Here is a 95045-nt window from a genome sequence, read left to right as displayed (position 1 = left end):
AAACTGTCCGTTAGATTCCCCTTCATCGCTTAAAAATGAACTCAAATAGATAGCCTTAGGGATTAAAATCATCCGTTGAGGCAGTTTCAAGCTCTCTAATTTTTAAAGTGCCTGTCCCATGTTTCTTTCTTTAAAGTGCCTGTCCCATGTTTCTTGTGCTCACCTTAAACGACATCGGGTATCTGGGCTGCGATTGCCCGACCACTGATTCGAATCCGCTAGCTAGCTTAAAACATGATCAGACGGACGTCTGAGCCTTGTGCTTTCTTCAATTCGCAAACTGTCCGTTAGATTCCCCTTCATCGCTTAAAAATGAACTCAAATAGATAGCCTTAGGGATTAAAATCATCCGTTGAGGCAGTTTCAAGCTCTCTAATTTTTAAAGTGCCTGTCCCATGTTTCTTGTGTCCCATGTTTCTTTTAGCATCGACAATCTTGCATAATTCAATTTGCAAGATTACAATAACTGCAATTGAGAGGGGTTAAGATATGATTGATAAGAGTTTCTTCATTAAAAGACTAGTTGCATATAGAGAGTTAAAAAAACTAAACCAAGAGCAGCTATCTAAAGCAATGGGGTTCAAAGATAGGCAGACACTTTCTGCAATTGAAACAGGTACCAGAGAGTTGAAACCAAGTGAGCTATTACAAGCCCTAAAGGTTTTAGACATATCTCTTGAGCAGTTTTCTGATCCATACTCTCTTGTAGGCGAGGCTAACTATTCTTGGCGTCAATGTGAAGCAACCGAAGAAGAACTTAGCAATTATGAAGATAAAACAAGTAGAATTGTTGCTTTACTAAAGGACTTAGACGAAAAATTCTCAACTACAAGTCATAGTGTTATTCTGCCAAAACTGCCTATTACTAAGAACAGTACCTTTCATGACGTTACCAAATGTGCGGAGCAATTGGTGAAAGAGTTTAATTTAGGAGATTTCCCTGCAGACAACCTTGAAGAGCTATTCTTTAGAAAATTTAACGTATCTAAATTATATGTAGATATGCCTAATAGCATCTCGGGTGCAGCGATAAAACTAAACACGATAAGTGTTATATTAATAAATAGAAATGAGATAGCTGGACGAAGAAATTTTGATACTGCACATGAAGCATTTCATTGCTTAACGTGGGATGCTATTCCACCAAAGCACGTAGAAAAAGCATACTCAAACCAAAAGAAAAAGCCATATACAGAAAAGTTAGCAGATGCATTTGCAAGCGCCTTATTAATGCCGAGTGAAAGTATCGAAAAATATATCACTTTAAAAGAAAGTGACATTACAGAAGATGTTATCAACAATCTTGCGAACAAATATGGGGTTTCTTCAATCGCTCTGATGTGGCGTTTAGTTAGTCTGGACAAAATTTCTCGCTCTCATGCTGATAGATTAGATAAAGAGCTTATGGCAAAGAACGGTCAGAAAGATGGAGAGGACCTTCCCCCAAAGTTATTCAATAAACAGTTCGTACAATACATACATAAGTCTATTGATAGCGGAACATTGTCTGTAAGAAAAATACTATCGATTTTAGATATGACAATGGAAGAGTTAAATGGGCTGTTAGTATCATATAACTTGACTGTTCCTTATGATCTGTAAGTGAGGTTCAGTACATGAAAGCTGGTGATATCGTACTCATTGATACTAACGTCATTTTAGAGGCTCATCGTATAGCGAGGTGGCATCATTTAAGCTCTAACTTCAATGTGCATACTGTTGAAAAGGTGATAGAAGAAACACAGACTGGGTATCAAAAACGTTCAACGGAGGAGCTCATAGATCAGAAAGAGTTAACTGAATCTTTTGCTAAGGTTTACGCAGTTAGTGAAGAAGAAATCGCTGCTACAATGATGATTTCTCCGGAGATTTTCAATTTGGACGCAGGGGAAAGGGACCTTTTAATCTATGCAGCTAGTTTTGAAGGTGATTGTTGGTTAATCTCTAGTCCAGATTCTGCCGCTATGAGGGCAGCTCATAAACAGGGATGGCTAGATAAAGTGGTTTCTTTAGAAAGTTTGTTAGAAACGATCAACTGCCAACCTTATATAGCTTTACGCGAAAATTACACAAAAAAATGGGATGAAGCCAAAAAGTCTCAAATCCGGCTAGGGATTCTCTAGGTCTTCCAAAGGGAGTTGCAAAACTCCCTTTCACTATGATAAGCAAAAGCGCTCGGACGTATAACAATTTATTAGATCCCAAGATGGGGTAACCAAACACCCCACTTTGGGATCTTTTGCGCACCTGCCGGACAAATGGAATTAGCGTAAACGCATGTTTTGAATAGAGTATCATCATACGCCACAAAATCACGAACGAGAAAATACGACAAAGTCGGGTATTTTCTCCACACCTCACGACAGGCATTAGAAAACCCATGGAAAGCTCTCGATATGAGAGTGATAATGTTGGCTTTCACAAACAAGGAACGGGGCAAAAGCAAGATAGCAAAGTCTGTCAGGTCTGATTAAATCGTGGTTTGCGAACTGACAGCTTGAGTCATGACGAATTAAGGTAATGCGACAATAAAAAGGCCACCGCGAACGATGGCCTTTTCTGTGGGATGGATATTTACACCAGATTCAGTAGCGATTTCTCGATGATCTCTATCGCTTCATCCAGAATGTCGCTTTCCACCGTCAATGGCGGTAAAAGACGGATAGCGTTGCCAAACTGACCGCAGGGCAGCAGGATCAACCCATTTTCGCGGCAGGCTTTGACGAATGGCGCGATCAGCGATGGCTCGGGCTCTTCGCCGGTAACAAAGTCGAAGGCAATCATGGCGCCTTTGTGGCGAATATGGTTAACGGGAAGCCAGGGTTGGCGGGTTTTGATGTCCACCAAGGCTTGATACAAACGCCCGCCAATCTCTTCTGCGCTGGCATTGAGGTTTTTGCTTTCCAGCTCATCCAACACCGCAAGTGCAGCGGCACAGCCCACCGGACTGCCACCATAAGTGCCGCCCAATCCACCCGGCGCTGGGCTGTCCATAATGTCGCTTTTGCCAATAATGCCCGAAAGGGGATACCCGCCCGCCAGCGCTTTTGCCACCGTGATAATGTCCGGCTGCACATCAAAGTGTTCGCTGGCGAAGGTTTTTCCGGTGCGGCCAAAACCGGTCTGCACTTCATCAAACACCAGCACAATGCCATGTTCGTCGCACAGAGCACGCAGTTTTTGCATCAGCTCCGGCGGGGCTGCGTAGAAGCCGCCTTCACCCTGGATAGGCTCAATCACGATAGCCGCAACTGAGCTTGGGGAGATGTCAGTCTTGAACAGCTTCTCCAACTGGCGCAGCGAATAGGCGGTATCGATGCCCTGATACGGAACCGGAAACGGCACGTGGTAAATATCGCCGGGGAAGGGACCAAAACCTTCTTTGTACGGGGCGATTTTCCCGGTCATTCCCATGGTGAGTAGGGTGCGGCCGTGGAAGCCGCCATGAAAGGCGATCACACCGCTGCGTTTGGTGTAGTGGCGGGCAATTTTCACTGCATTTTCCAGCGCTTCTGCACCTGTGGTCATGAGGATGGTTTTGGCATCTTCAATCGGGGCAAGGGCGTTTAAGCGCTCTGCCAGCGTAATATAGTTTTCGTAACCTGCTACCTGAAAGGCGGTGTGGCTGAACTGGTTGATTTGCTCTGTCACCGCTTGCGTTACCGCCGGGTTGCAGTGGCCGGTATTGACCACCGCAATGCCTGCGGCGAAGTCGATGTAGCGGTTGTCCTCCACATCCCAGATCTCGGCATTTTTTGCCCGTTTCACAAACAGGGGCGTTGCCGTTGCCACACCCCGTGGAACTGCATTATTTCGCCGATCCATCAAAGACTGATTGTTCATTTTTCCCTGTCCTAGCTGTGTCCGTTATAAAAGCCCGCCGAAGCAGACGTATTTGGTTTCCAGGTATTCTTCAATGCCAAGGCGCGACCCTTCACGCCCAAGCCCGGATGACTTCACGCCACCGAACGGCGCGACTTCATTGGAAATCACCCCTTCATTTACGCCCACCATGCCGTATTCCAATGCCTCACTCACCCGCAGGCAGCGTTGGATGTCGCGGGAATAAAAGTAGGCGGCAAGGCCATATTCAGTGTCATTCGCCATGGCAATGGCGTCTGCTTCATCCTCAAAGCGAAAAAGGGGAGCAACGGGGCCAAAGGTTTCTTCCGACGCGATCCGCATGGCAGGTGTCACATCTGCCAATACGGTTGGTTGGAAGAAAAGTCCCCCCAGCGAGTGGCTGGTTCCGCCGGTCAGGCGCCGTGCTCCCAAATCCAGTGCATTGTGAATGTGGGATTTCACCTTGGTGAGCGCTGCAGCGTTAATCAGCGGCCCGATCTGGTTTCTGGGTTCAAGCCCTGCGCCTACTTTGAGATTAGAAACAGCGCTGGCAAATTTCTCTGCAAAGGTGTCGTAAATACCGGACTGAACCAGAATTCGGTTGGCGCAGACGCAGGTTTGCCCCGCATTACGGAATTTGGACGCCAACGCACCTTCGACGGCAGCATCCACATCCGCATCATCAAAGACGATAAAAGGCGCGTTACCGCCAAGTTCCATCGACACCCGTTTTACCGTATCTGCACATTGCCGGAGCAGGGTTTTGCCCACGGCCGTGGAGCCGGTAAACGAGAGCTTCCTGACGGCCGGGTTGTCGCACAGCGCTTTTCCGACTGCCACACCGTTTGACGCCGTGACCACATTGATTACGCCATCCGGAATGCCTGCTTGCTGGGCGAGGGCGGCAAGTGCCAGCGCAGAAAGCGGTGTGGCTTCCGCAGGTTTGATCACCATGGTGCATCCCGCCGCAAGCGCCGGGGCGGCTTTGCGGGTGATCATGGCAACCGGGAAATTCCACGGCGTGATAGCGGCGCACACGCCCACGGGCTGTTTGATGGTTTGCAGCCTTCTGTCTACCGCCGTTGTCGGGATCACATCACCGTAGGTGCGCTTTCCCTCCTCCGCGAACCACTGGATAAACGACGCGCCATAGGCGACCTCGCCAATGGATTCAGCCAGCGGCTTGCCCGATTCCTGAGTGATTAACGCCGCAAGTTCGTTCTGGTTTTCCATAATGAGGTGAAACCAGCTCATCAGCTTTTCTGCCCGCTGTTTGGCGGTGAAGGTACGCCAGTGACTAAAAGCGTGGTGGGCAGCTGCCACCGCGCGTTCAGTTTCGACCATACCCATGTCCGGCACGTCAGCCAGGGTGGTGCCGTATGCAGGGTCAGTGACAGCAAATGTGGCCCCGCTGTCTGCATCACACCATTCACTGCCTATCAGCGCCTTATTGTGAAGGAGTCTGTTGTCGGTCATCAGGCGGCTCCGCATTGCTGGATATGCTGTCTCGCCGCTTCAAGCAAGGCGTCGTGGGTTTTGCGCGCGGCCAACGCTTCTTCCAGTGTCACTTTCACAAACTGGGTTGAGGCATTGGGCTGCATCTGGCCAATCAAATCCATGTCCACCGCGATAACCGTGCCAATCATGAAATAGCCGCCGCCGGAAACCGCATCGCGGTGCAACACGATGGGCTCCTTGCCCGCCGGTACCTGAATCGAGCCATAGGGGTAACAGCCATCCACAATATTGGAAGGGTCTGACCCTGCACCGAAAGGCTGCTCGCGCTCGACAAATTCGAGCGGTGTGCCGTTTTTAAAGCGATAACCAATGCGGTCTGCTTCCGGCGCGACCTGCCAGGTGTCATTGAAAAACTGCTCGCCCGAGGCTTGGGTAATGCGGTGCCAGTAAAGGCCGGGCAACACGCGCAATGCCGTTTCGCGTGGGCGGCGCAATGCCTCTGGTAAATGGCGTGGCGCAAAAGGTGCAGCGTCTTTGCCAACAGGCAGTTCATCGCCCGCCTGAAGCAACCGTCCCTGATGGCCGCCGAGTGCGCCTAGGGTGTAGGTTGAGCGGCTTCCCAGTACTTCGGGCACATCAATACCGCCTGCTACCGCGATGTAGATTCGCGCACCGCCGGTGAGGTGGGAGAAGGTGAGCGTCTGCCCGGCTTTGATTTCAAAGCTGCTCCAGGTTTCCTGCTCAACACCATCGACCAGCGGCGTCATATCTGCACCGGTCACGGCCACCGTGGCATCTTGGGTGAAGGTCAGTTTCGGCCCCATAAAAACCGCTTCCAATACGGCGGCGTTTTCATCATTGCCGACCAGCCAGTTGGCACAGCGGCAGGCGAACCTGTCCATGGCACCGGAAACCGGAATACCGAGATGAAAATACCCTTTTCGACCCAAATCCTGCACCGCGGTGGCAAGTCCGGGGTGGATAACATTAATGCTCATACAGCGCCTCCTGCATTGCTGCGTTGTAGCCGGCCATGTCTTTTTCAAATTCCGCCAGTGAGAAGCGCACAGGTTTGATGCGCGGCTGATAGCGACCTTCTTCCACTTGTTTGACGATGTCGTGGTATTCGCTTTCTGACACCGGCCTGAATTTCACGATGTCGCCCGGTTTGAAGAACACCAGAAAATCTTTCAGGTGGGCGGCTTCCTGCGCCGGGTCATAGATGGGAACGGGAGTGACACCAAACATCTGGTACCCCCCCGCGCCGCGCACGGAATAGATACAGGAGAAACAGCCGCCGTAGCCGACAGTCAGTTTGGGCGTGTCAGTTCGTGGGCGAACATATTTCGGTACCTGGATCTGCTTGTCGCGCTCAACCATCTGGAACATAAACGGCAGGCCGGAGACGAAACCCACCATGGTGACAAACCAGGGCGAGCCAGAGTGGGCGTCGATAAATGCTTCGACTGAGTCATAGCCGTTGATTCGGGCGGCGTAGGAAAGATCGGTGCCGTCCGGATCCTGGTGACGATCACGAAAACGCATCAGGGTTTCGTGGGTCCAGGGGTCTTGGTAAAACACCGGCACTTCAACGATGCGGGTGTCGATTTCCGCTTCGCTGGCCGCCTGCGCTTTTTCGATTTGCTGGATGGCTTCCAGCATGTCGTGAGGTGGGCAGATATCCGGGTTGTATTTCACCTGGAATGAGGCATTGGCCGGGCAAATTTCCTCTACACCCGGCAGGTTCGCTTCGCGGATCGCCTGTGTGATAGAGAGGCTTTTGAAAAAGGCAGCGAGTGACATTTCTTCACTGACTTCGACGAAGATATGCTCATCGCCACCGAATGAATAACGTGATTGCATTGTCTGTCCTTAGCTGGCTTGTGGCAGCGAGCAGTCCTTTTTGGCGTCTGTTGGGGTGTCAGGCTTTGGGGCGTTGAGTGTTTCCAGCCACTGTTCCAGCCAGGCGGTGTGGAACCTGCCGTTGAGCACATCCGGCTCATCACATAACAGGCGAAACAGCGGCTGGGTGGTTTTCACCCCTTCAATCGCCAGTTCATCGAGCGCCCGCGCCATGCGGTGAATCGCGCTTTCCCTGTCTTCATCCCACACGATCAGCTTGCCGAGCAGCGAGTCGTAGTAGGGCGGAATAGCAAAGCCGGAATAGATCAAACCATCAAAGCGCACGCCGCTGCCCATGGGTGGGGTAAACGACTGGATAACGCCGGGAAACGGCATGAAATTGTTGAACGGGTCTTCCGCGTTGAGACGGATTTCAATCGCGTGGCCTCGACGTTGAATTGATTCCTGTTTGAAGGAAAGGGGCTGGCCTGCGGCAATCTGGATCATCTCGCGGATAAGGTCGACGCCGGTGATGGCCTCAGTGATCGGGTGTTCGACCTGAATACGGGTATTCATCTCGATAAAGTAGAACGACTCGGATTCATCGTCGTAGAGAAACTCAATGGTTCCCGCTCCCTGATAACCCACGCTTTTGGCGAGCGATACCGCTGACTGGCACATGGCCTCGCGCACCAGATCGGGCAAGACGGCGCAGGGCGCTTCTTCCCACACTTTCTGGCGGCGGCGCTGCAGGGAACATTCGCGTTCAAACAGGTGCACGGCGTTCTCACCGTCTGCGAGGATTTGCACTTCCACATGGCGTGACTGGCGGATAAATTTTTCCAGATACAGGGTGCCATCACCGAAAGCCGCCTTGGCTTCGGCAGAGGCCTGATGGTACTGGCCGAGAAAATCGGCTTCTTTTTCAATCACACGGATACCGCGACCGCCACCGCCTGCCGAGGCTTTGATCATCACCGGAAAGCCAATCAGTTTTGCCTGCTCCAGCGCCGCTTCCGGGTTTTCGCTCGGCGCACTGCCCGGCACCACAGGCACACCGGCTGCCATGGCGGTTTCGCGGGCTTTGGCTTTATCGGCCATTTTGGTCATGGTGGCGCCGGAAGGGCCGACAAATATCAGCCCCGCTTCGCGCACTTTGTCGGAAAACGCGGCGTTTTCGGAAAGAAAACCGTAGCCGGGATGGATAGCTTCTGCGCCGGTTTTCAGCGCGGCATCAATCACCTTGTCGCCACACAGATAAGACTGATTGGCCATCGGCGCACCGATACAGACCGCTTCGTCAGCAAGTTTGACCGCAAGGGATTCTTTATCCGCTTCGCTGTAAACCTGCACGGTGTGAATGCCCATCTCTTTTGCCGCGCGTATGATGCGGACGGCAATTTCACCGCGGTTGGCGATGAGCAGTTTCTGAATTGTCATACTGACTCCTTGTGTGCATTCAGCGTGCTTATTTCAATCGCACTATGGGTTGCCCCGCGTTGACCGGGCTTTCGTTCTCAATCAGGAAATCGTCAATTTCTCCCGCCACTTCCGCTTTGATTTCGTGGAAGGACTTCATAACCTCCACCAGACCAATCACGTCGCCCGGCGCAATGGTATCGCCCGGTGATTTGTAGTTGGGCTGGTCAGGTGCCGGTGAACGGTAAAAGATGCCGGGCAGCGGGCAGATAATTTCTTTGTCAGACATGTTCCACTCCTTGAATGTCTAGGCGTTGTTCAGGTTAAAAGTGCCGGGTTGACGCGCGCTGGGGTCGAGATGGGGCTGGAGCGCCTCATTCACTGCCCGCGCAATATCCACCGCGTTTGGGGTATCTGAATGCACACAGATTGTCTGGGCAACCACTGGGACATCCGCGCCATGGGTAGCTGTGACCTTGCCGTGCTCCACGGCTTTCAATACGCGCTGGGCGGCATATTGTGGGTCAGTCGCATCATGGGTTTGGGTGATCACCAGGTGCCCATCTTGATCGTAGTCGAGGTCTGCAAAAAACTCGGGAACGAACCCTGCGCCGTGTGCCTGGTAGATGGTTTCATGGCAGGTGCCGGAAAGGCCGAACACCGGTACCTGATAGTGTTTGGCGATCAGGGCAATGGTTTCAGCAATTTCTGGATCGGACGCCGCCATGCCATACAGTGCGCCGTGGGGTTTAAGGTGGTTAAGCGGCATGCCGAGCATGTCGAGAAAGCCTTTCAACGCGCCAATCTGGTACACAATGATGTTGTGCAGTTCGGCCTGGCTGAGCTGCATTTTGCGGCGGCCGAACCCCTGCAAATCCGGCAGGGAAAAGTGCGCGCCGACTTTTACGCCATACTGCTTGGCAAGCTCGACGGTGCGCTTCATGTGGTTGGGATCCGATGCGTGGAATCCGCAGGCGACATTGGCTTCAGTGATGAAGGGCATCAGCGCTTCGTCATCGCTGAGTTTATAGATGCCGAAGCCTTCTCCCATGTCGCTGTTTATATTAATCATACTGTTTCCTTCCTGAAGAAAAGGGCGTACGGGACGCCGTAAAACGACCGGTCAGTGGGCACCCAGTTTCGCCCGCAGGCGGATGCGGAGCTGGTCCACAATCACGGCGAAAATCAGCAGTGCGCCAATCACCACGGTCTGCAAATAGGACTCAACGCGGGTCAGGTTCATGCCGTTTTGCACTAGGCTGATAAACACTGCGCCCAGCACCACGTGTTCCACCCGCCCGACACCGCCGCGCAGGCTGACACCGGCAATCACACAGGCTGCAATAGATTCCAGCGGCATGGCGGCGCCGATATTGGCTTCGCCGGTATCCAGCCTTGCGGTGATCAACATGCCTGCCATGGCAGCAAAGCTGGCGCACAGCAGATAGGCGAGGATCAGGGTTTTATGGGTGTTGATGCCGGAAAGCCTCGCCGCGTTGATATTGCCGCCCACGGCATAGAAATAGCGGCCGAGGCGGGTGCGGCTAACGATCACCATGGCGGCGATGGTCATCAGCAGGGCAACCAGAATGGGGGTGGGAATGCCGAGAATGCTGCCAAAGCCAAAGGTGTTACCGAACTCCATTGGCATGCCGTACACCGGAGAGCCGCCTGTCATATAAAGGGCGATACCAAAGCCGATGGACGAGACGCCGAGGGTCATCACAAACGGGGATACCTGAAACTGCGCCACGCCAATACCATTCACCAGACCGACAATCAGGCCAACGCCGACGCCTGCCAGTAATCCGGCGGCAATCGCCAGATACACGGCATCAGGGAAGGCGGCATAGACAGACGCCATGGTGCTGGCGCCAATGACTGATGAAAGGGCGATGATGGTGCCAACGGAAAGGTCAAACCCGGCGGTGAGCAACACGAACATCTGGCCGATGGCCACCATCACTAGGTAGGAAGACTGGCGCAGCAGGTTCAGCAGGTTACGGGCAGTCAGGAAATTATCTGATGCAGACGCAAAGATGGTCACCGCCACCAAAACAAGGATTGGCAGCACGCCAACCTTCACAAAAAGGCGTGTCATCCGGTTCATAAGCTGTCCCTCTGGGGCGGGCGCGTCGGTGTGCTGCGCCTTCACTGGCTCACTGTTCATGTGTTTCCTCCATGGATTCGAAAAAATGGCTCAGTGCCGCGGTTTCAGAAATAGCGTCTCCTTCAAGGTGCGCGGCGATACGTCCTTCGCGCATCACATAGAGACGGTGGGATAGATGCACCACTTCAGGCAGATCCGATGAAATGATGACGACGGCTGCGCCTTGCTCGCAAAGCCCGGCGATAAAGCGGTAGATCTCGGCGCGGGTGCCGACATCCACGCCAACCGTGGGTTCGTCAAACACGTACAGGGATACCTCTCGGGTCAGGCATTTCGCCAGCAGCACTTTTTGTTGGTTGCCGCCGCTGAACTGGCCGACATCGCGCTCGGTCTGCATGGGGTAGAGTTTCAGCCGGGTGGCAAGCGCATCGGTCTGCTGGCGTTCATGACCGAGATCGAGCGCGCCGGTGCGGCGGGAAAACGGGTGGTTGCCGATAGCAGGCAGGCTGATGTTTTCCCGGCAGCTGCGGTTAAGCACCAGTCCTTCCGCTTTCCTGTCGCGGGAGTTATAGAAAAAGCCGCGGTCGAGCATCTGGCGGATGCCGAGTCCAGTCACGTTCTCGCCGTTAAAAACCACACTGCCGGAGGCAACATTCTCTGCGCCGAAACAGGCACGCAGGGCTTCGGATTTTCCGCAGCCGACCAGCCCGGCAAAGCCGACAATTTCTCCGGCGCGGACATGGAAGGAGAGGTCGCTGACCGCCTGGTTGCGGGTGGTGAGGTTGCGTACTTCCAGCACAGTATTGCCCGGTGTGTAGGGCACGTGCGGATAGACGTTTTCAATCTCACGCCCTGTCATCATGGCGATCAGATCTTGCTCCTGCACCGCATCAATGTCGCGGGTGCCGATATAGCGCCCGTCACGCAGCACGGTGATACGGTCTGCTATCTGGCGGATCTCCCCCATGCGGTGGGAGATATAGACAATGCCGACGCCCTGCTTTTTCAGCTCACTGATCAGAGCAAACAGCTGCTCGGTTTCCTGGTGGGTTAGGGAAGCCGTGGGCTCATCAAGGATCAGCACAGAGAGCTTGCCACGCAGCGCTTTGGCGATTTCCACCATTTGCTTTTCCGCGCGGGAAAGCTCGCTGACCGGCAGATGGGCATCAAGAGCAAAGCCCATTTTGTCGAGCAGCGCCTGCGCTTCGGTTTGCAGGGTAGCGTTATCCAGCCAACGGCCAATCAGGGGCTCTTCGCCCAAAAATAGGTTCTGGGCGACGGTCAGGGTATCGACCAGTGAAAACTCCTGGAATACCGCGCTGATCCCCTTCTGGCGGGCGTCGTAGACGTTCTTGAATTTCACCTCATGGTCGAGGAAGCGCATTTCTCCCGCCGTGGGCTGGTTCGCGCCGGAGAGGATAGAGATCAGCGTGGATTTCCCCGCGCCGTTCTCGCCAAACAGCACATGCACTTCGCCGGGCTGCAGGGTGAAATCCACGTTATCCAGCGCTTTAACACCGGGATACTGTTTATGTATCCCGTGCAGGCTGAGAATTGGGGCGCTCATCATTGCGGCGCCACCGTAAAGGTCGGTTTAAAGTTGGCCGGTGCCAGTGAGCTGTCGCTGTCGAAACTGTCGATGTTGGACTCGTCAATAACGTACAGCTGCGGGCCGACATGTTTGGTGTACGGCTTGCCTTCAAGGATGCGGATCGCTTGGTCGATAGCGATGCGACCTTGGATAACCGCGGAATCTGTGGGCGCGGCGAGTATCAGCTTACGTTTGATGCCCTGATAGACGCCGGGGGTGAAGTAGTAGGAAAGTACGCCAATCTCATCTGTCAGGCCGCGGGCACGCAACAGGCTGGTGGCTGCTTCGGCGGTAACGGCTGTACCGACGATGTAGTCGAGATCAGGATGGGCTTCGAGGGTGTCTTCCACCAGCTTGAGCTGCACTTCCTTACCGGTATCGCCGTATTTGGTTTCCACCACTTCAATGTTGGAGTCTTTGACCGCTGACTGGAATCCGGCGTTACCCGCTTCTACCCAGCCCGCACCCGGAGGTCCCGGAAACCAACCCACTTTGACTTTTTCCTTGTCATCTTTGTGCTGGGCAACCAGGTATTCACCGATTTTCGCGCCCATCTCACCGAAAGAAACCAGCGATTTGGCGGAGATATCCGGTGATGACATGCCGTTGACGATATCAATCACTGGCACGCCAGAGGCAGCGATGTTTTTCACCAGGTTGTTGAGGCCATCGTAGGAAATCGCACCGATGATCACTGCGTCTGCGCCGGAGGCCACGCAATCTTCAATCTGGGAAAGCTGATTATTGAGGTTGGTGTAGCCGCCAGCTTCGACCAGTTGCATGCCCACACCGGCACGTTTGGCTTCATCTACCACGCCGTAATTCACCGCAGTCCAATAGGCATCTTTTAAATGGGGGAAAGAAACGCAGATGTCCCAGGGTTTGCTGGCCTTTTCGACCGGTTGATATTGCATGACTTCGCGGGGGCTGGACATGTCGAAAGGGGTTGTCCAGACATCGACGGTGTAGGGGTACCAGTTTTCACTTTGCGCGACTGCGCTTTGGGTCAGTGTCAGTGCACCTGCAAGGGTTAACCCCAGCGTGGACCATGGGACAGCAGAAGGTTTGCCGCTCATTGTTCTTCTCCCTGTTACTACTTCCTGATATGCAAAAACCACGTTTCTTTAGTGAAAAAATGGCTATTGCGTGATGTGTTAATAACAGGTTAAATTTCGACCGTTGGTATGTAAAATACGGAATGTGACCTAGTGTTATTGGAAAATCAGATACCAAATGCCAGTGTGACAGAGGCAGATGAAACAGGTTTAACATGCCGTAAATACACCGCTATCCGGCGGGTGCAGAACGGGATTCTGCAGAGGAGAAAGGATGTGATATCTGAAATTCAGATAGGGTGATTAAGGAAAACAGAAAATGTTACCAACCATGAAACAGATCCGTTATTTCATTGCCACCGCAGACGCCGGACAGGTGTCGTTGGCGGCCAACGTGCTGCACGTTTCCCAGTCGGCCATCACCACCGCCATTAAGCAACTGGAAGAGATGCTGAACGTGAACCTGTTTGTGCGCCAGCCACACGGTATGCTGCTGACTTACGAGGGCAACCAGTTTTACCAGCACGCCACACATATCGTGAAAGAGCTGGAAGAAGCCATGTTGCTTTCCCACCGCCGCGCTAATCAGGTAGCGGGAGCGATCACGATTGCGATGTCCTATACCCTTGCTGGCTACTTTGTGCCGCCATACCTGACCCGGTTCCAACGCAGCTACCCGAATGTGAAAGTGAAAATGGTGGAAGCGACGCGCAGCGATATCGAAGAGGGGATAGTCTCCGGTGACTTCGATGTGGCCTTTATGCTGACTTCCAACCTTATCAACCAGGAAGACATCAGCTTTCAGACCCTGCTGAGTTCCCAGCGCCGCCTTTGGCTAAGCTCCAGCCATCCATTGCTGGAAAACAAAATGGTCACCTTCCACGATGTCGCCCAATACCCCTACATCATGCTGACGGTGGATGAGGCAAGTAACACCGCGCAGCGTTACTGGAACCAGACACCTTATCAGCCGGATACCATTTTCCGCACCTCATCGGTGGAGTCGGTACGTAGTCTGGTGGCTAATGATTATGGCATCACGATTTTGTCTGACATGGTGTATCGCCCTTGGTCGCTGGAAGGCAGGAGGGTGGAAGTGCGGCCGTTGGCGGATCATGTTCCGGCTATGGAAGTGGGGCTGGTCTGGTCACGAAAGCGCGAGCGCAGCAAAGCGGTCACCGCATTTTGCGAGTTTATGGAATTGTCGGTGATGCCGGACACCGGGGCAGCGCCTAGGTTTTGAATTTGTTTCCAATTGAATATTTGTTATTTCATGGCGTCGAGCTGAAAATCAGAATCCATTGGCGGCTCATAACCCCCTCCTAGCCTCCCCCTTGAAAATGGGGAGGGACAAAAAAGACCCACAATCGTGGGTCTTTTAGATTCAGCATTACTCAATCTTACGGGCGCTCACCCGCGCTGATGCGGCGCTCGATATCTGAAATCACTTCCGGCAGATCGGCGATGGTGTCGATAAGGTAGTGGGGGGCGCTTTTGATCATCTTGGCGTGGGCTTTTTCACGTGCTGCTTCCAACACTTCCGGCGTGGCAGCCAGGTATTCGTCGTAAGTCAGACCCGCTTCGTTACCGGAAAGCAGCAAACCGACTGTCCACATTCCTGCGTTATGGCCTTCTTCGATGCCCGGGGTGGAATCGTCCACTTTTACGCAGGCACCCACATTGGTCACGCTCAGTTCAATCACGTTTTTCAGCGCCATAAAGGGAGCCGGGCGGCCGCCTTGTGGCAGGTCATCGGTTGCGACGATGTAATCTGGCTTGTAACCGTAATCCGCTGCAACCGGGATCAACACATCCATCACCTGACGCGGGTAGCCGGAGCAAGAACCAATCTTGATGCCTTTAGCTTTCAGGGATTCGACAACCTCGATGGAGTTAAGTATTGGCGCGGCGTGATCGGCCACTTTGGCTTTTTGCAGCGGCATAAAAGCGGAGTAGATAGCGTCGATGTCGTCGCTGCTCATAGAGCGGCCAAATTTTTCGTTCCAGCGTTTATCGACTGCTGGAATGCGGCCAACCGCCTGAATATGGTCCCACTTGCCTAGCCCCATAGGCTCGCGGGCTTCGTCCATTGTGATGTCAAAATCAAAGCCTTGCTTGAAGGCTTCCACGAAAATGCTGGTTGGTGCGAATGAGCCGAAATCAACGATGGTACCTGCCCAGTCAAAAATCACAGCCTGAATAGAAGAAGTGTTGGTTGTCATCTTGGTTGTCCTTAAAAGTTAAATAGGGTTAACGCCGCGGCAAACCTTGGCGATGGCACGCTCGAATATGTCCAGCGCACGCTGCAGGTCTTCACGGGAAATAATCAGTGGTGGGCTAAGTTGGATAACGTTGCCCTGGGAAACTTTGAAACTCAGCCCTTCATTGAGGCATTGGTAGAGCACGGCTTCGGCTTCATTAAAGGCGCGGGTTTTCTTATCGCGGTCGCTGACAAGCTCGACGCCCCACAAAAGGCCAATGCCGCGCACGTCACCGATCACCGGATACTTGGCTTTCATGGCCGCAAGCGCCTCGCCGACAAAAGCACTGTCGTCGCGTACTTTGGCGAGCAGCTTTTCGTTCTCAATTGCTTCAATGGTGCCAAGCGCGGCCGCGCAGCCAAGCGGGCTTTTTTCGTGGGTGTAGTGACCGAGGGAAACCTGCGCTGCAGTGTTGTATTTGTCTTTGGTGACCATGGCCGCGATAGGCACAATGCCGCCGCCGAGCCCTTTTCCGATGCAGAGAATGTCCGGTTCGATGCCGTAAGCCTGATAGGTGAACCATTCTCCGCTGCGCCCCATTCCGTTGGGAATGTCGTCGATGATCAGCAGCACATTGTGTTTGTCGCAGATCTCGCGAACCCGCTGCCAATAGGCGCGGCTTGGCACCTGAACATCGGTATTGCGCACCACTTCGGTGATAAATGCGCCGATACCACCTTCTTTTTCAATCACGTATTCGAGGTAGTCGGCGTAGTGCACATCGCTGCCATCCGGTGAAGGCAAAGCGCCGCGATAGGTGACCGGTGGCGGAATGCGTTCCACACCCGCCATCAATGGCCCCATGCCTTCTCGGAAACAGGCTTCGCCGCCAACAGAAATGGCATCCAGCGATGCGCCGTGGAAAGAATCCCACAGTGACACCACCTTGAAGTTGCCGGTGACGTGACGCGCCAGTTTCAGCGCCATGCCGATGACCGAAGTCCCACCCGGTGCGAACAGAACCCGGTTCAGCTCGCCGCCACAGATCGCAGCGATTTTCTCGGCACATTCTATGGCTACAGGGTTGGTAAAGCGTCGCGGTGAGAATGGCAGGGTCGCCAGTTGTTCTGTCACACGCTTGACCACATGGGGATGCCCATAACCCAACTGGTGCACATTGTTGCCGTGAAAATCCATGTAGGTTTTTCCGGCCACATCGCGCAGGTAAATCCCTTCAACCGATTCGAGCACATCCAGGCACGGCGTTGACATGGCCTGATGCAAAAACGCCTTGCTGTCGCGCTCGAGCAGCGATTGGGTAGCATCGTCGGCGATTGATGCATGCCATTGCTGACGCGCTGGCGTGGTGTTGATGTCCCCTTCGCTGCGAAGGTGGTTGGCAGGTGCGTGGCTGGTCATCACGGGCAATCCTTTAGTTGAGTTCCCAGTACATGGCGTTTTTGATGGCACCAATCAAACGCTCGATATCAGCTGGGTACACTTCGCCGATGTTGCCGATACGAAAGCAATCCGCGTTCGACACCTTGCCCGGATAAATCACAAATCCCTGCGCTTTCAGGCGATCGTAGAATTCCTTGAACTGGTAGTCGCTGTGGGTAGGTGAATAGAAAGAAGTGATGATTGGCGAATGCAGGCTTTCGTCCAAAAGCGGGGTAAAACCAAGGCTTTTGAGACCCGCAACCAGGGTTTTCTGATTGGTCTGGTAGCGCTGGTGACGCGCCGCGATGCCGCCTTCCTTTTCCAGCTCCAGCAGTGCCTGGTAAAACGCGCGCACGGTGTGGGTCGGGGAGGTAAAGCGCCATTTGCCGTGGTTCATTTCCATGCAGTGCCATTGGTCATAAAGGTCAAGGCTGAGTGAACGCGCCTGACCTTGGCATTTTTCCAGCTCAGACTGCTTGGCAATTACGAAGCCAAACCCCGGTACGCCTTGAATACATTTGTTGGCAGAGCTGATCATAAAGTCGATGCCCAGTTCGCCGATGTCCATCGGGATGCCGCCAAAGCTCGACATAGCATCCAGGATCACCACTTTGCCGTGTGCTTTGGCAAGGGCAGCAACCGCTTCAATCGGGTTCAGCATGCCGGTGGTGGTTTCACAGTGCACAATCGCCACATGGGTGATGTCGCCATCTTCTTTTAATGTGGCTTCTACATTTTCCAGCGCTGGCTGCGACGTTTCACCCGGGGAAATCACGCGGCAGGCAATGTTCAGGTAGCCAGCGATTTGGGCGATACGTGCGCCGTATGCGCCGTTGTCGACCACCAGTAATTTGCCGTTCTTGCCAATTGCGCTGCCGATTGTGGCTTCGACGGATGCCGTGCCGCTGCCCTGCATCAATACGCTGGTATAGCCTTCTTGTGCTGTCGCCAGCGAAACCAGTTTGGTGCGAATAACCTCAACGATGTCTTTGTTGTAATCATCGTCCCACGTACACCAGTCCTTGAGCATGGCGCTGCGCACCGTTTCAGAGGTTGAAAGCGGGCCCGGTGTGAGTAGCAGGTATTCATTTTTCATCGGAGTATCCATCCTGTTAATTGGAATATACCAAAATTCCAAATTACTCTAGCAGTAGGCTGTCAACGGCGTAAATATGGCCAAAACGAATTTCATAAAACTTTCACATCCACGGCTTTCGCCGTTTTAATTCCCTGAATATTCGGTTTTATTTCTTAAAATTGCCAAAAATTGGTCATGGAATCGTCACAAAGCGTGGTTAGGGTGAACTCAAATTTTGGTACACACCAGATTACAGGTAACACCATTTTCAACGTCGACCGTTATCAAACACAGGGCGAGACCAAAGGAGAGGAAAACCATGAAGGCACGCATGATGAAAGCGTCAGTGACTGCACTATTTACATTGATGTCTGCACAGGCTTTCAGTGCGCAGGAAGTGACTGTGTACACTGCATTTGAAACCGATCTGCTGGCGAAATACAAAACCGCGTTTGAAAAAGAAAACCCGGACATCAGCATCAAATGGGTGCGCGACTCCACCGGCATCATGACCGCAAAACTGCTGGCAGAGAAAAACAACCCACGCGCTGAAGTAGTGTGGGGACTGGCGGGATCTTCGCTGGCGTTGCTGAAAGAAGAAGGGGTGATCAAACCCTATTCACCAAAGGGCATTGACGAGCTGCGCAGCCAGTTGATTGACGGCGAGCAAAACCCGGCATGGTACGGCAACCAGGCGTTCTTTAATGCGATTTGCTACAACGAGATTGTCGGCAAACAACTGGGCTTGCCAAAGCCAACATCCTGGGAAGATCTGACCAATCCTGTGTATCAGGGTCATATTGCCATGCCGAATCCGGCGTCTTCCGGTACGGGCTACATGCAGGTGTCAGGCTGGATCAGCAACTTTGGCGAGGCTGGCGCATGGGAATACATGGACAAGCTCAACAACAATATTGCGCACTACACCCACTCTGGTTCCAAGCCTTGTGTGCAAGCGGCGATGGGTGAAGTCGCGATTGGCATTTCCATGGCAACCCGCGCGGCCAAACTGAAAAATCAGGGTGCGCCACTTGAGGTAATTGTGCCGAAAGGCATTGGCTGGGACGTGGATGCCGTCGGTTTGGTGAAACCGGGTGACGCCAGCCAGCGCATTGTGGACTGGGCGGTATCGAAAGCGGCCAACGAGCTGTATGTGCAGTCGTATCCTGTAGTCGGCCATAAAGCTGTGAGCGCCAAGGTCAACAACTACCCGGATGTGGAAGGGGCGATGGCCAAGATGGATTTCACCCAAATGGGTAATCAGCGTTCGACGGTGCTTGCGGCCTGGTCTGAGCGTTACGACAGCAAATCTGAGCCGAAATCTTAGGCAGGAAAGGCAACCAAATCTTGTTCAGACAAAGAGAGAGCATCGGCTCTCTCTTTCTGTTTTGGAAGCTAAATCATTGATTGTCATCGAAGGGCTACAAATCTGTCATGCCGATGAAATATAGCGCAGCTAGAGTCTGGACTATACCAAATGGAGTTATGATTATGAATCATCACCAACCTTACCTTCAGATTGATAACGTCGCGAAGCAGTTCGGGGCGTTTACGGCGTTAAAACAGATCTCCCTCAGTATCGAAAAAGGAGAGTTTGTCTGTTTTCTTGGCCCTTCCGGCTGCGGCAAAACCACCTTGCTGCGCGCGATTGCGGGGCTCGACCTGCCAACCTCCGGCGCTATTTTCCAGGGAGGTAAAGAAACCACCTTCCTGCCGCCGGAAAAGCGCGACTTCGGCATTGTGTTCCAGTCTTACGCTCTGTTCCCGAACCTCACGGTGAAAGAAAACATTGCCCTTGGCCTGATAAACCAGGGCACGCCGAAAAAAGTGGCGTATGAGAAAGTCGAAGAGTGGCTGGAAACCATTGGCCTGCCGACCTCCGGTGAGAAATACCCGAGCCAACTTTCCGGTGGTCAACAACAGCGTGTGGCTTTGGCGCGGGCATTGGCGCTTTCTCCGGGGCTGCTATTGCTGGACGAACCGCTGTCGGCACTGGATGCCAAAGTGCGTATCCATCTTCGTGAAGAAATCTGCCGTTTGCAGCGCAAGCTGGGTATCACCACGATCATGGTGACCCATGATCAAGACGAAGCCCTTTCCATGGCTGACCGCATTGTGGTGATGAACCACGGCGTGATTGAACAGGTGGGTACGCCGCAGGAAATCTACCGTAAACCGGCAACCCGTTTTGTGGCGGAATTTGTCGGCACCATGAACTTTATTCCGGTTTCTGTGGCTAGCGACACTCAGGTACGGATTGCCGAATCCTTAGTTCGTAAACCTGCGCTGGAAAACCTGCCTTTGTCGCGCGGTGATGCGTGCGATCTGGCGGTGCGTCCCGAGCAAATCCGTTTTGTCGACAGCCCGAAAAACAGTATTCCGGTCAAAGTGGTGACAACGGAGTTTCTTGGCGCGTTTTACCGCGTGGATTGCAAACTGCTGCCGGGTAACCGCAGTCGCCTGATCATGGTGGATGTACCGGTTGAGCAGGCGGAAGCGTTGAATATCCAGCGCGGCGATGTCCGCTATATCGAATTGACCGAGTCCGGGCTGCGAGGCTATCCGAGCGAAAGCCGCCAACATCCTGAACGCAAGGCGGCTTAAAGGAACCCGAACATGGAAGCCAACACGATGACGATGAACACTCTGGTGCTGCCGCGTAAATCAGCCTCTCTGCTCGACAGAGTCAGCAAGGACAATTTGGTGCTGTTTGGTCTGCTGACCCTGATCACCACGCTGTTTGCACTTTTCCTGCTGTTCCCGCTTTGGAGCATGCTGAAAAAAAGCGTCCAGAACGCCAACGGCGAGTTTGTGGGACTGGCCAATTTTGCTGATTACCTATCATCACTCGGGGTCTGGGCGTCGCTTTCCAACACCCTCATCCTCGGGGTGTCAGTCACTGCGATCGTGACCCTTGCCGCCTTCGGTTTTGCCTATGCGCTCACCCGCTCCTGCATGCCATTCAAAGGGCTGTTCAAAGTGCTGGGAACGGCGCCGATCCTCGCGCCTTCGCTGCTGCCGGCGATCAGTCTGGTATTCCTGTTCGGTAACCAGGGCATTGCCAAATCCCTGCTTGGCGGGCAGTCGGTATATGGCCTGATTGGTATCTCGATGGGGCTTATCTTCTGGACCTTTCCCCATGCCCTGATGCTCCTGACTACCTCCATGCGCACCTCGGATGCCCGTCTGTATGAAGCGGCAAAAGCCCTCAATACTTCGCCATTGAAGACCTTTTTTATCGTTACCTTGCCTGGCGCCAAATATGGCCTTATCAGCACCCTGATTGTGATTTTCACCCTGGTGATCACCGATTTTGGTGTGGCAAAGGTAATTGGCGGCAGCGACAACGTGCTGGCAACGGACATCTTTAAACAGGTGGTGGGGCAGCAAAACTTTGCCATGGGTGCGGTTACCTCCATCATCCTGCTGTTTCCAGCTATCCTCGCGTTTATGGCGGATCGCTGGGTGAAGAAAAAACAGAAAAGCCTGATTGATACCCGCTCTGTGGTGTATCAGCCAGCGCCAAATAAAGTGCGTGATTCGGTTTGTTTTCTTTACTGCGCCCTGATTTCAGCCGTGGTGCTGGTAGTACTCGGCATGGCAGTGTACGGCTCTCTGGTGACCTTCTGGCCTTGGAACCAAACCCTAACCCTGAACAACTACAATTTTGCCGAAATCAGCACGTACGGCTGGAGCCCATTTTTTAACTCGCTGGAAATGGCGTTCTGGGCGGCGATTTTCGGCACCACCCTGATTTTCACCGCAGCCTACGCAATGGAAAAAGGCCGGGCGTTTGCACCGGTACGCCAGCTTCTTCAAATGGTCAGTATTCTGCCGATGGCGGTGCCGGGCATGGTGCTGGGTCTGGGTTACATCTTCTATTTCAACGATGCCGCAAATCCGCTCAATACCCTTTATGGCTCGATGGCGCTGCTGGTCATCAACACTATTGTCCATTACTACACAGTAGGGCACATGACCTCGCTCGCGGCGCTGAAACAGCTTCCAGCAGAAATTGAAGCCACGGCGGCGTCGGTCAAAATGCCGCAGTTCAAGCTGTTCTACAAAGTGACGCTGCCGGTGTGTCTGCCCGCGCTGTTCGATATTGGTATGTACTTGTTTGTTAATGCGCTCACCACAACTTCTGCGGTAGTATTCCTTTATTCGACCGACACCATTCCTGCTTCGGTTTCTGTGCTGAATATGGACGATGCAGGACAAACGGGTGCCGCCGCGGCCATGGCTGTGATGATCATGCTGTCGGCGCTGAGTGCCAGACTGATCCAGTGGCCGGTGGCGAAATGGCTGGGAACCCGTACCCAAGCGTGGCGAAATAGATAAGGACACCCTGTGCAATACGTAAAAATCAAAGATGCCATCGTAGAACAAATTGACGCGGGGATGCTTGCCCCGCGCCAGAAACTGCCGGCAGAACGCAAGCTGGCAGAAACCTTTGATACCACCCGCGTGACGCTGCGCGAGGCGTTGTCGCTGCTGGAATCGGAAGGGCGTATTTACCGGGAAGATCGCCGTGGCTGGTTTATTTCGCCAGAGCCGCTTCACTACGACCCAACCAAAACCCTGAATTTTACCAACATGGCGCTGGAGCAGGGGCGTAAACCGAAAACGGAGCTGATCAGCGCCAAGAATATCCTTGCTAACAAACAGGCCGCGAATCTGTTGTCACTCAAACCGTTTTCTGAGGTGTATCAAGTCAACCGCGTGCGCTATCTTGACGACCGCCCAGTGGTGTATGTGACCAACTACATCCGCCCGGACATTTTCCCGAAACTGCTGGGTTACGATCTTTCCCAGTCGCTGACGGACATTTACCGTGAGCATTATGGCGTGGTCTATCAGTCTATCCGCTACCGCATCAGCACCAGTTCGCTGATTGGCCCAATGGCACAGGCGCTGCGCGCAACCTCAGGCACACCGGCGATGGTGGTGGAGCGTATCAACTACAACCAGCATGGCGAGTTGATTGACTGTGACATCGAATACTGGCGTCACGATGCCATTACCATTTCGTCACTGGCGATGCTTACGCCGTAGCTTTCGTTTTGAGCCTGAACTGAAATTGCCACCCTTCGCGGTGGCAATTTTGTTTCGGCTGGATAGAACAACAGAGTTTGCGGGCAGCCAAAAACACCGATTTCCCCGCCGCACCGATTCCAAAATCAATCAACTTTTGGCTGGCTATTTTTCATTTTGTGACATCGATCCATTCTCTGTCTGAAAGTGAAAAGCGATAGCCTGGTTTGCCACCTTTCAGTGTCGTTTTCGCATACCGCCATATTTTGCGAGGTTTCTCCCATCTGAACGACCTTGCTCACATAAACGAAGCTTTCATTTGGTTATAAAGTGAAAGGTTTTTAGCGTTTTTCTTATGTTCGACCAAGTGTGATCGCCGTTTTCCTTTCGTTTGCTTTCGTGTGCTGAAATCTTTTACGAAATGAAGCGAAAGGTGGAACCCGATCGCAAGACAGTGAAAGAGAGTGGTTATGGTTACGACCCTTGAACGCAGAGAGCAAATCGTCGAAATGGCGCGTCAGAACAACACCGTGAAGGTTGATGAGCTGGCAGAACGCTTTACTGTTTCAACCGTAACCATACGTAACGACCTGAATTATCTGGAAAGAAAAGGCTGTATTGTCCGTTGCTATGGAGGTGCCATGGTGAACCGGCACTTCGCTTTCGACCGCCCGGTACAGGACAAAGGCAAAATGTTCGCTGACATCAAATCGCGCATTGCCGCCAAGGCGGCGGCGATGGTGCATGACGGCGACGCCATCATCCTCGATTCAGGCTCTACCACCGCCAAAATTACCCGCCACCTGGCGGAGAAAAATGGCCTGGTGGTGATGACCAACTCTCTCAATATTGCCTATGACCTTGCCAGCTATGACAACATCGAAGTCATGGTGGCAGGCGGCACACTGCGACGCCAATCCTTTTCGCTTCATGGCCCGGCAGGCGAGCAACTCTTGAAGAACTATCGGTTCGACAAGCTGTTTCTCGGTGTAGATGGTTTCGACCTTAATGCCGGCATCACCACTCCGCACGAGGGCGAAGCCCATGTAAACCGTGTGATGTGCGAGGTGGCCCGTGAAGTGATTGCGGTAACAGATGCCAGCAAATTTGGACGGAAAAGCTTCTGCATGATCCGTGATGCCGGGGGAATTGACACCCTGATCACCGACAGCCGGATTCCGGACAATTATTTGCAGGCGCTGACAGCCATGGGCGTAAAGGTCATTATTGCAGACAGGGACGATTAACCTCCTGTTTTCATTTCCTTTCGTTTCACTCTGAACACCGCCTGCATGGGGAGCAACCATGCAGCCACTTCGTGATTTAATCGAGCGCCACAAAGCCGGTGAACCGGTCGGTGTCTATGCCGTTTGCTCGGCGCACCCGCTGGTGCTGAAAGCCGCTTTGAAGCAGGGCGTGGCCGACAATTCCCTGGTATTGATTGAAGCAACCTCCAACCAGGTCAATCAGGACGGCGGTTACACCGGCCTGACTCCTGCAGACTTCTACCAATTGGTCTGCTCACTGGCCGATGACATTGGACTCTCACGTGAAAAACTACTGCTGGGCGGTGACCATTTAGGCCCCAACTGTTGGCAGCACCTGCCTGCTGACGAAGCCATGGAGAAATCCGAAACCCTGATTGCAGCCTATGTCGAGGCAGGTTTCCGCAAAATCCATCTGGACTGCTCGATGTCATGTGCAGGTGATCCCATCCCCCTGGGTGAAAACATGGTGGCACATCGGGCAGCCCGCCTCTGTCAGGTTGCCGAACAAACCTGGCAACGTGTCGGCGGTGAAGCGCCACTCTACATCATTGGCACTGAAGTGCCGGTGCCGGGTGGGGCGCATGAGCTGGAAGAGGAGCTGGCCGTTACCGAGGCGGGCGATGCTGCCCAGACGCTGGACATGCACCAAACCGCGTTTGCTGCCCTTGGTCTGGACGCGGTTTGGGATCGCGTGATTGGGCTGGTGGTGCAACCCGGCGTGGAGTTTGACCATCACAAAATCATCCATTACGCCGCTGACAAAGCCACGGCACTCAGCCGTTTTATCGAAACCGTTCCCGGCAAAGTGTTTGAAGCCCACTCCACGGATTACCAGGCTGATACCGCCTACTGCGAGCTGGTGCGCGATCACTTCGCCATTTTGAAAGTTGGCCCGGCTCTGACGTTTGCCATGCGCGAAGCCCTGTTTGCCTTGGACAGCGTCGAGCGCGAATGGCTCGGCGAGCACCGCGCCTCCCACCTTCGCGAAACCGTTGAACAGGTGATGCGTCAGGAGCCCGATTACTGGCATCGCTACTACAGCAACACCGGGCATCAACGCTATCTGGATTGCCAGTACAGCTTCAGCGACCGCATCCGTTACTACTGGTCGCACCCTGTGGTGGACGCGGCACTGAAAACCATGATGCAGAACCTGACCGAACTGCCACCACCGGGCACGCTTTTGAGCCAGTACCTGCCGAACCAATACCGCGCAGTGATTCGCGGAGAAATCGGCATCGACCCCGAAGCCCTGATCATCGACAAAGTGATGGAAGTGACCCGTATTTACAGCCGTGCCTGCGGCTGCGTTACCGAGGAAAAATAACAATGACTTATCCTGGTTTTGATACCCAATGGCTGACGCAACATGGCGCTGTCCATACCGCCCAAGAAATTGCCCATCAGCCGCGCCTGTGGCGTGAAATGGCCGCGACACTGACGGCGACAGAAGCGGATGACAATGCGTTCCTGCAACCTCTTTTTGCCCTGCCGGGTTTCCGCATCGTGATGACAGGTGCTGGTACGTCGGCCTATGCCGGGGAAGCCTTAGCCCCTTGGCTGGTGCGCCAGGGCATGGATGCCCGTGCGGTTGCGACAACCGATATTGTGTCGAATCCCCGCGAATATCTCGATCCGAATGCACCAACCCTGCTGGTTTCCTTTGCCCGCTCCGGCAACAGCCCGGAAAGCGTGGCGGCGGTAGCGGTGGCAGATCAGACCGTGACCAACATCTGGCACTTGATCCTGACCTGTAACGGCGAAGGTGAACTCTACCGCTACGCGCAGCAAAGCGACAAAGCGCGCTGCCACCTGATGCCAGAAGGCTCGAACGATAAAAGCTTCGCCATGACATCCAGTTACACCTGTATGACGCTGTCGGCCATCGTGCTGCTCGGCAGTGCCACCCGCGCCGCCTGCACAGAGCAGGTGGAACGTGTCGCAAGTTGTGTGGAAAACGGCACGGCGCAATGGGCTGACAAGGTCAACACACTGGCCGAAATGGACTACCAGCGCCTCATCATCCTTGGCAGTGGCGGTTTGGCAGGTGTGGCTCGCGAAGGGGCACTGAAATCTCTGGAACTGAGTGCAGGCCGCGTCGTGACGGGCTTTGAATCGTCCCTCGGTTTCCGTCATGGCCCGAAATTTATGATCAATCCAGAAACCCTGGTTATCCAGTTTTTCTCTACCGACAGTTACACCCGCCAGTATGACCGCGACATGTACAGCGAGATCCGCGCGAATGGCAAAACCCTCTCGCACATCGCGCTGACGGCGGTTGATGAAGGTGACATCGACGGCGAGTTCATCAGCGTGGCCGACGCAAAACTCGATGATGTCTGGCTCACGTTCCCTTACATCGTGTTCGCCCAGATGCTGGCCATGACCAAATCACTGCAACTTGGGTTGACGCCGGATAACCCGTGCCCGAGTGGCGAAGTAAACCGTGTTGTTCAGGGCGTCACCATTTATCCGTTTTCGTGAAATCACTGCGTAAGCGCAGAAAGGAAGGAGTTTCACCATGCCAAACATAGTACTCAGCCGCATAGATGAACGCCTCGTGCATGGCCAGGTAGGCGTGCAGTGGGTCGGTTTCGCCGGCGCCAACATCATCGTGGTGGTTAACGATGAAGTCGCTGAAGACCAAATCCAGCAAAACCTGATGGAAATGGTACTGGCAGACGGCATCGCCATCCGGTTCTGGTCGGTGCAAAAAGCCATCGACACCATCCACAAAGCGGCAGATCGCCAGAAAATCCTGTTGGTGTGCAAGACACCGTCAGATTTCCTCGCCTTGGTGAAGGGCGGGGTGCCGGTCGAAAAGATCAACGTCGGCAATATGCATTTCACCGAGGGGAAAACACAAATCCACAAAACCGTTTCCGTCGATGCCCGTGATGTTGAGGCATTCAACGCGCTGAGAGAGGCGGGCGTGGCGTGTTACGTACAGGGCGTTCCCACAGAGCCCGCTACTGACATTTTCAAACTTCTTTAAGGAGTAATCGTAATGGAAATCAGTTTTTTACAAGCGCTGATGCTCGGGATCCTGGCATTTATTGCCGGTCTCGACCTCTTTAACGGCTTGACCCACATGCACCGACCGGTGGTATTGGGTCCTTTGGTTGGCCTGATCCTCGGTGACCTTGAGACCGGTATCCTGGTCGGCGGTACATTGGAACTGGTCTGGATGGGGCTTGCGCCTCTGGCCGGTGCCCAGCCACCGAACGTCATCATCGGCACCATCGTCGGTACCACCTTTGCGATCACCACTGGCGTTGAGCCAAGCGTGGCGGTGGGTATCGCCGTACCGTTCGCGGTGGCGGTGCAAATGGGTATCACCTTCCTTTTCTCTGCTATGTCACCTGTGATGTCCAAGTGTGACCAGATGGCTGATGAAGCGGACACGGCGGGTATCGAGAAGGTTAACTATTTTGCTCTTGCTGTTCTTGGATCCTTCTACTTCCTGTGTGCGTTCCTGCCAATCTACTTCGGTGCAGAACACGCCAAACCAATGGTTGAGGCGCTGCCACAGCATCTGATCGACGGTCTGGGCGTAGCAGGCGGCATGATGCCGGCAATCGGTTTCGCTGTGCTGATGAAGATCATGATGAAAAACGCCTACATCCCTTACTTCATTCTTGGTTTTGTCGGCGCCGCCTGGCTGCAACTGCCAATGCTGGCGATTGCTGCGGCAGCCCTTGCGATTGCACTGATTGACTTTATGCGCAAACCCGAACAAAGCGCACCGAAAGCGGAGGAACTGGAAGATGGAATCTAATGCAAACACCATGGGCCATCTGAAGGCTCACAAAGAAGCAGATCCTGTGATGTCGCTGGCGACCAACGACACCTATGAAGACCAGAGCGTGGGTGCGGAGCTGACCAAGCAGGATATCAACCGCATGGCGTGGCGTTCGCTGCTGTTGCAAGCCTCGTTCAACTACGAACGTATGCAGGCAGCGGGTTGGCTCTATGGCTTACTGCCTGCGCTGAAGAAGATCCACACCAACAAAAATGACCTGTCTAAGGCGATGAAAGGGCACATGGGTTTCTTCAACACCCACCCGTTCCTGGTCACCTTCGTGATGGGCATCATCCTGGCGATGGAGCGTTCAAAACAGAACGTAAACAGTATCCAGAGCACCAAAATTGCCGTCGGTGCGCCGCTGGGCGGTATCGGTGACGCCATGTTCTGGCTGACCCTGCTGCCAATCTGTGGCGGTATCGGTGCCGACCTTGCATTGCAGGGCTCCATCATGGGTGCGGTCATCTTCTTCGTGGTGTTCAACGTGTTCCACTTTGGCCTGCGTTTTGGTTTGGCGCACTACGCCTACCGCATGGGTGTGGCGGCAATCCCCATCATCAAAGCCAACACCAAGAAAGTCGGCCATGCCGCATCCATCGTGGGTATGACGGTTATCGGTGCGCTGGTTGCGACCTATGTGCGCCTGTCTACCACGGCTGAAATCACCGCCGGTGATGCCGTGGTGAAACTGCAGGCTGACGTGATTGACAAGCTGATGCCGGCATTCCTGCCACTGGTTTACACCCTGACCATGTTTGCACTGGTGAAACGCGGCTGGAGCCCAATCCGCCTGATCATCATCACTGTCACCCTGGGTGTGGTAGGCCGCTTTGCAGGCATCCTGTAACTGACAGTAAAAACAATAATAACGTGAAACAAAAGCGCTGAATGCGGGAGGCGCAGGCCTCCCGGTTCACGCCCTACACAAAAGGAATTCCTATGATTGGGGTGATTCTTAGCGGTCATGGCGGCTTTGCCAGCGGAATATCTCAGGCGTTGACCCAGGTGATTGGCGAACAACCACAGTTTGCGGCTATCGACTTTCCGGAAAGCATGACCACAGCACAGCTGGATAACGCCATGCGTATGGCACTGGAAAGCGTGGATTCAGGCGAAGGCGTGGTGTTCCTGACCGACCTTCTTGGCGGTACACCTTTCCGCACAGCCTCACTGCTCAGCCAGCAAATGGCCAATATCGAAGTGGTGACCGGCACCAATTTGCAGATGGCAGCGGAAATGCTGCTGGAGCGAGATGAGCTGAGCCTGACCGAGTTCCGTGAGCAGGCCTTGGTCTGTGGACACCGCGGTATTACGTCGCTGCATGCGCAGCTGGAAGAAAAGCAGCGTGAAGAAGCCGAGGTGGGCGATGGTATTTAACCGCCGTTACCGTCGCATCCTGACGCCTGCCAACCAGTGGCTGGACGATGCCGTGATTGGTGTCGAGAACGGCCGTATTACCCGGGTTCAGCCTTACAGCGACTATCTGGCAACCGGTGGCGAGCCGCTGGAGATGCAGCCGGTTTCCCTGATGCCTGGGTTGATTGACAGCCATATCCACGGCGCGATGGGGTTTGATGTGATGGATGCCAGCCATGAAGCGCTGGACGCTATTTCAGCATTTCTCGCCAGCCAGGGTGTGGTGGCATTTCTGGCCACCACGGTGACTGCGCCGGTCGATAAAATCCGTGCGGCACTCAGGGCGGTCAAACACGCCATGAAAGATGGCGTATCCGGCGCGGCAATCCTTGGCTCTTACCTTGAAGGCCCTTATTTCACCGCCTTGCACCGCGGCGCGCACCCCGAATCTTTCCTGCGCGAGTTGGATGAAATTGAACTTGAACACTGGCTTTCTGTGGCTGATGGCACCCTGAAATGTGTGGCGCTGGCACCGGAAAAAAATGACGCACTGAAGGCCATTGCTTACCTCAAGGCGCACCAGGTCAACGTCATGCTGGCACACACGTCAGCCAGTTATGAACAGACCGTTGCCGCACTTCGCGCCGGGGCAGATGGCATTGTCCACTGCTACAACGGCATGACTGGCCTGCATCACCGTGAACCCGGTGTGGTCGGGGCTGCACTTTGCTGCGACAGCGCCCATATCGAGCTGATTGCCGATGGTCACCACGTACATCCGGCCGCGGCAGAAGTGGTGTGGCGATGCGCCGCAAACCGCATGGTGCTGGTGTCCGATGCTATGCGTGCCACAGGCATGCCGGACGGTGAATACGCCCTTGGCGAGTTGAACGTCACCATGAAAGCGGGCGTGGTGCGCACTGAAAACGGCGGTCTGGCGGGCAGTACGCTCACCTTGAATACCGCGGTATCCAACCTTTCCCAGTGGTTCTCCCTGCCGTTTGAAAAGGCGTGGTCACTGGCATCTATGAGCCCTGCAACCCTGCTGGGCGTTGAAAACGATTTAGGCAGCCTGGCTCCCGGCAAACTGGCCTCCATGGTGGAGTGGTCAGACGCGGGCGAGGTGGTCGCGACCTGGGTGGCAGGCAACTGCGTTTACCGCCAGACCAGCGCACAACATGATTCAGTTTTGGAGGCTGTATGTATCTGATTTCGTCCCGTGAAATGCTAAAACGTGCGCAAAAAGGTGGCTATGCCGTGCCTGCATTCAACATTCATAACCTGGAAACCGTGCAGGTGGTGGTGGAAACAGCGGCGGAGCTTCGCTCGCCGGTGATCCTTGCGGGTACGCCGGGCACCTATGGTTATGCCGGTGTCGATTACATTGTCGCGATTTGTAAGGAAGCGGCACACAAGCACCAGATGCCGCTGGTATTGCACCTCGATCACCATGAAGAATTTGCGGATATCGAAGCCAAGGTTAATGCGGGGATCCGCTCAGTGATGATTGACGGCTCCCACTATCCATTTGATGAAAACATTGATGTGGTATCGCGCGTGGTGCAGTTTTGCCAGCGTTATGATGTCAGTGTGGAAGCGGAGCTTGGCCGCCTTGGTGGTCAGGAAGATGACTTGATTGTCGACAGCGCGGATGCGGCGTTTACCGACCCGGCCGCTGCAGCTGAGTTTGTGCGACGCACCGGTATTGATTCTCTGGCGGTGGCGATTGGCTCGGCGCATGGGCTTTACAAGGGTGAGCCAAGGCTTGATTTTGACCGTCTGGCAGCAATTCGTGAGCAGGTGGATATTCCACTGGTTTTGCACGGCGCATCAGGCATTCCCGACGCTATGGTCAACCGCTGTATCGACATGGGCGTGTGTAAGGTCAACGTGGCGACAGAGCTGAAAATCGCTTTTGCCGATGCAGTGAAAAGCTACTTTGGCGAGCACCCGGATGCCAACGACCCACGAAAATATATCGTGCCGGGTAAAGCAGCGATGCGTGAAGTGGTGGAAGCGAAAATCCGTATGTGCCGCAGTGAAGGCAAAGCCTGATGTGCCATTAAACTAAATTTGGAAATTATTTGAAGCGAAATCGTCATCCATGGGGTGGCGATTTTATTTTTTATGGATTTTAAACGTGCTGAAACTTATTTTTCTGGTGATTTTCTATGGTCGAAAAATAAAAGAAGGGAGTTTGCTTTGTTGGGGGAATTAGATAGGGATGATAGCAAGTGCGCAATATTCTTGATATTGCGCACCGCTTGCACTTAATTACAGTGCAATAACGTTCGCTGCTTGCAGGCCTTTTTTGCCTTCTTCAACGTTGAAGCTTACTTTCTGGCCTTCAGCCAGAGTTTTGAAGCCTTCTGAAGCAATAGCGTTGAAGTGTACGAACACGTCTTTGCCGCCGTTGTCTTGAGTCAGAAAACCAAAACCTTTAGTTTCGTCAAACCATTTTACTAGACCAGTAACTTTACCAGACATAAGAACCTCTGTTTTTAAATTTTAAATTGATGAATGCGGCTGATGTTGGAAGCTATTGAATGGTATATGAAGATAAGGTTTGACACAGAATATTAAACGAAGGGTATCGAGAACTAGCTGGGAATTTACTTATACTAAATTTTGCATTAACAACTCTTTCCGAAGAGCCAACGTCACTATACAGGTTAGTTGAGGAATAGCGAGGTTTATTTTTAAATAAATGAAAATAAATTTTTACATAGCAAATTGGCAACCTCCCTCCTCACTCCTCTACCATCTGTTCTGTTCTGTTCTGTTCTGTTCTGTTCTGTTCTGTTCTGTTCTGTTCTGTTCTGTTCTGTTCTGTTCTGTTCTGTTCTGTTCTGTTCTCTTCTCTTCTCTCTTCTCTCTTCTCCCAATCGCCCTGTGACTTAACATACTGTCTCAAAACTGGATTGTTGAAACTTTGACAGAAATTTGTCTTTTCTTTTTTCACTGGGCGCTAGACTCCGCAGCGTCTGGCAAGATTGCCAATCTATCGAGATATGAGAAATGAAAGCGAAAACCCTTTTGGCAGCCCTTTGTGTTTCGTTTGGTTTGATGGGTGTGAGCACGGCAGCGCAGGCCGATGGCACCATCACGCTTGGCCGGACTATCGTGTTTGAAAACAACGATTACGGTGCAGAAATCCCGCTACTGGTTTGCCGCCGCGTCAATGCGATTAAGGTGAAAGCAGACCGTGATATGTTCCTGAACAAAATCAAGGTGACATTCAAAAACGGCGATACCAAAACCTTCCGCTTCTACCGCAAGGTGAAGGAAGACGACACCACAGACTGGCGCAAACTTCCTTACAAGCGTTGCGTAAAACACATTGAGGTGTTTGCTGAATCGAAAAACTCTTCAGCCGGTGTGCGTGTACTGGGACGCTAGTAAACCCTCTCTGACATTCCTGAAAACAGCCGCAATCCAGCGGCTGTTTTTTTATGTCCCTCTCCCGGAAGAGGGACATATATCTTGTAGCAAAATATTGTTTCCCAGTGTTTTCGTCGCGTTCCCGACTTCTGATATCATCACTTTTTTCTAAAATGCTGCGCCCAGCCACGCGCGGATGCGGCATTTATCTGTTGTAACGGGGAGTAAACTGCATGGATCAGAAAGGGCTGGAAAAGTACCTGGCGCTTAACCACATCGACTACAAAGCGGCAACCAACGACGATGGCCTGCTGGTGAATCTGGGTTTTCTGGTTGGGCGTGTGCATGTGAAATATGATAACAATGCCAAGGCATTCAGCTTTAACGACAAACCTCGCTGGGTGTCGCAAACCATTTTGTTGGCGCTGATGCTCTATTTCCTGATCTCCAACTTCACCGTCTATTCACCGCTCCAGCTCTACACCTGTATCGGTGTCACCGTCGCCATGTTCGCAATCTTCGGCTACAAAGAGCTGCGTATCGGGAAACTCAAAAAGGCGGTGGCCGAGGAAGCGTCTCCGGCGAAATAACCATTCCGCATTCAGGGAGGAAAGATGCAATATCAGGTGGTATACCAACCCAATGCCCAGGATGTTCTGGATGTCCGCGAAGGATTGCGGCACTTCAATGAGCCATTTGTCAGCCATCTCAAAGAAACCGAGGTAGCAGTCTATGCCTTGGATGAAAAAGGTGAGCGTATTGGCGGTGTCATTTCCCGGCTGTGGGGAAACTGGATGCATGTTCTGTATCTTTGGATTGATCCTGCCTATACCGGAAAGGGCATAGGAAGCGACTTGATGGTGAAAGTAGAGGCCGAAGCGGTGTCATTCGGATGCAAAACCGTGATGGTCGACACTTTCAGTTTCCAAGCTCGCCCTTTTTACGAGAAGCTAGGTTACCAATGCCAAATGACCATTGATGATGTGCCCGGCGATGGCGATGAATTTCACTTCCTGACTAAAAGATTAAACCACCCCGTTTAAACCCATTTTCGGGAATGACACGGCAAAAGCCCGTTGCAAGCTGGCAAGTCCATCCCATGCCATCTACAAACAAGCTATAGGTGCGACATTCCTGCCCGCGCCTCACTGGAGGTGGTGATGCTTGATTTAAGACCCAACTGTGAATGCTGCGACAAAGATCTGCCGCCCAGTGCAGACGATGCCATGATTTGTACCTTCGAATGCACCTTTTGCCGTGATTGTGTGGAAACGGTGCTCAAGGGTGTTTGTCCAAACTGTGGCGGCAACTTTTCCCCACGTCCGATACGTCCGGTAAAGTTGCTGGAAAAATATCCACCGTCAAAAACGCGGGTGTTGAAACACGGTGGATGTGTCGGAGAATAGGGCGCAAATTGCCGCTATCTCGTTGTGATAGCGGCCAAAATAGGGATGGAAACCTTAGCGGGTAAGCCGCTATTGTGCTGTTTTACTTTTCTGACACCTGTTATAGAGCTACTATCTCAGTAACCTTGATAAGTATTGCAGTACGCATTTTTGGCGACGAATTTCAGCCTAAAGCCCTGCCTGGCGATTTAGCGGAGAGACCGACTTGCAACAATACCGTTGGTTTGCAGTTTATACCCACCTGGATGAGGAAATGCTTTTCCTGAGCGCGATGCAAGAGCATGGCGTGGTTGCCTATTTGCCGATGCGCAGGTTTTGGCAGACTGATGGTAAAAAACGCAAAATTGCCTACGAACCTTTGTTCAAATGCCACGTTTTTGTTCGGACCACAACTCAGGGGCTCCAGACGGTGAAGGAAGCGCCGGGCTATTCACACATGGTGCGTCACGGTAAATATTTGGCCGCGATCCCTGAATCCCATATCGTGAAGATCAAAACCATCCTTCATTACTATGAAGATGCCACCTCTTGTCCAAACAACCGCGTCCATGGCGTTCCTGTGGCCGTAGTAAGTGGTAACTTACAAGGCATGGTCGGCTTTCTGGATGATGGTGAAGGGCAACGTCCAATTGCGATGGAAATTGGCCAACTGGGACAATCCGTGATGGTGGAAGTGCCGATGAACACGGTTGTCCGGACGGTGTTACCTACAACCGTCTGAATCGCACTGCGAACTGACTATCAAGAGCAAGCATCCTGGCTTGCTCTTTTTCTCTCTAACGTTTCCTATCCGCAAAAATTTCCAGCCATTGCCACAGTTAATGACGGTATTCAGCGCTATTCTAGCTCTAAGAGACAGCCATGGAGGAAGTCATCATGAGAGTGATTAGAAGCGGCAAGTTCACGGCTGAGGAAGCCTGGGGCGCGATGAATATCGCCAATATGAATGGAATTACCACCAAACTTCACTGGACAGATAAGCCCTACAAGTGGCACATCAATGAAGGGGAAGAAGTGTTTGTCGTGCTAAACGGCATGGTAGAAATGCACTTTAAGGAACAGGGGGCAGAGAAATCTGTGATGCTTCAAGCGGGCGATATTTTTTACGCGTCGGAAGGTACAGAACACGTCGCTGAACCGTTTGGCGAGGCGCGGGTGCTGGTGATTGAAACCGATGGGACTGTCTGAATTTAAAGGCGTGGCGGATCTCTGTCGCAGACCTGTCACCTTAAATTGTTATTACTACATTTGAGTGTAACTTGCTGTTTTAAAATCATTGTCAGGTTCATGTCGGGCAGGTGTCGTTCACTGGCAGGCTTAAAATTGGGTAGTTTTGAAGGGCAAACAACGGAAAGGAAAGCAGGATGATTGTCAGGAAATTACGGTTACAGCGCGGTTGGTCTCAGGAGCAACTTTCTGAAATGAGCGGATTGAGTGTACGCACCATTCAGAGAATTGAACGGGGAGACAATGCGGGTCTGGAATCGCTAAAAGCCCTGGCGTCTGTGTTTGAAATCCAGGTGTCAGACCTTCAAAAATCGCCGGAGCCCGATATGACAGAATATGTAAAAATCCCTACCGAAGAAGAGCGCGCCATTGCGCATGTGAAGAAGATTAAAGGTTTCTACTCCCATGCGATCTGGTATGTGTTGGTAATCAGCGGTTTGTTTATTTTCAATTACGTCTCAGAACCCGGTTATATCTGGGCCTGGTGGCCAGCCATGGGCTGGGGGATCGGTCTGCTTTCCCATGCATTGCGGGTGTTTAAACCGATTAATTTGTTTGGCCCGGATTGGGAACGCAAACAGGTTGAAAAAAGGTTGGGCAGAAAGCTTTAAAACCAATATGTTCTGACAAGGCCGGCACATCGCTGGCCTTTCTTATTTTGTCCACCTGACATTCTCGCACCTTCCTGTCGTCCCCGTGATTTCTCACTATTGATTCATCTATCATTTGCCGAAACCGGTTTCGTTAAATAGTTTTTAAAGAAATTGGATGAAACGGGCTAATGATGGCTGTCAAACAGCGCTTGCCGATGGCAGGACGCGCGCTCAGGGAAAAGCGCCCCACAATCAACGAACTTTCCAAAGCGCTGGGGCTCACCAAAGGCACGGTTTCCCGTGCACTCAATGATTATCCCGATATTTCTCCCGCCACCAAGCAGCGGGTTCGCGACAAAGCGAAGGAAATGGGATACCGCGCGCTCAGCTACGCGCAGGCGGTGAAAACCGGGCAGGTTTGCGCCATTGGTTTAGTGCTGAACCTTGGCAGCGATAACGCCCACCGACCGTTTCTCAGTAATTTCATTGATGGCATCAGCCGCGCGGTCAGCCGCAGGAACTGGACACTCACCGTTGCCACTGCCGACGGCGAAAAAGATGAACTGCTGACACTGAAGCGTTTGATTGAAGAGCACAAGGTTGACGGTTTTATCCTACCGCGCAGCAAAGCGCACGACCCACGTGTTGCGTTGCTGAAAGAAGAAGGCGTTCCGTTTGTGATTTTTGGCCGCACCCAGGATGTGGACGGCGTGAGCTACTTCGATGTTCGTGGTGAAGCAGCCATGCGCGATGCAGTGCTGCTGCTGGCCAAATCCGGTCACACACGCATTGGCTTTATTAATGGCGGTACGGAATACAACTACAGCTACCTGCGCGAAACCGGTTTCCGGCAGGGCATGGAGCGGGCTGGTCTGCCACTGGATGAAAGCCTGATGCTTTCCGGTGGCTACACCAAAGCAGCGGGGCATCGGCTGGGGGCGCAGTTATTGGATAAAGAGACACCGCCGACTGCCATTGTCTGCGCGTTGGATATTGCAGCCCTTGGGGTATACCGCGCAGCAGAAGAGAAAGGGTTAAGTGTGGGCAAAAACCTGGCCGTGATTGGATATGACGGCCTGCCGGAAAGCGGGTTTTCCCAACCGGCGTTGACCACATTTTCGGTTGATATGCGTTATTCAGGTGAGCAACTGGCGACCTTGCTGTTGCGGCAAATCAATGGTGAGAAGCCAGAGGATTTGCGAAAACTGGTGAATGCCCAGCTGATTAAGCGTATGTCTCATCAGAGTAAGTGAGCGAGTACTGACTTTAAGTACATGACGTATTTAACGCGCACCAAAAGGAGAAAACCATGAACAATTTGCAACTCGGCAAGCGTCGTTGGTTAGCTGGACTTGTCGTCACCGCATTGTTTGGCGCTTCATCCGTTTACGCCGATACCATCCGCTTCTGGACCACGGAAGAGCAGCCAGAGCGATTGGAACGCCAACAGGAAATGGCCAAGGATTTTGAAAAACTGACCGGCACTGCGGTGGAGGTGATCCCCGTAACGGAAAGTGACCTCGGCACCCGCGCAACCGCTGCATTCTCAGCCGGCGATCTGCCGGATGTGATTTACCACACCCTGCAATATTCCCTGCCTTGGGCAGAAGCCGGCATTCTTGACCCGGATGCCGCCACAGAAGTGGTGGAAGAGCTGGGCGTTGATACCTTCGCACCCGGTGCGTTGAACATGGCAAGAACGGAAGACGGCTATGCCGCTGTGCCAGTGGATGGCTGGACACAGATGATTGTGTACAGAAAAGACCTGTTCGATGCCAATAACCTTGCTGCGCCTGATTCCTATGAAGACGTGCTCGCCGCGATCAAAAAGCTGCATAATCCTCCAAACATGTTCGGTTTTGTTGCTGCCACCAAGGTGGACGAGAACTTCATGAGTCAGGTTTTGGAGCATGTTTTCCTTGCTAACGGTGTTTCCCCGGTCAACAAAGACGGCATTCAGCCACTGGATAAGAAAAAGACCACAGAAGTGCTCGAATTCTATAAAGCGATTGCCGATGCATCGCCAGACGGCGAGCTTTACTGGAAACAGTCTCGCGAACTCTATTTTGGCGGCAAAGCGGCAATGATCATCTGGTCACCATTCATCCTTGATGAGCTGGCCGGCCTGCGTGACAGCGCACCGCCGACAATCAATGACGACCCAACCAGCCGTGAACTGGCATCGAAAACCGGTATCGTGACCCGCTTTTCTGGCCCATCCAATCCGGAAGGCGCGGCGTGGGGTGACCTTCGCTACTTCGGTATTACCACAGATGCAGATATCGACAACGCCATGGCGTTTGTCCGTTATTCCATGAGTGACGGCTACACCAACACCCTGGCTATTGCGCCGGAAGGCAAGTTTCCTACCCGCCGCGGCGATGAGGAAAACCCAAATAAATACACTGAAGCCTGGTCGAAACTGCCGGTGGGTGTAGACAGGAAAGCGCCGCTGTCTGATCTGTATAGCCCAGAGATGGTGGAGGAAATTGTCGGTGGTCTGGATAACGCCCAGCGTTGGGGTGTGGAGGAAGGCCAACTGGCATTGGCTTCCAAAGTGGTGAACAGCCAGGTCATCAACCGTCTGGTTCGTGAATACATCGATGGGGTGCGCGATGCCTCTGCCACGGTGGATGCAATGAACAAGGCGCTGGCAGACATTCAGTAGTAAGGACAGGGTCAGGCTATCTGATTCAGGTGGCCTGACCTAAAACGGGCGCGATATCAAGCGCACCCGATGGAAAGCTATTGCTCAGGGATACAGAATGATTACGCCAATTAACACTGTAAAACCCAAGCCTCCCACCGGTGTCGGGCCTTTGCAAAAGCGCGAAACCCGGCTGGCGTGGGGCCTTCTGGCACCGACCCTGATTTCGGTAGCGTTGGTGGTATTGCTGCCTTTGCTGTCGATATTCTGGATCAGCGTTAAACCGATCCAGCTTGCGGATCTTCGGCCGGTAGAGCCCAATGTTTATGAGCGCTTTCGCGGCAAAGCCAGCGAAGTGGGCGATGAAATAACCATTGAATACCGCCTGACCAACCGCTCGAAGGAAAAGGTGATTGAAAGCGTCACCCTGTTTGATGTTGTGCCGCAAGGGCTGGCTGTGCAGAGTGTGCCGGAAAACTGCACCCTTAATGGCCAGGAGATTTTCTGCGAACTGGGTGACTGGGAGCCGGGCTATAAGTCCCGCCTGCAAATCCCGGTGGTGGTTGGGCAGCCATACCTTGATAGCCAGGAAAGCCTGCGTGACTACCCGGCAGAAATGACGGGCATCAGCAGTTCCGATCTGTTCAACGCCAATTTCACACTGGATAACTTCAGCCGGGTATTTGACAGCGACGAGTTTGTCGAAGTGCTGTGGGTCACCATTTTCTACACGGTTTTCGGCACCATTGGTGCGTTGGTGGTGGGCATGATGGCAGCGCTCTTGCTCAACAAAAGTTTCAAAGGGCAGGGCTTTATCCGTGGCCTCCTGCTGTTTCCGTATGTTGCGCCGGTTATTGCCGTGGCCTTTACCTGGGTAACCCTTTTTGACCCCTTTTCCGGTTCGGCCAATGCCTTGCTTATCCAAATGGGGGCCATCGACGCGCCGATTAACTTTTTCGGTGAAAAGCCACTGGCACTGATCAGCGTGACCGTGTTTGAGATCTGGCGTTATTTCCCGCTTTCGTTCCTGTTTATTCTGGCGCGCATGCAGTCGATTGATGCCGACATGTATGAAGCGGCAAGAATGGATGGGGCGTCGCCATTCCAGCAGTTCTGGTATCTCTCGATTCCCCAGTTGCTGGGTATCCTGTCGGTGCTCTTCCTGCTGCGCTTTATCTGGACCTTCAACAAATTCGACGACATTTTCCTGCTCACCGGTGGTAACGCAGGCACCCGAACCCTGACCGTGAACGTGTATGAGCAGGCTTTCGCCCTGTCAAACATCGGTGCAGGTGCCGCGGTTGCTGTGGTGGTGTTCCTCTGTCTGTTGCTGTTCTCGTTCTTTTTCTTCCGCTATGTCAGCCGTGAGGAGGGCTTATGACAACCAACACTGCGCGCGAGACTGCGCAAAACCGCTGGTTCCGTCAGTCCGACCTTGTCTGCGGATTGATTGGTGCAGCGTGGGGCGTCAGCGCTTCAGTGACTGTCACTGTTGCCCTTGCCTTGATGACAGGCGCTGCAGTGGCACCGGTGATCTGGGTGGCGGTGGTCACTGGCATCGTTGCCGGAATTTATATCCTGCGCATGCAATCACGCCTGGAAGGCATTGCGTTGGTGGTCAGTGGCACTACGGTTTACCTGTTGCTTTATTTGGCTCTAACGGGACTTGAACCTTTCTCGCTGCCGCTTGAACAGCACACCTTGTCGCAAAGTGCCGCGTTTGTGTTTGCCGCGTTATTCACCGTGTGGCCGCTGTCGCGCATGCTGGTGGAAGCGCCAATGGGCTGGATGGACAGGCACGAATTTGAAGATGCCCTTATCCATTTCTTCTATTGGTTTGGCTATCTGTTTTTCATCATCATTGTGGCGGTACCGTTTTATGTGATGGTGATGACCAGCCTGAAAAGCCAGCAGGCATTGCTCGCCAATCCGCTTGACTTCAGTATTGATTTCGACAAAGGGTTTGGCCTGTTCCGCTCTTATGTCGAACTGTTCGAGCAGTTTAATTTCGGCAGCTACCTGCTGACTTCGTTTTCGGTATCCGTGGCGACGGTATTTATCACCCTGTTATTCAGCGTGCCCGGTGCTTATGCGGTAGCCCGCCTGCGCTTTCGCGGTCAGGCGGCGATGTCCCGCTCAATATTGCTGATTTACATGGTGCCCATGATTGTACTGGCGCTGCCCATCTATATCGGGTTCAGCATGCTGGGGCTGCGGAACTCCCTGTTCGGCATCCTGATGATTTATCCGGTCACCACCATTCCTGTCGCGCTCTATATGCTGCAGGGGTACTTCCGTGGCTTACCGGCGGAAATCGAAGAAGCGGGGCTGATGGATGGACTCTCAAGGTTGAAGGTGATTTGGAAAATCACCCTGCCGCTGAGCCTGCCCGCCATGGCGTCGGTATCACTTTACGTCTTTATGATCGCGTGGAACGAGTTTCTGCTCGCCTTCATGCTGCTGGATGACCCGTCCAAATTCACCCTCACCCGAGGGGTTGCCATGCTTAATAGTTCTGAAATTCCCCGCCAGCATTTAATGGCCGGGGCGGTGATTGCGACCGTGCCTATCATGCTGATTTTCCTTGGGCTTGAGCGGTTTATGGTGAAAGGGCTCACTGCGGGTTCAGTGAAATAATGCGCGAATACAGTGTGAGAAACGATGATGGAAGCGTTAGACAAACAAGCAATTGAGATACTCAAAGACAACGATCGCGGCAGCTATACCGTTCCGACCGCGGGTTTGTATCCATACCAATGGAATTGGGACAGTGCTTTCGCTGCGCTGGGTTTCGCCACCTTTGATGTGCCAAGGGCATGGCGGGAAATTGAATCCCTGTTTTCCGCCCAGTGGGACAATGGCATGGTGCCACACATTGTGTTCCACCAACCGGACGACGGCTATTTCCCAGGCCCTGATGTGTGGCAGGGGAAAGGGCCGATTGCCTCATCCGGGATCAGCCAGCCGCCGCTGGTGGCAAGCTTTGCGCGCAAGATTCACCAGCGCGACCCTGAACTTGGTATGGAAAAGCTTAAGACCCTGTTTCCTGCCCTGGTGAACTGGCACCGCTGGTACATGGATTGCCGCGCCGAAAGTGGCGTGGTAGCGAGCAGTCATCCTTGGGAAAGTGGCCGGGACAATGCGCCGGACTGGGATGAAGCATCAGAGGCGATCGACATTTCCAATGTCGGTGAATACAAGCGCCGCGATACCTCCCATGTTGATGCCTCGATGCGTCCCACCAAGCTGGATTACGATCGCTACCTGGCGCTGCTTTACTTTGGCCGCGACTGTGGCTGGAACGAAACAGAAATCGCCGACAACAGCCCGTTCCGTGTCGGCGACCCGACCCTGCATTTTACCCTGTTGCGCGGCCATCGCGATTTGGCGGAAATTGGCCGGATGCTGGGGGAGGATGTCAGTGAAATTGAAGGCTGGATTGCCACGCTGGAGGCTGCGTGCCAGAAGCTCTGGAACCCCGAGATGTCGGCGTTTGACAGTGTAAATCTGCGCAACGGCAAGTTTGCAAACAGCCTGTCGAACGCTTCATTCCTTTGCTGGTATGCAGGCATTGAAAGCCCGGAGATGGTGGAACATCTCGAACGCTATCTTGCCAACGGACACTATCTGGTGCCGAGTTACGATCCCTCGGGCGACAAGTACGACGCCAAACGCTACTGGCGCGGGCCAGTATGGGCAATCATGAATGCGATGATCGGCTGGGGGCTGGAAGAGCAGGGGCATGTGACACTGGCGCGTGCGGTTCGCCAGCAAACCGCTGGGCTTATCGCCAACTATGGCTTTGCCGAGTACTTCAACCCGGATGACGGCACACCGGCCGGTGGCGGGCATTTTACCTGGACCGCAGCGGTATGGCTGAGCTGGTCATTGTCGGATTTAGCAGGAGGCTGAAGATGGGCGCAATACAACTGAACCGTGTTGAAAAATGGTACGGCGAGACGCAGGTGATCAAAGGTATCGACCTTTCTGTGGAAGAAGGCGAACTTGTCATTTTTGTTGGCCCCTCAGGCTGTGGGAAATCGACCCTGCTGCGCATGATTGCCGGGCTTGAGGAAACAAGCCGCGGGCAAATACTGATTGATGGTGTCGACATGACCGACCAGCCGCCGGCGAAACGTGGCTTGACCATGGTATTTCAAAGCTACGCTCTGTATCCGCACATGACAGTGCGCGAGAACATGGGTTTTAGCCTGAAAACCCAAGGACGCCCTCAGGCGGAAATCGACGAAAAAGTGAATTACGCTGCGCAGGTGCTCAAGCTTGATGCCTACCTTGACCGTCGTCCGCGCAATCTCTCCGGTGGTCAGCGCCAGCGGGTGGCGATTGGACGTTCTATCGTGCGTGATCCTACTGCCTTTTTGTTTGATGAGCCCTTGTCCAACCTTGATGCCGCGCTGCGTGTCGAGATGCGCTACGAAATCGCCAAACTGCACCAGTCACTGAAATCCACCATGATTTACGTCACCCATGATCAGGTGGAAGCCATGACGCTGGCGGATAAAATCGTGGTGTTGCAAGGCGGTATCATCGAACAGATTGGCAGCCCGAAAACCTTGTATGACCATCCTGCCAACCTTTTTGTGGCGCAGTTTATCGGCAGCCCGAAAATGAACATCCTTCCCTGTGTCACCGAAGGCGGTGAATACAGTTTGGAGGGCGGCTCTGGTGGTGGGTATCCCTATCAGGGTGAGGCAACACAGTTGGGCGTGCGTCCTGAAGCGATGGATCTGGTTTCACCGGAAGAAGGAAACTGTCAGGGCATTGTTGATGTGACGGAATACCTGGGTGCGGATATCTATGTGGTTGTGGACTGCGGCGAACTGGGCCGTGTAACTGTCCGCACCGATGGGGAAAGCACGGTGAAAGCAGGCGACAAAGTGGGTCTTCGCTTTCACACCAACAAGCTTCACTTTTTCGATGCGGACGGCCTGTCGGTCGCGTCGGCGTAGTAAACAGGGTCAACAGACCCTCAACACATTCTCCAGAATTAGCGGCTTTACCTTCCAGTAACCGCTATTGCGCCCGGCATTTTCTCCTTTGAATGCCGGGTTTTTTTATTCCACCTGCGATGATTTGGATGAAAACCAGATACTTGCCATCGCAAGCAGGCCGGAAGCCATCATCAACAGCAGGGACACCGCATTGATCACCGGCGTCGAACCTTCGCGAAGGCGGTCAAACATGGCGATGGTCAACGGCGCATCAGAGCCGACCAACATCAGGGTGGTGTTGAAGTTCTCAAACGACATCAAAAACGCAATGATAGCCGCGCCAATCAGTGCCGGGCGCAAAAACGGCAGGGTGATGGTAAATACGGCTTCCGCTTTTGTGGCACCAAGGTTAAGCGCGGCTTCCTCTAGGCTGATGTCGAATTTGCGCAGGCGCGCAGCAATCACCAAGGTGCAGATGGTGGTGATAAACGCAAACTGGCCAAGCACAACCAACACCAGCCCCGGCCGCATCCATTCGATATCCCAGCCTATGGTGTCTTCAATGCCATTGGCGATGGTGCTGCTCATCAGCAAAATCGATACGCCGAGGATGACGCCGGGAATGACCAGTGGCAGCAAAAGCAGCACATAGCAAAAGCCTTTGAAGCGGAAATCAAACCGTTCAAACAAAAACGCATTGGTGGTCGCCAGCACCAGTGAGGCGATGGTAACGGCAATTGCCACCACGAGGCTCACGCCAATCCCGCTGGTCAGTTCACGGTCGTTAAACACGCCGAGTTGTGGCTCGGTATCGCCGGTAAACCAGGCCAGCGTGAAACCATTCCATGGCAGTGACGGAAACAGACTGTCGTTAAAGGCAAACACCGCCACCACGGCGAGTGGGAGCATCAGAAACAGGAAAAACAGCGCAATGTAGCCTTGGTAAATGCGCGACAGGGTGCGGTTGGTCGGTAATGACGGAATCATAAGTCACCCCATAGTTTTAACGAATGACTGGCGGGTAAGCTTGAGGCCGCCCCACACCATCAACGACGACAACGCGAGCAGCAAAATGCCGAATGCTGAACCCTGTTCCCAGTTAAAGCGGGTAATGAACTGGGTGAAGATTTGCTCGGTGAACCAGAGGCTGTCTTTACCGCCAAGCAGGGTTGGCGTGAGGTAGTTACCGAGCGTGAGCATAAACACGACGATGCAACCGGCGACAATCCCGCTCATGGCATGGGGGATCACCACTTCGCGCAGCACGTCCCAGCTGCTGCCGCCTAAATCGTACGCCGCTTCAATCAGGCTGTTGTCGAGGCTGTCGAGCGTTGTGACCAGTGGCACTACCATAAACAGCATGGAGGTGTAGACAAGCCCGATCATGATGGTGGCATCGTTGTAGAGCATTTCTACGGGTTGATCGGCAAGGCCAAGGTATTGCAGCAAACTGCTGACAAGCCCGGACTCACGCAGCAGGATCATCCAGCCATAGGAGCGCACCAGTTCGCTGACCCAGAATGGCAGCAGGCAGGCAACGAACAGCAGGCTTTTGGTTTTCCCCTGACACACTTTGGCGATGTAAAACGCCACTGGAAAGGCGATCAGCAGGGTGAGCACAGTTGCCAGCAGCGACATAATCGCTGTGCGGGCGAAGGTGCGCCAGTAAAGGGGCTCGGTGAAAAAGGTGGCGTAGTTTTCAAGGCTCAACACCGTATCCCCACCCACAATGCGGTCGTGGATAGAGATATTGAACATCTGCACATGGGGCAAAATGATCAGCAATACCAGCCAGAGCAGAAAGGGCGTGAGGAGCAGGTAGAGTGCCAGACGGTTGCCGCGTTCAATCATCACAGCCTCCCGTTATGCCTTGGGCAAACAGTGGGATACCGCTGCCTGCCAGTGAATAAATAACTGGTCGCCGGGACGGATACGGCGAAAGTTTTCGGTTTGCGGCAACTGTACTGAGAAGGTGGTCTGTTGCTGTGGGTTTTCCACCACCAACTGGCTGCGCGAACCGTCGAACAGGATCTCTTTCACCGCCACATCCACGCCGTTTTCGGCCTGCTGCGGTTTTTGGTCAGGGAAGGCAATCGCAATCGCTTCCGGGCGGACAAACACATCCACGCTTTCGCCTACCGTCATTGGGTGACTGGCACTTGCCATCATGCGCTCGCCCGATTTTCCGGTGATCACCACGGTTTGGCCGTTCACTTCAGACACCTTGCCACTGCGGTGATTGTTTTCGCCCACGAACTGGGCGACAAAGGCGGTGGCAGGGGAGTAATACAAATCTTGCGGTGTGCCGAGCTGTTCAAAGCGGCCACGGTTCATCACAGCAACTTGATCAGACATCACCAGCGCTTCCGACTGGTCGTGGGTGATGTAAACGAAGGTGGTGCCGAATTCCTGCTGCAGGTGTTTCAGCTCCACTTTCATCTGCTCGCGCAGTTTCAAATCCAGCGCGCCCAACGGTTCATCCAGAAGGAGAACGTCCGGGTTTAATACCAGACAGCGGGCGATGGCGATGCGTTGTTTCTGACCGCCGGAAAGTTGGGAAATTTGTTTTGGGCCACTGCCGGAAAGACCGACCCGCGCCAGCACTTCATCCACCTTCGAGTCAATTTCATGCTTGGGCGTTTTGCGGCGGCGAAGGCCATAGCCGATGTTTTCAGCCACTGTCATGGTCGGGAACAGTGCAAGGTGCTGGAATACCATGTTGACCGGGCGGCGGTTGGGGGCAATGTCGTTGACCCGTGAGCCTTTGATAAAAATGTCACCGGAAGTGGGCTGCTCGAACCCGGCTAACATGCGCAGCAGGGTGGTTTTGCCACAGCCTGAAGGGCCAAGGATGGAGAAAAAGCTGCCTTTGGGGACAGTCACGTCCACCTTGTCAACGGCGGTGAAAGTGGAAAATGATTTACTCAGCGCCCGGCATTCCAGATCCGGGATGGGGTTTTCTGCCATGAATACTACGCCCAGTGTTTTTGAAGGAAAAAGTGCCTGTCTAAAAAGAGACAACGGCCTGATTCAACACAGGCCGTTGAGTGTTGCTGGTGGTGATCAGTTCGCGGCTTTGACGCGATCCAGTACCAGTCCTTCCATTTCTTCAAGACCGGCAGGCACCGTTGGGTACCACTTGATGTTGTCGATAGCCGCTTGCGGGAAACTGGTTTGGAACTGGGTTTTCGCTGTGTCGTTCACAAAGTTGTCCGCACCTTTTGACGCGGTAAAGTTACCGGCCGATTCGGTGATCTTGGCAGCAATTTCAGGCTGGTTTACAAAGTTTATCCATTGGTAAGCAGCGTCTACCGCCTTGGATTTCTTTGGAATGGCGAAGGTATCAATCCAGCCCAGTGCGCCGGAAGTCGGTGCCACAAAGTTGATATCCGGGTTGTCTCGGTTCACTTTCCAGCCACCCGCATCCCATGCCATTGCGCCAACCACTTCGCCGGAGCGAACCAAGTTCAGAAGCTCATCGCCGCCTGACCAGTAGGCTTTCACGTTTGGCTTACACTCGATAAGTTTTGCCTGCACCTTGTCGAGAATTTCCTGGTACTTGGCGGGGTCGTTGTAGGCTGCAAAGGGGTCTTCACCCATGGCAAAAGCAAAACCAATCAAGGTTGGACGCTTGAGGCGGTAAGACACTTTGCCTTTGTACGCTGCGTCACAGAGATCGGTGTAGTCTTTGATGCCAGCGGCGGTTTTGGTGTCTACCACCAGTCCACTGGTTCCCCAGATGTGCGGCACACCGTAGACATCGCCGTTGAGTGCGGTGTTCTTTTTGGTGGCTTCCAGCATAGAAGGGATCAGCAGGCTGGTGTCGATTTTGCTCAGGTCGATCGGCTGGTAGATATCAAAATCACGCTGGGCGCCGGAAATCCTGTCCTGACTTGGCTGAACCAGGTCAAAACCTGCACCACGGGTTGCGCGCAGTTTGGAGATCATGTCCTCGTTGTTGGACTTGGTGACCTTCACCTCGATACCGGTTTCATCCTCGAACTGATCAATCACTTCTTGTGGCGCATAGCCACCCCATGTCAGCAGGCGGAGTGTTTCTGCATTGGCAGTTTGAGCCAGCAGAAGGGTGCTGGCAGCTATGACGGAGAGTTTCACGCTGTTCATCTTATTTCCCTTTTGTCCTGTTTCCATTTTTCTGTGAAGTCACTTAAGTGAACGTTTTGGGTATCCACCGGTGTCACCCAACGAGGTGCGATGGACATTCGTACCGAAGGAACGGTACGAATGATTTGTTATAAATTTATTACACAGAAATAAACTTGACGTGACACAAAGTTCGGAAAATGACGTACTTATCCTTCTGATTCTTAAGCAACGTGATGGATATCTTCTTTCCCATCCCTGAGAAATCACACGTCGACGGGCTCTTCCGGCGTGACTTTCACTTTGTCGATGCGGTGGTGTTGAACCCGCTGGATTTCAAATTGCCAGCCTTGGTGGTTAAGCACTTCTCCCTCTCCGGGAACCCGTTCAGCCAGCCAACATAGCATGCCGTTCAGGGTCTGGAAGCCTTCCTGTTCTTCCCCTTCCAGTGCGGAAATACCAAGGCGGCTTTTGAACTCATTCATCGGGATCAGGGCATCCATTTCCCAACCACCTTCCGGCAGGGCTTTGGCCCATAAATCCTGTGGTGACAGTGACAGCTCTCCCGCAATCGCTTCGAGTAAATCGTAATGGGTCACCAACCCCTGGATATCGCCATATTCATCGACAATAAAAGCCATTTCAGCGCCGCTGCGCTGCATGTAGTCAATCAAGGTCAGCCCTTTCATCGACTCGGGTACATAAACCGGCTGCTTGAGCAGTTTAACCACGGTGGTGATGGACAGATCGTTGGCGTGGTTGAGCAGCAGCTTGGATGAAACGGTGCCGATAACGTGTTCCAGATTGCCGCGACAAACCGGGAACACACTGTGCTTGGTGCTGCGGATGCGGTTGATGACCTGCTCAATTGGCTGGGTGATGTCGAGTGAATGGATATCGCGGCGCGGGGTCATCAGCGAGCTAACCAAGCGGTCATTGAGATGGAAAATATTGCCAATCATGGTCTGCTCGCGGGGTTCAATCACGCCAGATTGAGAACCTTCACTCAGCATGGCCTGAATATCGTCTTCGGTGATCGCATCTTCGTTCTGATCTTCCACTCTGAGCAGCTTCAACAAGGTTTGGGTTGAGAAGCTGAGCGCGAAGACAAAGGGCTTGGTCAACAGGGAGACGATTTGGATTGGGCGTGCGACTTGCACGGCAATGGATTCTGCGTGGGACTGGGCGATGCGTTTGGGCACCAATTCACCGACCACGATCGCAAAATAGGTAATGCCCACAACCACACACGCGGTGGAGAAGTAATCGGCGACTTTGACGTGCATACCGATGGAAACAAGGAATTCGGCAAAGGGTTTGGACAGGGTTGATTCACCCACGATACCGCTTAAAAGGCCAATAACCGTGATGCCGATTTGAATGGTAGAAAGGAAGGTGGTTGGGTTCTCTTTAAGAGAAAGCGCGATGAGTGCACCTTTATGGGTTTCAGCCAGTTTTTTTAACCGGCTGGTTTTGGCAGCCACCAGTGCAATTTCAGACATCGCGAAAAGGCCATTGATAACGATAAGGCCGACGAGCAGTAAAACTTCCATAGCATCCTGAATATATTTGAGAATCCGCTTTAGCTTATGTCGCAAAGATGATCAGGAATGTGACCTGTAGGTCAAAAAGTAAACGCGGCACAGGGGCGGAGGCAGCGTCTAGCACCTAAGGATTCACAACGTGGATGACTCGTTTCGGTTACATATCCTGAAGCTGCAGTTTAGGCCAGAGTGTGAGCCACTGCTTGGATTCGATACGGTGATGGAAAAGGGCGATATCGCGTTTGGGGTTAGGGGTGATGTTGAGCGCCAAAAGGGAGCCAAACCCAAAAGCAGAGACACATTCCAGCGCGTTATCTGGCACCAAACGGACAGCGACTGCGGTTTCCTTTTCCGGCCAGTAACTCATGGCATCAACTACATCTGTGTAAGGTGCATCGCCGTTACGAAGATGCATCTTAGCCTGATTCCTCACTTGCCAGTTCAGTGAGGGCATGCTTTCCGTCAGCACTCTTTCATACGCAAAGCAGTTATTCGCGTCGGCTTCATCCGGATCAAAATAGATCACATCCACATCATTGAGCGGCGTCGGGGTGGTTTTCTGGTGCAGGTGATCCCATACCAAATTACGCACAAACCCGGCGGCGAGATACCCCTGAGGTAAGTTGAGGGCTTGCAGGCATTTCAATGCTTGCTGACGGACGGGGTCTTTTTCAATCAGGGTTTCGATGAGCTTCATGGCGGGATTATTGATGACGTGTTGTGGGGATTCTAGCGAAAAAATGCCCACCGACACAGAGGCATTGCGTCGGTGGGCTAAGGGGTTAAAGCAGTTTGTTGCTAGTTATAAAACCGGCCAGCTTGCTGGCGATATCGGCGTGTTCACTGGCCGTGGGGTGCCAGATACAACCTTCAAGGGGTGAAGAAAAGGTGTGACGGTATATTCCTTGCTGCCCGTTTTCATTGAGCAGGGTGATGGCTTCATCTGTTGCGGGAATGATGTAGTCATAGGGATACGCCGGACGCGGCATCAAAACGATATTCACCGCGTTGTAGCGTGAACGCAGATCGGTGACAAATTCAACCATGCGCTGTGTCCAGGCGGATTTCACTTCGTCGATATTCGCCCAGGGTTCATGGGGTTGGGGATCGGTACTGAAATCGTTGGTACCCACTTCCACCACAATCAGATCCGGATAGGTATCTTCAAAATCGGCATTTAAACCGTAAATGGCACCGGCTTTATCGGCATAGTAGGTCAGGTTGTGATGGGGCTGGTTGCCGTTCCAGTTGCGGATAAGGCCTAAACCTGAAAACGAAATTTGGGTGATGCTGGCACCCAGGGCATCGCCGGTACGGTGCGGGAAGGCGAGACGGGCGTTCGACGAAGCATAGACCTCTTCCCAGCTACACTCGCGTTTTTCAGATTCACTGCCAAAGCCTGCGCTGATAGAGTCTCCGATAAACAGGATATGCGGTTCGGATTGCCAGATCCCCTGCAAGGTGCCGTCGTGTTCAAAGGAAACAACCTTGGTCATGGACTCGTAGTTTTCTGTCCGTTTAACCACTTCAATGGTGACGTCCTGTTCGCTGTTGCTGTCGAACACAGTCACTGTTTGCGGCTGGCTACCCACGTTGGTGACGATTTTATGGGAGAGTTTGCCATTCACGACCACATCAAAGTGGTCGCCGTTGGCGATGAGATTCATCGAGAGTTTCGAGCCGATAAAGCGGGTTTTGATGGTGGTGCCGGGCCAGTTGTAGGCAACCGTGCCCTCTCCGTAGTCTTTCACCGTGCGACCTTCATACACCACGGCATGGCTGGTAGCAGGAAGGGTTTGGGCAGCGGCGCTGCCGGCGAGTAGCATCATGGTGGCGCATCCGAGTTGTTTAAACATGTTCATCCTTTCAATGTGGTTTTAACATTTTTCTGATGCTTTTCTATGGATGGACCGCACACTACCCAACGCATACTGCCTGAAAAGGTGTTCTCTATTTAAAAACCTAATTTATTGAAAGGGAAAGGGTTAAAGCTCATTCACTGCAGATGGATGTTTCAAAATATGTCGGAGAAAACGCCCGGGTTCGCTGATAGGTCAGTCAACTTACACTGTGCTATGAATCGCCTCCCAAGATATCCCAAAAAGAAAAGAGCCCCGAAAGGCTCTTATCAAAGCAAAGTGTTTCAGCGCGATCAGTCTTCTGATGTTGCGCCGATTTTGTGGATAGCCAGATCAGCGCCATTGTATTCGTCTTCTTCGCTAAGACGGATGCCGGACACTTTGTCCACCACAGTGTAAACAACCCAGCCCCCGACAAAGGCAACGACCACACCGGCAACCGTTCCGATGATCTGGGAGATGAAGCTGACGCCGCCCAAGCCACCCAGCGCTTCAGAGCCGAAGATACCTGCAGCAATGCCACCCCAGACACCACAAATACCGTGCAGCGGCCAGACACCCAGTACATCATCAATGTGGAAGCGGTTTTGAATCTGGGTAAACAGCCAGACGAACAATACGCCCGCCACACCACCGGTGATCAACGCACCAATCGGGTGCATCAAGTCTGAGCCTGCGCACACAGCCACCAAGCCTGCCAGTGGACCATTATGCAGGAAGCCGGGGTCATTCTTACCGGCGATAAGTGAAGTGACAATGCCGCCGACCATTGCCATCAAGGTATTTACTGCTACCAGGCCGCTGATGCCATCCATGGTTTGCGCAGACATGACGTTAAAACCAAACCAACCGACGGTCAGGATCCACGCACCCAGCGCAAGGAAGGGGATATTGGAGGGTGCGAAGGCAATCAGTTTCCCGCCGCGGTAACGGCCTTTACGTACACCGAGGATCATAATGGCGGCGAGGGCAATCCATCCGCCCACAGCGTGAACCACAACGGAGCCTGCGAAGTCATGGAAAGGGGCGCCAAAGGTTTCGTTTAGCCAATCCTGGAATCCGTAGTTGCTGTTCCAGATAAGCCCCTCAAAGAAGGGGTAAACAAAAGCGACAATGGTAGCGGCAGCAATCAGCATGGGGGTGAACTTGGCACGCTCGGCCACACCGCCGGAAATGATGGCAGGAATCGCGGCTGCAAAGGTCATCAGGAAGAAGAATTTGACCAGTTCATAGCCGTTGCCTTGCGCCAACTCATCTGCGCTGCCGAAAAAGGTCACATCGTAGGCCACCCAATAGCCGATAAAGAAATAGGCAATGGCTGAGAAGCCAAAGTCAGACATGATTTTTGCCAGTGCATTGACCTGATTACGATGGCGAACTGTGCCAACCTCCAAAAAGGCAAAACCGGCGTGCATGGCCAGCACCATGATGGCGCCAATCAAGATAAAAAGTGTGTTTGCGCTTTCGGACAGCGTTTGAATCGCGCTACTGATATTGTCCACTGTTGTTATTCCTCTACGTCCATGAGATTGCAATTTCTGGTGGTGTGTTAAGCATAATTCGTGCCTGTCTGCGCAGAAGCGGTGCAGCATGGCGCAATGTGGGTGCGGCGCGCTTTTAACGTACTGTTAAATAACGTGATGTAATTGCACTGAAATGGTAGTTGAATTGTTGTTTTTCCAGCGGCGAGTTTTCTGTTTGCTTCTTTGTAGTGCGACTTTGCCAGCAAGATGCACTGATGTGGTGCGAAGTGATTGCGGTAAATGGCGATTAATGAAACGAAGTCGCGTTGCGATATCCCGAGTCAACCACTGCCTATATCTCGACAGCTAAAACCGCCATAACAGCGCTGAAAATGGCGCGTTTTCCTCGCCTGATCTGGGGGAGCAAGTTATGATACGCGTCACAAAGTTATTCTATGGTACCGGGCTGCCTTAATCGGGTGATTTTCACCGCGGATTTCGGGTTGTCCTTTCTTTCGGCGGTAGAGCTCTATGCATTGCAAATTCTTCGATCAGCACAAATGTCGTTCCTGTGAACTGATGGGCGTTCCTTACGCTCAGCAGGTTACAGACAAAGATAATGCGCTGAAATCCCTGTTTGAAAGCCGTCTGCCTGAGCAGTGGTTATCACCGGTATTGAGCGAAGAAACCGCCTGTCGCAACAAAGCCAAAATGGTGGTGCTTGGCGCGGCGCATCAGCCGGTTCTCGGTGCGGATGTCAAACAGGGTGCCAGCAATGAACTGGTCAGCCTGACCCATTGCCCTCTGTACACCGAAGACATGCAGGCACTGCTTGATTACCTTCAGGATTGGATCCGTACGTCCGGTATTCCGCCGTATAACAAGTTAAAGAAAAAGGGCGAGCTGAAGTTTATTCTTCTTACCCGCGCCGCGCATTCGGGCGAGTTTATGCTGCGCTTTGTCATGCGAAGCCTCGATGCGATGCCGCGTGTTGAAGCTAATCTGGCAAGATTGAGAGAAGCCTTCCCGAAAGTGCGTGTGGTATCGGTTAACCTGCAACCGGTACACATGGCAAGGCTGGAAGGAGATGAAGAAATCTTCCTGACGGAAGAGCAGCATCTGGTTGAAAGGTTTAACGATGTGCCGCTGGTGGTGCGTCCGAAAAGTTTCTTCCAGACTAACCCTGATGTGGCGGAAAAACTCTATGCGACGGCCCGCGAATGGGTAAAAGAGATCGCACCGAAGCGCATGTGGGATTTGTTCTGTGGCGTGGGCGGTTTTGCGCTGCATTGCGCATCAGTGACCGACGCGGTCACCGGCATTGAGATTGAACCGGAAGCCATTGCCAGTGCCAAACGCTCTGCGGCAGAAATGGGTATCAAGAACCTGGATTTCGATGCATTGGATTCAGCCAAGTTCTCCCAAATGCAGCAAACAGCCCCTGAACTGGTGCTGGTCAACCCACCACGCCGCGGATTGGGCAAAGCGCTGGTGGCGCAATTGGCGGAGTTGGCTCCCCAACATATCATCTATTCCAGCTGCAATCCGGACACCCTGAAAGCAGACATCGATGGTTTGCCGGAATATGCGGTTAAACGCCTGCAGTGGTTTGATATGTTCCCCCACACTCAGCATGCAGAAGTGATGGTGCTGTTGGAGAAACAATAAAAAAACGGGCGAAATGCCCGTTATTACGTTTTCCGCTCTACTTCAAAGCGGGTGCAGCGCCGCAACGCTTAGCGTTTTTGCTTTTTCGCCTGGTTGGTCAGGTCGAAATCAAACTCGTCCGGGAACAGTACCACGCCTTCCAGATCGGTGTTAGGAAACGCCACGATCGACAGTTCATCGTCCAGCAGACCGTTGGTCCAGCGGCTGTGCCATTTGTTCAGGCCAATCGCTTCTGGTTTGCAATGTTCCCACTCGCCGGTTGCCCACTCTTGCGCGAACTCTTCATTCGGCCATACAGGAACACAATCCTCGTCTTCGGTGTTGAGCATTACACAGCCGTGCTCGTCAGTCAGGATCCAGATTTCACGGTTCTCGACGACTTCTTTCACCAGATATTTGTAACGCTGGTCAAGGTCAAGTTTCAGGATTTCGTCGATGCGTTCCTGTGTCAGGGTCTTTGCCATTATGAATTCCACCGGGCAATAAGAAAGGAGAAGCAGTATACCCCAATCTGCAAAAAAGTTACGTAGTCTTGCTGGTTTCGCCGCTCAGTAAGTTGGGGTGTTTCACGAGCAGCGCTGAGGCTATTTCATCGATGGACTCTCTGCCATCGTTGCTGCTTATAAGGCGCTCCGGTGGTTGAATAACTGTCAGGGTGTGCACCACAGAAGTTGGCGAGCGGCTGAGAAACCAGATTTCATCTGCCAGCGAAATTGCTTCGCGCAGGTCATGGGTAACAAACACCATGGTGGATTGTTGCTGTCGCCATTGAGCCAGTAGCAGTTGCCTGAGTTGATCCGCGGTAGGGGCATCGAGCGAGGTAAATGGCTCGTCGAGCAACAGCAAATCGGGCTGATACACAAATGCCCGTGCAATGCTGACCCTGCGCTGCATCCCACCTGAAAGGGCTGCGGGGTAGGTGTTCTGCTTATCCAATATACCCATGGCATCGAGCAGATCAGTGATGGCAGGGTTACCTTTGCCGCCGATCAGTTCGAGGTTTTCACGTGTCGTCAGCCAGGGCATCAGTCTTGGCGTCTGGAAAATATAGCCAATACGTGGCCGGTTTTCGCTTTCATCATCAGAAAAGCGGATCTCACGGTGTCTGGCTGTTTCCAACCCGGCGATCATGTTCAGCAAGGTTGATTTCCCGCATCCCGAGGGGCCAATAATCGCGGTAATTTTGCCGGCTTTGATTTTGCCGTGCAGTTCGCTGATCACTGGCTCGCCGTTTGGGTAGCGTTTGCTTTCAATATTGAGTTTGATGGATATCATGCCCGCCCCCTGGAAACGATATTGTCCAATGGGCGGAAGATCAGTGCTTCGAGCACAAAGATGACGGCGACGAATGCAAAGGTGTACGCCAAGATCCCGGCGATATCAAAAAACTGAAACAAGGTGTGCAGCTTGAAGCCAACGCCATTGCTGCGCCCTAGAAGCTCTACCACCAATACAATTTTCCAAATCAATGACAATCCGGTTCGCGCTGACGCCATGATGTAAGGGTATAACTGGGGTAGGAAGACCTTAAAAAAGCGTTTGGAAGGAGGAAGGCGGAAGACTTTGGCGACATCGAGCAAATCGTTATCCACCACGCGCGCACCTTCCCGGATCATGGCAACAACAGTGGGGATTTTGTTGAGTGCGACGGCGGTAACGGCGGCAGCTTCAACCAGCCCGATACTGAGATAACAAAGCAAAATAGTGACCAACGCCGGGATGTTCAGCGCCAGAATCAGGAGCGGATCAGACAATTCATTGAGCTTTGGGAAACGTCCCATCATGATGCCGAAAATTACCCCAAGCACCATGGAGATAACAAAGCTCAGGAAGACGCGCCAGAGCGTTATAGCCAGGTGATAAACCATCTGCTCCTGAGTCAGTTCAAAAACAAATGCCTGATATACCTGCACCGGGGTGGGATAATCGCTGCTGGCGATCAGCACTGCTGACCATTGCCAAAGCACCAGAAGTGCAACGGGTAAAATCAGGCGTTTGTAATTTGGCAGACTCACGCGCTGGCTGATCCTTCTATTGCGGCATCCAGAAGGTGCCATCACTCAGCGTGGAAGATTTCCCCACCAGTTTTGGTCCGCCTTCTTTGGCGAGAATATCGAATATCTGGGTCGCAGCGTTGAGCTGCTCTGCGCCAAATGTACCTGAAAAGCCGCTGCGGTAGGCGCTTCTCAATGCTTCAAACACAGCATCATTTTCGGCTTTGGTCAGTGGACGGATAATGTCCCACTCCTCATCCGAGGTTTGTAATATTTGCCGTGCTTGGTCAGACGTATTCAAAAATGCAGAGACCAACTTAGGATTTTCCTCCGCCCACTTTTCATCAAATACCCAACCCAGCATAGGAACCTGCGCGTCGATCCCAAGACCAGAGACAATCTCATCGAGACTGATCACCGGTTTAAACCCAGCTGCTTTGAGTCGCGCACCGTAGTGCCAGAAGTTAATGCCGACAGGCAGCTTTTGCTGCATCATCAATTTGTTTAATAGAGGCGGTGCGACAAACTGCTGCTCGGTGATCGCGCTGATGTCCCTGTTTTCTGTGGCCTTACAATAGGCTTGGTACATCAACCAGGTTTTATCGACCGAGCCCCCGGCTATCCCCAGTTCTGCGCCGTCTAAGTCGCAGGGAGAGGACATCTCTATCTCCGCTGCCGCAAACAAACCGCCCGCGGTCGCTGAGGTGGGGGAGAGGGTATAGGTTTTTCCGGCTGCGCGCTGACGGCTTACCCATACCCAGTCAGAGAAGATGACATCTACCGCCCCGCCCTGGAGCGCAACGGATGAAGCGTTTTTGGCGGCCAATGGAATCACTTCCAGATCAAAGCCGTTTTTCTCATCCAGCTTGTAGCGCTTGATGACGTCCATTTCCCAATTGATGGTGCCAAATTTGAGGACACCCACTTTCACCACTGGCAGGTCGGCTGCGGCGGAGAAAAAGGAAACCAAACATAATGCGATGACGGCGAGCACGCTGCGCGTCGCCCGGGTGATAGCCTTACTGTCCATGATTGCTTAACCTCTTGACTGCACTGATATAAAACTATGCGCTCAAAAGGTTGGCCGCAATGCTACTTTGTGACGAAAAAACAGTTTATCTCCATAGCAAAGACGTTTGCTTAAAGATGTGAATACCGCGTTTAGTGGTATGCTGGGCGTTATTGCGCCACCGCAAAATGGCTAAGGAGCGCCCCATGTCTGAGATAGCTCAAACCCCTAATCCTCCCTACTACGCAGTCATTTTCACTAATATCCGAACCGATATCGAAGAAGGCTATGGCGAAATGGCTGAACGAATGGTTGAAATGGCAAAACAGCAACCTGGCTTTCTTGGCGTAGAGTCTGCCCGGGATGGTCTGGGTATCACGGTTTCGTATTGGACGGATCTCGACGCGATTAAGCTTTGGAAAGACAATGTTGAACATGTAGAAGCCCAACGGCTTGGTCATAAAAAATGGTACGCCACTTTTACGACCCGCATTGCCAAGGTTGAGCGTGACTACAGTCTCTAGTCTTTGAGGGAATTCGAATATGAAAATCGCGGTAATTGGGCTTGGCGATATTGCTACTAAAGCTTACCTGCCTTTGTTGTCACGGATGGCAGGACTTGAACTGGTGCTTTGCACCCGCAACCCGGAAAAACTCGCCAAGGTTGCAGAAGAATACCGTATAGCGCAAACCTGTTGTGACTATCGTGAACTGGTAGACATGAACCTTGATGGCGTGATGATCCATACCGGCAGCGAAACACATGCTGCCATTGCCTCGTATTTCCTGGAGCGCGGAATACCGGTGTTTGTCGATAAACCCGCCACCTTGAGTCTTGCCGACTACCAAAAGCTTCATGACTTGTCGGAGCAACATTCTGTACCACTGTTTGTGGGTTTTAACCGCCGTTATATCCCCCTTTGGCGAGACTTGATTAAGCGTGAAGACTTGCTCACGCTTTCCTGGCACAAGCACCGCTTCAATCTTCCCGGAGATCCGCAGGATTATGTGTTTGACGACATGATCCACGTGATTGATTCATTGAACGTTCAAGGAAAGTTAGATCAGCAGGATGTTCAGATTTCAGTGCAACGCCAGGGCGGTAAGATCTCGATGATCAATCTGAGCTGGGAAGAAGATGGCCGGCTATACAACGGACAAATGAACCGTCTGTTTGGTAAAACGTGTGAATCCGTTTCCATGAGCTTTGAAAATGAAGCGTGCCATTTCAATGGCTTTCTGCGGGGCGAGAAATTTGAGCACGGCAAGACGGAAGTTATCGAACTCGCTGACTGGACAGATACCCTCGCCAGTAAAGGCTTCAAAGACATGCTGGAAGATTGGGTGAATACGTTGAAAACTGGCTGGATGGATGAGCAAGTGAAACAGCGTAACCTGTCGACCCATGCTTTCTGTGACAGTTTGGTAAAAGCAATCCGTTAATTGGTGCCGTTAAGTATCAACACAGACAAAGCCCATTGAACACAATGGGCTTTGGCATATAAGGCAGGCCGTCTGGGGTTTATCGACTGGCAACCCGCAAATCACTGCGGCCACCTGCGACCATATCCTGGCACCGTATACACGAAGGATCTGCACAATGGGTGATGTCAGGCTGGGTTTTGATAGCAGCCGCCAGCGCATCGATAAAGGGTCGGAACTTATAAATTTTCACCTTGCTGTCACCCAGTTTGGCAACGGTTTCCAAGTGCGACACCTGTTCGTTCAGATTCCCGAACCCCTCTGAGCACGAGCCTTCCTCAATCTCCACGATTTGACCATGAAACACCGACCATCGCCTGAATAGCTTTCTGCCTGCGAGTTCCTCAGCAAAATGCACAGGGGTACAAGCCGTCAAATCGACACCCGCCAGCACAATGTAAGCATCTTTACCTGACTGATAGATGTTCTTGTAAATGGAGTACACGTTAAGGTGCGACTGGCTTTCCAGCAGATCAATGGCTCTGTCACCCGCGACGATAAACGAGCCGCCAGCGTGTTTACTGCGAACCGCGCGTTGATGCTTCAGCAAGGCTCTTGGAATGGCCCCCATGCAGGCTTCAATCTGCTCAGTGTTTTCTTGGTAATTGACGCAACGCATCTCAGGCACTTTTGCGTAATCCACACCGTTGTTCTGGTAGTTGGCTGTGGGAGGGAAGGTTCTCGATTCATAGAAAAATGCGGGGCACACCATGGTGCAGTCGTTGCCCAGAAAACCGTCAATAATCGTCTCCGGCCCGCCATCCACACCCCCAAACGACTTGTATGCGGAATGAAGGCAAACCACGCTGCTGTTGAGGTTATTGGTTTGAATAAATTCGTTTATTTGATCTGAGGTGAGCATGTCCGTTTGCCTCTTGATGGGAGTGAATTTCTACTCGTAGAACTCCATCATAGAGCTCTGGTCGGAAAACAGTAGCTTTGAGTTGGATACGAAATCACATTCATGAGATGTAATTGGATGCAGAAATACATGAGTGAGGATGAGAAACTCCTATCCCCGCTTTGAGTTTCCTATTTAATTGGCTCTATTCCAGGAGTTACCTATACAAAATAAAAAGAAATTTCCTTTATTAATTCAGAGTCTTTGCTATCTACACCAATATCTGAAGAGGAAATCTCATGGAGGATTCCCTTTACGCCATAGAAACCTCGAGTTTCTATTTCTTTTAGCAGCATATTTTTTTTGCTACTAGCTGAAACATACTTATTTATTAAGTAAGAGAGATTTTCATATAGTTGCTCATCTGTCATAATTTTTTACTTCTCAGGCATTAGTGTTACGTTGTCAAATTTGAAAGTCATTCATGTGGGACCCAACAAATAGTCGTTATTGATCTCTCTGTTCCCTACGTTTGCATTATCTCTTTATGCCAATTTTATTCCCAATGGTCCGTTTCTTTATATCTAACTCAAATTGTACTAAGTCGCCCCATTTATTTAAATGCTCCCCACGTAGAGGATTTAAAACTATCAGATACCCTGTGGGGGAAATTGTTGATTTTTCTATATAGTAATACTCTAGATCCGTATTGCTGCTTATTGAAAAGTACTCTTTTTCAGAATTGTCATATGGGAGTAAATAAACACAACCAAGATCACCGATTAGGAATGCATGTTCGTCATCAATATCATAGATGGCGATGTCATATGGAAAGCTGGCAGATTGCAGCTTCCCTTCATATCTCCAAGTGATATCGAGCTTCGTTACTTGGAAGTTGGAATATTCTCGATTAACTTCAAATATCATAATCAGTCCTTTGGAAGAGGTTTTGAATCAACGATTTCCAGGTGAGCATCATTTGTAAACTTATTATACCTATTTGGAACGGCTTTACCCCACTGTGAATTATCAGCAAATTGAATTTGTGTCCCACCCCCGGGAAGGTATCTTCTCTTCCCATTTGGCAAAGTATCTATTTGTGGACCAACTGGTCCAACATAAAACTCTGTTGGCTTCGTGATTCGATAAATCGTTACATCGTCCAGTGTCTCTTTCCATTCCTCTTTGATTGCTAACTGATTTCGACCATAAGCTTCGTTTGGGATACTGTCGAAAGTACCAAACCTACCGGGTTCATTAGGTTTTCCAGCGTTAGTTATCATGTTGAATTCACCAGCGTCATAAGTCTGACGTGTTGATTCATAGTCAAATCCATAGGGCCAAGGAGACTGGTTTTTTATTAAGTCTTGGTATGCTTGAGAAGCTTCGGCAGGAGAATTAAATTGACCTTTGTGAGCTTTTTGGAACTCATTCCACGCATTATGGATTGGTGTCTGATCTCCATTTCCACCTCCGCTACTTCCACAACATGCCCCTGCTCCCTTTAGATGCGCCAACCCCAACGGATCCACCCACCCCGTAGGATTAGGCACATATTGGTAGTTGTTTAATCCACCTGCCAAACCGATGGGGTCTGCTGTAATGAATCGCCCTGTATTTGGGCTGTAGTAACGGTGTCGGTTGTAATGAAGTCCGGTTTCTTCGTCGAAATACTGCCCCTGAAAACGTAACGGGTTGGAGATTTGTTCGACATGCTTTCTCAGCACATTACCGTAGGCGCGGTATTGTACTGACCAGACGGATTTACCGTGTAAATCGGTGATGTCGGTTGGCGTGCCGATTTGGTCTAGGTGGTAGTGGTAAACCTCGCAATCTGTTCCTTCGCCCGACAGCATTGCCAAAGGCTTAAAGGTACCGGGTTCGTAGATGTATGTCTGGTAATGGTCGTTGCTGGTTTCGGCAATCAGGGTGTCGCCCTGCCAGACAAACTCGGTGGTTCTGACGTTGCCAAGCTTATCCGTTACGCGCTTTTCAATGCGCCGGCCGAATGCATCGTATTTGTAGGTGGCGAATGAACCATCTGGCAAATTGGCTTTAGTTAAGCGGTGCTGGCAGTCGTAGTCATAGTGCGTATCAAGGCTTTGTTCTTTGCCGCGTTTTTCTGTGGTGAGCCGCCCAAACTCGTCGTATTCATAGTGAGTGTCGCCATGAAACCGAAGCTGATTGCCTTCGACGCTGAACGGTTTTCTTCCCGCTTCCACGCCCATCGCTTGCTCGAGCAGGTTACCGGCTGGGTCATGGGTAAATGACTCATCAACAACGCCACGGGTTTTCTTCAGACGTGATAGTGGGTCGTAGTCGTAATAGACACTGCCGAATCGGCTATCTGTCATCTCGCTCAGGTTGCCATCGGTACCATAGAGATAGTGGCGGGATTGCGTCTGACGCCCGTTTTGATGCTGGGTATGGGCAGTGAGTCGTCCTTGTTCGTCATGCTGGAAGCGGCTGAGAATATCACCTTGATTACGGGCGGTTTCCAAACCATTTTGGTAATGGTGGCGGGTCAGTTGCTCATCATCGAGCATGATGCGGTTGAGTACACCACCGGCAGTGCGCTCGAAGCTGAGTTTGTTGGCATCAGGTAATTGCCAGTGAGAGAGATTTCCAACGCAGTCATACTCGAAAAAGTTCGATGCCCAGTTTTGGTGTTCTTCGGTCAGTCTGCCGAGTAAGTCATAGTGCCAGGCAAGTGGTGTCTCTCCGTCATCGACGCTGATTAACTGCCCGAACTGGTCATAGCTGTAAGTGACCTCTTGGCCGTCGGGCAGGGTTTTCTTGGTTAGCCTGCCCATGGTATCGCGTTCGAAAACGGTCTCGAGTTTTGTGCCTTGAGTCCCTATTTCGGTTTTCTTCAGAAGTTTGCCGTTGAGGTCGTATTCATAACCAAATCGACGACCATCAAAGGTGGTTTCACTGCGCACCAAACCGTTGGCAAAGTAATCGATTTGATAGGTTTCGTTGCGCTCGTTGATGATGGCAGTAACGAAGTTTTTCGCATTGTCGTACTGGTAACGAAGTGTAGAGCCGTCAGGTTGAATGACCTGACTGACAAGGTCGGTATTGGGGTGATACTCGTACTGGGTTTCCAGTCCGTTTTCATCAATAACGCGGGTTGCCTTGCCATAGCCATTGTATTCGAAATGCTTGGTTTGACCGGAAGGCAGGGTCACTTTACTCAGCCTGTCAGCGTTGTCCCACTCATATTGGGTTACAGCGCCAATGGCGGACTTCTCTAAAATAATTCGGCCAAAAATGTCGTAGCGATAGCAAGCTTGAGAACCATCAGGATAGGTCTCGCCTATCAGCATGCCTAAACGGTTCCAGGCAAGTTGATGTTTGCTGCCGTCCGGATAGGCGATTTCAGTCAGCAGGCCCTGCCCGTTGTATCGGTAAAACGTGTCCTGGCCTAACGGATCCCGTTTCTCTGTGATGTCTCCCTGCGCATTGTATTTATAGCGCCAGTTTCGCTTGCCCTGAATAACCCGGCGAAGGTTGCCCCGCCAGTATTGGTATTCAATCACTTCACCATCGGGCAATACGGTCATCACCCGTTGTTGGAAATCGTTGTAGACATGACGGGTTTCATTGCCAAGCGGGTCGATAGTGAGGATTAAGTCGCCATTTTCATTGAATTCATTTTTAGTGACAGCGCCGTCCGGATCTGTCTGCTCGATAAGTTTTGCGTTTTCATCATGCTGGTAGGCGGCAGTACTGCCGTCTGAATAGGTAATTTCGACGGCTTTGGAAGCGTTATCCCATTCGAATTTGGTGTCGTACCCTGTATTGCTCCAGTGATGAACACAGCGAACCTCTTTCCCTTCACCTTCCCACTGCCAGCCGAATTCAACACCCCCTGCCATTTTGCGTAGTGAGATGACGTTGGCTTGGTCGTATTGGTAATGCTCACCTTCGCCAGCGGAATTGAGGGCATCAACCAGTTGTTGGTTATCGTTGTAGTGATAGGTGTAGCTGGTGCGCTCTGTGACCCATTCTTTCTTTGAGCCTTCTGTTTTCAGTGTGCGAAATTCAATTGCTGAAACGAGGCCGTCTCGATAAACAAACCAGAGCGCGATGCCGTGCTCGTTGATGACAGCTTGAGGGCGCTGATAGCCATCGTATTCCACTGTCAGGCGGTTATTGTATTTGTCTGATAGACCGGTTAGCTGGGCAGTATTCCCTCTGCGGGTGAAGTGGTGAAAGGGTTGTCCCGCTTGAGCAAGAACATATTCGTTTTCTTTTTCACCCAGAAAAACTGCAGCCCCCGCGAGGTCGTTATAGATTTCAGGGCGTGTTGCTGAGGGCTCCGGAAGCTGGGTGCGTTTGCTTTCAGCATCTTTCCAGAACAGCTTTCCTGCTTCGAAGATCAGTGACTGGCTGAGTGGGTGACTCCAACCATAACCCAAGCCCAAATTGAGTTCACAGCTAGAGGTTTTGTAGGTGCGGGTAAAGGTAAAGGGCAGCACACCGGGAAGGGTGACATCACTAAGTTGGAGCGTTTCTTCACCCGTCACCATAGAGATAGGGCAACCCTCCTGAGCATCTTTGCCGGTACCTTGTGTCGCGTCGCCTTTTTCTGTGGTACTGCTGCTGTTATCGATGTCCCGACTTTTTTCCGAGGTAATGTGAGTCGATTGAGTCGCTGAGCGTTTTTCCGAGGTTGCACCTTCTAGATTTTCCCCTTCTACACTCTGGGTGGCTTTTGCCCGTGCGTTGAACTTTCCATTGCCATGCTGGGTAACTTTTTTGAGTGTGTCGATGTTTTCTGTTGCGTCTACTTTGGTGATATCAACCACTTCTTTGATTTTTTTAACGGCCTCTACAGCACGCGCTTTCTTATTCATTTACGCACCTACCATGGCTGCAGTACCTGCAACATCTCTGAGTCGATTGATATTCCTTAAAACGGCGCCGCCGGGGATGACAATACTCAGCACCACCTCTACCAAAATCGCTGCGAGAGAGACGGTAACCAAAGAAAGGATCTGCAGTGGACTGAGTGTTCTGAACCATGAAATGACGGCATTCAGGCATAGAAAGCATCGTGCTTCATCTTTAACCAGCGTTAGCATTCTTTCGGATTCCCCTTTTGCAGAGGCTAATTTCTCGGCGATCAGTTCAGGGTTTTCCATATACTTGGAAAGTTGATTTGCAAGCTCGGTGGGATTGGCGAGTAGCTTGAATAAGCTTGCAATTTCGTCCCATGCATCAATAAGTTCGTCCAGCATCTTGTCGAAAAACTTGCCGACCTCTTTCCACACATCAATGGGATCTGACAGATATATCTGCCATTCGCTGCGCTGCGTTGTCCATTCCTTGTCGAGCCAGGCACTTAGTTTGCTGATTGTTGGGTCGTAAGAGTCGAGCATGGCTTTGATGTCGCTTTCGTTCACCTCTGGGTAAAAGGTGATGCGGATGGGTTTGCCGCGATGCGCCGAGTCTAATATCACTTCTGCGGTACCGTCGCTGCCAATAGTGCCGGAAACGGCCGGGCCATCCGGCTCGTAGTCAGAAGACAAAAAACTGGTCTGCTTCTTAACGGGTTGTACCTTGAAGGGCGTACCACTGATTGGCACGAAAGCTTCCGCTTCAAAGCAATGGACAAGGGTGATTTTTCCATCAAGGGGGCAGGTGATGATGTCAGCTTCGATCTTTGAATCATTCGTGTCCGTGGAGTGCTCGTTATCGTTGACGATAACCTTTTGCTCCATGTCCAGAGCCCAGCCATACAGCCAGTTTTCTGAGTGCTTGCGGTATTCATCAATCGAGGTTTCGAACTCTGACTTAATAGTGCTGAACATGTTATCGACGTCAGCCATCGTCATTGTGTTACTGCTCACCGATACACCTCTTTATCCAATGCATTTTTGATGTAACTGTTCAGGGAGCCGAATTCAGCTTTGTGTTTTGCAACCAAGCGGGCAACTTTGGCTTTGGTTGCTGGCTCTGGCAGTGAGAAGTAAAGATCTGCATGATTCTCCCTAAGCCATTTCACGCTATTGGCGATAAGGACAGATTTGTCTTTTTCACTCAGTTTCCTAACGACAGTGTCGGGCACTTCCCACCAGGGGAATGATTTGTCGCTACCGACTTGAGTGGGTTTGGTGTTGGTGGCTTCACGTTGCTTTGAAAGCCATTGATGACAAGGGCCCATGATCAATGATCGTTGTTCATCGTCACTCATCGTTGCCACTTCAATGCTGAAATTTGGATCGTAGAAACGGAAAAAGGCATGGCTACCGTTCGGCATCCATACCTGAGTCAAACTTCGAAAGTGATTGAAAATATCAGCGATTGGAAGTGGACTTGTAACCAGCATTCCCCAATCTTCACTGGCTTCTCTTTCTGACCAATCAACGAAGTCTTGCAGTTCAGAAACGTCGGCGATAAAGGGCATAACCTCATGCCAATTTGCGTAGGGAGTACCGCGCCAAAGAGGCAATGCGTCGTTACCCCCCAGACGGTAAAAATCGGCTAATGGTTTACTCTCCGCAGTGCCGTTGAAAATGGCATAGCAATGAAGCTTTGCATCGACTTCCATATCTAGATCGCGCATTGCCCATCCTTACATTTTTCACACTCTTCACAGAACGGAGCTGCGGATTTCATGGTCGCAATCTGTGCGGTTGACAACATTGGTAGTGGGTTGGCTGGTTTGGGAGGAATTTGCCCTGGCATAGTTGGGGCAATGCCGCCATAGCCACTGCCATTGCCTGCGCTTCCCCCTTTATTTAGGTTAATGACGGGGCCCGAAATATGAACGCCAGCAGTATCGACTGTGACGAAGCAACCGCCGGCTTTTAAGGTGATTTGGCTTCCTGCCTCAATGACAAGTTTTGCCCCGGATTTTTGGTGAATTTCAGAGCCAGCATCAACCAGGTGCGCGGTGTTTTGTTTAAGGTGAATGCTCTGGTCGCTGATTATTGTCTTGTTCCCCTTCACCTGGGTCATCGCATTGCCATCGACCGTGAGATGGTCATCGACCTTAATGTGCTGAAAACGCTCATTGTCGACCGTCAGGTGGACATCATGCTTGATGTGGTCTTTGCGGTCGTTCTGCACCAGCAGGTTCATGTCCTTCTGGGCATGGAGATAGATTTCTTCTGCACCGCTCTGGTCTTCAAAACGCAGTTCGTTAAAGCCTTCACCCTGATGGGACTCAGTTCTGAGCACCGTGCGGGTTTTGTTTTCCGGCAACGGGTAGGGCGGCACATTGGTGGCGTGATAGGTTCTGCCTGTCACAATGGGCTGGTCCGGGTCGCCTTCCAGGAAGGAGACAATCACCTCATGACCAACGCGGGGAATGGCCATCATGCCATACTGCCCGCCGGCCCAGCCCTGAGAGACCCGCACCCAGCAGCTTGACGCGTCATCACTGTTGCCATAACGGTCCCACGGAAACTGGACCTTCACCCGCCCGTGCTCATCACAGAAGATTTCTTCGCCCTCCGGGCCGGTCACTATCGCCATTTGCGGCCCTTGCACCACCGGGCGGGGCTGGGGTTTGGGTCGCCACGGCCTGTGCGCCGGAATGACCGAAAAGGTATTGTGGAACCTGGTCATGCCTGCGCCGCCCGCCTCTTCGAGTGCTTGCGGCTGGGTGCCTTCAAGATGGGCGGACACCACCACCCAGTCACGGTTGGTGGCCTCATCGGCATGCTCGGTGAGGTCAAACAACAAACCGGGTTGAATCTGAGGGACATTACTTTGCGCGGTGGCGGTGATGGCATCACTGCGCAGGTGCTCTAACCGGTACTGGGTGAAAGGCTTGCCGGCCGCATCACTTTTAAAACGGCCGGGATAATCAAAGTGCTCATAGTCACTGCGTTGAAAGCCCATCTCGTGACCGGCCTGGTCCTGCAAAAAGGCGTAGGCCGGCTTTTTAAAACTGTAATCCTTGAGCTGGACCGACGAAGGCCTTGCCTGCACCGAATAGTGCCACTGGCGAACAAAAGGCTCAGCAGCCATCCCGCCGCTGTTGACGTTATAGGGAATGACCAGCCCAGAATGAGACAGGGTCTGGGTATCGTCCGAGAACAACACCGTATGCTTTCCCTGTCCGTGGATAAAGGTGTAGAAAATGCCTTCTTCCGCGGCAATGCGCTCAAGGAACTGTAAATCGGTCTCCCGGTACTGGACACAGTACTCACGGGGAAGCGGTGTTCCGGACAGGGCAAAGGCATAGTCATCAATGCCCATCTCCTGGAGCAAGATACTCATGATGTCCGGCACCGTCATCTGCTGGAAAATACGGCTGTTGTGACGCAAAGAAAGCCGGGAAAGGGCAGGAACCATCTCCAGGGCATAACGGGTGTGGTGGAACCCGGTATCGCCACGGGTAAAGCGGCGGACAATGCCGTGAAAACGCTGTTGGAGGACACCGTCCTGCCAGAGCATCAGGGAAACGGGGCGGTCGACCGTGTCCATCTCAGAGAACGCCTCATTGCGGCTCGCCAGACTGACCTGAAAGGAGAAAGGAGCAGAGAGGTGCGCCTCCCCCTGAAAATCGACCACCGCAAAGGCCTCGTCCGGTAAGCCTTCCACCGAGAGAGTAAATTGCAGACTGCTATCTGTAGCCATGAACACGCCCTAACCAACATCACCACACAACCAGAGAGAACCTCTGACGACAAAACCCGCCTAAGGGCGGGTGAGTGAGCAATGGCCCAACAGGGTCTGTTGAGCCATTAACCGGGAAGCCTTAAGCCTCAATCGGTGCACGCCAGTCGTCCGCGCCAGAGGTACCGGCCACAGTGTGCTCCCAGTCAATCTTGCGGTAGGCCACAGAGACGGTCACCAGTTGGGTAAACTCTTTCTTGTTCAGGTCCTGGCAGTGTGGCATGTGGCAGTCGATGTCGATGATGGTGGCATCGGTCAGGATGGTAGAGAAGAAGTGCTCCTGCTTACCTTCGACAGAGGTGCGGTACCACTTGAGTTCAACATGCGGCAGCATCTCACCGGAAGCCAGTGCGTTGTACATCAGCGGAACGGCTTTGTTCAGTGCCACAGTGAACTTGAACGGCTTGTGGACACGTTGGCCGGAAGGCTGGCCGCTTTGTGGGTCAGTCGGGACGGTCACGATGTGGTCAAACGCCTGAACCAGCATCTGGTCTTCGTGGCCTTCGACATAGATGTTACCGACAGAATCGGCGGTGAAGGCACCGGCGGTGATGTTGCCCTGAGTTTTGCCTTCAATGGCGATATAACATGGAGTTGGCATTGCGTATTCCTTACCTGATAGTTGAATGTTGTCAGGGGAATGAGGGAGCAAAGGGCATGCCATTCTGTATTGTTATGAAAAACAAGATGTTAGTTAGTGAGTTAGCGAGTAATAGCAAGGGATTGCTTGGGGGCTGGGCGAAAAGTTGCTTGGTGGGCAAGTTTTGGCTAACTTTTCCAATTAATCAGTTGATAAAAAAAGAAAGTAAAACCCGTTGAAGATTTAAATGTTTGTGACGGAAGAATGGAAACGCCAGCATGCAAATGTACTGGCGCAGGTTCGGCTCATTGGAATAATGAAAATATCTGGCGTGAGTTACTCTGCTTTTTCCGTCTCTCGAAGGGTGTCATTCGAATTGTCTTCTGAATAGACGAAGTCAGTCAGCGTGCCCCCGGCTTCAAAGTGTTTTTCAATCGCGGCTTTCTGCTTTAAAAGCTCTTCGCTGGGTTTTGCCCATTCACTTTCTGGGATGGGCTGAGACCATGCTTCAATGTCATCAGGCACTTTCACTTTGGCGAGACTATCTGTCCACTCTGAGACCAAGTAAGGCAGTTTCCAGCCGCTCAAGATGTGGAACACATAATAGAAAAACATTGAAGTGTAAGAGACCCATGGAAATTCTGAGTTAAGCGTAAACAAACGTTTAGGGCCTTTCCTGAACTTCTCCCAAAGCTCGCTTCGGCATTGGTCAAAGTAAGCACGATCTTCTTTTACAAAAGGCGTTGGAACAGGGCGCATTTCCTTCGGTTCATCCATAAAAATGCGCATGGTTTCCCACATGCGTTGACCTTCAGAAATGGAGGTAATGGGACGGCGAAGTATCCAATAGTCTTTGCGGTCTGAAGTAGGAATGGCGAGAGCAAAGGTAAAATGTGTGACTAAGCTATTGCCTGTGGTACCCCGGTTCATTGCTACCCAGCATACCACTTCTTCCCACGGGGCTATGATGGGCTTTTTTTCCTTGTCGGAGTAATAACAGATTTCTCGACGTTCTCGGTTTAAGCGTATAGGGCGTTGGCGAGAGAAGTCAAATGAGCTTTTGATAACTACATACCAACAAATGCTGTATAAAAAGGTAAAGATAATTATGAGAGGTTCAGCTAAGTCATACCATGCTGATAAAAATGAAACCAGAAAGGAACCATATTTCGATATATCTTCAAAGCCAAACATTATGAGAATAATAAGTATTACGATAGCTGCCATTCCAATTAGAAAATTTGACATCTGAACTTGCCAAGCTTTGCCCTGATTGCGTTGACCGATATTCAAATAGGTGTCGTTACATTCCAGTATCGTTGGAGATGAAATGACGGAAGTTATGTCAATTTTCGCTGAAGGTAGTGGCTTTGGTGAGAAGAATACTGCTTCTCCTGCAAAAAAATCGCGTGTTTCTCCAGCCTTGGGCATTTTCTCTTCTAAATTAATATCCTGATTTTTCTTTTTTTTCCAAAACATGATTATTTACTTTTCCAAGTGATATGCTGGGTGGTCAACTGGGTAAGATCGTAGGCTGAAACATTACGCGCTTTAAACTGTGCGACTTCACTGAGTGGTCCTACACGCGTGAAACTCTCAGCTTGGAAGCGTAAGATATCTCGTTCAGTCGCATCCGGTGTTGGGAAATAATGTAGCTCGATAGCAATACCGTGCTCTGCATTGATTTCTGGGCCAAATAGAGGAAGGGCTATCAGTAACGGCTCTTCAGGGGCACTTAAACAAACCCATTGTTGCGCTAACTCATTAGTCCATGCTTCCCAATCATTGTTGCGAAGGTTCGTTTTCCAGTAGGCAGATAGGTTCACTCCAGCAAGATCCAGTGTTTCACTCGTCAAGCCTGGGAAAGTAAGAAAAAGAGCTCTGCCTTGTCCAAACTCTTTGATTTCGGCGCCAGGCTTGGCCGAAATTCTGGCTAGTTGCAAGTTACTTTCACCCATTGTTCTGGCAGCTTTATCTTTACCCCATTCGCTGCTTTCAAACCACGCTAAGTACTTGGAAAGATTAGACCGGTTGTACCAAACAGTCGCGATTAACTGAATAGCTGAGACCGCAACGCCCGCGAGAGTTAAACGAATGGTCATTGAGACGAGTCTAGCCCCATTTCCTGCCCAAGCTGCCGCTGTGGCTGAATTGCTAACTTTACTTGCTTGATATACGGTGAAGCCAACATGAATGCTTCTGCCTAGGCCCCAGCCGTTGATCAAGGTCATCCCACCTTCACCTCCAAGTGTGACTAGCGCTTTAGTATTTCCTTTGCGCCAAGCATCAAAGGCTTTGTAAGCTTTTGTCCCTGAACTAATCGCACCAAGTACATATGCCCCCCCACCGAGTAAAGTTGTCCATTTGCCGAGGTTGGTGCCATATACTAGGACGCTATGTTTGCTACTTACAGCCTTTATGGCAGCAATATCAGTTGCAGCGCGCACACCTTGGGCAAATCCAAAGATGCCGCTAAGCGCACCTGTAATTTCTGCCAATCTAATTTCTCGTGACTTATTTCTGGCTTTATATGCGTTACTAATCGAAATGCCGACCAGTAAAAAAGACAAAAGATCCCACTTTCCGAATTTTATAGGAGCGCGCCATTTGTCAAAAAAGTTAGGGGTGCTTTTTACCGTTTGTAGATCAGCGGTCATTTGCTTGATGTCAGCTTGCATTTCTGCTGATAGACCTTTAATGCTATAGCCGACTTTAGCGGGTCCATCACCAATGGGCGAGATGGCTTCTGCCAGTTTATTTTCCACTGATAAAAGTTGAGTCTGGTTGTTTCTTAGCTTCGCACGCCAGGCATCGACTGACAGAGCATGGTTGATAGACCTCCCTGATTTGCGCAGGTTTGCAATTTCTTGCCTTATTTGATTCTTTAAACGTCGATTTTCTGTTCTAAGGCTCTCTACTTGTGTCTTGAGGTTGTTAAACGCGGCAAGTTCAGTTGCACTCGCTACTACAACAGAAAGTCCTTCAATACGATAAGCTTTGAAGAATTCTAACCAAGCACTGCCTCTCAAGTCTCTGAATATATCGTTGGGATCGAACTGCATCGTTGAGTTTGCTTGGTCCAGAAGCGCAGACGCGTTTTTAGCGAGATCAATTGTATTCGCTGGCGCGAAACTGGCGTCAATTAAAGAATCAAACGCTCTCAGGTTTTCATCAAGTGCGGCCAGTTTTGTGCCCCAGTCACTGCCACCTATCTGTTCATCTAACAAGCCATTAATTTGCGAACCGATGGAGTTAATTTCTTCAATACTTTTCCCACTCGTCACTAGTGAGCGGATATGCGCGATTCTTTTTGCTATTTCCTCGGTGACTTTAATGTAGTCTTCAGTGGGCAGTGAATATATCGCTCGGTATGAAATCCAAGGCATTTCGTCTAATTTATCTGCGACCAAAGCGGCGGACTCATCATTCCAGCATATATCCTGAATACAGGAATATTCAGCGGCAAGTAAGTTTTGAAGGCTATCGATATTGGTTGCATCGAAATACCAGGCAGCGGGATAAAATCTGTCAAACAGGGCTGTTCTGTCTTTGGAGATGGTTTCTAAAAGTGCTTGCCAGTGATCGAGTTTCTCGCGTTGCTCACTCAGGAAAATCATCATATCTTCTTCGTGAATAAGCTCGCGAATGCCGGGTGTACCCGCGTTTGAGTCCCAGAATTTGAAGATACTTATCCCGTTCATTTGCCTTTGGTAGTGTTCTTCAATATCTCCGATAAGTTCTTCGTATTTTCTCCACTGCTCAATTCCGAGTGCATCTTTTAGCTGCATCTTTTTGTATGCGTTGAGCCGGGCGTGATCGCTTCCGGGCTCCTCTTGAAACTCTAACCATTCAATAACTGCTTGTTTTTGGTCATCATCGAGAGAGCTGGCAAAGGTTGGATCACCGACCGCAACGGCGAGCTGCTCCACTTTTTCCGGTGATAGTGCGATTTGTGATTCGATGTAGCATCCTTCAACGAACTTTTGATACTGCTCTTCGTCGGATGTCCACTCTTCCAATGATGTTGCAACAAGCGCTTGGTATGAAGCCAAATCTCTCAAAATACCAATGTCGTCATTCAAGATGAGATAGAAGTGATCGTGCCTGTATTGAGGCAGTACTTTGGCGCTCAGCACCGAAAAATCAATGCTCTCGAAGAGCGGTTTGTGTTCCCATTCATAGGATGAGTAATCGAGGTCTGTTAGCTGCTGGTCTGGATTTTGGGCTTCAGCGCACTCTGCGATAAGTGATGCCGCTTGCTGTGAAGCTAAAAGGTATTCTTTTCCTTTGGCTGGGTCGGCGCCTGACAGGGAAACGCGTTGCAAAAACCGTTCTCTATCATCGTCACTTTGAATAACCTGAGAACATTTGCGTGCCGTCCATTGTACTTCCGAATAGCAGGCGTAGAGCAGATCTGACTTCTTGAAAACTAAGTTGGCTTCTCCAGCACTTGACGTTCGAACGTCTTGAGATACTTCCGAGCCTTGCCAGAGCAATGACGAGATTTGACCGTCTTTGACGAGATATTCGTGAAGTATCCATGTTCCATCATGTTGAATCAGAATATAAAGCCAGCCGTCTCTCAGGAGACGGATACCCACGGGTTTTGATTTTGTCTCATAGGGAACAGGTATCTCATCTTTTACGCAAAGCGTTTCTACCAAACCATATCTAACTGGGATCAGTTGAACGTTTTCGAGCTTTAATGGACACACCCCAGTCGGGTTCTGGGCATCTTTAGTATCGCCACATTGTGCGTCGAGATTCGCCGAGGTCACAGTGCTTGCTCCTGAGTGTTTTTTTGCATCGCATATTGCTCTGCCAGAGATGATGCTTTTTGAATGCGTTGAGAGGGCGTTTCCATAGAGGGGACATTAATAAGCGCTTGAATTTCTGCGTGGCGCGTATCATCCAATGCATTGATGCCTAGAAAGCCGAAAACATTGAAATAGAGCAGTAGATCTCGCTCTGATGAAAAACCCTTGTTGTAGGCATTTTGTGCTTCTTGTTGAAGCCATGCTGGTTCAACATATGGAAGGCTTTCGCTAAACCACTTTGTAAGATGATGTTCTATTTTTTCGAGTGTGTTTTGCCAACTTATTTGTCCGAGTTTTTTCCATTGCTCATCATTTAAAATAATTGTCGACCCGCTTGGGTTATGTAGATCTTGGGGATTTTCATCGTAATACCAGCCTGAGCGTGTCGGTATCCACACTTGTTCGATTGTTTTCCAGATATCCGGATTCTTATCTTGGAACAGAATCTTGGCCGCTTCTCCATGCGCCATTTTGAAAAAGACATTGCTACCGTATGGGCTCTGTACCTGAATCAAGCTGCGAAATGAATCTGCAATAGTTTCTATATCTGCTTGTGATGAGAAAAAATACCCTTGGTTAATGCTAGCGTTAGAAATAAACCAATCGTAGATTGATTTATTCGCCTTGATGACACAAGGCGTCACTTCTTTTAGTTGACGCCAAGGCTCATTGAGGTAGATAGGAAGGTATAGGGGATTTCCCTCAATCTCGTAGAGTAATTTTTCGAGATCATTTATCTGAGAGCCATCCAGAATAAGATAAAGATCTTCCCCGTGTTTGGGTTTAATTTCTGGCAAAGGCTTGGGTATAGATCGGGCAGACATGACTTATTTTTTTGCCTCAGGTTCTTCACAGACCTCACATACAGGATCGCTCGATTTAAGAGCGGCAATTTGTCTAGACTTAAGCAATGGAGATATGACGCCAGTTTCTCCGGATTTAAGCAGAGGGGTCATCGCTTGTTGCGTCGCAGTGGCTTTATTTAACTCAATCTCTTCAGGTGCTTGCTCTACATTTGCCGCCAAAGGCAGCGTTGGCATTTCTCCACCAAAACCCGAGCCTGAACCCGCGCTTCCACCGGAATTTATATTGATGGTAGAGCCGACAATATGTACACCCGCGGGGTCGATTTTCACGAAGTTTCCGCCAACTTTTAGGGTGACTTCGGTATATGCCTCGAGTATGGATTTATGACCACTCTTTAAATGGATTTCACTGCCAGCTTCATTGAGTAATGCCTCAGCAATTTTGGTGTGGAAGGAACCATCGGTGACAAGGGTTTTGTCCCCTTTAATGTGGGACATTGAGTTGCCATCGACCGTGAGATGGTCATCGACCTTAATGTGCTGAAAACGTTCGTTGTCGACTGTCAGGTGGACATCATGCTTGATGTGGTCTTTGCGGTCGTTCTGCACCAGCAGGTTCATGTCCTTTTGGGCATGGAGATAGATTTCTTCTGCACCGCTTTGGTCTTCAAACCGCAGCTCGTTAAAGCCTTCGCCCTGATGAGATTCAGTTCTGAGCACCGTGCGGGTTTTGTTTTCCGGTAACGGGTAGGGCGGCACATTGGTGGCGTGATAGGTTCTGCCTGTCACAATCGGCTGGTCCGGGTCGCCTTCCAGGAAGGAGACAATCACCTCATGACCAATGCGGGGGATGGCCATCATGCCATACTGCCCGCCGGCCCAACCCTGAGAGACCCGCACCCAACAGCTTGACGCATCATCACTGTTGCCATAGCGGTCCCACGGGAACTGGACCTTCACCCGCCCGTGTTCATCACAGAAGATTTCCTCGCCCTCCGGGCCGGTCACTATCGCCATTTGCGGCCCTTGCACCACAGGGCGGGGCTGGGGTTTGGGCCGCCACGGTCTGTGCGCCGGAATGACGGAAAAGGTATTGTGGAAGGTGGTCATGCCTGCGCCGCCAGCCTCTTCGAGTGCCTGCGGCTGGGTGCCTTCCAGGTGGGCGGACACCACCACCCAGTCACGGTTGGTGGCCTCATCGGCATGCTCGGTGAGGTCAAACAGCAGTCCGGGTTGAATCTGAGGGACATTACTTTGCACGGTGGCAGTGATGGCATCACTGCGCAGGTGCTCTAACCGGTACTGGGTGAAAGGCTTACCGGCGGCATCACTTTTAAAACGGCCGGGGTAATCAAAGTGCTCATAGTCACTGCGTTGAAAGTCCATCTCGTGACCGGCCTGGTCCTGCAAAAAGGCGTAGGCTGGCTTTTTAAAACTGTAATCCTTGAGCTGAACCGACGAAGGCCTTGCCTGCACCGAATAGTGCCACTGGCGGACAAAAGGCTCAGAAGCCATACCGCCGCTGTTGACGTTATAGGGAATGACCAGCCCGGAATGGGAGAGGGTCTGGGTATCGTCCGAGAACAACACCGTGTGCTTTCCCTGTCCGTGGATAAAGGTATAGAAAATGCCTTCTTCCGCGGCAATGCGCTCAAGGAACTGTAAATCGGTCTCCCGGTACTGGACACAGTACTCACGGGGAAGCGGTGTTCCGGACAGGGCAAAGGCATAATCATCAATGCCCATCTCCTGGAGCAAGATACTCATGATGTCCGGCACCGTCATCTGCTGGAAAATCCGGCTGTTGTGGCGCAAAGAAAGCCTGGAAAGGGCAGGGACCATCTCCAGGGCATAACGGGTGTGGTGGAACCCGGTATCGCCACGGGTAAAGCGGCGGACAATGCCGTGAAAACGCTGTTGGAGGACACCGTCCTGCCAGAGCATCAGGGAAACGGGGCGGTCGACCGTGTCCATCTCAGAGAATGCCTCATTGCGGCTCGCCAGACTGACCTGAAAAGAGAAAGGGGCAGAGAGGTGCGCCTCCCCTTGAAAATCGACCACCGCAAAGGCCTCGTCCGGTAAGCCTTCCACCGAGAGAGTAAATTGCAGACTGCTATCTGTAGCCATGAACACGCCCTAACCAACATCACCACACAACCAGAGAGAACCTCTGACGACAAAACCCGCCTAAGGGCGGGTGAGTGAGCAATGGCCCAACAGGGTCTGTTGAGCCATTAACCGGGAAGCCTTAAGCCTCAATCGGGGCACGCCAGTCGTCCGCGCCAGAGGTACCGGCCACAGTGTGTTCCCAGTCAATCTTGCGGTAAGCCACAGAGACGGTCACCAGTTGGGTAAACTCTTTCTTGGTCAGGTCCTGGCAGTGTGGCATCTGGCAATCGATGTCGATGATGGTGGCATCGGTCAGGATGGTAGAGAAGAAGTGCTCCTGCTTACCTTCGACAGAGGTGCGGTACCACTTGAGTTCAACGTGCGGCAGCATCTCACCGGAAGCCAGTGCGTTGTACATCAGAGGGACGGCTTTGTTCAGTGCCACGGTGAACTTGAACGGCTTGTGGACACGCTGACCGGAAGGCTGGCCGCTTTGTGGGTCAGTCGGGACGGTCACGATGTGGTCAAACGCCTGAACCAGCATCTGGTCTTCGTGGCCTTCGACATAGATGTTACCGACAGAATCTGCGGTGAAGGCACCGGCGGTGATGTTGCCCTGAGTTTTGCCTTCAATGGCGATATAACATGGAGTTGGCATTGCGTATTCCTTACCTGATAGTTGAATGTTGTCAGGGGAATGAGGGAGCAAAGGGCATGCCATTCTGTATTGTTATGAAAAACAAGATGTTAGTTAGTGAGTTGGCGAGTAATAGCAAGGGATTGCTTGGGGGCTGGGCGAAAAGTTGCTCGGTGGGCAAGTTTTGGCTAATCAATACGATGGTATGCAAATGAGCGTATAGACTGAAAAGAAAAGAGTTTGGGGAAATCTCTATGCGCACTGATGAATTAAAACAATACCATACCTTTTTTACCTCACCTTTGCTCGCGATGGGGCAGACGATTCCGGGGGAAAGTGATCTCCGCATCAATGAAACAGCAACCCGCGCACGAGCCGGGCTGCTGAATATGCTCTCGGCGGTGACCATGGTGATTTTGTTAGTGCGACCTGAGTGGGATCCGGTGATCTATGTTGGCCCCTATGTGATTTTCGATATGGTGATGGCGGCTGTATTTGGTCTGACGCCGTTGAGTCCGACTGGCGTGCTCGGTACAGCCATGACAATGAAATCCAAGCCTGTGTGGAAGCCGATAAAACCGAAACGTTTTGCCTGGAGCCTCGGTGCTGCCATGGGCATTACTTGCTTGGCATTCCGCCTTTTAGAGTTACCGGATATCTGGTTGTTTTCCGTTCTGGGTATCTGCTTTATGTTGACCTGGCTGGAAGCCGTATTGGGTTTTTGTGTTGGCTGCTGGATGCACGCAAAGATGTTTGGCTGTGAAGTGTGCAAAATCGACTGACAACGCGGCTCTATTTAAGAGTCTGGAGCAGAGCGGATACTTGGCGACGTTTCCAGACTCTCCCTCCTCTACGACACAGCTCAAATCGGGGTATACTCACCCGTCGTACCCGTCAAAGAAAGTGTCCGTCCAATGTTAGACAAAGAAAACATGCTGAAACTTGCCCGTATGAAAATGCCGTTTGGCAAGTATGCAGGGCGTGTTCTGATCGACCTGCCGGAAGAGTATCTTCTGTGGTTCGAAAAACAGGGATTCCCGAACGGTGAATTAGGAAAATTGCTGGCACTTTGTCTCGCCCTGAAAATTGAAGGTCTGGATGAAGTGGTTAAACCGCTGAAGAATATGTGATAGCAAAAACGCCCCGGTATCAGCCGGGGCGTTTGATTATCTTGATTCGGTTACTGCAAATCTTCAATGTCGTATTGCGCGTCTGCCAGTGCATCATCAACCGATTTACCGGTCAGCCAGATAGACTGCAACTCACGGTTGAGCACGTCCTGAATCGCGCCGTATTTTTTCGAGGGCGGGTTGTCTTGTGCAATCACCGCGGTTTCCAGATACTCGTCGCGGTGTGGCAACGCCTGATAGGCTGGATCATTCAACACTGAGTTGCGAACAGCCATGTGTCCGGTGCGCGCCCAATCAATATTGTGGTTGTTGATCCACGCCAGCATTTGCATCGCCGCATCAAAGGTTTCAGGGTCTTTTTTCACTGCCGCCGGAATCGCCCAGATGTGGGAATCTGCCCAGGTTGCGCCTTCATTGAAAAGAGTTGGGAAGTTGGCGATGCGGTAATCGGCAAGCGGAACCTTGCTGTCTTCCGCTTGCGCAGTGTAGAAGTCCACCACCCAGGTGCCGTTAATGAGCACAGCGGCATTGCCGTCGAGGAACGCCTGCTGCGATTCGGCGTAATTGAGTTTTGGATTGGCGTAGTTGGCGTCAAACAAATCGGTCAGTACCTTGATAGCTTTGCGCGCTTCCGGCGTATCCACGGTCACACCATTCTCATCAAAAATATTGCCGCCTTGCTGCCAAATCAGCGCCAGTGCAGTGCGCACGCCAAGTGGATATTGGGCAAAGTCTGCCGCCAGATAATCCTTGCCGGTTTTCTCTTTCATCTGTTTGGCTTGGGCAAACAGCTCTTCCGGTGATGTTGGCAGCTTCGGCGAACCATCCGCATTGACCAAGCCTGCTTGTTCAAACAAATCCATGTTCAGGTGCCAGAGGTTAGCGTGGATATCCATCGGCACACCGTAGGTTTTGCCTTTGTAAGTCACTGCCTGTTTGGCGCTGTCTGTCCAATCATTAGGGTCAATGCCCGCCTTGGCATAATCGTCAGGCGTGATCTCAGCAAGGATACCGACGCTGGCAAATTCCGGGAGGCGGTGTTTATGCATGACATGGACATCCGGAGGTGTGCCGCCGGAATAAGACGCTTTGATTTGGTCATAATAATTGCCCCAATCTGTTGGCAGGGTTTTGACCGAAATACCATTTTTCTCGTTGCTAAAGCCAGTAATGATCGACTGGATAATACAGGCTTCGCCGGTGGCATCCGCGATTTTCTCCGGCACATCTTCACAGGCGCCGAAAAAGCGCCCCAGTGTGATTTCCTTGTCTGCCGCATGCGCACTGCTTAACGAGGTTAAGGTGATAAGCGCTGCCAGGGTGAATGTTTTCATAGGTACTCCTTAACTATGTACAGGGTCGTGTAGAGGGTTGCGCCCTGCTATTTTTCTCCACCAAGGGCAAATCCCTGGATGATGTGTTTTTGAAAGATGAGGTAGGCGATGATGACAGGCAGCGATGCAAACACGCCGGATGCCATCAAACGTCCCAAGCCTTCAGATTGTGCAAAGTTACTTTGAATGGACGCCAAACCTACGGTGATGGTGAACATGTCAGGTTGCTGAGCTGACACCAACGGCCAGAGGTAATCGTTCCACGAATAAAGGAATGTGATGATGCCGAGCGTAGTCAATACCGGTTTTGCGAGCGGCAAGTAGATATGCCAGAACGCCTGAAACGGAGACACCCCTTCGAGTTTGGCCGCTTCTTCCAGTTCATTTGGCACATCGCTGAAAAACTGGGTCATCATAAAAACGCCAATCGGCAGCGCGACCCGCGGCAGGATCAGAGCAGCGTAGGTGTTGTGCCAGCCCAAATCAGCAAACAGTGTATAAAGCGGGATAAAAATTGCCTGCTCCGGCACCACCAAACCCGCCAGCACAAAGGCATACATGATCTTGGTGCCCATAAATGAAAGGCGCGAGAAGGCATACCCCGCCATGCTGGAGATCGCCAGCACCAACAGAGTAGTAAGGCCGGACACAATGACGCTGTTTAAAAACCAGTCCGGCGTTTTGCCAAGGTCAAACAGCGCCGCGTAGTTATCCAGCGTGAACGGGTACGGTAACAGGCCATAAAGGGTGTGTCCGGTATCCCGCGCCAGCAGCTCGTTGGGCTGGAAGGAGAGGGAGAACATCCACAGCAGCGGCATCATCCAGACAGCGGCAAGCACCACCATCAGCGCGAGTAAAAGGGTCTGCATCGAGCGGTAATTCATCGTCCTTCCTCGCTTTTGTTGAGTTTCATTTGCAGCACGCTGAACAGCAGCATCAGCAAAAAGAGCACCATGGCCATCGCCGAGGCGTAACCTACTTCTGAATCACGGAAAGCCGATTGATAGATGTATCGCACCAGCACCTGTGTACTGTCGCCGGGGCCACCGTTGGTCATCAGGTGAGATTGTCCGAACACCTGAAAATGCAGAATGATTTGCATGATTACCACAAATGAGGTGGTGCGTTTAATCGAAGGCAGGACGATATACCAAAGCAGTCGCCAGCCCTTGGCGTTATCAAGTCTGGCGGCTTCCAGCCTGTCAGGCGGAATGCTTTGCAAGCCTGAAAGGAACACCACGAGTGCAAAACCCAGTGACCACCAGATCGTCGTAACCACAATGGCAGGCATGGCAAGGTGTTGGTCAGTGAGCCAGGCTGGGGCGGTAATGCCAAAGTCACGCAGAATGTTGGTGATAAAACCCTGGCTTGGGCTGTACATCATCTGCCAGATCAAGGTCACGACAGTGACCGAGAGCACCTGAGTGCCGAAGAATACGGTGCGCAAAATGGCGGCGGTACGGGTCGGTTGGTTGAGGCGCATTGCCAGTACCAACGACAGAAAGGTGATGGAAGGAACGGTCAGGGCAACAAATTCCAGCGTGTTGCCGACGGCTGTCCAGAACCTGCGGTCACCGACACGGGCGCGTCCTTCCGGTCCCCAGCCCATGGCGATAATCACAAACAGCGCGGCAAGCACCAAAAACACGAGGCGCAATGTGCTGAGTGCGCGGCGTTGATGCCAGCGCCATGTCAGCCAGCCAAGCCCAGCGAGCAGGATAAGCCGCAAGGTGAGGAGCTGATCCCATTCGAAATCCCAGCGCCTTGGCAGCAGCAATTTGTGATAGTTCGACATGCCGATAAAGCGTTTGCTTTCCGGGTCGAACGCCACTTCGAGCAGGTTCCAGTCATGCAAACTGATCCAAAACCCTTTGGCGAAGGGGTAGAGCAGGAACAGCGAAAACAGCAGCATGTAAGGCAACACGAACAGGTAGCCGGTCATCGCCACTTTGGTTTTATACCGCATTACTCAGGCTCTCCGTCGGGTTGTGCACATTGTGCAATCAGCGCCAGTTCATCGATATCAAACGGCTTCCCGTTTTCATCCAACAGGTCATGAAACCAGAGGTTGCGTTGGTGCTCAGGCACCTCAACCCAAGGCCAGGGAATCCACGTCTGGGTTTTGCCTTTGACCAAACCCCACTGAATGGCGCCGATATCTTCTTGTTTAAGCATAGGAAGTTGCGACGGATAGGTAGAACCTAGATGCCGTGCCATCCATTCTGTGCAGAGAACAGGGCGTTCGCGGGACGGCAAGGCTTGCACCACCTTCGCCATTTGTGCGGGTTCGACATAGGCGTGGAAGGTGATGACATCGGAAAGTTCAAACGCCTTCTGGTCAGTAGGGTGCGCAAACGGTGTTTCGCCTTCGGCATGCCAGGCAGCGACCGTGAGTGGCTGGATGGGGTTCATTTCCCGCGCCCAGACGAAGAGGTTTTCCATCAACGCATGGCTGTGCGTTTCGATGGCAATGTCGAACTCACTGTGAACCCCGTTCTTAAACAACATCCGGTTGGTGGGCTCGTTGTAGAGATCCCAAAGAATGATGCGGCTGTCATTGCCAAACTCGCTGATCACGTCTTTGGCATAGCGCTCAATCTCTGGCCAGAGGTCGCGGTTCATCACCTCCGCACGGCCAGGAGAGGCAAGCGCCTGACTGTTATGCACGCCTGAAATCGGCTCGGGTTGTTTGCCATACCTCGGGCTTTCGCCGCTGAACTCGCAATCATCCAGCAAAGTAAGGATGACCTTGATGTTGGCAGATTCACAGGCTCCCAAAAATGTGCGGATATTGGCCATCAAGGCATCACGTTCGTGCTGCCAGACGATAAAAGGCAAGTTGGTGCGCAGGGTGTTTAAGCCGACTTCGTGTGCCCAGATCAACTCCTGTTCGATTGTTTTGATATCAAAGGTGGCGTCCTGCCACATCTCGTTCCAGTTCACGGCAGTGCGTGGCAGGTAGTTAAACCCGCATTGCCAACCGTGTTTCTTCCGCCATTGCAGCGCGGCTGGAACTGACCATCTTTCCTTGTTTGCTTTTCGCATGTGCGACGTGTGTCCTTTACAGTCATGTCTATTACTAATTAAAATTAGCTAATAATATTAGCAATGCCAGCGTTTGTTGAAAAAATGTGATCAAAACAGGTGGGCATTTTCGAGACATTGCTGGGCAACGGGGCGGAAATAATCGCAAAACCTGTTGATTATCAGCGCTTAACGGATGACGAAAACCGTCAATCTCACGGCAACAAAAAAACGGTGCCGGAATCTAATGAAAAGGAACACAATGGCCATGACAGTGGGATCGGTATTGATACAATTGGAAAATACGATGGGAAGCACACCGGCATTCGACGGTGCGCCCGCCAATTTGGTGCATCTTCAGAATGCAAAGGGAATGACGGCCTCATTTATGGATGTCGGGGCTACCTGGCTTAGCTGCACCCTGCCACTCGACACGGGGCGCCGTGAAGTGTTGCTGCGCTCGCCGGACATGGTTGAGCACATGAAGCAAACCGCGTATTTCGGGACGACTGTCGGGCGATATGCTAACCGTATTGATGGTGGGCGTTTTTCAATCAATGGCGAGGAATTCCAGCTCAGTCAAAACGAAGGCAACAATATCCTCCATGGTGGCAAGGATGGTTTCGACAAGCGTCGCTGGACAATCGAACACCAGACCGAGACATCCGTGACCTTCGGTTTAACCTCAAAAGACGGTGATCAGGGCTTTCCCGGCAATCTTGTCGCGCGCGTGACGTTTACTCTGTCTGACGATAACGCGGTAGAGATCGAGTACCACGCGGAATGTGACAAAACCTGTCCGGTCAATTTGACCAACCATGCCTACTTTAACCTCGCCGGGGAAGGCTCAGGGGCGAAAAGTCTGGAACATACGCTGTTGATGCATGCGACCCACTATCTGCCGACTCGCGCGGATTTGATCCCCGTGGGAGAGTGGAAAAACCTCACGGGGACAGCGTTTGACTTTTCAACGGCCAAAACGATTGGGCGGGATTTTCTGGCCGATGACGATCAGAAACTCGCAGGTGGATACGACCATGCCTTTATCTTTGATGCTGCATACTGCGATGGTAAAAAAGCTGCTGTCACCCTCATTTCACCGGATGGTGCAGTGACCATGGCGGTTGCTACCACCAAGCCTGCGATTCAGTTTTATTCCGGTAATTTCCTCGAAGGCACACCGGGCGCGAGTGGTACCTATGCGCTTTATGATGGTTTGGCGCTGGAAACCCAGTTTTTGCCAGATGGCCCGAATCACCCGGAGTGGGGAGAGATGAGCGGGATTTTGCATGCGGGCGAGACTTACCGTCATTCCACCCGCTACACGTTTTCTTTCTGATTCAAAAATGCCTCCGACCGGAGGCATTTTTTATTGGCTAAAGACGCGAAGAACTTCTCACCACCAGCTCCCCTTCCACTTTCTGTCGCAGGGTCAGTATAGGTTGCTGGTTGATAAGGGCACAAAGGGTATCAATTGCCTGCTTGCCCATCAGTGAGTAGGGCAGTTCCACTGAGGAAAGTGAGGGGAAACTCTCTGCGGCCATCGGCTGATCGTCATAGCCAACTACCGCGATATCTTGCGGGATCTTCAACCCTTTCTCTGCAATGGCGTGGTAGCAGCCCATGGCCATGTAGTCACTGCCGCAGAATATGGCTTCCGGTGGGTTTGGCAGTTCAAGCAGCGCTTTGGTTTGCAGGTGTGCCTCTTTGGGAGACCAGTTGGCTTCACGGATATACTGGCTGTTCGGCATGATGTCAGCATCAATCAACGCCTGTCGGTAACCTTCCAGACGCTGCTCCGTCGCCAACATCCAGCTTTCCCCCGTCAGGTGGGCAATGCGTTTGTAACCTTGCTCAATCAGGTGCTGTACCGCTTTGTAAGCACCGACCATATCGGCAGGGAGAATCGCGGGTAAGTCCGATTCTGATTGCAACGTACAGTTCAGTAACACGGTCGGCAGGGCTGTTTTCACGCGGCGGTTTGACAGCTCGCGGGTCATGCTGGAGGCGTAAATAACGCCTTGGTAGTCACCACCATTGATTTCGGCTTCAATCTTGGCGGCAAGCTCTTCGTCATGACGATAATTAAAGGTGACCAGTACATAATCATTCGCCCATGCCTCTTCATGCGCGCCGTTAACGGCATCGATAAAAGGGTCGATGTTGTTCAGTCCGTTGATCACCAGTGCGATTTTTCTGGGACGTCCGAGAGAATGTGCCACTTTGCGGTTGGCATATCCCAGCTTTTCAGCCGTTTCCAGCACGCGTTGCTGGGTCGCTTCCGCGATTTTTACCGAAGTGGAACCGTTAAGCACCAAAGAAACGGTCGATTGCGATACGCCAGCTTCAGCAGCGATATCACTCATGGTGACCTTCTTGTTCTTACTCATCAAAACCCTAATACGTCGTTTCCGTTGATTAAAAAATTAGTGAATACGCAAGCTAATTATATTAGCTAATTTTTATAATTATCCATCAAAATAAAAACGCCCCCAGTCTTTTGTGAAGCTGGGGGCGTTTTTATTGGTGCGAATACAGGAACGAATTAACCGAAGCGGGACATGGTATCGAGATACAAATCCAGCAGCGCCTGATCGTTTACCTTCACCGCCACGCTTTGTGCAGGTTTGTCTGCCCAATCGTCGGTTTTGTGTTTGGTGTCTTTGTGTTTTTGCAGAGTCAGGCCTTCTGCCGGGCCATCGCATACTACGCGGATTGGGCCCTTACGCACCTCAAACAAGCTTGGGTCAATCACATAGGCAATGGCGGAAGGGTCGTGAACAAAACAGCCATCTACACCCATGCGGGCTTTATAGAAATCCAGATAAAAACGGCTGATATCCCAGATGAATTCACCCACTTCGCCACAGGTGTCGCGCAGGGTATCGATATAGTCATTAGAGAAAAACGCCTCATGGGTGACATCCAAGCCAACAACAGTCACCGGCCATGCTGCCGTGAACACAATGTCAGCTGCATGCGGGTCATCATGCACATTGGCTTCGGCAAAAGGCGTCACGTTTCCTGTGTGGTCATGGGTGCCGAACGCGCCGCCCATGATCACCACTTCTTTCACCAGGTCGGTAATTTCCGGTGCCTGTTGCAGTGCCAGCGCCAGATTGGTCAACGGGCCAACGGCCACCAGAGTGATTTCTCCCGGTGCGGCTTTTACTGAGTCGATAATGTACTGGTGTGCAGGGCGCGGATCGGCGCTGATGGTTGGCTCAGTGATAGCAACATCGCCAAATCCATTTTCACCATGCACCGCCACACTGGCGCCAACGGGAGGGCGCTCTAGAGGCTGGCTTGCACCTTTAGCCACATCGCACTGAAAGCCAAAACGCTCTTTGAGGTAAAGCGCGTTACGGGTGCTGGTGTCGATATCGGCATTGCCGAAAACGCAGGTCAGCCCTACCAGTTCAATCTCCGGGCTCGCTTCGGCGAACAGAATCGCCATTGCGTCATCAATGCCGGGATCGGTATCAAGAATAATTTTCGTTGTCACAGCGCTCTGTCCATTGAGAAGTCTGGGTCTATTCTACGCCCACCCCCAGACAGAGGCTGTGTGTGTGATGGGCAATAATGTGATCCTTGTCAGTCTATTTTTTTCCTTCCAAGCCGGAACGGGCGGCGATGTCGGTTTCGAACCCATCAAGGCTGCGTTGGTTTTTCTTCAGCCAGTAATTCTGGATACCTTCAGAACCCTGCCTTTCTGACCATTTCGCCAGCTCATCCCGATCACCTTTGTAGCTGAAAAAGGGCACGGACATCCCGCAGGAGGACTGCACACTGTCGATATCCAGAAGGAAAATCTGACGCGACGCGATGCTTTCGGGGAACAGGGAGACATAGATTTCCCACTCAGGGTCATTGCGATGGATTGCCCGTGCCTGGCCGTAAGCGCGCAGGATCAGTGGAGCGCCTTCAAAGGCACAGAACATCACTGTCATGCGCGGATCACGCAACACATGGGCAGCAGACTCATTGCCACTGCCAGTGAGGTTCAGCCACGCCAGCGTTTTGCTGTCGATAACGCGCAGTGAATCGCCACCTTTTGGGGAGATATTCACGGTGCCGCTTTCCGCAGCAGTGCCCACAAAATAGATCTTCTGCTGTTCAATAAAGGTGATCTGTTTTTCGTTAAGCGATTTAGTCGTTTGTCCCATCGTCATTCCCTGAGTTGTTGCGTTGGAAGCAACCAGTAATACCATGAATGGCTAAATAAACGCCACCCGTGATGAATCCCTGTTTTTTATGGGAAAACATAGAAGAACGGCGTGGTGTTGCCTAATCTGAAATGACTCAGAGGAGAGATTTCAGCATGTTGGCAAAAGCCGCCCATAAAACCTACATGAAGGCGCTGAAAATCGCAGCGCGTATTATCCCGATCCCCCGGCCGACCCTTTTTACAGGAGCTGACAGCGCGGCTTCGCTTTGTGAAGCGATTGGTTTGATGAACCTTGGCAAGTTACTTATCGTCACGGACAAACCGCTGGTCGAAGTGGGCATTGTTGGCAAAGTCGAGCGGTCACTTACCCACGCAGGAATAGAGTTCGTACGCTACGACGGTGTGCTGCCAGATCCCACCTATCTGCAGGCAGAAGAGGGGTTGGCGCTTTACCGCCAAGAACAGTGTATGGGTGTACTCGCCATTGGTGGCGGCTCGCCGATAGATTGTGCCAAAGTGATTGCCGCAAGGGTGACCAACCAAAAATCGATCAAACGGCTGGCGGGGCTTTTAAAAGTCTGGCGCACGCCCGCGCCGCTTTTTGCTATTCCCACCACAGCGGGAACTGGCTCGGAAGTGACGGTCGCCGCCGTGATCTCTGAGCCAAAACATCACCAGAAAACCCCGCTGATGGATCCAAAACTGGTGCCCTTGATGGCGGCGCTTGACCCTACCTTGATGACTGAGCTTCCGCCCTCGATTACCGCAGCGACAGGGATGGACGCGCTCACCCATGCCGTTGAGGCGTATTTGTCCAACAATGCCACCACGGAAACGGATGCTTATGCCACTGCGGCGCTTAAGCTTATTCACGGCAATTTGCTGGCGGCATACAAAGATGGCAAATCGCTCAAAGTTCGGTTGAACATGGCAATGGCGTCTTACTACGCGGGGCTGGCATTTACCAAAGCAAGTCTCGGCTATGCCCACGCCATTGCCCATCAACTCGGCGCGAAATATGGTACGCCCCATGGCGTAGCGAATGCGTTGGCACTTCCTTTGGTGTTAGATGCATCCTTACCATCGGCTACGTCACGGATGGCAAAACTGGCTCTGCTGACAGAAAGGGGCGACAGGAAATGGGATGACGAAACCAACGCGAAAGCCTTTATCAATTATGTGGTCGATTTGCAGATAGGACTGGGGATATCTCGCACCCTGCCCACCATTCAAACCGAAGATATTCCTACACTGGCAAAAAATGCGGTCAGGGAAACCCACTGGAACTATCCGGTTCCCCACTACCTGACGCGCACCCAGTGTGAGCAGATTTTTACCCAGCTCAAAGGCTAATTGCTCCTGCGGCAAAGTCATCTGGCAACCCTGTTGATTTTGGCGGCGCCTTTTCCTGTCTTTTAACCATGTGCATGCTAGAATGCGCGCCCACTAAGGGTGGGTGTGCAACTCAGTACGTCTGCCATACTTTGATTTTTAATATTTAACGAGAGCCGTCATGCCATTCTCCAAACTGGGCCTCAGCCAGCCAATTGTCTCTGCCCTTGCCGATATGGGTTACCAGCAACCTACGCCTATCCAGGAAAAAGCGATTCCTGTGGTACTGCGGGGCGAGAACCTGTTGGCGACAGCGCAGACAGGTACGGGTAAAACCGCCAGCTTCCTGCTGCCTATTATGGAGATGCTCAGCGAAGGGGAAACCCTGCGCAAGAAGCGCGTCCGTGCTTTGATCCTGGCACCGACCCGCGAGCTGGTGGCTCAGGTGGAAAAGAACGCAGCGGCATACGGTAAAAACCTGTCACTGAAGACGCTGGCGATGTACGGCGGTACCGATTCGCAGGCGCAAAAACAGCAGCTGATTGACGGCGTTGATATCCTGGTAGCCACGCCTGGCCGTTTGCTGGATATGATGACCCAGCGCGCGGTGCACTTTGATGAACTGCGCTGTCTGGTGCTGGATGAAGCTGACCGCATGCTGGACATGGGCTTTATCGAAGACATCAACAAGATCATCGAGCGTCTGCCGGTTGAGCGCCAGAACCTGTTGTTCTCTGCAACTCTGTCAGACAAAGTTCGTTTCCTGGCGAAAACCGCGGTACCGAATCCAGTAGAAATCCGATCTGAAGGTAACAGCAAGGCGGAAATTTCACAGTGGCTGACCACCGTCGATAAAGACAAAAAGTCTTCCCTGCTGGCGCACCTCATTACTGAAAATGCGTGGGATCAGGCGCTGATCTTTATCGAAACCAAGCATGGTGCAGCAAAGCTGGTGGAACAACTGGGCAAGCGTGGTATTCATGCGGAATCCTTCCACAGCGGCCGCAGCCAGGCAATGCGTGAGCAACTGCTGGAAGAGTTCAAAACCGGTAAGCTGCAATTTCTGGTGGCAACCGGTGTCGCCGCCCGCGGTATCGACATTGATGAGCTAAAGCGTGTAATTAACTACGATCTGCCATTCCCGGCTGACGATTACATTCACCGTATTGGCCGTACCGGCCGTGCGGGTGCAACCGGTGAAGCGGTTTCATTCCTGTCGAAAGATGATTTCAAGAACCTTTGCATGATTGAAAGCCGTCTGGGTCATTTGATTGAGCGCCGTGAAATCGAAGGCTTTGCGCCGAAAAAACCGGTGCCGGTTTCTATTCTCAATTACGTGCCGAAAAATAAGCGCGAACCAAAACAGGATGGAAAGTCATCTGACAAAGCTGGCGCTCCGCGTGGTGAACGCAAACCACGCCGCAATGAAGGCGAGCGTCAGGACAGCAAAGCACGTAACCGCAAACCACAGCGCGATGCAAAGCCGGGCGGTTTCAAAGCGGGTGACGACAGCAACCGTAAGCCAAAAAGTGGTGGCCGTGACAACCCATGGGCGACGCTGAAACCGCGTGGAGACAAATCCCCGCAATAAAGTTTTGAACCAAGCTAACATTCTGAAAAATAAAAAGGAGTGCCCTTATTTGGCGCTCCTTTTTTGTTTATGAAATGGATTGCATTTGGCGTTTCGGGTACCAGATATCTGAGGGCAAATAATTCGGCGAAGCAGATCTCAATTCACTCTCTGTAAAGTAGAAGTGCGCCGCACAAAATGACCAAATCAGGTCACGGCCAACTTAATTTGTGTCATAAATGATGTGTATCTCAATAGCGGTTTGCGTTGAGAAATTTTTTAACTATCAGCTATCCACTGCCTTTTGTTTGCTGATGACTTCTCTGTGTTTAGACCTGAAGCTTGCATGGAGAAGGTTTCGTCGAGCCTTGACGATCACCCGCCTGAACTTATCTCCCTACCTATAGTGTTCAGAGCGGGTGGATTTCTTTCTCCCTCTTTTTTTGTCCCTGTTAGATAACGTATTTCTGAATTTTATCCTTCATTTCGTCTGACAGTTTCTGCAGTGAATCGGCCGCTATCCGGCTCTGTTCTGCGCCGGCTGCGGTCTGGTCTGATATCGAGCTGATCGTCGTAATGTTTTTATTTATCTCCTCGGTGACAGAGCTTTGCTGTTCCGCCGCGGTCGCGATCTGTGTGTTCATGGCGTTGATTTCATCCACGCTGGCGAGAATGCGCTTGATAGCCTCTCCGGCATCTTTCGCCATTTGCACGGTTTCCTGCGCCTGAGTATTGCCGTTTTCCATCCGCGCCATGGCATTACGGCTGCCTTCCTGCAGTTGCTGAATAGTTGACTGGATTTCGATGGTGGATGACTGGGTGCGTTGTGCGAGAGAACGCACTTCATCGGCGACCACAGCAAAACCGCGTCCCTGCTCCCCGGCACGCGCAGCTTCAATCGCGGCATTCAGGGCCAGCAAGTTGGTTTGCTCAGAAATGCCTTGAATGGTCACCACTACGCTGCCAATTGCCTCCGTGTGCTTTTGCAATTGGTTCATGGCATCGACAGTAGATTCGAGATCGCGGGAAAGATGCTCAATCATTTCGATACTGCGCATGACAATCTTCTGGCCATCCGATGCGGCATTGTCCGCTTCCTGTGAAGCGGTAGCGGCGGAAGAAGTGTTGTTGGCAACCTCGTGCACAGTGGCAGTGAATTCGTGGATTGCAGCAGCAATCATCTGGGTCTGCGCTTGCTGATCCAACACATTTCTCTGCGTTTGGTTGGTGACAACGGCGCTTTCTGAAGCAGAATTTGCCAGTAATCCCGTGGAGTGTTGGGTGTCTTTCACCAGCGACTGGAAGTTGGCTACCAAGGTGTTGACGGAATCAGCGATATGGGCGAATTCATCGTCCCCACTGACGTTAACCCGGCGGGTAAGATCGCCTTTGTTGATTGATGTTGAAGTGGATTCAATCTCTGTAATGGCGTTGTTCATACGGAAAACTATCTTGGCAAACAGCCCAAACAGCACAATCACTGACAAGGCGATAACGCCGCCTACCGTCCACATAAAGCGGTCTGCATTGTCGACCGCCTCATTGTAATTTGCTTCACCTTCTTCTGTTTGCAGTGCCAAAAAACGCTCCGCCTGTTGAGAGAGCGTTTTGAATTCAGGGTTAATGGTTTTCAACAGCAACAGATTGGCGTCACTGAACTGGTTATTCTTCAGGTACTCGATGGCGGGATTAAAGCCTTCGTCGGTGATCACGTCCAACACGTCAACCATTTGGTTAACAAGTGCTCGTTCTTCGCCGCTGATGTCGGAAACCAGAATTTCGTTGTCGACGATATGGTGGAGTGATGCCAGCGCAGTGGTGATTTCGTCAAAATGGACGCTGATAGGGTGGTCGTGAAGCGAAGCGACCTCACTGGTTGGGTCATGTTGTTGTGCCAGCAACAAATTACTGCGTGCGTCGCCGAGCTTATCCAGGATTTTTCCTGCCCGGATAGTGTGTTGCATCCCTTGCGAATAGAGATCTTCAAGGGAGTTGGCCGCATTGTTCATGCCAGACAATCCCTTGAAGCCGATAAAACACAGGGTCACCACCACCAAAAGGGCAATCCCTTTGAGTTGAAAGGTAACGGATTGGAATTTTGCCAAGAAGCCAGTATCGGAAGCCATCGTATTTTCCTTAGACATAGTCATAGGTTGAGTATAGGAAGGGGCGACTTGTCCATTGGCAACAAATATTGATAGAGATCAATAAGTTGAAAAGCCTGGAGACTTCATTAAGAATTTTGTTGGGGGTGTCACACAGATCGTACAAGGTTTGCACCGACTGAAAATTTTGCAGTGTTCTGTACGTTTTATGACAGGTCTGAGGTAACGTATGTTTCCCCGTTTGGGATTGTTGATTTTTGCAATGAAAGTGCGCTGAAAAAGCCCGTTTAAGGCTAACAAATAATAAGAGAGCCGATGAAACAGATCCTGAAAACCATTTTGGCGTCCGCTTTGCTGTTCAGCATCGCCGCCTGTTCGACAGACTATTCCGAGCAGCATGACGCCGCGTTGATAAAAAACACCTATGACAGCCAGATGGAAGAACTGTCGCCCTATCAGTTGGGGCACTATGGCCTTCGTATGTACCGTCAGACCGAAGATGCCAAATATTCCGAAGCCATCGGCGCTGACTTGACGCGCGTGGCAGACAGACTTAGTGATTACGCAAACACCCTCACTTCGCCACAAGACATGCTGGCATTGGGAAAAGAACGCCTGAAAAGCTATGACTCTGGCGATGGCGAGCGCAATGCTCTGCGACACCAAGCCGCACAGGGCAGGGAAGAGTATCTGGTATTGGGTGCCGGGCTTATCAGCAGCATGGCGCGAGCCAACGAATATGGTCTCAAGCATGTCGAAGACAAGAAGCTGCGCGAAATGTTGGATTGGTATGACTTTGAAACTTATGCCACCAACCCAGAGATGATCCGCGCTTGGGCGGCGCAGCTTGCCAATCAGGTTTATTGGTTAAAGCAACTGGGAGAGCAGGATCACACCGCCGCGTTCATTGAGGCGTTCCGGGAAACTTATCCTGACACTGGGGATGCATCGCTCTCCGCACAACAGTTCAACAACAAACTGTATGGCATGACCCATATCATCCTCGCCGCGTCGGAATACTACCGAAAGCCGGTAAATGAAGCCGAGTTCCAGTGGATTTACGATTATTTCCGCGACAATTTCGACGAGATTGCTGCCCGCTCAAAGCCTGATGTAATTGCAGAGATCGGCATCAGTTTCCTGCTTGCAGGGTTGGACAATGACCCGGTCGTTACCCGCAGTCAGGATATTATTCAGGAAGCTATAAACCGCGAAGCGAATATGGTGCCTTCAGTCAGTGGTGGTACGGATTTAGCGAAAGGGGAGCACCGAAACGTGTTGGCGATTATGTTACTGGACTGGCAGGGTGCCAAAGCAGTGCCCATGGCTGGGCAAGATGATGACGTGTTGGTGGATGTGCCAGATTCGCTGGTGCCTGTCTCGAACTGATAACGACGACTAAAGCGCCTGGCAATACAGAGGCGAAGACAAGAGAAGGGGCAATTGCCCCTTCTCTGTTTATGACACCTTGGTGATCAAACTTTGGTTATCAAGCCATGGCTGGGAAATTACCCGCGGAAGCAGCGCTCTGCGTGACGAGCCAAACCCGAGGTAACCGAACCGAAAAAGTCACCGGCCACAATTGGCACGCCCGGTAAGGTTTGCTCCAGCAGGGCACGCAGGATTGGGGAGCGCGCACTGCCGCCGGTCATAAAGATTGCGTCTGGCTGGGTGCTTGCCTGTGCCAACGCCTCTGTGACCAGTTCTGCCACCTTGGCAACCGGGTTGGCAATCGCTTCTGCCAGTTGATTTTGGTCTGCAGATGCAGTCAGGTTTTCTCCTGCCATAGACAGCGCCGCTTGAGCGGAGTCTTCATCAGACAGGCGGATCTTCATCTCTTCAGCGCAACGCACGATCTGGTAACCCAGCGTTTCGCGGTGCACTTTCAGAAGGCGGGTCAGTTTTTTCGGCTCAGACGCATCGCGGATCAATTGCTCCAATACGTGGCGGTTTGCCGAGGAATAAAAGTCAGATTGTGCCGCGACATTGTTGATGGCAATGGGGTTCCAGAACTGGGTAACCGGCATAGCAATGCCACGCTGTAGCGTCGAGCCTTTACCAAACAGCGGCATTAATTGCTCAAAGGCCAGATGAATATCCAAATCGTTACCCCCCACACGGCAGCCGGAATGCGCTAGCAATGAAGCGCGGCGATCATCGCGGTTGCGCCAGCCCGGGCCCATTTCAATCAAGCTGCAGTCGGTAGTACCACCACCGATATCCACCACCAAAACGGTGCTGTCTTTGGTCAGTGTGCTTTCGTATTCGAGACCTGCAGCGACAGGTTCAAACTGGAACTCGATATCTTTAAAACCGGCGCGTCTTGCTGCTTTCAGCAGGATAGATTCCGCCTGTTGGTTGGCTTTCTCACCGCCAATGCCCTGGAAATTGACCGGACGGCCAATCACTGCCTGGAGGATATCTTGCTGCAGGTCAGCTTCAGCCTGTTGCTTGATGTTCGCCATCATGGCGCACACCAAATCCTCAAAAAATCTCACTTGCGCATCGTGCAATCCCGTCGCACCTAGGAAGGATTTTGGCGATTTAACGTAGTAAACCTCTTCCGGGTCTTCGAGATACGTCGCCAGCGCCGCGCGGCCAAAGCGCAGATCACCGGGCTCGACGATGATGTCTTCTCACGGTTAAAGGCAACAGCGCGGCGAAGTAACTGTTCGCCAGCCTGATCGCCGGGCTGGATGTTGAAATGACGCCAGAGGTACTCACTTACCGCTTCACGGGTTGGTGCGCAAAGGGTGGATGGGATGTAGGTATGGGTGTTTTCCAATGCCAGCAAACGTGGCGTTTCACCCTCCATTACGGCAACAGAGCAGTTTGCGGTTCCGTAGTCGAAGCCGATAAACATGGAATTTCTCCAGCGACAAAAAAGCCGGACAGTTTACGTGAACCGGCGTTGATAGCAAGACAGCGCAAGGTAAATTCCACCCTGAAAGCGGTTTGGTATTCGCTTTGTAGTTTAGCGCTGCTTAATCAAACGATTAGCCTGCGATAAAAATGCTGTCATGAAACTTTATAGCGGCGATGTCATAAGTGAGACAGATAGTGACGCAGATCAAATTATTCTTTAGTCATGCAACACAAACCGTGTGGCGACTTAATTCCTTAATA

Annotated in this window: 87 protein-coding genes and 1 pseudogene; 39 read left to right on the top strand and 49 right to left on the bottom strand. The window is 51.9% G+C overall.

All coding sequences use genetic code 11. The annotated features are described in order from the left end of the window. The first annotated feature begins 489 nt into the window (after positions 1-489). A complete protein-coding gene (locus KU854_RS10240) occupies positions 490-1602 on the top strand; it encodes an ImmA/IrrE family metallo-endopeptidase (protein ID WP_218358453.1) in 1113 nt (370 codons plus the stop codon). Positions 1603-1616: 14 nt separating this feature from the next. Next, the gene (locus tag KU854_RS10235; RefSeq protein WP_218358452.1) at positions 1617-2123 is read left to right on the top strand and encodes a hypothetical protein; all 507 of its coding nucleotides are present in this window, start codon (positions 1617-1619) and stop codon (positions 2121-2123) included. A gap of 451 nt (positions 2124-2574) precedes the next feature. Here the strand turns inward: KU854_RS10235 and gabT are convergent, their stop codons facing one another. From gabT to torT, 10 genes are read right to left on the bottom strand one after another with little or no spacing between them, the layout of a single operon-like run. After that, positions 2575-3843 carry a 4-aminobutyrate--2-oxoglutarate transaminase gene (gene gabT, locus KU854_RS10230; protein WP_218358451.1) on the bottom strand — a complete coding sequence of 423 codons (1269 nt, stop codon included), beginning with the start codon at positions 3841-3843 and terminating at the stop codon, positions 2575-2577. 24 nt (positions 3844-3867) lie between these two features. Next, a complete protein-coding gene (locus KU854_RS10225; RefSeq protein WP_218358450.1) occupies positions 3868-5319 on the bottom strand; it encodes an NAD-dependent succinate-semialdehyde dehydrogenase in 1452 nt (483 codons plus the stop codon). Further along, positions 5319-6299 carry a 5-oxoprolinase subunit C family protein gene (locus KU854_RS10220; protein ID WP_218358449.1) on the bottom strand — a complete coding sequence of 327 codons (981 nt, stop codon included), beginning with the start codon at positions 6297-6299 and terminating at the stop codon, positions 5319-5321. The genes KU854_RS10225 and KU854_RS10220 overlap by 1 nt, the downstream gene beginning before the upstream one ends. Then, positions 6289-7164, bottom strand: coding sequence for a 5-oxoprolinase subunit B family protein (locus tag KU854_RS10215; RefSeq protein ID WP_054780177.1), 876 nt, complete (start codon positions 7162-7164; stop codon positions 6289-6291). Before KU854_RS10215 ends, KU854_RS10220 begins: the two co-directional genes overlap by 11 nt. 9 nt (positions 7165-7173) lie before the next feature. Next, positions 7174-8583, bottom strand: coding sequence for an acetyl-CoA carboxylase biotin carboxylase subunit (locus tag KU854_RS10210; protein WP_218358446.1), 1410 nt, complete (start codon positions 8581-8583; stop codon positions 7174-7176). Positions 8584-8611: 28 nt separating this feature from the next. Continuing rightward, positions 8612-8851 carry an acetyl-CoA carboxylase gene (locus KU854_RS10205; RefSeq protein WP_054780176.1) on the bottom strand — a complete coding sequence of 80 codons (240 nt, stop codon included), beginning with the start codon at positions 8849-8851 and terminating at the stop codon, positions 8612-8614. Between the two features lie 18 nt (positions 8852-8869). Continuing rightward, positions 8870-9634, bottom strand: coding sequence for a 5-oxoprolinase subunit PxpA (gene pxpA, locus KU854_RS10200; protein WP_218358444.1), 765 nt, complete (start codon positions 9632-9634; stop codon positions 8870-8872). Between the two features lie 51 nt (positions 9635-9685). Further along, positions 9686-10732, bottom strand: a complete 1047-nt coding sequence (locus KU854_RS10195) for an ABC transporter permease (RefSeq protein ID WP_218358442.1) — start codon at positions 10730-10732, stop codon at positions 9686-9688. After that, complete coding sequence (locus KU854_RS10190) at positions 10722-12242, bottom strand: sugar ABC transporter ATP-binding protein (protein ID WP_218358440.1); 1521 nt, start codon at positions 12240-12242, stop codon at positions 10722-10724. The genes KU854_RS10195 and KU854_RS10190 overlap by 11 nt, the downstream gene beginning before the upstream one ends. Then, a complete protein-coding gene (gene torT / locus KU854_RS10185; RefSeq protein WP_218358439.1) occupies positions 12239-13339 on the bottom strand; it encodes a TMAO reductase system periplasmic protein TorT in 1101 nt (366 codons plus the stop codon). The genes KU854_RS10190 and torT overlap by 4 nt, the downstream gene beginning before the upstream one ends. 298 nt (positions 13340-13637) lie before the next feature. Between torT and KU854_RS10180 the strand changes: the two genes are divergently transcribed. Then, positions 13638-14561 carry a LysR family transcriptional regulator gene (locus tag KU854_RS10180; protein WP_218358437.1) on the top strand — a complete coding sequence of 308 codons (924 nt, stop codon included), beginning with the start codon at positions 13638-13640 and terminating at the stop codon, positions 14559-14561. A gap of 157 nt (positions 14562-14718) precedes the next feature. Here the strand turns inward: KU854_RS10180 and phnX are convergent, their stop codons facing one another. Genes phnX through phnW form a run of 3 tightly spaced genes read right to left on the bottom strand, consistent with a single transcriptional unit; the run spans position 14719 to position 18055 of the window. Continuing rightward, positions 14719-15540: a phosphonoacetaldehyde hydrolase gene (gene phnX / locus KU854_RS10175; protein WP_218358435.1), complete on the bottom strand. Its 822-nt coding sequence runs from the start codon at positions 15538-15540 to the stop codon at positions 14719-14721. 18 nt (positions 15541-15558) lie between these two features. Then, positions 15559-16938, bottom strand: coding sequence for an aspartate aminotransferase family protein (locus tag KU854_RS10170; protein ID WP_218358434.1), 1380 nt, complete (start codon positions 16936-16938; stop codon positions 15559-15561). A 13-nt stretch (positions 16939-16951) separates the two neighbouring features. Further along, entirely contained in the window at positions 16952-18055 is a 1104-nt protein-coding gene (gene phnW, locus KU854_RS10165) for a 2-aminoethylphosphonate--pyruvate transaminase (RefSeq protein ID WP_218358433.1), read from the bottom strand. A gap of 301 nt (positions 18056-18356) precedes the next feature. Between phnW and KU854_RS10160 the strand changes: the two genes are divergently transcribed. The 13 genes from KU854_RS10160 (at position 18357) to KU854_RS10100 (ending at position 31555) form a co-directional block, all read left to right on the top strand. Beyond that, on the top strand, positions 18357-19364 hold the full coding sequence (locus KU854_RS10160) for a putative 2-aminoethylphosphonate ABC transporter substrate-binding protein (RefSeq protein WP_218358432.1): 1008 nt from the start codon (positions 18357-18359) through the stop codon (positions 19362-19364). 164 nt (positions 19365-19528) lie between these two features. Next, positions 19529-20641 (top strand): putative 2-aminoethylphosphonate ABC transporter ATP-binding protein, encoded by a 1113-nt coding sequence (locus tag KU854_RS10155; protein ID WP_218358431.1) that lies wholly within the window; start codon positions 19529-19531, stop codon positions 20639-20641. A gap of 12 nt (positions 20642-20653) precedes the next feature. Continuing rightward, positions 20654-22378 (top strand): putative 2-aminoethylphosphonate ABC transporter permease subunit, encoded by a 1725-nt coding sequence (locus KU854_RS10150; RefSeq protein WP_218358430.1) that lies wholly within the window; start codon positions 20654-20656, stop codon positions 22376-22378. Between the two features lie 9 nt (positions 22379-22387). Further along, positions 22388-23092 (top strand): phosphonate utilization transcriptional regulator PhnR, encoded by a 705-nt coding sequence (gene phnR / locus KU854_RS10145; RefSeq protein ID WP_218358429.1) that lies wholly within the window; start codon positions 22388-22390, stop codon positions 23090-23092. A 449-nt stretch (positions 23093-23541) separates the two neighbouring features. Then, entirely contained in the window at positions 23542-24318 is a 777-nt protein-coding gene (agaR, locus tag KU854_RS10140; protein WP_218358428.1) for a transcriptional repressor AgaR, read from the top strand. 58 nt (positions 24319-24376) lie between these two features. Beyond that, entirely contained in the window at positions 24377-25666 is a 1290-nt protein-coding gene (locus KU854_RS10135; RefSeq protein WP_218358427.1) for a D-tagatose-bisphosphate aldolase, class II, non-catalytic subunit, read from the top strand. A gap of 2 nt (positions 25667-25668) precedes the next feature. Then, complete coding sequence (locus KU854_RS10130; RefSeq protein ID WP_218358425.1) at positions 25669-26823, top strand: SIS domain-containing protein; 1155 nt, start codon at positions 25669-25671, stop codon at positions 26821-26823. Positions 26824-26860: 37 nt separating this feature from the next. Next, on the top strand, positions 26861-27334 hold the full coding sequence (gene agaV, locus KU854_RS10125; protein WP_218358423.1) for a PTS N-acetylgalactosamine transporter subunit IIB: 474 nt from the start codon (positions 26861-26863) through the stop codon (positions 27332-27334). A 12-nt stretch (positions 27335-27346) separates the two neighbouring features. Next, the gene (gene agaW, locus KU854_RS10120; RefSeq protein WP_218358421.1) at positions 27347-28117 is read left to right on the top strand and encodes a PTS N-acetylgalactosamine transporter subunit IIC; all 771 of its coding nucleotides are present in this window, start codon (positions 27347-27349) and stop codon (positions 28115-28117) included. Next, complete coding sequence (agaE, locus tag KU854_RS10115; protein WP_218358419.1) at positions 28107-28991, top strand: PTS N-acetylgalactosamine transporter subunit IID; 885 nt, start codon at positions 28107-28109, stop codon at positions 28989-28991. The genes agaW and agaE overlap by 11 nt, the downstream gene beginning before the upstream one ends. Before the next feature lie 92 nt (positions 28992-29083). Further along, positions 29084-29521 (top strand): PTS galactosamine/N-acetylgalactosamine transporter subunit IIA, encoded by a 438-nt coding sequence (agaF, locus tag KU854_RS10110; protein ID WP_054780170.1) that lies wholly within the window; start codon positions 29084-29086, stop codon positions 29519-29521. Further along, positions 29511-30710, top strand: coding sequence for an N-acetylglucosamine-6-phosphate deacetylase (gene nagA, locus KU854_RS10105; protein WP_255555516.1), 1200 nt, complete (start codon positions 29511-29513; stop codon positions 30708-30710). The genes agaF and nagA overlap by 11 nt, the downstream gene beginning before the upstream one ends. After that, a complete protein-coding gene (locus KU854_RS10100; RefSeq protein ID WP_218358417.1) occupies positions 30701-31555 on the top strand; it encodes a tagatose bisphosphate family class II aldolase in 855 nt (284 codons plus the stop codon). The genes nagA and KU854_RS10100 overlap by 10 nt, the downstream gene beginning before the upstream one ends. Positions 31556-31774: 219 nt before the next feature. On the opposite strand, the gene KU854_RS10095 is transcribed toward KU854_RS10100, so the two are convergent. Together KU854_RS10095 and KU854_RS10090 are read right to left on the bottom strand one after the other, a co-directional pair. Beyond that, on the bottom strand, positions 31775-31987 hold the full coding sequence (locus tag KU854_RS10095; RefSeq protein WP_218358416.1) for a cold-shock protein: 213 nt from the start codon (positions 31985-31987) through the stop codon (positions 31775-31777). A gap of 262 nt (positions 31988-32249) precedes the next feature. Then, the gene (locus KU854_RS10090) at positions 32250-32462 is read right to left on the bottom strand and encodes a hypothetical protein (RefSeq protein ID WP_218358415.1); all 213 of its coding nucleotides are present in this window, start codon (positions 32460-32462) and stop codon (positions 32250-32252) included. A gap of 56 nt (positions 32463-32518) precedes the next feature. Here KU854_RS10090 and KU854_RS10085 point away from each other — a divergent pair, with 56 nt between their 5' ends. From KU854_RS10085 to KU854_RS10025, 13 genes are all read left to right on the top strand, one after another. Next, positions 32519-32899, top strand: a complete 381-nt coding sequence (locus tag KU854_RS10085; protein ID WP_218358414.1) for a DUF2541 family protein — start codon at positions 32519-32521, stop codon at positions 32897-32899. Between the two features lie 215 nt (positions 32900-33114). Next, the gene (locus tag KU854_RS10080) at positions 33115-33471 is read left to right on the top strand and encodes a hypothetical protein (RefSeq protein WP_218358413.1); all 357 of its coding nucleotides are present in this window, start codon (positions 33115-33117) and stop codon (positions 33469-33471) included. Between the two features lie 24 nt (positions 33472-33495). Further along, positions 33496-33924 (top strand): GNAT family N-acetyltransferase, encoded by a 429-nt coding sequence (locus tag KU854_RS10075; RefSeq protein WP_218358412.1) that lies wholly within the window; start codon positions 33496-33498, stop codon positions 33922-33924. Positions 33925-34041: 117 nt separating this feature from the next. Next, a complete protein-coding gene (locus KU854_RS10070; protein ID WP_218358410.1) occupies positions 34042-34287 on the top strand; it encodes a DUF1272 domain-containing protein in 246 nt (81 codons plus the stop codon). Between the two features lie 205 nt (positions 34288-34492). Next, positions 34493-35008: a transcription termination/antitermination NusG family protein gene (locus KU854_RS10065; RefSeq protein ID WP_218358408.1), complete on the top strand. Its 516-nt coding sequence runs from the start codon at positions 34493-34495 to the stop codon at positions 35006-35008. Positions 35009-35163: 155 nt separating this feature from the next. After that, positions 35164-35475, top strand: coding sequence for a cupin domain-containing protein (locus tag KU854_RS10060; RefSeq protein ID WP_218358406.1), 312 nt, complete (start codon positions 35164-35166; stop codon positions 35473-35475). 176 nt (positions 35476-35651) lie between these two features. Next, complete coding sequence (locus tag KU854_RS10055) at positions 35652-36125, top strand: 2TM domain-containing protein (RefSeq protein ID WP_054780165.1); 474 nt, start codon at positions 35652-35654, stop codon at positions 36123-36125. A 170-nt stretch (positions 36126-36295) separates the two neighbouring features. Further along, on the top strand, positions 36296-37360 hold the full coding sequence (locus KU854_RS10050) for a LacI family DNA-binding transcriptional regulator (RefSeq protein ID WP_255555507.1): 1065 nt from the start codon (positions 36296-36298) through the stop codon (positions 37358-37360). Positions 37361-37416: 56 nt separating this feature from the next. Further along, the gene (locus KU854_RS10045) at positions 37417-38775 is read left to right on the top strand and encodes an ABC transporter substrate-binding protein (RefSeq protein ID WP_218358404.1); all 1359 of its coding nucleotides are present in this window, start codon (positions 37417-37419) and stop codon (positions 38773-38775) included. 97 nt (positions 38776-38872) lie between these two features. Further along, complete coding sequence (locus KU854_RS10040) at positions 38873-40135, top strand: carbohydrate ABC transporter permease (protein ID WP_218358402.1); 1263 nt, start codon at positions 38873-38875, stop codon at positions 40133-40135. Continuing rightward, positions 40132-41391 carry a carbohydrate ABC transporter permease gene (locus KU854_RS10035; RefSeq protein ID WP_218358400.1) on the top strand — a complete coding sequence of 420 codons (1260 nt, stop codon included), beginning with the start codon at positions 40132-40134 and terminating at the stop codon, positions 41389-41391. The genes KU854_RS10040 and KU854_RS10035 overlap by 4 nt, the downstream gene beginning before the upstream one ends. Positions 41392-41415: 24 nt before the next feature. Continuing rightward, the gene (locus tag KU854_RS10030) at positions 41416-42666 is read left to right on the top strand and encodes an MGH1-like glycoside hydrolase domain-containing protein (RefSeq protein WP_255555506.1); all 1251 of its coding nucleotides are present in this window, start codon (positions 41416-41418) and stop codon (positions 42664-42666) included. Positions 42667-42668: 2 nt separating this feature from the next. Further along, on the top strand, positions 42669-43724 hold the full coding sequence (locus KU854_RS10025) for an ABC transporter ATP-binding protein (protein ID WP_218358398.1): 1056 nt from the start codon (positions 42669-42671) through the stop codon (positions 43722-43724). A gap of 105 nt (positions 43725-43829) precedes the next feature. Here KU854_RS10025 and KU854_RS10020 read toward each other — a convergent pair whose 3' ends face one another. The 8 genes from KU854_RS10020 to KU854_RS09985 form a co-directional block, all read right to left on the bottom strand. Then, positions 43830-44693, bottom strand: a complete 864-nt coding sequence (locus KU854_RS10020; protein WP_218358396.1) for an ABC transporter permease — start codon at positions 44691-44693, stop codon at positions 43830-43832. Positions 44694-44696: 3 nt separating this feature from the next. Then, positions 44697-45557: an ABC transporter permease gene (locus KU854_RS10015; RefSeq protein ID WP_218358394.1), complete on the bottom strand. Its 861-nt coding sequence runs from the start codon at positions 45555-45557 to the stop codon at positions 44697-44699. 12 nt (positions 45558-45569) lie between these two features. Further along, entirely contained in the window at positions 45570-46673 is a 1104-nt protein-coding gene (locus tag KU854_RS10010; protein ID WP_218358392.1) for an ABC transporter ATP-binding protein, read from the bottom strand. Positions 46674-46769: 96 nt separating this feature from the next. Further along, on the bottom strand, positions 46770-47831 hold the full coding sequence (locus KU854_RS10005; RefSeq protein ID WP_218358391.1) for an extracellular solute-binding protein: 1062 nt from the start codon (positions 47829-47831) through the stop codon (positions 46770-46772). A gap of 245 nt (positions 47832-48076) precedes the next feature. Further along, entirely contained in the window at positions 48077-49363 is a 1287-nt protein-coding gene (locus tag KU854_RS10000; protein ID WP_218358390.1) for a hemolysin family protein, read from the bottom strand. A 148-nt stretch (positions 49364-49511) separates the two neighbouring features. Next, positions 49512-50051 (bottom strand): nucleotidyltransferase family protein, encoded by a 540-nt coding sequence (locus tag KU854_RS09995; RefSeq protein WP_218358389.1) that lies wholly within the window; start codon positions 50049-50051, stop codon positions 49512-49514. 85 nt (positions 50052-50136) lie between these two features. Continuing rightward, on the bottom strand, positions 50137-51210 hold the full coding sequence (locus KU854_RS09990; RefSeq protein WP_218358388.1) for an SGNH/GDSL hydrolase family protein: 1074 nt from the start codon (positions 51208-51210) through the stop codon (positions 50137-50139). A 296-nt stretch (positions 51211-51506) separates the two neighbouring features. Then, positions 51507-52715 (bottom strand): ammonium transporter, encoded by a 1209-nt coding sequence (locus KU854_RS09985; protein ID WP_218358387.1) that lies wholly within the window; start codon positions 52713-52715, stop codon positions 51507-51509. 492 nt (positions 52716-53207) lie between these two features. Here KU854_RS09985 and rlmC point away from each other — a divergent pair, with 492 nt between their 5' ends. Further along, positions 53208-54344: a 23S rRNA (uracil(747)-C(5))-methyltransferase RlmC gene (gene rlmC / locus KU854_RS09980; RefSeq protein ID WP_218358386.1), complete on the top strand. Its 1137-nt coding sequence runs from the start codon at positions 53208-53210 to the stop codon at positions 54342-54344. A 68-nt stretch (positions 54345-54412) separates the two neighbouring features. On the opposite strand, the gene KU854_RS09975 is transcribed toward rlmC, so the two are convergent. Genes KU854_RS09975 through KU854_RS09960 form a run of 4 tightly spaced genes read right to left on the bottom strand, consistent with a single transcriptional unit; the run spans position 54413 to position 57368 of the window. Continuing rightward, positions 54413-54808: a DUF2750 domain-containing protein gene (locus tag KU854_RS09975; RefSeq protein ID WP_218358385.1), complete on the bottom strand. Its 396-nt coding sequence runs from the start codon at positions 54806-54808 to the stop codon at positions 54413-54415. A 58-nt stretch (positions 54809-54866) separates the two neighbouring features. After that, positions 54867-55619, bottom strand: coding sequence for an ABC transporter ATP-binding protein (locus tag KU854_RS09970; RefSeq protein WP_218358383.1), 753 nt, complete (start codon positions 55617-55619; stop codon positions 54867-54869). Further along, on the bottom strand, positions 55616-56359 hold the full coding sequence (locus KU854_RS09965; protein ID WP_218358382.1) for an ABC transporter permease: 744 nt from the start codon (positions 56357-56359) through the stop codon (positions 55616-55618). Before KU854_RS09965 ends, KU854_RS09970 begins: the two co-directional genes overlap by 4 nt. 16 nt (positions 56360-56375) lie before the next feature. Next, entirely contained in the window at positions 56376-57368 is a 993-nt protein-coding gene (locus tag KU854_RS09960; protein ID WP_218358380.1) for an ABC transporter substrate-binding protein, read from the bottom strand. A gap of 185 nt (positions 57369-57553) precedes the next feature. Between KU854_RS09960 and KU854_RS09955 the strand changes: the two genes are divergently transcribed. Then, the gene (locus KU854_RS09955) at positions 57554-57871 is read left to right on the top strand and encodes an antibiotic biosynthesis monooxygenase family protein (protein WP_218358378.1); all 318 of its coding nucleotides are present in this window, start codon (positions 57554-57556) and stop codon (positions 57869-57871) included. A 19-nt stretch (positions 57872-57890) separates the two neighbouring features. Then, positions 57891-58790: a Gfo/Idh/MocA family protein gene (locus KU854_RS09950; RefSeq protein WP_218358376.1), complete on the top strand. Its 900-nt coding sequence runs from the start codon at positions 57891-57893 to the stop codon at positions 58788-58790. A gap of 79 nt (positions 58791-58869) precedes the next feature. Here KU854_RS09950 and KU854_RS09945 read toward each other — a convergent pair whose 3' ends face one another. The 8 genes from KU854_RS09945 to KU854_RS09910 form a co-directional block, all read right to left on the bottom strand. Beyond that, a complete protein-coding gene (locus tag KU854_RS09945) occupies positions 58870-59691 on the bottom strand; it encodes an AAC(3) family N-acetyltransferase (RefSeq protein ID WP_218358374.1) in 822 nt (273 codons plus the stop codon). A gap of 200 nt (positions 59692-59891) precedes the next feature. Continuing rightward, entirely contained in the window at positions 59892-60101 is a 210-nt protein-coding gene (locus tag KU854_RS09940) for a hypothetical protein (protein WP_218358372.1), read from the bottom strand. Positions 60102-60207: 106 nt separating this feature from the next. After that, on the bottom strand, positions 60208-60597 hold the full coding sequence (locus KU854_RS09935; protein ID WP_218358370.1) for a hypothetical protein: 390 nt from the start codon (positions 60595-60597) through the stop codon (positions 60208-60210). 2 nt (positions 60598-60599) lie between these two features. Then, positions 60600-64532: an RHS repeat-associated core domain-containing protein gene (locus KU854_RS09930; protein ID WP_255555503.1), complete on the bottom strand. Its 3933-nt coding sequence runs from the start codon at positions 64530-64532 to the stop codon at positions 60600-60602. Next, positions 64533-65528: a Rhs family protein gene (locus KU854_RS09925; protein WP_336245243.1), complete on the bottom strand. Its 996-nt coding sequence runs from the start codon at positions 65526-65528 to the stop codon at positions 64533-64535. Continuing rightward, on the bottom strand, positions 65525-66244 hold the full coding sequence (locus tag KU854_RS09920; RefSeq protein ID WP_218358368.1) for a DUF4123 domain-containing protein: 720 nt from the start codon (positions 66242-66244) through the stop codon (positions 65525-65527). The genes KU854_RS09925 and KU854_RS09920 overlap by 4 nt, the downstream gene beginning before the upstream one ends. Beyond that, on the bottom strand, positions 66232-68268 hold the full coding sequence (locus KU854_RS09915) for a type VI secretion system Vgr family protein (RefSeq protein WP_218358367.1): 2037 nt from the start codon (positions 68266-68268) through the stop codon (positions 66232-66234). Before KU854_RS09915 ends, KU854_RS09920 begins: the two co-directional genes overlap by 13 nt. Before the next feature lie 121 nt (positions 68269-68389). Further along, positions 68390-68908 carry an Hcp family type VI secretion system effector gene (locus KU854_RS09910; protein WP_218358365.1) on the bottom strand — a complete coding sequence of 173 codons (519 nt, stop codon included), beginning with the start codon at positions 68906-68908 and terminating at the stop codon, positions 68390-68392. On the opposite strand from KU854_RS09910, the gene KU854_RS09905 reads away from it, so the two are divergent. Further along, positions 68896-69126 (top strand): hypothetical protein, encoded by a 231-nt coding sequence (locus KU854_RS09905; RefSeq protein ID WP_218358364.1) that lies wholly within the window; start codon positions 68896-68898, stop codon positions 69124-69126. The two genes, KU854_RS09910 and KU854_RS09905, sit on opposite strands and share 13 nt — an antisense overlap. 97 nt (positions 69127-69223) lie before the next feature. On the opposite strand, the gene KU854_RS09900 is transcribed toward KU854_RS09905, so the two are convergent. The 5 genes from KU854_RS09900 to KU854_RS09880 form a co-directional block, all read right to left on the bottom strand. Beyond that, complete coding sequence (locus KU854_RS09900) at positions 69224-70366, bottom strand: hypothetical protein (protein ID WP_218358362.1); 1143 nt, start codon at positions 70364-70366, stop codon at positions 69224-69226. Between the two features lie 2 nt (positions 70367-70368). After that, positions 70369-73665, bottom strand: coding sequence for a toxin VasX (locus KU854_RS09895; RefSeq protein ID WP_218358361.1), 3297 nt, complete (start codon positions 73663-73665; stop codon positions 70369-70371). Further along, complete coding sequence (locus tag KU854_RS09890; protein WP_218358360.1) at positions 73662-74528, bottom strand: DUF4123 domain-containing protein; 867 nt, start codon at positions 74526-74528, stop codon at positions 73662-73664. The genes KU854_RS09895 and KU854_RS09890 overlap by 4 nt, the downstream gene beginning before the upstream one ends. Positions 74529-74531: 3 nt before the next feature. Further along, positions 74532-76637, bottom strand: a complete 2106-nt coding sequence (locus tag KU854_RS09885) for a type VI secretion system Vgr family protein (protein ID WP_218358359.1) — start codon at positions 76635-76637, stop codon at positions 74532-74534. A 121-nt stretch (positions 76638-76758) separates the two neighbouring features. Then, on the bottom strand, positions 76759-77277 hold the full coding sequence (locus KU854_RS09880) for an Hcp family type VI secretion system effector (RefSeq protein WP_218358358.1): 519 nt from the start codon (positions 77275-77277) through the stop codon (positions 76759-76761). Positions 77278-77510: 233 nt separating this feature from the next. Here KU854_RS09880 and KU854_RS09875 point away from each other — a divergent pair, with 233 nt between their 5' ends. Together KU854_RS09875 and KU854_RS09870 are read left to right on the top strand one after the other, a co-directional pair. Next, positions 77511-78038 carry a DUF4395 domain-containing protein gene (locus KU854_RS09875; protein WP_218358357.1) on the top strand — a complete coding sequence of 176 codons (528 nt, stop codon included), beginning with the start codon at positions 77511-77513 and terminating at the stop codon, positions 78036-78038. Between the two features lie 132 nt (positions 78039-78170). Further along, complete coding sequence (locus KU854_RS09870) at positions 78171-78386, top strand: DUF3820 family protein (RefSeq protein ID WP_218358356.1); 216 nt, start codon at positions 78171-78173, stop codon at positions 78384-78386. A gap of 50 nt (positions 78387-78436) precedes the next feature. On the opposite strand, the gene KU854_RS09865 is transcribed toward KU854_RS09870, so the two are convergent. From KU854_RS09865 to KU854_RS09850, 4 genes are read right to left on the bottom strand one after another with little or no spacing between them, the layout of a single operon-like run. Beyond that, a complete protein-coding gene (locus KU854_RS09865; protein WP_218358355.1) occupies positions 78437-79720 on the bottom strand; it encodes an extracellular solute-binding protein in 1284 nt (427 codons plus the stop codon). Positions 79721-79767: 47 nt separating this feature from the next. After that, on the bottom strand, positions 79768-80604 hold the full coding sequence (locus tag KU854_RS09860; protein WP_218358354.1) for a carbohydrate ABC transporter permease: 837 nt from the start codon (positions 80602-80604) through the stop codon (positions 79768-79770). Then, positions 80601-81686: a carbohydrate ABC transporter permease gene (locus tag KU854_RS09855; protein ID WP_218358352.1), complete on the bottom strand. Its 1086-nt coding sequence runs from the start codon at positions 81684-81686 to the stop codon at positions 80601-80603. The genes KU854_RS09860 and KU854_RS09855 overlap by 4 nt, the downstream gene beginning before the upstream one ends. Further along, positions 81686-82765 (bottom strand): glycoside hydrolase 5 family protein, encoded by a 1080-nt coding sequence (locus KU854_RS09850; protein WP_218358351.1) that lies wholly within the window; start codon positions 82763-82765, stop codon positions 81686-81688. The genes KU854_RS09855 and KU854_RS09850 overlap by 1 nt, the downstream gene beginning before the upstream one ends. Positions 82766-83051: 286 nt before the next feature. Between KU854_RS09850 and galM the strand changes: the two genes are divergently transcribed. Next, a complete protein-coding gene (gene galM / locus KU854_RS09845; protein ID WP_218358349.1) occupies positions 83052-84083 on the top strand; it encodes a galactose-1-epimerase in 1032 nt (343 codons plus the stop codon). A 37-nt stretch (positions 84084-84120) separates the two neighbouring features. On the opposite strand, the gene KU854_RS09840 is transcribed toward galM, so the two are convergent. From KU854_RS09840 to KU854_RS09830, 3 genes are all read right to left on the bottom strand, one after another. After that, positions 84121-85110, bottom strand: a complete 990-nt coding sequence (locus tag KU854_RS09840; RefSeq protein ID WP_218358347.1) for a LacI family DNA-binding transcriptional regulator — start codon at positions 85108-85110, stop codon at positions 84121-84123. Between the two features lie 179 nt (positions 85111-85289). Beyond that, positions 85290-86249, bottom strand: a complete 960-nt coding sequence (locus KU854_RS09835) for a nucleoside hydrolase (RefSeq protein ID WP_218358345.1) — start codon at positions 86247-86249, stop codon at positions 85290-85292. Positions 86250-86343: 94 nt separating this feature from the next. After that, positions 86344-86910 carry a pyridoxamine 5'-phosphate oxidase family protein gene (locus tag KU854_RS09830; protein WP_218358343.1) on the bottom strand — a complete coding sequence of 189 codons (567 nt, stop codon included), beginning with the start codon at positions 86908-86910 and terminating at the stop codon, positions 86344-86346. Between the two features lie 155 nt (positions 86911-87065). On the opposite strand from KU854_RS09830, the gene KU854_RS09825 reads away from it, so the two are divergent. Then, positions 87066-88265 (top strand): iron-containing alcohol dehydrogenase, encoded by a 1200-nt coding sequence (locus tag KU854_RS09825; RefSeq protein ID WP_218358341.1) that lies wholly within the window; start codon positions 87066-87068, stop codon positions 88263-88265. A gap of 160 nt (positions 88266-88425) precedes the next feature. Continuing rightward, entirely contained in the window at positions 88426-89835 is a 1410-nt protein-coding gene (locus KU854_RS09820; protein ID WP_218358339.1) for a DEAD/DEAH box helicase, read from the top strand. Positions 89836-90266: 431 nt separating this feature from the next. Here the strand turns inward: KU854_RS09820 and KU854_RS09815 are convergent, their stop codons facing one another. Next, complete coding sequence (locus KU854_RS09815) at positions 90267-91964, bottom strand: methyl-accepting chemotaxis protein (RefSeq protein WP_418885850.1); 1698 nt, start codon at positions 91962-91964, stop codon at positions 90267-90269. 270 nt (positions 91965-92234) lie between these two features. Here KU854_RS09815 and KU854_RS09810 point away from each other — a divergent pair, with 270 nt between their 5' ends. Next, a complete protein-coding gene (locus KU854_RS09810) occupies positions 92235-93308 on the top strand; it encodes a DUF3541 domain-containing protein (RefSeq protein WP_218358336.1) in 1074 nt (357 codons plus the stop codon). 119 nt (positions 93309-93427) lie between these two features. Here KU854_RS09810 and yegD read toward each other — a convergent pair. After that, positions 93428-94782: pseudogene (yegD, locus tag KU854_RS09805) on the bottom strand (molecular chaperone). Between the last annotated feature and the right edge of the window lie 263 nt (positions 94783-95045).

This window comes from Enterovibrio paralichthyis, from assembly GCF_019209835.1.
Classification (GTDB): Bacteria; Pseudomonadota; Gammaproteobacteria; order Enterobacterales; family Vibrionaceae; genus Enterovibrio; species Enterovibrio paralichthyis.
The sequence above is the reverse complement of the archived record's forward strand: the minus strand, read 5'-3'. Positions and strand labels throughout refer to the sequence as shown.

Coding starts and splice junctions, on each gene's coding strand:
- KU854_RS09905 (WP_218358364.1), top strand. CDS start 68,896: ATGGAGTTGGCATTGCGTATTCCTTACCTGATAGTTGAATGTTGTCAG.
- KU854_RS10220 (WP_218358449.1), bottom strand. CDS start 6,299: ATGAGCATTAATGTTATCCACCCCGGACTTGCCACCGCGGTGCAGGAT.
- KU854_RS10015 (WP_218358394.1), bottom strand. CDS start 45,557: ATGATTGAACGCGGCAACCGTCTGGCACTCTACCTGCTCCTCACGCCC.
- KU854_RS10130 (WP_218358425.1), top strand. CDS start 25,669: ATGACTTATCCTGGTTTTGATACCCAATGGCTGACGCAACATGGCGCT.
- KU854_RS10030 (WP_255555506.1), top strand. CDS start 41,416: ATGATGGAAGCGTTAGACAAACAAGCAATTGAGATACTCAAAGACAAC.
- KU854_RS09910 (WP_218358365.1), bottom strand. CDS start 68,908: ATGCCAACTCCATGTTATATCGCCATTGAAGGCAAAACTCAGGGCAAC.
- KU854_RS10235 (WP_218358452.1), top strand. CDS start 1,617: ATGAAAGCTGGTGATATCGTACTCATTGATACTAACGTCATTTTAGAG.
- KU854_RS10210 (WP_218358446.1), bottom strand. CDS start 8,583: ATGACAATTCAGAAACTGCTCATCGCCAACCGCGGTGAAATTGCCGTC.
- KU854_RS09810 (WP_218358336.1), top strand. CDS start 92,235: ATGAAACAGATCCTGAAAACCATTTTGGCGTCCGCTTTGCTGTTCAGC.
- KU854_RS10070 (WP_218358410.1), top strand. CDS start 34,042: ATGCTTGATTTAAGACCCAACTGTGAATGCTGCGACAAAGATCTGCCG.
- KU854_RS10150 (WP_218358430.1), top strand. CDS start 20,654: ATGGAAGCCAACACGATGACGATGAACACTCTGGTGCTGCCGCGTAAA.
- KU854_RS10060 (WP_218358406.1), top strand. CDS start 35,164: ATGAGAGTGATTAGAAGCGGCAAGTTCACGGCTGAGGAAGCCTGGGGC.
- KU854_RS09900 (WP_218358362.1), bottom strand. CDS start 70,366: ATGTTTTGGAAAAAAAAGAAAAATCAGGATATTAATTTAGAAGAGAAA.
- agaW (WP_218358421.1), top strand. CDS start 27,347: ATGGAAATCAGTTTTTTACAAGCGCTGATGCTCGGGATCCTGGCATTT.
- KU854_RS09950 (WP_218358376.1), top strand. CDS start 57,891: ATGAAAATCGCGGTAATTGGGCTTGGCGATATTGCTACTAAAGCTTAC.
- KU854_RS09945 (WP_218358374.1), bottom strand. CDS start 59,691: ATGCTCACCTCAGATCAAATAAACGAATTTATTCAAACCAATAACCTC.
- KU854_RS10080 (WP_218358413.1), top strand. CDS start 33,115: ATGGATCAGAAAGGGCTGGAAAAGTACCTGGCGCTTAACCACATCGAC.
- phnX (WP_218358435.1), bottom strand. CDS start 15,540: ATGACAACCAACACTTCTTCTATTCAGGCTGTGATTTTTGACTGGGCA.
- KU854_RS10075 (WP_218358412.1), top strand. CDS start 33,496: ATGCAATATCAGGTGGTATACCAACCCAATGCCCAGGATGTTCTGGAT.
- KU854_RS10085 (WP_218358414.1), top strand. CDS start 32,519: ATGAAAGCGAAAACCCTTTTGGCAGCCCTTTGTGTTTCGTTTGGTTTG.
- KU854_RS09840 (WP_218358347.1), bottom strand. CDS start 85,110: ATGAGTGATATCGCTGCTGAAGCTGGCGTATCGCAATCGACCGTTTCT.
- KU854_RS09865 (WP_218358355.1), bottom strand. CDS start 79,720: ATGAAAACATTCACCCTGGCAGCGCTTATCACCTTAACCTCGTTAAGC.
- KU854_RS09995 (WP_218358389.1), bottom strand. CDS start 50,051: ATGAAGCTCATCGAAACCCTGATTGAAAAAGACCCCGTCCGTCAGCAA.
- KU854_RS09920 (WP_218358368.1), bottom strand. CDS start 66,244: ATGCGCGATCTAGATATGGAAGTCGATGCAAAGCTTCATTGCTATGCC.
- KU854_RS09825 (WP_218358341.1), top strand. CDS start 87,066: ATGTTGGCAAAAGCCGCCCATAAAACCTACATGAAGGCGCTGAAAATC.
- KU854_RS10025 (WP_218358398.1), top strand. CDS start 42,669: ATGGGCGCAATACAACTGAACCGTGTTGAAAAATGGTACGGCGAGACG.
- KU854_RS10215 (WP_054780177.1), bottom strand. CDS start 7,164: ATGCAATCACGTTATTCATTCGGTGGCGATGAGCATATCTTCGTCGAA.
- KU854_RS10160 (WP_218358432.1), top strand. CDS start 18,357: ATGAAGGCACGCATGATGAAAGCGTCAGTGACTGCACTATTTACATTG.
- KU854_RS09820 (WP_218358339.1), top strand. CDS start 88,426: ATGCCATTCTCCAAACTGGGCCTCAGCCAGCCAATTGTCTCTGCCCTT.
- KU854_RS10045 (WP_218358404.1), top strand. CDS start 37,417: ATGAACAATTTGCAACTCGGCAAGCGTCGTTGGTTAGCTGGACTTGTC.
- KU854_RS09955 (WP_218358378.1), top strand. CDS start 57,554: ATGTCTGAGATAGCTCAAACCCCTAATCCTCCCTACTACGCAGTCATT.
- KU854_RS09970 (WP_218358383.1), bottom strand. CDS start 55,619: ATGATATCCATCAAACTCAATATTGAAAGCAAACGCTACCCAAACGGC.
- KU854_RS10135 (WP_218358427.1), top strand. CDS start 24,377: ATGCAGCCACTTCGTGATTTAATCGAGCGCCACAAAGCCGGTGAACCG.
- gabT (WP_218358451.1), bottom strand. CDS start 3,843: ATGAACAATCAGTCTTTGATGGATCGGCGAAATAATGCAGTTCCACGG.
- KU854_RS09830 (WP_218358343.1), bottom strand. CDS start 86,910: ATGGGACAAACGACTAAATCGCTTAACGAAAAACAGATCACCTTTATT.
- KU854_RS09815 (WP_418885850.1), bottom strand. CDS start 91,964: ATGACTATGTCTAAGGAAAATACGATGGCTTCCGATACTGGCTTCTTG.
- galM (WP_218358349.1), top strand. CDS start 83,052: ATGGGAAGCACACCGGCATTCGACGGTGCGCCCGCCAATTTGGTGCAT.
- KU854_RS09960 (WP_218358380.1), bottom strand. CDS start 57,368: ATGGACAGTAAGGCTATCACCCGGGCGACGCGCAGCGTGCTCGCCGTC.
- KU854_RS10180 (WP_218358437.1), top strand. CDS start 13,638: ATGTTACCAACCATGAAACAGATCCGTTATTTCATTGCCACCGCAGAC.
- KU854_RS10205 (WP_054780176.1), bottom strand. CDS start 8,851: ATGTCTGACAAAGAAATTATCTGCCCGCTGCCCGGCATCTTTTACCGT.
- KU854_RS09875 (WP_218358357.1), top strand. CDS start 77,511: ATGCGCACTGATGAATTAAAACAATACCATACCTTTTTTACCTCACCT.
- KU854_RS10035 (WP_218358400.1), top strand. CDS start 40,132: ATGACAACCAACACTGCGCGCGAGACTGCGCAAAACCGCTGGTTCCGT.
- KU854_RS09855 (WP_218358352.1), bottom strand. CDS start 81,686: ATGCGGTATAAAACCAAAGTGGCGATGACCGGCTACCTGTTCGTGTTG.
- KU854_RS10195 (WP_218358442.1), bottom strand. CDS start 10,732: ATGAACAGTGAGCCAGTGAAGGCGCAGCACACCGACGCGCCCGCCCCA.
- KU854_RS10155 (WP_218358431.1), top strand. CDS start 19,529: ATGAATCATCACCAACCTTACCTTCAGATTGATAACGTCGCGAAGCAG.
- KU854_RS10095 (WP_218358416.1), bottom strand. CDS start 31,987: ATGTCTGGTAAAGTTACTGGTCTAGTAAAATGGTTTGACGAAACTAAA.
- agaE (WP_218358419.1), top strand. CDS start 28,107: ATGGAATCTAATGCAAACACCATGGGCCATCTGAAGGCTCACAAAGAA.
- nagA (WP_255555516.1), top strand. CDS start 29,511: ATGGTATTTAACCGCCGTTACCGTCGCATCCTGACGCCTGCCAACCAG.
- KU854_RS09915 (WP_218358367.1), bottom strand. CDS start 68,268: ATGGCTACAGATAGCAGTCTGCAATTTACTCTCTCGGTGGAAGGCTTA.
- KU854_RS09940 (WP_218358372.1), bottom strand. CDS start 60,101: ATGACAGATGAGCAACTATATGAAAATCTCTCTTACTTAATAAATAAG.
- KU854_RS09935 (WP_218358370.1), bottom strand. CDS start 60,597: ATGATATTTGAAGTTAATCGAGAATATTCCAACTTCCAAGTAACGAAG.
- KU854_RS10240 (WP_218358453.1), top strand. CDS start 490: ATGATTGATAAGAGTTTCTTCATTAAAAGACTAGTTGCATATAGAGAG.
- agaV (WP_218358423.1), top strand. CDS start 26,861: ATGCCAAACATAGTACTCAGCCGCATAGATGAACGCCTCGTGCATGGC.
- KU854_RS10020 (WP_218358396.1), bottom strand. CDS start 44,693: ATGATTCCGTCATTACCGACCAACCGCACCCTGTCGCGCATTTACCAA.
- rlmC (WP_218358386.1), top strand. CDS start 53,208: ATGCATTGCAAATTCTTCGATCAGCACAAATGTCGTTCCTGTGAACTG.
- agaR (WP_218358428.1), top strand. CDS start 23,542: ATGGTTACGACCCTTGAACGCAGAGAGCAAATCGTCGAAATGGCGCGT.
- KU854_RS09870 (WP_218358356.1), top strand. CDS start 78,171: ATGTTAGACAAAGAAAACATGCTGAAACTTGCCCGTATGAAAATGCCG.
- KU854_RS09930 (WP_255555503.1), bottom strand. CDS start 64,532: ATGAATAAGAAAGCGCGTGCTGTAGAGGCCGTTAAAAAAATCAAAGAA.
- agaF (WP_054780170.1), top strand. CDS start 29,084: ATGATTGGGGTGATTCTTAGCGGTCATGGCGGCTTTGCCAGCGGAATA.
- KU854_RS09990 (WP_218358388.1), bottom strand. CDS start 51,210: ATGTTTAAACAACTCGGATGCGCCACCATGATGCTACTCGCCGGCAGC.
- KU854_RS10055 (WP_054780165.1), top strand. CDS start 35,652: ATGATTGTCAGGAAATTACGGTTACAGCGCGGTTGGTCTCAGGAGCAA.
- KU854_RS10005 (WP_218358391.1), bottom strand. CDS start 47,831: ATGAACAGCGTGAAACTCTCCGTCATAGCTGCCAGCACCCTTCTGCTG.
- KU854_RS09975 (WP_218358385.1), bottom strand. CDS start 54,808: ATGGCAAAGACCCTGACACAGGAACGCATCGACGAAATCCTGAAACTT.
- torT (WP_218358439.1), bottom strand. CDS start 13,339: ATGAGCGGCAAACCTTCTGCTGTCCCATGGTCCACGCTGGGGTTAACC.
- KU854_RS10040 (WP_218358402.1), top strand. CDS start 38,873: ATGATTACGCCAATTAACACTGTAAAACCCAAGCCTCCCACCGGTGTC.
- KU854_RS10190 (WP_218358440.1), bottom strand. CDS start 12,242: ATGATGAGCGCCCCAATTCTCAGCCTGCACGGGATACATAAACAGTAT.
- pxpA (WP_218358444.1), bottom strand. CDS start 9,634: ATGATTAATATAAACAGCGACATGGGAGAAGGCTTCGGCATCTATAAA.
- KU854_RS10010 (WP_218358392.1), bottom strand. CDS start 46,673: ATGGCAGAAAACCCCATCCCGGATCTGGAATGCCGGGCGCTGAGTAAA.
- KU854_RS10100 (WP_218358417.1), top strand. CDS start 30,701: ATGTATCTGATTTCGTCCCGTGAAATGCTAAAACGTGCGCAAAAAGGT.
- KU854_RS10170 (WP_218358434.1), bottom strand. CDS start 16,938: ATGACCAGCCACGCACCTGCCAACCACCTTCGCAGCGAAGGGGACATC.
- KU854_RS10000 (WP_218358390.1), bottom strand. CDS start 49,363: ATGGAAGTTTTACTGCTCGTCGGCCTTATCGTTATCAATGGCCTTTTC.
- KU854_RS10050 (WP_255555507.1), top strand. CDS start 36,296: ATGATGGCTGTCAAACAGCGCTTGCCGATGGCAGGACGCGCGCTCAGG.
- KU854_RS09890 (WP_218358360.1), bottom strand. CDS start 74,528: ATGTCTGCCCGATCTATACCCAAGCCTTTGCCAGAAATTAAACCCAAA.
- KU854_RS09880 (WP_218358358.1), bottom strand. CDS start 77,277: ATGCCAACTCCATGTTATATCGCCATTGAAGGCAAAACTCAGGGCAAC.
- KU854_RS09860 (WP_218358354.1), bottom strand. CDS start 80,604: ATGAATTACCGCTCGATGCAGACCCTTTTACTCGCGCTGATGGTGGTG.
- phnW (WP_218358433.1), bottom strand. CDS start 18,055: ATGAAAAATGAATACCTGCTACTCACACCGGGCCCGCTTTCAACCTCT.
- KU854_RS10225 (WP_218358450.1), bottom strand. CDS start 5,319: ATGACCGACAACAGACTCCTTCACAATAAGGCGCTGATAGGCAGTGAA.
- KU854_RS09885 (WP_218358359.1), bottom strand. CDS start 76,637: ATGGCTACAGATAGCAGTCTGCAATTTACTCTCTCGGTGGAAGGCTTA.
- KU854_RS09850 (WP_218358351.1), bottom strand. CDS start 82,765: ATGCGAAAAGCAAACAAGGAAAGATGGTCAGTTCCAGCCGCGCTGCAA.